Source organism: Saccharospirillum impatiens DSM 12546, from assembly GCF_000423605.1.
Taxonomy (GTDB): domain Bacteria; phylum Pseudomonadota; class Gammaproteobacteria; order Pseudomonadales; family Natronospirillaceae; genus Saccharospirillum; species Saccharospirillum impatiens.
On the sequence record NZ_AUIH01000024.1, the window covers coordinates 1 to 81,116 of the forward strand.

Sequence of the window (81,116 nt, forward strand, 5' to 3'; positions counted from 1 at the left end):
TTACCACCAAGCGGATCCGACGACCAATGGAGGACGTTGGCATCTTTCTGAAAAATCGCCCTTTCTGGACGGGCACTAACTAGCAGTCCCACAAACCGTGTTCTGGCCAGCGACGGGCCAGACGCTCCTTGACCGGTGGCAGGGGTTTCGCAGCGACTGGCTTGAGGGTGTAGAAATACCCGACCGAGGAGTAGTCGTTGCTTTGGTCGTTGGCATGGCCATGCTCGAAGGTGACCTTGATCGACTTGGCGAAGTGAATCGGGTCTTCGATATGAAAACGGTACAGACTCCACTTACCGAAATGCTCCTGCGGGTCCGCCGCCAGTGAAATGCCGTGGTATGGTGTGTGATGCTCACCCGACGGGAAGCCCCAGGAACAGCCGAAATAATCTTCGGTGCCGGTGCCGTGCAGCGATGGCGGCCACTCTTCGCCATCGATGAAGATCATGTCGTCGCCTTCGCCCGGCCAGGTGTACTCCTGGTTCGAAGCATTGAAGTTATCGATGTTCAGCAGGCAGCCAACGAAGTGGCCCTCGCCTTTAACATCGACCACCACGTAGTTGTCTTTTCCGGTCAGGTTCTCGCCGCCCAGATCCCAGGGAGCTGGATTTTCGTACGGTTGCTCAGTCGGCACGGCCTCGGTCGGGTTTTCCCGGTTCCAGACGGCGTGGAAACGTCCCATATCTTCGGGTAGGCCATCTTTGTAGAGCTCGTAGTCGACGTAGTAAAAAAGATTCTCGATCGGCTCGTCCGCTTCGTTGACGATCTGAATGCGGGCGCTGGAGCCGAACGGCATCGGCCAATAGCTGTTGAAAGCCGGTGAAAATGGCCCTTTGGGACCACGACGGTCGCCAAAGGTAGCGTTCATCGGCAGCGACCACCAATGGCGGCCAGTGGCGTGACCGACACCGAAAAAGTCACCCAGTGGGACGCGCACCGAAGGTTCTTCGGCGCCATCCCAGTACATTTCGAACACCAGCTTGCGCAGGTACTGGGCATCGTAACAGCGAGTGGTAATCCACATGTGTTTAATGCAACCGGCGCCTTTGACGTCGGCCATCACGCAGGTCTCGCCAGCGGGCACGGTTTTAAAGTCTTTGTTGCCGCCGGTTACGTCATAACTGGACGAACGCTTGGAGACAACGCCGCGTCTTACCATCGGCAAGCCGGCCATTGGGCTGGTGGGTATAAAAGAATGAGTCATGCTTACTCCTGTGATGTTTGCAGTCATGTTGTAAAGTTGAAAGTCATGCAAAGGGCTGGTGTCAGCCCTTAACGGCGCCGAAGGTCAACCCTCCGATGATTTGTTTTTGCAGCATCAGAGTGATCACGATGACCGGTAACGAATAAACCGTAGCCAGCGCAGTCATTGGCCCCCAGTCGAGTCCGTAAGCGGTTTTGTATTCTGCGATCACAATGGGTGCGGTTTTGGCACTGTCGGACGTCAGCAGCAACGCGAACAGAAACTCGTTCCAACTGGCGATAAAACAAAACAAGGCCGATATCGCCATGCCGGTAGCGGCCAGGGGCATCACGATTTTGGTAAACGCCTGAAAGCGCGTGCAGCCATCGATGCGCGCCGCCTCTTCCAGATCCCGCGGGATGCTTTCAAAAAAAGCGGACATCAACCAGATTGCCAGTGGCAACGCTATGGTGGTGTGCGCAAGCACAAGCCCGAGCCGGGTGTCGAGCAAGCTCATCGATTTCAACACCGTGAACAGCGGAACACCCAGTGACACCGAAGGCACCATGCGGGTGATCAGCGCGAACATCATGAAGTAGATGCTCATCCGAGTGCGGAAAAACGACGCGCCGTAGGCAGCCGGTACAGCCAACAACAGACTCAGCAGCGTTGCGCTCACCGCCACAATAATCGAATTGGCAAAAGCAGTCGGAATGGCCTGGTTTTCCAACAGACTGGCATAACTACCCAATGAGATTGACGAGGGCAAAAAGGATGGCGGTATTTGCAACACTTCAGCGCCCGGCTTAAGCGAGGTGCTGATCAGATAGATATAAGGCAGCGAATAAGCCAGAACCAGACCGATTGCCAATAGATTCAGAATCCAGCGGCTACTACCGTCACCGGGAGTATCGCCGTGCAGGAAACGCAGGCTGAACGGGAACAAGGTTCCCGCCTTGCGATTACTTTTTATCATTCGACGGACTCCAGATTACTTTATAGGCGACGATGGCAATAACGGTCATCACAAGAGTGAACAAAGTGGCTGAAGCTGAGGCTTCACCCAGGTCGCCATAGCGAACCATGCGCTGATAAATGTTCATCGATAGCACTTCCGACTGGAACCGAGGGCCACCCTCCGTTTGAATCCAGATCAGGTCGAAGGTTTTTGCGGCATCTACGCCCCGCACGATCAGTACAACCGCAATAACTGGTCGCAATAGCGGTAATACCACATGCCAGAACCGCTGAATGGCACTGGCCCCATCGATTTTGGCAGCCTCGATTAGGTCTTGCGGAATGTTCTGCAAACCAGCATAAACAATAAGCGCTACAAAACTGGTGGTAATCCAGATATCTGGCAATGCAACGGCATAAAGTACAATGTCAGGATCGCTCAACCAGGAGAAATCCGATGGTGAATCGAGAATGCCAATAGCCGCCAGAACGTTATTGACCAGTCCGATATGCTCGGCCAATAAAAAGCGCCACAACAAGCCGGCAACAATGGGCGGTATCATCAGCGGTAGAGTAAAAATGGTTCGGTGCCATTTGGACTTTTCTGCCAGAGAGTTGAACAACAGCGCGGCGGTAAAACCGAGAAGAATTTCAAAACTCAGTGCGAAGGCGGTGTATTTCAAAGTTCGCAGCGCGCTTTGTTGCACGCGGCTGGATTCAAAAATACCAATGTAGTTGCCCAGGCCCAAAAACTCGCGCCGGGACGGGTCGATCAACTCCACCTCGAAGAAGGAGTTGTACACCAGCAACATCACCGGGTAGGCGACCAGGACCAACAGAAAGAGGGCCGCTGGCGTCATCATCAGGTAGGCAAAGCGACGTTCCGACATCGGATGACTCCACATTTTTAAAAAAGGGCCCGACTCGGGCCCAAAGCACAATTGCGTTAGAGGATGTCTTCCACCACATCACGGGCATCGGTCAGGATATCTCTGGGCGAACGTTCACAGGCCAGAGCTTCCTGAAGAGCCGGCAATACAGCTTCATCAACAATTTCCTGGTAATCACGATGCAACGGACGACCCTGAGTGGCATCAGCGCTCAGCGTAGTTAACAGCGGCTCGAAGTGTTCGTAGCCTTCCTGATCCGCGTAGCGGGCGTAAGCGGAATTGGTAGCAGCGAGGCCTAGCGGTGCTTCAATACCCATATAGTTGTATTCAACCGCATAGGCGATGAATTGCTTGGCAAGATCTTTGTTTTGAGCGGTTTGCGGAATGATGTTGTACCAGGGACCGGGAACCCCGGCGATACCAGCCGACCCGGCTATCATCGGCGCCACACCCACCTTACCTTCGACCAGCGAATCTTCCGGGGTCAGCCGGTAGGCGTGTGCCCAGAAGCGCATCATGGCCGTCTTACCCTGGTAAAACAGGTTTTGCGCCTCGGCCCAGCCAATACCTACCGCTCCGCTTGGCGCAGCCCGATCATTGCAATAGAGGTCGGTATAAAATTCAAGCGCTTCAACATGAGCATCGTTATCGATAATGACCCGGTTGTTGCTGTCCAGAACGATGCCCGGAGAGCCGGCCTGGAGCACATGCGCCATCCACTCTTCGGCAAATGCACCTTTAACGTCGGTGCCGTAGAAGTCGATTTGGCCGTCGCCATCGGTATCGCGGGTGAAGAAACGGGCGACGTCGTTGAATTCCTGCCAGTTGGTGGGTGGCACCAGGTCATAGCCATATTCAGCTTTAAAGGCGTCCTGTTCCTGTGGGTCGTTAAACAAGTCTTTGCGGTAGAACAGCACTTCCGCGTTAGCCCAGGCTGGCATGGCGATGTAGTCGCCATCGACTTTGGCATCGTCGAGCAGTGCCTGCGGGAAGTCTGCGATCACTTCGTTCGTAAACAGCTCGTTAAGCGATTCGGCATAAGGCGCGAACTGGGCGTTCCAGACGACATCAATGGTAGCGATATCGTACGTTGACCGACCAGATGCGATTTCAGCGGTTAGTCGCTCGAACACACCCGCATAGGGCACTTCAGTAAAGTTCACTTCAATACCGGTTTCGGCGGTGAACTGTTCCGCTACGGATTTTTGCAGTTGAAGACCGCCGCCCTCCACCAGAATATTGATCGACTCGGCAAGTGTCGTGGTGCCGAGCAATACACCGGCAGCAAGCCCAAATTGTTGCTTTATCGTTGTCATACCCATCTACCCCTTAGGCGATATGCCTATCTTGTTGTTTGAATTTCGCTGGCCCATCCCTGATTCAGTCTTCTCGCCAATCACTTGATCAAAAGCGATAAATCCAAGTATAGATACCAAATGTCGACGTCGTCAATTAAAAAAGACGACGTCGACATACTAAAAGATTATTAAAAAGGTGGAGGCTCTATGAATGCAGTATTAAGTTGCCGATGTCAGCACGACCAACCTCCCGGTAGCGGTAAGTTCAAAGAATCAATCCCGGAAGACCATTAAGTTCAGTTCCGAGCATTACTACTCTCCCGGCCCGGCCCTAATGCTGCCAATTTATCCAAAGCTGACCTTTCGCCTACTTGCGCGCAGCCCCCGCACCCCCATAATACGGTTCATCATTTATTGAGAGGTGTTGTCATGCAACGCATCATGCTTTTCCTGGGGACCAACCTGGCCATCATTGTGGTGCTGGGCGTCTTTATGAACGTTATTCTGCCTGCCTTTGGAGTTCAGTTAGGCAACACCGGTTTTTACCTGGTGCTGGCGTTCGTCTTCGGCATGGGCGGCAGTTTTATCTCCCTGATGCTGTCAAAGTGGATGGCCAAGCGCGCCACCGGTGCCAAGGTGATCGAAAAACCAAGTAATGCCGAAGAAAAATGGTTAATGGATACGGTGGCTCGTCTGGCCAAACAGGCCAACATCGGTATGCCAGAAGTGGCCGTTTTTCCGGCTCCGGAGGCCAATGCTTTCGCGACCGGAGCCAGCAAGAGCAATTCACTGGTGGCGGTGTCGGTGGGGTTGATGCGCACCATGAGCCGGGATGAAGCCGAGGCCGTTCTGGCGCACGAAATTTCCCACATTGCCAACGGTGATATGGTCACCATGGCCCTGGTGCAAGGGGTGTTGAACACCTTTGTGATTTTCTTTGCGCGTATTGTCGCGCAAATCATCAACAACGCCATTTCTCGTGGCAATAACAGCCAGGGGTTGGGGTTTTTCAGTTACTTGGCGGTAGTGATGGTGCTGGAAATGGTGTTTGGTCTGCTCGCCAGCATCATTGCCATGTGGTTCTCGCGCCAGCGCGAATACCGGGCCGATGCCGGTTCGGCGTCTCTGGTTGGCGCCCCGAAAATGATCGCCGCACTGGAACGGTTGAAAACCGGTCAGGACTCCCAGTTGGATGGCCAGCTCGTGGCCTTTGGCATCAAGGGTAAGCGCAAGGAACTGTTTGCTTCCCACCCGAGTCTGGATGATCGTATCGCGGCGTTGCGTCAGGCGGCCTGAAAACGGCGCGCAGCGAGTGCCCTGAACAGACTGTTGAACCACCACACATGCCCGCACCGCCACCCGGCTCCGCGCCCACCCGATCTCAGGGTGGCTTAACGGAGCCGGGCATCCTCCTGCATTATCTTTTACACTGCCCTTTTATTGCCCGTTTCAGGGTCATTGAAAGGAATCCGCTGTGTCTTTTGCCTCTTTGTTACGGGTTGCTCTGCCTGTATTCATCTGCCTTGCCTGGCCCGCTCACGCCAATGACCAGGACCGGCCCGATCGGGACTGGCAGCAACTGTCAACGGCCGGCTTCGACATCGTTTATCCTCAGGGTCTTGAGGCCGAAGCACGCTATGTTGCCAACCGGCTGGGTACTTACTGGCCAGCCCTGACCGAATCGATGCCGATGCATCGGCCGCCACGTCGCATTCCCATTGTGCTCTCAGCAGCAACCCTGACGTCAAACGGCTATGTACGAAGCGACCCTATCCAATCGGTCTTCTACAACCAGCCATCGCCACTGGGAGGGCTGGAGTGGTTCGATTTGCTGACCGTACACGAAGGGCGTCACCTGGTGCAGTACGCCCAGCCTCTGGATACCGGCGTCGGGCGCATCGCCCGGGTATTGGCCGGCGAGAATGGCCCCATGGCATTCGTCGTGCTGTTCTATCCGAACTGGCTTCTGGAGGGGGATGCTGTGGCTGAAGAAACCCGCCTCACTTCGGGCGGGCGGGGTCGCGTCGCCTCCTTTGATTTGTGGTTGCGTACCCACGAACTGACCGGCCAGCGCTACTCCTACGACCGGATCATGCTCGGCACCGGTTTCGAACACTACCCGCGCGTCAGCCCCTATGATTTCGGCTACCTGATGACCAGCTATCTGCGGCGAGAACAGGGCTCGCTGATACTGGATGAAGCGCTCGCGGGCGTGGCGGAACCCGGCGCTGGCTTCACCTTCGACGGCCGTATACGTGCGCTGACCGGCAACAACCTGAGTCAGACTTACCGCGCCGCCTGGGATGACCTGCACCAGCGCTGGCAAGGCGCCGTCGATGCGCTTGATATCACCCCGGTGACTCCGCTGTGGGCGCCAACCTCAGACCACTGGCAGAGCCTGTACCCGGTCGCCATCGATGACGACCGGGTTCTGGCCGTCGATATGGATGTGACCACCGGCAGCTATCTGTCGGTTGTGTCCCAGGGCCAGAAATACCGTGTGGCCATGCTGCCGGCAGCCGTTGCATCGGGTTACTCCGGAACCGCGAAACAGAAAACCGTCAGCTACGCCAATGACCGTTTCTGCTGGGCCGAAGGCCGCGAGCACCCGCGCTTTAACCGAGTGGTAACGCGTGATCTCTATTGCCACGACATCCAGAGTTCCGAGCGCTATCGGTTGACCGACCTGGGTGATATAACCTCTGCAGGTCAGGCTGAAACCGGGCATCTGCTCGCACACCGCTTCAGCATGAACCGCAGCAGTCAACTGGACTGGCTAAGCCCCGATGGTCAAAGCCTGCGCCAGATCCCGCTGCCACAACGCAGCCTGGCCTTTGACATGTCAGCGAACGAGGACGGTGAGTGGGTATTTGCGTTGCTTACCGGGGCTGGCACGCAAATCATGCATTGGTCCGACCAAACCGGTGTATTGCGCGCCCTGACGCAACCGGTACAGGGTGAAACCTGGCGCTCCCCGGTGCAGGCTGGCGACTGGGTGTTATACACCAGCGATCGCGGTGGCATCGACAGCCTGTGGGCACTGAACCCAACCAACGGCGAGCGCTATCGCATCAGCCAGCGGCCGTTCGGAAACTACTTCATAGCCTGGGACGAAACCCGCCAGCGCCTGATCAGCACCGACTATCAGGCAAACGGCCATGCGCTGGTCGAGCACCCCTGGCGAGGGGGGACTGGCCCACAACCGCACTGGGTTGCCGAAGCCGAGGTCGCAACAATCGAGCCTTACGTCGCCCCCTTGTCGGCGCCGGTCGACGCCGTCCAGACAGACGCTGACCCGGCGCGTGCCTTTCGTCACGCAACAGGCGACTGGCTACCCAACAGCTGGTTACTCAGCGCCGATAACCAGGCTGTCTCGCTCAACCTGCACAACACCAATTTGATGAACACCCTGACCACCGATCTCACTCTCGGCTATAACTGGGAGGCAGACATCCCAACCGGCGCACTGGCACTTGACTGGCGTCGGCACTGGCCGGTCGTCTCGGTGTCGATCGAACAGTACCCCGACAGCGACCAGAATCGTGTCGATACTGACACCCGGCTTGCCGTCTCTGTACCCTTGCAGCAAACCCGGGGCACAGCCCGCGTCGGCCTGGAGCCAAGCCTGGGCATCAGTTACCTGACTGCCCGGGCGATGGATTCGAACGCCTCAGCCGAGGCCAGCTTCGTTGAGGCCGGGCTTTCAGGCTACTGGGCACACCAGGCCGCGCCACGCGATCTGCAGGCTCCCGTCGCCATCGCCCCTGCCGCCAGACTCGACACCCAACTGGACACCGGCGGTTACCAGCTTGCACTGAGCAACACCCTGCACATTCCCGGCTTCGCTGATAACCATCACATCAGCATCTCGGGCCAGTGGCAACGACGCGACGCAGATTTTACCGGCAGCAGCCGCATACCCGCCTCGCCTGTGTTCGATGCCGCTGCGGTAACGCGTGACATGGCCACCAGCCGGGCCAACTACCAATTCAGTCTCGGACCTGTGGATGCCGCCCTCGGCCGATTACTCTACCTGCGCAGTCTGACTCTGGCGTTCGACGCCCGGGTGCAATACCGTGACGACGAACAACGAAGCGCCTACGGTGTTCAACTGAGCGTACCGTCCAATGTGCTGCGCAACAGCCGCTTGCGACTGGTGCCAACCGCATCGGTGTATTACCGGCCAGAACAGGCCGACTGGGTACCCACCCTGAGCTTGACGCTGGGTGGGTAGTGTCATGAGGCAGCTTCACCGACAACACCGGCGCTGCAAAGCAGATCGCTTCGGTCTACACTGGTAACCAAGCCCAACCCAATAAAAACAGGGGTCGCCCGCGGGCCGACCTGACAGGCCATTCGACCCGACCGACAAGGCAGTGTAACCACTATGAATCAACCCGACCGGGAACTCGTCGACCGTTTACAGCACGCACTGGAAGCCCGCCCCTTCGATCATTTGGGCGTTTTTGAAACCGACACAGGCTGGCTGATTCGGGTGTATCAACCCGATGCAGAACAGCTTGAGGCTCGCGACCTGAAAACAGACAAGTCCCTCGGTCGTTTCAGCCGCTGGCCCGACAGCGATGTCTTTGAACTGACCCTCAAGCAGAAGAAACGACCGGCTTATCAGCTACACGTTAAGAATCGAGGCGGCCACGAGTGGGACGCCATTGATGCCTACCAGTGCGTTGAGCGCACCTTCGAAGACATGCCCTGTGACTCATCAACTCTGTACAAAACGATGGGCGCTCAATTGTGTTCGACCCAACTCAACGGCACCCGGGTGTCGGGCGTTCGCTTCGCCGTCTATGCACCCAACGCGCGCAGTGTCAGCGTGATCGGCGATTTCAACAACTGGGATGGCCGGCGCCATCCGATGACCAGCCATCACGATGGCATTTGGCGTTTGTTTGTCCCGCACATTCAGGCAGGAGATGCCTACAAATTCGAGCTTAAAGATGCACGCGAGCACCTGCTGCCGCACAAGTGCGACCCCTATGCCTTTGGCATCACCCAGTATCCGGATTTCAATTCCATCGTCATCGATCAGCGGGCCTATAATTGGCAGGATCAGGCCTGGCAAAAACGGCCAGCGAGCGATCCGCGTCGTGAGCCGATGAGCATCTACGAGTTACACGCCGGCTCCTGGAAAACCCGCGATGGCCAGCCGCTCAACTATCACGACCTGGCCGATGAACTGATTCCCTATCTGCTCGACATGAAGTTCACCCACCTTGAATTGATGCCCGTATCCGAATACCCCTACGACGGCAGCTGGGGCTACCAGCCCATCGGTCTGTTTGCGCCGACCAGCCGCTTTGGCACGCCGGATGAATTCAAATACCTGGTCGACCAGTGTCACCAGAACGGCATTGCGGTCATCGTCGACTGGGTACCCGCCCATTTCCCGGCTGACGAACACGGCCTGGCCCGCTTCGACGGCACACCTTTGTACGAGTACGCTGACCCGCAACGCGGCTGGCATCCGGACTGGAACTCCTACATCTACGATTTTGGGCGCTACACCGTCTGTGATTTTCTGGTGTCATCGGCACTGATCTGGCTGGAGGAATTTCACGTCGACGGCCTGCGGGTCGACGCCGTGGCCTCAATGCTGTACCTCGACTACTCGCGCGAGGAAGGCGAATGGACCCCCAACGTCGACGGCGGCAACCACAACTACGAAGCCATCGCCTTCGTGCGCCGCTTTAACGAAACCGTCTATGGCCGCTTCCCCAACTGCTACACCATCGCCGAGGAATCCACCGCCTTCGACGGCGTTTCCCGACCGGTGTTTGCCGGTGGCCTGGGCTTCGGGTTCAAATGGAACATGGGCTGGATGCACGACACCCTCGGCTACATGAAACAGGACCCGGTGTATCGCAAATACCATCACGACTCCCTGACTTTTTCAGGCGTTTACGCCTTCAATGAAAACTTTGTACTGCCGCTGTCGCACGATGAAGTGGTGCACGGCAAAGGCACCGTCATGACCCGGATGCCGGGTGACGAATGGCAGCAGGCTGCCAATTTGCGTGCCTATTACAGCTACATGTTCGCCCACCCCGGCAAAAAGCTAAACTTCATGGGCAACGAATTCGGCCAAACGCTCGAGTGGAACTACCGCGCCCAGCTCGACTGGGGGTTGTTGCAATACCCCCGCCACCGTGGCATCCAGGCGCTGTTCCGTGATCTGAACAAGCTCTATCGCACTGAACCGGCGCTGTATGAGACCGATTGCGACGCTGAAGGTTTTGGCTGGATCAACGCTGGCGATGCCGAAGCCAGCGTCCTCAGTCTGTTCCGCCGTTCGCTGGATGGTAAAGCCTTGATGCTGATCATCGTCAACTTCACCCCGATGCCACGAGATGACTACGTGCTGGGTGCGCCACTGCCTGGTGATTACGAAGTGGTACTGAACAGCGATTCCGAATACTACGGCGGCAGCAACTTCCCGACAGCCACAACACTGGCAACCGAACCCGGTCAGGCTGATGGTCAGGCGCAACAGTTGCGGCTCACCGTGCCTCCGCTGGGTGCGATGTTTCTGAAACGAAAACCGGAGTGAGACTGAGCCCCAGACGAACAGGGCCCACAAAGTGAGTGATTTCAGTCTTCAGCCCGTTGACGCATACTGTTGCGATGCATTCGCCTAGCTCACCACGAGGTCTCTAATGTCGAGCTCTAAAACCGCCCCTGATGTGCGGCTTGAACCCGGGCATCCCGTCCCACTCGGTGCTCACCTTCAAGACACAGGATGTAACTTCGCGGTCTTCAGCCCCCGGGCAGCCCGGGTACACCTGTGCCTTTTTGACGATCAGGATCAGCCACTGGGCGAAGCGCTGCCCATGCACCGCACGGGCGATGTCTGGCACGGCTACCTCTCTGATTTGCCACCGGGAACCCGCTATGGCTTTCGCGCTGACGGCGAATTCAAGCCCAGCCTGGGCGCCCTGTTCAACCCGAACAAACTGCTGCTAGACCCCTATGCCGTGGCGCTATCGGGCCCGTTTGAACCCAATCGCTGTCTCTATGCCCATGATGCCAGCGACCTGACCTGCCTGAAGCCCTGCCCGATGGACAGTGCGCCGCATGTACCCAAAGGCCTGACCCCGACTCCGGATACCTTCGACTGGCAAAGCAGCCCGGCGCCGAATGTTCCCTGGTCCGACACCGTCATCTATGAAACGCACGTTAAAGGTTTCAGCCAGCTAAACCCAAGTGTTCCAGAGCACCTGCGCGGAACCTACCTGGGCTTTGCCCACGAGGCGAGTGTGGCTCACCTTCAGGCGCTGGGTGTTACCGCCGTACAATTGATGCCCTGTTTCGCCTTTATGAGCGAACCACGCCTCGCCCATCTTGGGCTGACCAACTACTGGGGCTACAACCCGGTATCATTCTTTGCCCCCGACCCCCGATACGCCATTGACGATGCCGTCACCGAATTCAAGACCCTGGTGCGAGCCCTGCATCAGGCCGGTATCGAAGTCATTATGGATGTGGTGTACAACCACACCGCCGAGTCTGATTTGCTCGGGCCCTGTGTCAGCCAGAAAGGCCTGCATGGCCCCTGGTTCTATCGCCACCAACAAGGCGATTTCAGCCACTTCATCGACAATACGGGCTGTGGAAACAGCGTTAACCTGAATGAAGAGATCACGCTGCAACTGGTCATGGACAGCCTGCGTCACTGGTTGCAGGAGTATCATGTCGACGGCTTCCGCTTTGACCTGGCCGCCGCGCTTGGCCGTGAAAAGTGGGACTTTTCCACACGAGCGGCGTTTTTTATGGCTTGCAATCAGGACCCGGTCATTCGCCATTCGAAACTGATTGCCGAACCCTGGGACATCGGCCGCGGAGGTTACCAACTGGGCCAGTTTCCGGCTAACTGGTATGAGTGCAACGATCGCTTTCGCGACACCCTACGGCGCTTCTGGCGGGCCGACATGGGTGTTATGCCGGAACTCGCCAATGTATTGATGGGCTCACGGGACGCGCTGAACAAGAATGCGCATTCAAGCTCGACTAGCTTGAACTATGTGACTTACCACGATGGATTCACCCTGCACGACCTGGTCTCCTATAACGACCGGCACAACGCGGCTAACCAGGAACGCAACCTGGACGGCCACGGCAACAACCTGAGTTTCAACTGGGGAGCTGAGGGCGCAACCGACGACGCCATCATTGCCGACCATCGCCAGCAGATCAAACGCAACATGGTGGCAACGTTGCTGCTCTCTCAGGGCGCGGTCCATTTGCTCGGCGGTGACGAACTGAACCGCACCCAACAAGGCAATAACAACGCCTATTGTCAGGACAACGACATCAGTTGGCTTCACTGGGATCAGAAAGACGGCCCCTTCCAGCACTTTATTGCTCAGTGCATCGACATCCGACGATCAAGTACCCTGTTTCGCAACCTGGTGTTTGACGCGCCGGCTCACTCCGATGCACCGGTTACCACCGACGCCGTGCACTGGTACCGCAATGATGGCTATGCCATGGAGATTCGTGATTGGCAGAACCCACATACTCGCTGCCTGGGTATTCTGCTATCGACCGACATCCGCAATCCGGCGATCAACCTGCATCAGTGTGAAGAATACTACCTGCTCATGCTCAACAGTGGCGGACACGCCTGCACCTTTACGCTGCCTGCCAACCCGCACTCAGGCTGGAAACTGGAGTTCGATACATCAAAAAACAATGGGTTGAGACCGGAGCAGACCGAGCGCATCAAACGCGACTACGAACTCACGCCCCACTCACTGGTGCTGCTGAGTCGTTGTGAGCCTTACGCTTAGGTGTGTGTTAAAAGCCCCAAATGGATGACGGCTAGCCCAACAAAAAAAGGGCCCCTTTCGGGGCCAAAAGTCGAGGAGTACTCAGAGAACCAGACGGGTTCTCCGTCAGCCGACCCATCGAGCAGTCGGATGACTCTCCGGTGATGACCTCCACCGGCAGAGGACTGCGGGGATTGCCCCGGGCAACACTACTGCACCCAGGAGCGAGACGTTCCGGCATGCCGCCGGGACGAGGCATCGTGATCACGTCGATCGTAAGCCTGGTCAAACAATTGCGCCTGTTGTTCCGACAACGGCATCCACTCGGCATCGGACCAGCGAATCTGGTAATAGGCAAGATCCGGCACATAGCTGGTGTCGTCATCACTGACCGCACCCCAGCACAACACTGTTTGCTGCGCCTGGCGCGAGACAATGACACCCATGGTCGCGCGATATCCCGGATGCGTATTAATGTATTCAAAGACCGTAGAAATGGCTGATTGAGTCACAGTGAATCCCTCCCTGCATTAACTACTTGCTGTTGTTTGAACAGCCGTATATCGGCTGACGGGAGCCACTATAAGCCGATAAACCGGGAGGAAAAGCGCAACCTTCAAAGTAGCGATCCGCGCTACCCTTGGTGTCATATAACGCGACTATTGGGGGGCAGTGGCCTCATTAGGCCAGTGCCAGGAGCTCGTGCTAGCCACCGGGTAAGCGTATTCGGGGTTTACGCCGACCCCGGCCAGGATCACCCGGTTGCCGATACGAATGTCTGCCACCGAGTTCAAGGCAACCACAGTCCCTTGGTAGGCTTTTAAACCGCCCGGAACTACCCCCTGGCACGATAATCCCGATAAGCCTCCAGGGATTCCGGATTAGCCAGAGCCGTCAGGTTGGCGGGCTCTTCCCCGCGCAGTATCTGAGTGACGGCGAGTTCGACCTTTTTGCCGGAGCGGGTGTAGGGGATCGCCGGTACCTGGACAATATCGGCCGGAACGTGTCGGGGGGTGGTGTTTTCACGGATGCGCTGGCGAATTCGACCTGCCAATGCCTTGTCCAGCTCCGCACCTTCCGGAAGTTGCACGAACAGGATGACTTTTACGTCTCCCTCCACCGCCTGGCCGACCACCAGTGAATCGGTTATCCCGGTCAGCGTTTCCACCTGACGATAGATCTCAGCGGTGCCAATACGCACGCCGCCCGGATTCAAAGTGGTATCGCTGCGCCCGTGAATCACCGCCTGACCGGCGTCATCAAACTCAATGAAATCACCGTGGGCCCAGACACCCTCAAAGCGCTCGAAGTACGCAGCGCGATAGCGCACGTTGCCAGGGTCGTTCCAGAAGCCGATCGGCATGCAAGGGGCCGGTTGTGTACACACCAGTTCACCTCGCTCATTGACGACAGTCTCCCCGGCCTCGTTCCAGGCCTGCACATCCATGCCCAGGTTTGCGCCCTGAATCTTGCCACGCACCACTGGAGACCAGGGGTTACCGCCAACAAAGCAGGACACAATGTCGGTACCGCCTGAAATGGACTGCAGCATCAATTCCGGCTTCAACGCCGAATACACCCAATCGTAGTCTTCCGGAGCGAGTGGCGAGCCGGTCGAAAAAACCGTGGTCAGGGTACTCAGATCACTGGATTTACCAGGTTCAAGCCCTTGTTTGCGGCACGCACTGAGATACTTGGCACTGGTGCCAAAATGGGTAATACCCAGTTTATCCGCCAGTTGCCAGAGTACATCGGACCGGGGGTACATGGGATTGCCATCGAACAACACCAGCGTTGCGCCGGTCATAAGACCGGAAGCGAGCCAGTTCCACATCATCCACCCGGTGGTGGTGAAGTAGAAGAAGACGGAATCCCGCGACACGTCGCCATGTAGCCGCAATTCCTTGGCGTGTTGCAACAGGGTGCCACCGGCTCCGTGCACAATGCACTTGGGCTTACCGGTCGTTCCTGATGAGTAAAGAATATACAGGGGGTGATCAAACGGCAGCTCCAGTGCCGGAGCATCAGGCCAGTCACGTCCCACCAGATCCGTCCAGAGCCAGGCGCCGTCTATCGCATCAGCACTGGGCAGCGAATCAACCTGTATCCAGTTCTCTACCGTTGGCAACGCCGCCTTCAGGCGCTTTACAACCGAGGTGCGCTCAATGGCTTTGCCGCCATAACCATACCCATTTCCGGCGATAACAACTCTGGGTTCGACCTGGCCGAACCGGTCGAGTACTCCTTCATAGCCGAAATCGGGAGACGCTGAGGTCCAGACCGCGCCGATGCGACTTGCGGCCAACATTCCGATGATCGCCTCTGGCGTATTCCCCAGATAAGCCGCCACCCGGTCGCCTGGTTGTACGCCACACTCATGCTGCAGAAAACCGGCCAGGCGAGCCACTGCCCGGCGCAGTTCGGCGTAGGAATAGCGGTGTTCCTGGCGGGTTTCGGAGATTGCAATCAGGGCAATGTCCGCATCGAGCCCAGCGTGTAAAAGGTTCGTGCTGAAATTCAACCGGGCTTCGGGAAACCAGCGCGCTCCAGGCATGGCATTGTCATCAAGTACAGACTCCCCCGGGCTCCCCTGCACTCCTGCAAAATCCCACAGCTCGCGCCAGAAAACTGCCAGGTTGTGTACCGACCACTGATGCAGTGTCCGATAATCATCGAATTTTGTCTGGTACTTATGTTCTAACTGCCCCGCAAATTGACCTAATTGAGAAGCGGCTTTCTGCTCGGCAGAGGGCGTAAATAGCACAGTCATGGTTTGGCTCAGTCTGTTGTTTTTATAAGATGTGAGCCTACCGTTTTTAACGCCATTGGCAATGTGCCGGATCAACGTCCTCGTTGATGGACTGTCCTGTTGTGCTTCCACCGTTTTTTACAGAAAAACTGCAGCCAGAGCCAACCTAAGCCTGGAGAGCTACCACATCGCTGTCATGAGTCAGACATTCGCCCTGAACAACCTTGAACCTTCCAAGAAGCACGAGGTTCGTCTGCTAAAGATCGTTAGATCGCAGGGATGCAATCTTCGAGGACCCAGGAAGGGGTTCACGACCTCCTTCAGCAGTCGTACCCAGTGCTTCGCTGGCAACCTAGCAATAATTGGCACCACAACGAATTGAAGACCGACTGTCTGACTCATGACACCCTGCTGACGCCACACAAACCACCCGCCCACAAAAAAACCGCCCGAGGGCGGTTTTTGGGGTCTTTCCTTTAGCTTACAGCGGGGCTCAGGAAGCCTCGTCGACCACTTCACCGTCTACAGGACGGTCTACCAGCTCAACGATCGCCATAGGCGCGTTATCACCGGCACGGAAGCCACACTTAAGCACGCGCAGGTATCCACCTGGGCGGGCCTGGTAGCGAGGACCCAATTCATTAAACAGCTTACCAACAGCAACCGGAGAGCGCGTACGGTCGAACGCCAGACGACGGTTGGCCACGGAATCTTCCTTGGCCAGTGTAATCAGGGGTTCTGCGAAACGGCGCAGCTCTTTTGCCTTCGGCAAGGTCGTTCTGATCACTTCGTGCTCAAACAACGAATTGCACATGTTCTGGAACATGGCTTTGCGGTGAGCACTGGTACGGTTAAAGTGACGACCACTTTTACGATGACGCATTGTTACATTCCTTACCAGCCGGACATAAGGTTACGAAAGAACCTTATCGTCATTCTTCAAACTTGCAGGTGGCCAGTTCTCAAGGACCATGCCCAGAGAAAGACCCTTGGATGCCAGAACGTCTTTGATTTCAGTCAAAGACTTCTTGCCGAGGTTCGGCGTCTTCAGCAGTTCCACTTCGGTACGCTGGATCAGGTCACCGATGTAGTAGATATTCTCTGCTTTCAGACAGTTGGCCGAACGCACTGTCAGTTCCAGATCGTCAACCGGACGCAGCAGGATAGGATCGATCTTGTCTTCTTCCTTCTCCGGCTCGCTTTCAGCGTGATGATCCAGGTCAACAAAGGCCGCTACCTGCTGTTGCAGAATAGTGGCTGCACGACGGATCGCTTCTTCAGGATCCAGAGTGCCCTTTGTTTCCAGCTCAATCACCAGCTTATCCAGGTCTGTACGTTGCTCTACACGCGCCGCATCGACGTTGTAGGCAACCCGAACGACCGGGCTGTAGGTAGCATCCAACTGCAGTCTACCGATGGGTTTACTCTCGTCTTCACCACTGCTGCGGGATTCCGCAGGGACATAACCACGGCCAGTGGTTACACGCAGCGTCATGCTCACATCCGCATTGCTGCCCAGGTGGGCAATAATGTGATCCGGATTGGCGACTTCAACGCCATGGTCCAACTGAATATCGCCCGCTGTCAGGTTGCCTGCGCCTTTCTTCTTCAGCGTCAGGGTCACTTCTTCGCGGTCGAACAGTTTGACGGCGACGTCTTTCAGGTTGAGCAGGATTTCCTGTACGTCTTCCTGCACGCCCTCGATGGTGCTGTACTCGTGCAATACACCGTCGATCTCAACGTCGGTGATTGCGGCGCCTGGCATGGACGACAGCAGGATACGACGCAGCGCGTTGCCCAGAGTGTGACCAAAACCGCGCTCAAGCGGCTCGAGCGTGATCTTGGCCCGGTTGGCGCTGATTTCCTGCACATCGATATGACGTGGCGTCAAAAAGTCGTTGGCTGAACGCTGCATAGATGCCCCTATTTGCAGTGAGATTACTTGGAGTACAATTCCACGATCAGGTTTTCGTTGATTTCCTGACTCAGGTCAGCACGTTCGGGTTTGGACACGAACTTGCCTTCCATCTTCTTGGCATCAACTTCTACCCAGGAGACAGGCGAACGCTGAGCAGAGATATCCAGCGAGCTTTGAATACGCAGCTGAGTCTTGCTCTTTTCGCGGATCGCCACGACGTCACCCGGTTGTACCTGGTAGGACGCAATGTTGACGGTTTCGCCGTTCACCAGAATGGCTTTGTGGGCAACCAGCTGACGAGATTCAGAGCGAGTCGCCCCAAAGCCCATGCGGTAAACCACGTTATCCAAACGAGTTTCAAGGAGTTGCAGCAAGTTTTCACCGGTTGCACCCTTCAAACGGGCAGCAGCTTTGTAGTAGTTACGGAACTGCTTCTCGAGAACGCCGTACATACGACGGACTTTCTGTTTCTCGCGCAGCTGAACGCCGTAATCAGACAAACGACCGCGACGTGCACCGTGTACACCAGGAACGGTTTCTGCTTTACATTTGGAGTCGAGTGAACGAACTCCGCTTTTCAGAAACAGATCTGTGCCTTCACGACGAGACAGCTTACACTTAGGACCAATATAACGTGCCATTAAACTCTGTCTCCTTTATTACACGCGGCGCTTCTTGGGCGGGCGGCAACCGTTGTGAGGGATGGGTGTCACATCGGTAATGTTGCTGATTCGATAGCCACACGCGTTCAATGCTCGTACCGCAGATTCGCGACCTGGACCGGGGCCTTTCACCTCGACATCCAGATTCTTCAGACCATATTCCTGTGCTGCAACACCGGCTCGCTCAGCGGCGACCTGGGCTGCAAAAGGAGTGCTCTTACGAGATCCACGGAAACCGGAGCCACCGGAAGTTGCCCAGCTCAGGGCGTTTCCTTGGCGGTCCGTAATGGTCACAATGGTGTTGTTAAAGGACGCATGGATGTGCGCGATGCCATCAGCGACCTGCTTTTTCACCTTTTTGCGCGACCGGTTCGTACCTGGCTTTGCCATCTTCGATTTCCTATGCAAAAACTGTTATTAATACTTTGGTCAAAAGACCTGATTCAAGCGACCTTCAAACGCTATTAGCGTTTAATAGGCTTCTTCGGACCTTTACGGGTGCGGGCGTTCGTCTTCGTACGCTGGCCACGCAAAGGCAGGTTACGACGGTGGCGGATACCACGGTAGCAACCCAGATCCATCAACCGCTTGATGTTCATCTGAATTTCACGACGCAAGTCACCTTCTACAGTGTACTTGCCGACTTCGTTACGAATCTCGTCCAGCTTCTCGTCGGACAAATCCTTCACTTTAGCCGTAGGTTCAACCCCAACCGATGTACAGATGGCATAAGCAGTGGTGCGACCGATACCATAGATATAGGTCAGCGAGATCACCGCATGCTTGTTGTCAGGAATATTGACGCCTGCTATACGGGCCATTCAACTTACTCCGTTATCAAACGTTTAATAGAGCCGTTGTGGCTCTATTAATGAACCCCCTATTTAAGGGGCGCGAGATGATAGCGCCTGGGCTTTACAAAATCAAGCCGTATTACCCTGGCGCTAACCAACCGACTGCAATTAACCCTGACGCTGTTTGTGCTTCGGATCCGTGCAGATCACACGAACAGCACCGTTACGGCGGATAATCTTGCAGTTACGGCAGATTTTCTTGACTGACGCACGTACTTTCATGCTTCACTCCAATAACTGGTAATCACTCAGTCTCTTCAGTTGTTGCCAATCGACTTCAGATTGGCCTTTTTCATCACTGACGAATACTGGTGGGACATCAAGTGACTTTGCACCTGAGCCATAAAGTCCATCACAACCACCACCACGATCAACAGCGAGGTACCACCAAAGTAAAACGGAACGTTGGCGGCTATCACCAGGGCCTGGGGCAGCAAGGACACAGCGGTAATGTACATCGCACCAAAGAACGTCAACCGTGCAGAAACCCCGTCAATATAACGGGAAGTCTGCTCACCTGGGCGAATGCCCGGTATAAATGCACCGGAACGCTTCAGGTTTTCAGCCACATCCTTCGGATTGAAGGTTACTGCTGTGTAGAAATAGCAGAAGAAGACGACTGCGAATGCGAACAGCAGAATGTACAGCGGCTGACCCGGACTGAGCAGCAGAGCGATATCCTGCATCCAACCCATACCGTCGCCACTGCCAAACCAGTTACCCAGCGACGCTGGGAACAGCAAGAGACTGGACGCAAAGATAGGTGGAATCACGCCGGCCATGTTGATCTTCAGCGGTAAGTGACTGCTTTGTGCCTGGAACACCTTACGACCTTGCTGACGCTTGGCGTAATTAATGGTGATCCGGCGCTGGCCACGCTCAATAAAGACAATGAACGCAACCACAGCAACCGCTACCAAACCGATCAACAACAGAGCGATAATGCTGAGCTCACCCTGACGGGCACTCTCAAAGCTCTGACCGATCGCACCGGGCAAGCCCGCTACGATACCCGCGAAAATAAGCATGGAAATACCATTACCAATTCCGCGCTCGGTGATCTGCTCACCCAGCCACATCATGAACATGGTGCCGCAGGTCAAGGTGACCACAGCAACAAAGTAAAATGACGGACCAGTGTCGAACGCTATGTTCTGGCTGGCCAGACCTGCCGAAAGGGCGAAGGACTGGATAATTGCCAGCACCAGCGTGCCGTATCGGGTGTACTGGCTCATCTTGCGACGGCCAGCTTCACCTTCCTTCTTGAGCTGTTCCAGATGGGGACTCACGACCGTCAGGAGCTGCATGATAATCGACGCGGAAATATACGGCATAATACCGAGTGCGAAGATACTCATACGTTCCAGTGCGCCACCGGAGAACATGTTGAACATGCTCAGGATGGTGTCACGGTTACGCTCGAACAATGCAGACAGGCTGTCCGGGTTAATACCCGGAACAGGAATGTGTGCACCGATACGGTAGACCAGGAGCGCTAACAGGAGGAAGCGAAGGCGAGTCCAAAGCTCGCCCAGCCCTCCTTGCGACCCGGCCGGTAGTCCTTGTCTGGTCATGGAGAATTATTCCTCTACCTTTCCGCCCGCAGCTTCAATGGCTGCCTTTGCACCCTTGGTAACTTTCAGACCCTTGACCGTTACGGCCTGGCTGATTTCACCGGACAGGATGACACGCGCGCGCTTGATTTTTTCACCGATAATATCGGCTTTTTTCAACGCAGCCAGATCGACCACTTCGACACCGGCTTTCACCAGTTCGTGCAGGCGAATCTCGGCAACAAACGGCGCCTGGCGAGATGTAAAGCCAAACTTTGGCAAGCGACGCTGCAAAGGCATTTGACCGCCTTCAAAACCTGGCTTGACCGAACCGCCTGAACGGGACTTTTGACCCTTGTGACCACGGCCGCCGGTCTTACCCAGACCAGAACCGATACCACGGCCAACCCGCTTGGGAGCGGTGGTAGAACCCTCTGCAGGGCTCAATGTGTTCAGAAACATGATACTCACCCCTCAACCACGCGAACCATATAGTTCACTTTGTTGATCATGCCACGAACGGAAGGTGTATCTTCCAGTTCGCGGACCTGGCCCACCTTCTTCAAACCCAGACCCTGGACACACAGTTTGTGCTTGGGCTGAGTCGCGATGGGGCTGCGGAACAGCTGAACCTTTAGTGTTTTCGCTTTAGCCATGTCCGTTACTCCGTAATGTATTCGACGGACTTGCCACGCTTGGCAGCCACGTCTTCAGGAGAACGCATCTTGGCCAAACCGTTAACGGTTGCACGTACGACGTTAACCGGGTTGGTCGAGCCGTAGCACTTGGCCAGTACGTTTTGTACACCGGCGACTTCCAGCACGGCACGCATCGCGCCGCCTGCAATAACACCGGTACCGTCTGAAGCAGGCTGCATGTATACCTTGGAAGCACCGTGACGGGCGTTAACCGGGTATTGCAACGTACCTTCAGTCAGCTGGACCTGGATCATGTTGCGGCGGGCCGCATCCATCGCCTTCTGAATCGCGACAGGCACTTCACGCGCCTTGCCACGACCGAAGCCGACTTTGCCATTGCCATCACCAACAACTGTCAGCGCAGTAAAACCGAAGATCCGGCCACCTTTCACCACTTTGGCGACTCGGTTTACCTGGACCAATTTTTCCTGCAGATCGCCGCCAGCTTGAGCTTGATCGTTATTTGCCATCATTCGCACCTTAGAATTTCAGGCCACCTTCACGGGCAGCGTCTGCCAAAGCCTTTACACGGCCATGGTATTTAAAACCAGACCGGTCAAAAGCCACCTGTTCGATACCGGCTGCCTTGGCACGCTCTGCTATCAGAGAGCCTACCTTGATAGCGGCATCTACGTTACTCGTCGCGTCTTTACGCAGCGATTCGTCCAGCGTTGACGCTGATGCAACCACTACGCTGCCATTTGGAGCGATGACTTGCGCGTAAATATGCTGGTTCGACCGGTTTACACACAGACGGTGCACGCCCAATTCGCGGATCTTGATGCGGCTGCGGCGAGCACGGCGTAAACGGGATACTTTCTTTTCGTTCATGACCTATGCCCTTATTTTTTCTTGGCTTCTTTACGACGGACGTATTCATCCGCGTACCGAACACCTTTGCCTTTATACGGTTCCGGCGGACGGAACGCGCGAATTTCTGCGGCGACCTGACCCAGCTGCTGCTTATCGGCGCTTTTCAGCACGATTTCAGTATTGCTAGGGGTCTCGGCCGACACGCCTGCAGGCAGGGTGTAATCGATCGGATGGGAGAAGCCCAGTGTCAAATTAACGGAATTGCCGGATGCTTTCGCACGATAACCGACACCGTTCAGTTGCAGGCGCTTTTCAAAACCGGTGGTGACACCGACAACCATGTTATTAACCAGTGCACGCATGGTGCCTGACATGGCATGCGCGATCTTGCCACCATCACGGGGAGCAAAGGTCAGCGTATTGCCGTCCTGCTTAATTTCTACAGAACCGTGCAGATTGGTTTCAAGAGCCGCACTACCGCCCTTGACAGAAATCTTGTCGCTAGCGAGCTTGACTTCCACACCTGCTGGAACCGTAATAGGAGCGTTAGCTATTCGAGACATCGTTCAACTCCCTTTAGAAGACTTCGCAGATGATTTCACCGCCCACACCCGCAGAACGGGCTGCGCGGTCGGTCATAACGCCTTTGGATGTTGAAACGATGGCGATACCCAGCCCGCCAGATACCTTGGGAAGCTCATCGCAACCCTTGTACTGGCGCAGACCTGGACGTGAAACGCGCTTGATCGATTCAATCACCGGCTTGCCTTCAAAGTAACGCAAGGTGATATGCATTACCTTTTTGCCTTCGCCCTCAACAGAGAAGTCATCCACAAACCCTTCGTTCTTCAGCACGGTCGCAACGGCGATCTTTTGCTTGGAAGACGGCAGGGTAACAATGGCGTGACTGGACTGCTGAGCATTACGGATACGTGTGAACATATCCGCAAGTGTGTCTTGCATGCTCATTCAATATTACCTCTAAGTGTACAGCGAGTGCGGTAACCGGGGCGACATGCCCCGGTCCGGACCACTTTGCTTACCAACTTGACTTTTTCAAACCCGGAACATTGCCCAACATGGCTTGTTCACGCAGCTTGATACGTGACAGACCGAACTTGCGGTAAACCGCATGTGGACGGCCGGTCAACTGACAGCGGCGCTGCAGTCTAACAGGACTTGCGTCTCTTGGCAGCTTTTGCAGCGATTGCTGTGCTTCCCAAACCTGTTCATCAGAACTTCCAGAGTCCTTGATGATCGCTTTGAGCTTGGCACGCTTCTCAGCATACTTGGCGATGGTCTTGATGCGCTTGGCTTCACGCGCTTTCATACTTACTTTAGCCATGACCGTTCCCCTTAACCTTTGAATGGGAAGGCCAGCGCCTTCAGCAGTGCGCGACCTTCGTCATTGGTGCGAGCGGTCGTGGTCACCGTAATGTCCAGACCACGCAGCTTATCCACCTTATCGTATTCGATTTCAGGGAAGATAATCTGCTCTTTCACGCCCATGCTGTAGTTACCACGCCCGTCGAATGATTTCGGGTTAATACCCCGAAAGTCACGCATACGCGGCAGTGAAATGTCGATCAGACGGTCCATAAATTCCCACATACGCTCACCGCGCAGTGTGACTTTACAACCAATCGGCCAGTCTTCACGAACTTTAAAACCCGCGATGGACTTACGCGCCTTAGTGACCATGACCTTTTGGCCAGCGATCGCTTCAAGGTTCGCAACAGCATTGTCCATCTGCTTTTTGTCGCCGATAGCTTCGCCCACGCCCATGTTCAAGGTGATCTTGGTGACGCGCGGGATTTCCATGACGTTCTTGTACCCGAACTCTTCTTGGAGTGCGGAGACAGCGTCAGATTTGTAGAGCTCTTTGAGTCTAGACATGTCGTATCCCGCCCTTATACACCAATTTCTTTCTTCGTGGACTTGAAGATGCGGACCTTGGTACCGTCTTCTTTGATCAAAAAGCCAACACGGTCGCCCTTGCTGGTTTCTGAGTTGAAGATCGCTACGTTGGAGGCCGCAATCGGAGCCTCTTTCTCGACGATCCCGCCCTGGACACCCAGGTTCGGGTTCGGCTTGGTGTGCTTCTTCATCAGATTCACACCAGACACCACAAAACGCGGGCCTTTCTTGGCGTCGGTGATCACCTTGGTGATCTTGCCGCGCTTGCCTTTGTCTTTCCCGGCAATTACGACAACGTCGTCGCCACTTTTAAATTTGTTCATTTGCTACTCCACTTCCTGCTACCGTCCAGCAAGTAAGCCCAAAGGGCTTACAGAACTTCCGGCGCCAGGGAAATGATTTTCATAAATTTCTCATTACGCAGTTCACGGGTTACCGGGCCAAAGATCCGGGTGCCGATCGGGGCGTGCTGAGTGTTAAGTAACACCGCAGAGTTGGTGTCAAAACGGATCACTGATCCGTCCGGGCGACGTACACCCTTACGCGTGCGCACAACAACCGCGTTCATGACCTGACCTTTTTTGACCTTGCCGCGAGGAATTGCTTCCTTCACGGAGACCTTGATCAAGTCACCAATGCCGGCATAACGACGGTGTGAGCCGCCCAACACCTTGATGCACTGGACACGCTTGGCACCGCTGTTATCCGCAACGTCTAAAACGGTTTCTGTTTGAATCATCTCTCAAACTCCCAGGCGCTGTTAAACGGTAGTCGCACGTTCTTCAACGCGAACCAGACGCCAAGTCTTCGACTTGGACAAAGGACGGCATTCTTCGATGGTGACGAAGTCGCCGATCTGGCACTCATTGTTTTCATCGTGCGCATGCATTTTGGTAGAACGCTTAACGATTTTCCCGTAAATCGGGTGTGTAACCGTACGCTCAATCTTTACGGTAACGGTCTTGTCCGCCTTGTTGCTGACGACCTGACCGGTAACGGTACGGGCTGTTTGTTCAGACATATTCAAGCACCTGCTTTCTGAGTCAATACTGTTTTGACACGAGCGATGTCCTTGCGGACTTGCTTCAGCAGATGCGTCTGAGTCAACTGACCCGTCGCTTTTTGCATGCGATATTTGAACTGATCGCGAAGCAACTCCAACAGGGTGTTATTCAGCTCGTCTACGGACTTTTCACGAAGATCACTAGCGTTCATTACATCACCTGCCGTTTAACAACAACGGTCGATACTGGCAATTTGGCAGCTGCAAGGCGGAACGCCTCCAGTGCTACGTCTTCACCAACACCTTCCATTTCGTACAAGACTTTACCGGGCTGAATCTGAGCTACCCAGTACTCTACGTTACCCTTACCTTTACCCATCCGAACTTCCAAGGGCTTCTTGGAAATGGGCTTGTCCGGGAAAACGCGGATCCAGATCTTGCCGCCACGTTTAATATGACGTGTCATTGCGCGACGTGCAGCTTCGATTTGACGAGCTGTAATGCGTCCGCGACCTGTTGCCTTCAGCGCGTACTCGCCGAAGCTCACTTTACTACCGCGAAGTGCCAGACCGCGGTTGCGGCCCTTTTGCACTTTGCGGAATTTTGTACGTTTAGGTTGCAGCATCTACGTACTCCTTACCGTGAAGCCTTTTTCTTGGGCGCCTTGGCTTGAGCACGAACTTGCTCGATACCACCCAGGATTTCGCCTTTGAAAATCCACACTTTGATACCGATCACACCATAAGTGGTGTGTGCTTCGGCCGTAGCGTAGTCGATGTCAGCACGCAGCGTGTGCAAGGGAACGCGACCTTCGAGATACCACTCGGTACGCGCAATCTCAGCACCACCCAAACGGCCACTGACCTGAATCCGAACACCTTTCGCGCCATTGCGCATCGCGTTCTGCATCACACGCTTCATAGCGCGGCGGAACATGACACGACGCTCGAGCTGGCCAGCTACAGACTGGGCAACCAGTTTGGAGTCCAGATCAGGCTTGCGGATCTCTTCGATGTTGATGTGCACCGGAATCCCCATCATGGCGGATACTTCCTGGCGCAGCACTTCAACATCTTCACCTTTCTTGCCGATGACAATGCCAGGCCGAGCGGTGTGGATGGTGATTTTGGCGTTCTGTGCAGGACGCTCAATCACGATTTTACTTACTGACGCTTTTTCCAGTTTCTTCTCCAGGTAGCTACGAACCTGAATATCATTCAGCAGCTTCTTGGAGTAGTCCTTGGAGTCGGCATACCAGACCGAACTGTGGTCTTTAGTGATGCCGAGCCGGATCCCGGTGGGATGTACTTTCTGGCCCATCTGTCATTCTCCCCTTATTTCTCGGCAACCTTGACCGTTATGTGGCTCGTACGCTTAAAGATACGATCAGCACGGCCTTTAGCACGCGGACGGATACGCTTCATGGTCATGCCTTCATCTACAAAGATGGAGGCAACTGAAAGCTCATCAACGTCTGCACCGTCATTGTGTTCTGCATTCGCAATGGCCGATTCCAGAACCTTCTTGACGATTGCAGCACCTTTTTGGGGGCTGAATGTCAGCAGATCCAGGGCTTCCGCCACTGACTTTCCGCGAATCATGTCTGCTACAAGTCGACCTTTCTGAGCAGACAATCGAGCGCCGCGTAATACAGCTTGTGTTTCCATCATGTCTACCCTCTATTACCGCTTAGCCTTCTTGTCCGCAACATGACCCTTATAGGTACGAGTCAGCGCGAATTCACCCAACTTATGACCCACCATGTCCTCTGTGACATAAACAGGTACATGTTGACGGCCATTATGGACTGCAAAGGTCAACCCGACGAATTCCGGGAAGATTGTGGAGCGACGCGACCAGGTTTTCAGGGGCCGTTTGTCACCGTTTTCCAGTGCAGCCTCTACCTTCTTCATCAAGTGCAGGTCGACGAATGGACCCTTCTTAAGTGAACGTGGCACAGCCTTTTCCTCTTATTTCAGTTACTTCGAAGAACGACGACGAACGATGTACTTGTCCGTGCGCTTGTTCTTACGAGTTTTGTATCCCTTGGTGGGAACACCCCAAGGCGTGACCGGATGACGTCCACCCGAGGTTTTACCTTCACCACCACCGTGCGGGTGATCGACCGGGTTCATGACAACACCACGAACCGTCGGACGGACACCACGCCAGCGAGTAGCACCGGCTTTACCCAATACACGCAAGCTATGTTCAGAGTTGCTCACTTCACCCAGGGTGGCGCGGCAATCTGACAGAACTTTACGCATTTCACCGGAACGCAAACGCAATGTGGCATAAGTGCCTTCGCGCGCGACCAGCTGAGCTGAGTTACCAGCAGAGCGGACCATTTGGCCACCCTTACCAGGCTTCATCTCGATATTGTGAATAGTCGAACCCAAAGGAATGCTGCGCAGTGGCATGGTGTTGCCCACTTTAATTGGCGCGTGCTCTCCGGATACGATCTGATCACCTGCCGTCAAACCGGCCGGCGCCAGGATGTAACGACGTTCACCGTCTGCGTACAGAACCAGGGCGATGTTCGCAGTCCGGTTCGGATCGTATTCCAGGCGCTCAACTTTGGCATTGATGCCATCTTTGTTGCGCTTGAAATCAACCTTGCGGTAATGCGACTTGTGACCACCACCAATGTGACGCGTGGTAATGCGCCCCATGTTGTTACGGCCACCGCTCTTGGACTGCTTTTCAACCAGAGGCGCATAAGGCGCACCAGTGTGCAGTTCGGCGTTGTAAGTCTTGATAACGTGACGACGTCCAGCTGACGTCGGCTTTGCTTTAACAATAGCCATTGTTCGCAACCCCTACCTTATTCTGCCGCCAGGAAATCAATTTCTTGGCCTTCAGCCAGACGAACATAGGCTTTTTTAACGTCGTTACGCTTACCAACGCCGCGCTGAGTGCGCTTTACCTTGCCCTTCTGAATCAGAGTGTGAACAGACTGAACTTTAACTTCGAACAGCTGCTCAACGGCCTTCTTGATTTCCGGCTTAGTTGCATCCTTAGCCACACGAAATACGTATTGGCCAGTGCCTTCCGCTACGATGGTCGCTTTTTCGGAGATGTGCGGACCGTAAACGACCTGATAGATACGTTCCTGGTTCATGCCAAAACCTCCTCAAGCTTCTTGAGCGCGGCAACAGTAATGACCACTTTTTCGTAGGCCACCAGGCTTACCGGGTTAATGCCAGCGACATCGCTGACTTCAACGTGCGGTACGTTGCGAGCAGACAAGTACAGGTTTGAATCAACGTCGTCAGACACGATCAAAGCATTGCTTACGTCCAGTTCTTTCATCTTGGACAGAAACGCTTTGGTCTTTGGCTGATCAATACCCAGACCTTCAACCACGATCAGACGGTCCTGACGGACCAGTTCAGACAGGATTGATTTCATCGCACCACGGTACATTTTACGGTTTACTTTTTGCGACCAGTCCTGAGGACGGGCTGCAAAAGTCTTACCGCCGCCAACCCAGATAGGCGAGCGAATGGTACCGGCACGAGCACGGCCTGTGCCTTTTTGACGCCAGGGCTTTTTACCGCCACCAGCTACATCAGAGCGACTCTTCTGAGCACGACTGCCTTGACGGCCGCCTGCAAGAAAAGCGTTAACGACCTGATGAACCAGGGCTTCATTGAATTCTTTGCCGAACGTCGCGTCGGAAACTTCAACCTTGGCGCTGGCTTGTCCTGCAATATTAATATCCATTGCTTACCTCTTAGCCTTTAACCGCGGGTTGAACAACAACGTGAGAACCTGTTGCACCGGGTAATGCACCCTTAATCAACAACAAGTTACGCTCTGCATCGACGCGTACGATCTCAAGAGACTGAACCGTTGAGCGCTCAGCACCCATGTGACCAGACATCTTTTTGCCTTTCCACACACGACCTGGGGTCTGGCACTGGCCGATGGAGCCCGGTGCGCGGTGAGACAGTGAGTTACCGTGAGTGGCGTCTTGCATGCTGAAGTTGTGGCGCTTGATCGCACCAGCGAAGCCTTTACCCTTGGAGGTTCCGGTCACATCAACACGCTGACCTGCTTCGAACAGGACAACCGTCAATTCTTCGCCAGCCTTCAATTCGGCTGCTTCTTTCAGAGTGAATTCACGAGTGAATACACCGGCTTCGACACTGGCTTTCGCATAGTGCCCTGCCTGAGACTTGGTGACGCGATTGGCACGACGAGTACCAGCGGTTAGCTGGACTGCATAGTAGCCATCGGTTTCCACGCTCTTTATTTGCGAGACCCGGTTGGGCTCGACTTCTACGACGGTCACTGGTATTGAAACGCCATCTTCTGTGAAGACGCGAGTCATGCCAGTCTTACGACCAATCAGACCAATTGACATTTCTTTCTTTCCTCTATGTACGGGGCTAAAACCCGCTATGGCCGCCCAGTTACTGCGCCTGTAACCACTTTTGGATCAACTGCAGCTTGGGCTGTTACATTAGAGACTCAGCGATTAGCCGAGGCTAATCTGTACGTCCACACCTGCCGCCAAGTCCAACTTCATCAACGCATCTACGGTCTTTTCAGTTGGCTCAACGATATCCAGCATGCGCTTGTGAGTACGAATTTCGTACTGATCGCGCGCATCCTTGTTCACGTGCGGAGAGACCAGCACGGTGTAGCGTTCTCTGCGAGTCGGCAACGGGATCGGACCCCGCACCTGTGCACCAGTACGCTTAGCCGTATCGACGATCTCCTGAGTCGAAGCATCGATCAGGCGATGATCGAACGCCTTCAAGCGTATTCTGATCTTTTGGTTCTGCATGTGACCAAAGCTCCAAGATTGTTAAACAGCAATATACCCCCGGGAAATCAGGGGAGGCGTATTGTATGTATCTTGAGCAGGGCTGTCAACGGCGATTAGGAAAGGAGTTTTTGGGGAGGTTTCTACTTGAAAATCAGAGGGTTAAAGCAAAAGAGGCGCCATGAGGCGCCTCTTTTTTAGCTGCGAGCTTTAAGCTTCGAGCTGCGAGCCGTTACTAATCGCTCATAGCTCTCAGCTCGACGCTCCGCTTTACTTGATGATCTTCGCTACAACACCCGCACCTACGGTGCGGCCGCCTTCACGAATCGCAAAACGCAGACCTTCGTCCATCGCGATCGGAGCGATCAGGGTAACGTCCATCTTGACGTTATCGCCTGGCATGACCATCTCTACGCCTTCCGGCAGTTCACAGGCACCGGTTACGTCGGTGGTGCGGAAGTAGAACTGCGGACGGTAGCCTTTGAAGAATGGCGTGTGACGGCCACCTTCGTCTTTGCTCAGCACGTATACTTCAGCTTCGAACGTGGTGTGCGGCGTGATTGAACCCGGCTTGGCCAGTACCTGACCACGCTCGATGTCATCACGCTTGGTGCCACGCAGCAGCGCGCCAATGTTCTCACCGGCACGACCTTCATCGAGCAGCTTGCGGAACATTTCAACACCGGTAACAACGGTCTTGGTGGTGTCGTGGATACCAATAACTTCCACTTCTTCACCAGACTTGATGATGCCACGCTCAACACGACCGGTTACAACCGTACCGCGACCGGAGATCGAGAATACGTCTTCAATAGGCATCAGGAACGGCTGATCAATCGCGCGCTCCGGCTCTGGAATGTAGCTATCCAGCGCTTCAACCAGCTTCTTAACAGCGGTTGTGCCCATTTCGTTGTCGTCTTTGCCTTCCAGCGCCATCAGCGCAGAGCCGATGATGATCGGCGTGTCGTCGCCCGGGAAGTCATACATGGACAGCAGGTCACGCACTTCCATCTCAACCAGTTCCAGCAACTCGTCATCGTCGACCATGTCCGCTTTGTTCAGGAACACAACGATGAAGGGTACGCCGACCTGACGGGACAGCAGGATGTGCTCACGCGTTTGCGGCATCGGGCCGTCAGCAGCGGAACAGACCAGGATAGCGCCGTCCATCTGAGCCGCACCGGTGATCATGTTTTTCACATAGTCGGCGTGGCCCGGGCAGTCAACGTGCGCATAGTGACGAGCCGGTGAATCGTATTCAACGTGAGAGGTCGCGATGGTGATACCACGCTCACGCTCTTCCGGTGCGTTGTCGATGCCGTCAAACGCAACGGAGGCGCCTGTGCCCCACACTTCGTGACAAACGCGCGTCAGCGCGGCGGTCAAAGTCGTTTTACCGTGGTCAACGTGACCGATGGTGCCGACGTTTACGTGCGGCTTGGTACGTTCAAAAGTAGCCTTAGACATGGTGTCTTCCTCTAAGTTAGCTCAAAAAGATCAAGACTTCTTGATAATTTCTTCAACGATGTTCATCGGGGCTTCTTTGTAGCCTGAGAATTCCATCACGTAAGAGGCACGGCCCTGAGACATGGAACGCAGGTCCGTAGCGTATCCGAACATTTCGGACAGTGGCACCTCAGCATTGATGATCTTGCCCGACGGGCTGTCTTCCATGCCTGAAACTGTGCCGCGACGACGGTTAAGGTCGCCCATAACGTCACCCATGTAGTCTTCCGGTGTTACCACCTCAACACTCATCATGGGCTCAAGCAATGCCGGGCTCGCCTGTTCCTTCAACTTTTTGACAGCCATGGAGGCAGCCACTTTAAAGGCCATCTCGTTGGAGTCAACATCGTGGTAGGAACCGTCATGAAGAGTGGCTTTCATGCCGAGCAGTGGATAGCCCGCCAGAATACCGTTCTTCATTTGCTCCTGGATACCTTTCTCAACCGCAGGGATGTACTCCTTCGGTACGGAACCACCAACGATTTCGTTGACGAAAACCAGCTTTTCGGCATTCTCGTCGTCAGCTGGTTCAAACTTGATCACAACGTGACCGTATTGACCGCGACCACCCGACTGCTTGGCAAACTTGGAGTCGATATCACATGCATTGCGAATCCGCTCACGATAGGCGACCTGAGGTGCACCAACGTTTGCTTCGACTTTAAATTCGCGCTTCATCCGGTCAACCAGAACGTCCAGGTGCAATTCACCCTGACCGCCAATGATGGTTTGGCCGGTTTCTTCGTCGGTACGAACCGTAAAAGAGGGATCTTCCTGAGCCAGTTTGCCCAGAGCAATACCCATCTTTTCCTGGTCTGCTTTCGACTTCGGCTCAACGGCTACGTGAATAACCGGATCCGGGAAGTCCATGCGCTCCAGGGTAATCGGGTTGGCCGGGTCACACAAAGTGTCACCTGTGGTCACATCCTTCATACCGATCAGTGCGCCGATGTCGCCAGCCAGCAGCTCTTTGATCTCTTCACGGTTGTTTGAGTGCATCTGCACCATACGACCAACGCGCTCGCGCTTGCCTTTAACCGGGTTGAGGATCTGATCACCGCTCTTGACGACACCGCCGTATACGCGGATGAACGTCAATGTTCCGACAAAGGGGTCTGTCGCGATTTTGAACGCCAGCGCGTTAAACGGGGCATCATCATCAACCTTGACCGCTTTCATCGTCTCGCCGTCATCAAGGGTACCCTCGATGGCACGGACCTGAGTCGGTGAAGGCATGTATTCGATAACGCTGTCCAGTACCGCCTGAACGCCTTTGTTTTTAAAGGCAGAGCCGCAGTGAGTCAGAACGATTTCACCGGCCAGGGTACGTATGCGCAAACCAGCCTTGATGTCGTCTTCCTCAAGAGTCTCAGACTCCATGTACTTTTCCATCAGTTCGTCGTTGGCTTCAGCCGCAGCTTCTACCATCTGAACACGGAATTCTTCAGCCTTTTCCTGCAGATTTGCCGGAATATCTTCCAGCGTAAAGGTCATGCCCTGGTCTTCTTCATTCCAGATAATGGCCTTCATCTTAACCAGGTCAATCACGCCTGAGAACTCGTCTTCCGCACCGATCGGAATCTGAATCGGTACCGGGTTTGCACCCAGACGCTCTTTCAGCTGCTTGACGACGCGGTAGAAGTCAGCACCGGCACGGTCCATCTTGTTGACGAATACCATGCGCGGAACTTCGTAGCGGTTAGCCTGACGCCATACGGTCTCAGTCTGCGGTTGTACGCCTGAAGAACCACACAACACAACAACAGCACCGTCAAGCACCCGCAGTGAACGCTCAACTTCAATGGTGAAGTCAACGTGCCCCGGAGTGTCGATGATGTTGATGCGGTGTTCATCGAACTGCTTGGCCATACCTTGCCAGAAACAGGTAGTCGCAGCCGAGGTAATGGTAATACCCCGCTCCTGCTCCTGCTCCATCCAGTCCATGGTGGCGGCGCCATCATGGACTTCACCGATCTTGTGCGACAAGCCGGTGTAAAAAAGTACGCGCTCGGTAGTCGTCGTCTTACCGGCGTCTACGTGCGCGACGATACCAATGTTACGGTACCGGTTAAGCGGAGTTTTACGAGCCACAACTCTTTCTCCTTAACAGAAAATGTTTGCTCTAAAGCTTAGAAACGGTAATGAGAGAATGCTTTGTTGGCTTCGGCCATACGGTGCACATCTTCACGCTTCTTGATCGCAGCACCCTTGCCTTCGGCAGCATCCAGCAATTCACCGGCGAGGCGCTGTCCCATGGATTTTTCACCACGTTTACGGGCAGCATCTACCAACCAGCGCATAGCCAGCGCTTCACGGCGAGACGGACGCACTTCGACGGGTACCTGATAAGTGGCACCACCGACACGGCGGGATTTCACTTCGACCATCGGCGCAATAGAATCCAGGGCCGTTTCAAACATGGCGATAGGATCCTGATCGGACTTCTTCTCTTGAACGATGTCCAGGGCACCATAGACGATACGCTCGGCAACAGACTTTTTGCCGTCGTACATGACATGGTTCATAAATTTGGCCAGTTGCGTGTTCCCAAACTTGGGATCTGGCAGTACTTCACGCTTTGCAGCAACGCGTCTTCTTGGCATTGATAAGCCCTCAAATAGGTCTTCAGGCAATTCTGGGATGAGCAGTCGTCCGACACTTTCGATGACGCTTCGACAACAGCACCCAGCCTTACTCTTATCCTGAGACTGAATGAATCAAATGGTTTTAGCCCTTAGGCCGCTTGGTACCGTACTTGGAACGTGCCTGCTTACGGTTGGCAACGCCAGACGTATCCAGTGAGCCACGAACCGTGTGGTAACGAACACCTGGCAAGTCTTTAACACGACCGCCACGGATCAGTACAACCGAGTGCTCTTGCAGGTTGTGACCTTCACCACCGATGTAGGATGACACCTCGAAACCATTTGTCAGTCGTACACGACAAACTTTACGCAAAGCCGAGTTCGGCTTCTTCGGGGTGGTTGTGTACACACGGGTGCATACACCACGACGTTGCGGGCAGCCTTCGAGGGCCCGAACATCGCTTGCGACCGCTTTGCGCTTACGCGGCTTACGGACGAGCTGGTTAATTGTAGCCATTAAAGCCTCTCTAAAAGTTCACTTCTCATTACACGACAGCACCCGGATGGCGAGCCAACCGGGTCCTGTAGGGAGCGCGCATTTTAGTGATCGCGCATTTCTTAGTCAACGTAAGCGTTCGCTTACTTGTTGAGCGCCTGACTGAGCGCCGCTTCTACATCAGATGCACTGATCGATGGTTTCTCACCGGTGCGTTCCAGACGTTTACGACGGCGTTCGGCATGATAGGCCAGGCCTGTACCTGCCGGAATCAGTCGACCAACGACCACATTTTCCTTCAGACCGCGCAAGTAATCGCGCTTGCCCGTGACCGCACCTTCGGTCAATACCCGAGTGGTTTCCTGGAAGGACGCCGCCGAGATAAAGGATTCTGTTGCCAGAGAAGCCTTGGTGATACCCAGCAAGACACGCTCAAATCGAGCCACTTCCTGTTTCTCAACGTTGGCTTTCTCATTCGCCTCGAGCAACTGGTTGTATTCAACCTGATCGCCCTTGATGAAGTTTGTATCGCCGTTATCCAGCACCATTGCTTTGCGCAGCATCTGACGAACAATCACTTCGATGTGCTTGTCGTTAATGGTTACACCCTGCAAACGGTAAACTTCCTGGATCTCATCAACAATGTACCGAGCCAGTGCCTCGACACCGCGGACCCGCAGGATATCGTGCGGATTCATCGGACCGTCAGAGATCACCTCGCCCTTTTCGACCTGCTCACCTTCGAAGACGTTCAACTGGCGCCACTTGGGAATCAGCTCTTCGTAAGCATCCGAACCATCGGTTGGAGTGATCACCAGGCGTTTCTTGCCCTTGGTTTCCTTGCCAAAGCCAACGGTTCCCGAAATCTCAGCCAGAATGGCCGCTTCTTTCGGCTTGCGGGCTTCAAACAAGTCGGCCACACGAGGCAGACCCCCGGTGATGTCACGGTTACCCGAGGTTTCCTGTGGAATCCGGGCTATAACGTCACCAATCTTGATTACATCACCGTCTGACAGGCTCAGGAAGGAACCGTCAGGCAGGAAGTACTGAACCGGCTGATTGGTGTTACCAATCATGATTTCATTGCCTTCCGGATCCAGCAGCTTCACCAGCGGGCGAATTTCCTTACCGGCCGCATTACGCTGGCCCTGAGGAATAACCTCGATGGTGCCGACACCGGTCAGCTCATCAATCTTACGGTTGGTAGTGATGCCTTCATCCATACCAATAAAGGCAATCTTACCGTTCGACTCACCGATGATCGGGTGAGTGTGCGGATCCCATTTGGCAACGATCTGGCCAGCTTCAACCGCCGCACCGTCGTCAACGCTGATCACTGCACCGTAAGGCAGCTTGTACTTCTCACGCTCACGACCGTGCTCATCAGAAACCGCCAGAACACCAGAGCGGCTAACGGCAACCAGATCACCATCGGCCCGGGTCACGGTTTTCAGATTACGCAAGGCTACTTTACCGCCGTGCTTGACCTGAACGCTGTCGGATGCAGTGGCACGTGACGCGGCACCACCAATGTGGAACGTCCGCATGGTCAGCTGTGTGCCGGGCTCACCAATCGACTGAGCAGCGATAATACCGATTGCCTCACCGATGTTGACCCGATGACCGCGGGCAAGATCGCGACCGTAGCACTGGGCGCACAGGCCGTAGCGAGTTTTACAGCTGATCGCTGAACGGATCTTGACCTGGTCAACACCCCATTCGTCGAGCTTTTTCACCCAGGCTTCATCAAGCATGGTACCGGCCGGTACCCAGGTTTCACGGCTGACCGGGTCGATAACGTCGGTTGCAACAACACGACCCAGTACTTGCTGGCCCAGACCCAGAACGACGTCACCGCCTTCAATGATCGGCTCAACAATAACACCTTCCTGCGTGCCGCAATCTTCTTCAGTGATCACCACGTCCTGTGCAACGTCAACCAGGCGGCGTGTCAGGTAACCGGAGTTCGCTGTTTTAAGAGCGGTATCGGCCAGACCTTTACGAGCACCGTGGGTCGAAATGAAGTACTCACCGACCGACAAACCTTCACGGAAGTTGGCTTTAATCGGGTTTTCAATGATCGAGCCATCCGGCTTCGCCATCAGACCACGCATACCGGCCAGCTGACGAATCTGTGCCGGGCTACCCCGGGCGCCGGAGTCGGCCATGATGTACACCGAGTTGAACGATTCCTGCTCAACTTCGTTGCCGTCACGGTCGATCACGGTTTCCTTGGAGATGCCTTCCATCATCGCACGGGCAATCTGATCGTTGGCACGTGACCAAATATCGACAACCTTGTTGTACTTCTCGCCCTGGGTTACCAGACCGGCCGCGAACTGCTCTTCGATGTCCTGAACTTCAGCCTCAGCCTTGCCCAGAATCTCGAGTTTGGCTTTCGGAATGACAAAGTCGTTCACACCAATGGACGAGCCAGAACGGGTGGCGTAGCTGAAACCCATGTACATGATCTGGTCAGCAAAAATCACCGTTTCTTTCAGACCAACACGACGATAGCACTCGTTCAGCAGTCCACTGATCGCCTTCTTCTTCATCGCCTGGTTGACCAGCTCATAGGGCAGGCCATCCGGAACGATCGAGAAAAGAATTGACCGGCCAACGGTGGTATCAACGATGGACGTGGCGTCAATCGCCTCGCCTTCGCTGTTTTCATACACTTCGCGCAGGCGAACCTTAACCTTGGCTTGCAAGGCGACTTCACCGGCACCATAGGCACGCTGAACTTCTTCGATGTTCGAGAACACCATGCCTTCGCCTTTGGCGTTAACGCGCTCACGGGTCATGTAATACAGACCCAGAACCACGTCCTGTGACGGCACGATGATCGGCTCGCCACTGGCCGGAGACAGCACGTTGTTCGTCGACATCATCAGAGCACGAGCTTCAAGCTGAGCTTCCAGAGTCAGCGGTACGTGAACCGCCATCTGGTCACCGTCGAAGTCGGCGTTGTACGCCGCACAAACCAGCGGGTGCAACTGAATCGCTTTACCTTCAATCAATACTGGCTCAAACGCCTGGATACCCAGACGGTGAAGCGTAGGTGCACGGTTCAGCATGACCGGGTGCTCGCGAATCACTTCATCCAGAATGTCCCAGACAACCGCTTCTTCACGCTCGACCATCTTCTTCGCAGCTTTGATCGTTGTCGCCAGACCGCGGTGCTCCAGCTTGCTGAAGATAAACGGCTTGAACAGCTCCAGAGCCATTTTCTTGGGCAGACCACACTGGTGCAGACGCAAGGTCGGGCCTACCACGATCACCGAACGACCAGAGTAATCGACACGCTTACCAAGCAGGTTCTGACGGAAACGACCCTGCTTACCCTTGATCATGTCAGCCAGAGATTTCAGCGGACGACGATTAGAGCCTGTGATAGCACGACCGCGACGACCGTTGTCGAGCAACGCATCAACAGATTCCTGCAGCATGCGCTTTTCGTTACGCACGATGATATCCGGCGCAGCCAGCTCAAGCAGGCGCTTGAGACGGTTGTTCCGGTTGATCACACGACGGTACAAGTCGTTCAGGTCCGAGGTGGCAAAACGGCCGCCATCGAGCGGTACCAGAGGACGCAAATCCGGTGGCAGCACAGGCAGAACCGTCATCACCATCCATTCGGGCTTGTTGCCTGATTTTTCAAAGGCTTCAAGCAGCTTCAGACGCTTGGACAGCTTCTTGATCTTGGTTTCAGAATTGGTGGCAGGGATTTCTTCGCGCAATTGCGCGGTCTCACCGACCAGGTCGATGCTATCCAGCAACTTCTGAATGGCCTCGGCACCCATACGGGCATCGAAGTCATCACCAAATTCTTCAATGGCTTCGTAGTATTCCTCGTCGGTCAGCAACTGACCTTTCTCCAGACTGGTGAGGCCCGGATCGATAACGACAAAGCTTTCGTAATAGAGGATGCGCTCAATATCACGCAACGTCATATCCAGCATCAAACCGATGCGAGACGGCAGTGATTTCAGGAACCAGATGTGGGCAACGGGCGCAGCCAGCTCAATATGGCCCATGCGCTCACGACGCACCTTGGCCTGAGTCACTTCAACGCCGCACTTCTCACAAATTACGCCACGATGCTTCAGGCGCTTGTATTTGCCACACAGGCACTCGTAATCCTTGATAGGACCAAAGATACGGGCGCAGAACAGGCCATCACGTTCCGGCTTGAAAGTCCGGTAGTTGATGGTCTCAGGCTTCTTCACCTCGCCAAAAGACCAAGACCGGATCATGTCCGGTGAGGCCAGGCCAATGCGGATCGAGTCAAACTCTTCCGACTGACCCTGAGATTTCAACAGATTCAGCAAATCTTTCATCATTCAGCTCCGAAAGGAGTGGCTTCAGGCGGCCCGAAGGCCGCCCAACCGTTGTCAGGTGCAGGCCGGTTACCCGGCCCACCCGACCTTACTCGTCGTTTTCCAGTTCCATGTCGATGCCCAGCGAGCGGATCTCTTTAACCAGTACGTTAAAGGATTCCGGCATGCCCGGTTCCATCCGATGGTCGCCGTCCACGATGTTTTTGTACATCTTGGTCCGGCCGTTCACATCGTCCGATTTCACCGTCAGCATTTCCTGCAGGGTATAAGCAGCACCGTAGGCTTCCAGTGCCCACACTTCCATCTCACCGAAGCGCTGACCACCGAACTGCGCCTTACCACCCAGCGGCTGCTGAGTAACCAGGCTGTAGGAACCTGTGGAACGGGCATGCATCTTGTCGTCGACCAGGTGGTTCAACTTCAACATGTACATGTAACCGACAGTGGTCCTGTTTTCAAAGGATTCACCGGTACGGCCGTCCCAGAGTTGAATCTGGCCACTATCGTCCAGACCTGCCAAACGCAGCAACTCTTTAACTTCTTCCTCTTTGGCACCGTCAAATACCGGTGTCGCGATGGGCACACCACCACTGACATTCTTCGCCAGCTCAAGGATTTCCGCATCAGAGAAGTCTTCCAGAGTTTCCTTGCGGATACCCCGGCCGGACTTATTGTAGACCTCATCCAGGAAGCCGCGAATTTCGCTGACTGCCTTCTGGTCACGGACCATGTCGTTGATGCGCTTACCCAGACCCTTGGCAGCAGCACCCATGTGCGTCTCCAGAATCTGACCTACGTTCATCCGCGACGGCACGCCCAATGGGTTCAGCACTACGTCAACCGGCTCACCCTGGTCATCAAACGGCATATCTTCCACGGGCATGATCACCGAGATCACACCTTTGTTACCGTGACGACCGGCCATCTTGTCACCGGGCTGGATCTTGCGCTTGACCGCAACGTAACATTTGACGACTTTCAAAACGCCAGGCTGCAGGTCGTCACCGCTCTGCAACTTGCGCTTCTTGTCTTCAAAACGCGCGTCCTGGTCATCTTTACGCTCTTTCAGCTGGGCTTCGGCTTTTTCCAGCATTTCTGCCAGTGCCTCATCCTGCATGCGCAACTTAAACCAGTCTTCGCGTGGCAAATCGGCCAAATAGTCTGCGCTCAGCGTATCGCCCTTCTTCAGCGAAGGACCGCCTGCAACAGCCTGACCAATCAGGTTTGCCTGCATACGTTCGAAGACCGTGTCTTCTACGATGCGGTACTCGGCATTCAAATCCTTGCGGAATTCAGCCAGAGCCATGCGCTCAATGTCTTTTGAACGCTGATCGCGCTCTACCCCATCACGGGTGAAGACCTGAACGTCAATGACGGTACCAACCATGCCACCTTTAACACGCAAGGAAGTGTCTTTCACGTCAGACGCTTTCTCGCCGAAAATGGCACGCAGCAGTTTTTCTTCCGGTGTCAGCTGAGTCTCGCTCTTCGGCGTGACCTTACCCACCAGGATGTCACCCGGGCCTACTTCGGCACCGATGTAAACAACACCCGACTCATCCAGCTTGTTCAGAGCAGACTCGCCCACGTTGGGGATGTCAGCCGTGATCTCTTCAGCACCCAACTTGGTATCGCGCGCGATACAGGTCAGCTCCTGAATGTGGATGGTGGTAAAACGATCTTCCTGAACCACCTTCTCCGACACCAGAATGGAGTCTTCGAAGTTGTAACCGTTCCAGGGCATAAAGGCGATACGCATGTTCTGGCCCAGAGCCAGCTCACCCAAATCGACTGAAGGACCGTCGGCCAGAACATCGCCCCGCGCTATTGTCTCGCCCTGATGGACGATGGAGCGCTGGTTGATACAAGTGTTCTGGTTGGAACGCGTGTATTTGGTCAGGTTGTAAATATCCACGCCGGCGTCGCCGCCCTGGATTTCGTCTTCGCTGACTTTAACCACGATTCTTGAAGCATCAACGTATTCAACGTAACCACCGCGACGGGCAGTTACACACACGCCTGAGTCAATCGCGACGCTGCGCTCAATACCGGTTCCGACCAGCGGCTTGTCAGCACGCAAGGTTGGTACCGCCTGACGCATCATGTTCGAACCCATCAATGCGCGGTTGGCGTCATCGTGCTCCAGGAACGGCACCAGGGCCGCTGCAGCTGATACAACCTGGCGCGGTGATACGTCCATCATGTCGACATTGGCCAACGGCGCCATGGTGAATTCGTTCTGATGACGTACCTGAACAAATTCGCCGACGATGTTGTCGTTATCGTCCAGCGGCACGTTCGCCTGAGCAATAGTGTGCTTGGCTTCGTCGATCGCTGACAGATACACGATATCGCTGGATACCTTACCGTTTGCAACGCGGCGATAAGGTGTTTCCAGGAAGCCGTAGCTGTTAGTACGCGCATAGGTCGACAAGGAGTTAATCAGACCAATGTTCGGACCTTCCGGCGTTTCAATCGGGCATACCCGGCCGTAGTGCGTCGGGTGCACGTCACGCACTTCGAAACCGGCGCGTTCACGCGTCAAGCCACCCGGGCCCAATGCAGACACGCGACGCTTGTTGGTAATACCCGACAGTGGATTGTTCTGATCCATAAACTGAGACAGCTGGCTGGAACCAAAGAATTCCTTGATCGCAGCAGCAACCGGCTTGGCGTTGACCAGATCCTGCGGCATCAGGCCTTCGCTTTCAGCCATAGACAGACGCTCACGGACAGCACGCTCAACACGGACCAAACCTACACGGAATTGGTTCTCGGCCATCTCACCAACCGAACGAACACGACGGTTACCCAGGTGGTCAATATCATCCACTGTGCCAAAACCGTTGCGAATTTCGATCAGAGTGCGCAGCACATCTACGATGTCTTCGTTGCTTAGCGTACCCTCGCCCTCTTCACCTTCACGGCCCAGGCGACGGTTGAACTTCATCCGCCCAACGCCACTCAGATCATAGCGCTCGCTACTGAAAAACAGGTTCTGAAACAAGGTTTCCGCCGACTCTTTTGTCGGTGGCTCGCCAGGGCGCATCATGCGGTAGATTTCTACCAGCGCTTCCAGTGGCGTACTGGTCGGATCGTTCCGCAGTGTATCTGAAATATAAGGACCGCAATCCAGATCGTTGGTGTACAACAGATCGACTTGCTTCAATTTCAGCTCACGAACCTTCTCGATGATTTCAAGGCTGACTTCATCGTTACAGTTGGCGAATATCTCGCCACTGGTCGGATCGACCAGGTCTGTCGCCAGTGCCTTGCCAAGCAGGTACTCATCGGGAACAACCACAGTGTCAATGCCGGACTTTTCCAACTGACGAATGTGGCGCGCGGTAATACGACGTCCGTCTTCGATAAGTACGGTACCGTCTTTGTCTTTGATTTCAAACGCAGCCGTTTCGCCACGCAGGCGATCAGACACGATCTTCATCTCAAACTTGTCACCCTTCAGCTTGAACTCGGACCGTTCGAAAAACATGTCCAGAATCTGCTGATTGGTGTATTCCAGTGCTCGCAACAGAATCGTCGCCGGCAACTTGCGGCGGCGGTCGATACGCACAAACACCTGATCCTTCGGATCGAACTCAAAGTCAAGCCATGAGCCACGGTAAGGAATGACCCGGGCTGAATACAGCAGCTTGCCAGACGAATGCGTCTTACCCTTGTCATGGTCAAAAAAGACACCCGGTGAACGGTGCAGCTGGGACACAACAACACGCTCGGTACCGTTAACAATAAAGGTACCGTTTTCAGTCATCAGGGGCATTTCGCCCATGTAGACTTCCTGCTCTTTGATGTCCTTGATTGCCTTGCTGGGCGACTCTTTGTCGTAAATAATCAGCCGGACTTTGACCCGCAGCGGTGCTGCATAGGTCACGCCACGCAGTTGGCATTCTTTTACGTCGAAGGCCGGGATGCCCAGCTTATAACTGACGTACTCTAAAGCGGCATTGCCAGAATAGCTGACAATTGGAAATACGGACTTGAAAGCTGCATGCAGCCCACTGTCCATTCGTTCGGCCGCATCGGTATCGGCCTGTAAAAAATTACGGTAGGAATCCAGTTGTATTGCCAGCAGGTATGGGATGTCCATCACCGGCTTCAATTTGCTGAAATCCTTACGGATACGCTTTTTCTCGGTGTAAGAGTATGCCATCAGCAATCCCCAGCTTGTTCACCAACGGTGGGTCTGAGCGGTTGACGGTCAAAGTCGGTGAGGACCAATGCCCGCCATTCGGTAGTGCGATGATTGCCAGACGTCAACAATCATCCCGAAATCTGTCGCTTCCTGCGCTCCTCCTCTTATCGGAGGCCCCTGGCGTTTGCCATCGTCCTGACGGATCGATGCGGTCAATCCGCCTTACTTGATCGGGGTGCTCAGAAACTTTTGCTTCTGAGACACGAAAAGGCCGACGGCCAATGGCCGCCAGCCAATTCGACTGAATTGCCTATTTGCAATCCAGAACCATCGAAGTTACTTAACTTCCACGGTTGCGCCAGCTTCTTCAAGCTTGGCTTTGATCTGCTCAACTTCGTCTTTGCTAGCAGCTTCTTTAACTGCAGCAGGAGCGCCGTCGACCAGGCCTTTGGCTTCTTTCAAGCCAAGACCTGTGATCTCACGAACAACCTTGATCACGTTTACTTTCTTCTCACCAGCAGAAGTCAGGATAACGTCGAATTCAGTTTGCTCTTCAGCAGCTTCGCCGCCAGCAGCAGGACCAGCAGCAACAGCTACAGCAGCCTGGGCAGAAACGCCAAACTTCTCTTCCATTGCTTCAACCAGAGCTACAACGTCCATTACAGACATTTCAGCAATGGCGTTCAAGATATCTTCATTGGACAGTGCCATGTTACTAATCTCCAAAAATTCTCAAAAATGTTCAAACAAGCTGCGTAACGATTACGCGGCTTCTTTTTTCTTGTCGGCAACAGCCGCCATAACACGGGTGATAGAGGATGGTACCTCGTTGAGCGTACGCGCCAGCTTGGTAACCGGTGCCAACGTAACGTTGGCCAGCATTCCCAGAGCTTCGTGACGCGTCGGCAATTTCGCCAGACGATCAATTTGGTCCGCACCCATCAGTTCACCACCAACGGCCAGCGATTTCACTTCGAACTTTTCAACGTCTTTCGCGAAGTCTTTGAAAAGTCGAGCGGCAGCACCCGGGTCTTCCATAGAGAAGGCCAGCAGAGTCGGTCCGACCAAAGCGGAATGAGCCACTTCGTATTCGGTACCCTCAAACGCACGCTTGGCCAAAGAATTCTTGACTACACGTACGAAGATTTTCTGCTCACGGGCCTGCTTACGCAGGTTATCCATATCTGAAACGGTTACACCGCGTGCATCCGCGATCACCAGAGACAGAGCGTTGGCAGCAACTGCATTCACCTCGGTGACAATGGCTTTCTTGTCTTCGAGATTCAGCGCCACAATCTTTCTCCTACTATTTTCTGGCTTAGCCAGGCCCAATTGAGCCTGTCACCATCGAAGGTCCGAAGACCCTGTGTTTTGACCCCCTTCGAGGTCAACGGTGGTAGGATCCAGCCCAATAAAAACCGAATCGGGGTCCACCGTCTGCGTAGGACATTAAGGGAACCGGGCGTCAACGATTCATAAAACCTCAGCCCTGAACCCACCTACGGTCTTTGACAATTCCCGCGAGCGACGCTCGCGAGAACCCCAAAGTCCTGTTGCACTGCCCATCTATAAACAGGCAGCGACTTAAATCAGATAACCAGTGAGCTCTGATCGATTGCAATGCCAGGACCCATGGTCGAGGACACAGAAATCTTCTTCAGATACACACCTTTTGCAGAAGACGGCTTCAACCGCTTCAGGTCAGCAATAATAGCTTCTGCGTTCTCTTTAATGGCGTTCGGCTCAAAAGCCACCTTGCCAATGCAAGCGTGGATGATGCCGTTCTTGTCAGTACGGAAACGCGCCTGACCAGCCTTGGCGTTTTTAACAGCCGTAGCGACGTCCGGGGTTACGGTACCAACCTTCGGGTTTGGCATCAGACCACGAGGACCCAACACCTGACCCAACTGGCCAACAACGCGCATTGCATCCGGAGAAGCGATAACCACGCCGAAGTTCAGATCGCCGCCTTTGATTTGCTCGGCCAGATCTTCCATACCGACAACATCCGCACCGGCTTCTTTTGCCGCTTCGGCGTTGGCGCCCTGGGCAAATACCGCGATACGCACGTCTTTACCTGTACCATTCGGCAGCACTGTAGAGCCACGAACATTCTGGTCAGATTTACGAGCATCGATACCGAGATTAACGGACAGATCAACAGACTCTGCGAATTTGACGGTCGACAGCTCTTTCAACAGGGCAACAGCGTCTTCGATGCTATAAACCTTGGTTGCGTCAACTTTTTCGCGCGCGACTTTGGCGCGCTTGCTCAGCTTAGCCATTACTCAACACCCTCTACATTCAGACCCATGCTACGAGCAGAGCCCGCAATCGTACGAACCGCTGCATCCATATCGGCTGCCGTCAGGTCCGGATCCTTGGTGGTGGCAATCTCTTCCAACTGAGCACGGGTAACGGTACCGACTTTCTCAGTGTTAGGACGACCTGAACCACTCTTAATACCGGCTGCTTTTTTCAGCAGAATCGCGGCTGGCGGAGTCTTGGTAACAAAGGTAAAGCTGCGATCACTGTATACAGTAATAACAACAGGAATCGGCAAACCCGGCTCAGTGCTCTGGGTCTCGGCATTGAACGCCTTACAGAATTCCATGATGTTCACGCCATGCTGACCCAGCGCCGGACCTACCGGGGGGCTCGGGTTGGCTTGACCTGCCTTTACTTGCAGCTTGATATAAGCATTAACTTTCTTGGCCATGATAACCTCTCATTTGGGTGGTAACGCCGCTAGGCTCCCCGTCAAACATTACAGACAACAAAACCCCGAAGCCGTTTTCGACCCCAGGGCATGCAGCCTGCCTGCGCATCAGGTCATTTTTTCGATCTGAGTAAACTCCAGCTCGACCGGTGTTGCCCGACCGAAGATCGACACCGAGACCTGCACCCGGTTCTTCTCGTAATTCACTTTCTCGACCGTGCCGTTGAAATCAGCAAACGGACCGTCATTGACCCGAACAACCTCGCCCGGCTCATAAATAGTCTTCTGCGTAGGCTTGTCGACACCTTCTTTGACGCGCTGCAGAATGCCATCCGCTTCGCGACTCGTCAGCGGAGCTGGCTTTTCCGGCGTACCGCCAATAAAGCCCATCACCCGGGGAATTTCTTTCACCAGGTGCCAGGTATCGTCATCCATTTCCATTTCAACCAGGACGTAGCCCGGGTAAAACTTACGCTCACTCTTGCGTTTCTTGCCGTCGCGCATTTCAACGACAGACTCTGTAGGCACCAGGATTTCGCCAAACTTGTCCTGCATGCCCTTTAATTCAACCTGCTCCTGCAAGGAAGCAGCAACGCGCTTCTCAAACCCTGAATAGGCGTGTACAACAAACCAGCGCTTGGCCATATCGATCTCCTTTAACCAATAATCCGGGATACAACCAATCCCAGCAGAGAATCGACACCCCAAAGAATCAGGGCCACTACCAACACGACGCCAATCACAACCAGACTGGTCTGGGTGGTTTCCTGCCGGGTCGGCCAGACTACCTTGCGCACTTCAACCCAGGCTTCCTTGCGCAACCGATTAATGTATTTGCCACGCGCGGTTGTCAGGGCTATCCCGACCGCGACCAGAGACACAAACACAACCGCCAGCGCACGCACCAGCATGGACTGGTCGCCAAAATAGAAGTTACCGCCGATAACGACAATCATCAGCGCGGCGACAACGATCCACTTGATCCAATCTAGGGCGGTATTATTCGACTCAACCTGAGCGTTCATGCGGTGGACACCTTAACTCTGGATAAATTCAGCACTGCAACTTCCCAGCACTGCAACTGTGAATCTTGGGACGCTTTAATGGCAGGCCAGGAGGGACTCGAACCCCCAACCCCCGGTTTTGGAGACCGGTGCTCTACCAATTGAACTACTGGCCTGTAAAGCAACTGGGCGGCGGATTCTATGCTAACTACCGCGCAGTTTCAAGCACTTAGGTGGCTTTTTTCAGGAAACGAACGAACCACAGAGGCATCGCTTCCTTCCAATCAGCTCAAACCCACTTCCAACATGGGCTGAAACCAACCAAACTCCCTAACTACACCGGTTCGCCTCAACGACTTACCGGATTTATAGCCGGAGACAGAGCTCCGGCGGCAGGACTTACAAGGCACCTTAGGAGCCTTGCAGCTGTTAGCGATAAGCCGTTAACTACGAGCCGCTACAAACCGCTCATAGCTCTCAGCTCAAAGCCGACCTTTACTCAATGATCTTCGCTACAACACCCGCACCTACGGTACGGCCGCCTTCACGAATCGCAAAACGCAGACCTTCGTCCATCGCAATCGGAGCGATCAGGGTAACGTCCATCTTGACGTTATCGCCTGGCATGACCATCTCTACGCCTTCCGGCAGTTCACAGGCACCGGTTACGTCGGTGGTGCGGAAGTAGAACTGCGGACGATAGCCTTTGAAGAATGGCGTGTGACGACCACCTTCGTCTTTGCTCAGCACGTATACTTCAGCTTCGAACCTGGTGTGCGGCGTGATTGAACCGGGCTTGGCCAGTACCTGACCACGCTCGATGTCATCACGCTTGGTGCCACGCAGCAGCGCGCCAATGTTCTCACCGGCACGACCTTCATCGAGCAGCTTGCGGAACATTTCAACACCGGTAACAACGGTCTTGGTGGTGTCGTGGATACCAATAACTTCCACTTCTTCACCAGACTTGATGATGCCACGCTCAACACGACCGGTTACAACCGTACCGCGACCGGAGATCGAGAATACGTCTTCAATAGGCATCAGGAACGGCTGATCAATCGCGCGCTCCGGCTCTGGAATGTAGCTATCCAGCGCTTCAACCAGCTTCTTAACAGCGGTTGTGCCCATTTCGTTGTCGTCTTTGCCTTCCAGCGCCATCAGCGCAGAGCCGATGATGATCGGCGTGTCGTCGCCCGGAAAGTCATACATGGACAGCAGGTCACGCACTTCCATCTCAACCAGTTCCAGCAGCTCTTCGTCATCGACCATGTCCGCTTTGTTCAGGAACACAACGATGAAGGGCACGCCGACCTGACGGGACAGCAGGATGTGCTCACGCGTTTGCGGCATCGGGCCGTCAGCAGCGGAACAGACCAGGATAGCGCCGTCCATCTGAGCCGCACCGGTGATCATGTTTTTCACATAGTCGGCGTGGCCCGGGCAGTCAACGTGCGCATAGTGACGAGCCGGTGAATCGTATTCAACGTGAGAGGTCGCAATGGTAATACCACGCTCACGCTCTTCCGGTGCGTTGTCGATGCCGTCAAACGCAACGGAGGCGCCTGTGCCCCACACTTCATGACAAACGCGCGTCAGCGCCGCCGTCAGAGTAGTTTTACCGTGGTCAACGTGACCGATGGTGCCGACGTTTACGTGCGGCTTGGTACGCTCAAAAGTAGCTTTAGACATAGTCCCAGCCTCTCACCTGGATTCACATAAGCAAAAGGCAGCCACTGCAAAGTGCCTGCCTTTCGATTCATTCAGCCAGCCAAAACGCCGGCCACAAATATGGTGCTCACGATGAGACTCGAACTCATGACCTCTCCATTACCAATGGAGTGCTCTACCACTGAGCTACGCGAGCAAACGAACACTGCAGACAGACCAGAAGGAACAACCCGAAGGCCGACTTTCAACAACACTATCTGGAGCGGGTAGCGGGAATCGAACCCGCATCATCAGCTTGGAAGGCTGAGGTTCTACCTTTGAACTATACCCGCACTGCCTCCGGAAGGAGGAAATGGTGGAGGGGGACGGATTCGAACCATCGAAGCATAAAGCGGCAGATTTACAGTCTGCTCCCTTTGGCCACTCGGGAACCCCTCCAAACCGGGCGGAAGTTTGCATGAAGCCTGTCATGGTGTCAACTCTGACCGTTAAATTTTTCTCAATCAGAACAAGCACTTAGACTACATGAAACCGGATAAAACCCACCTTGCCTAACAAGGAGGCGCGCATAGTATTGATTATGGGATTGAAATGCAACTGTTCGACGAGGGTTTTGCACCACCGTTTGAGGGTGGCGTCACTGCCAGTAAACCCTGACAGGTACTGGTTAGCAACCACCCAGGCAGGAAGCGCCTCTGACGAGAAGGAGCGCCAGCAGGCGTTCCGCTAACACCGGAAGCGCTGGAACGAGGCACCTTCGAACTCAGAGACGATCGAATCCAACGCAGCGTTGGAAATCTGCCGCGCTGATTCAGCCGGCACAGTAAGCACCCATACATTGCGCGTGCGGTCGACCCGCTCAACCCGCGCCTCCAGGCCCCGACTCGTCAACTCAGAGACCCGGGTACGGGCATTGCTGTCTGACGAGAACAGTCCCAGGGAGATCCCGCCGGCAAGGCGACCCTGATTAATCAGAAAACTTTCGATGTCTTCTGCCTGCAACTGGGCCAGCCGGTCGCGACCAAGCTGGTCGGTCTCAAAGGGGCCGATCACGACCCAGTAATCCGATCGCAATACCTCCTGCCGGGTACTGAGGTCCGATGCTACTTCCAGCGCCCGCAGGCGGGATTGAATAATGTCGGCCTGGTCTTCAGCGGCGATGCCGTTAATGCGAATACACTGCAAGGGCTCCACCGCTGGCTCGGCTGCCGCTGTTTGCTCGAATTCGGCCAACTGGTTTCGCGTAGCCTGATCAATCGCCAGATTATTCAATTGTGCCACAGAGGGCTCAGCCTCCTGAATATCAGGCTGGCCCATCTGCCAGTACTGGTACCCTCCCAATGCCAGGTTCAGCACCAGTAGCGTCAGAATAATCCACTTCATCCGAGAGATTCCATGTAAGCCGCATCCTTATAAAGTTGTCTCATGCCCGCGAACACCAGATCCGGTATTTGCTCTGCACCGAGTTGTACGTGACCTGCCAGCACCGGGGCGTCACCGCCGGTCCAGATCAGGCGGCAAGGCGACAGGGCATATTCAGACCAGGCAGCGGCAACCGCCGCGCTGAGCGCCAGCAATGCACCGTTGGCTATGGCGTCAGCCGTATTATTCCCGGGTGCCTTGCTCTGGCTGGCGGCCACATCCGGTAACGCGAATGTATCATTTACCAGGGCGCGGCGCATCAGCGTCAGGCCGGGCATGATATAGCCACCCAGATGCTTACCGTCCGAATCAATCGCATCGATCGTCAACGCCGTGCCGGCGTCCACAATGACGGCATTTTGCTGATATTCGCGCAGAGCGATCAGAGTCAACCAGCGATCCACTCCATACCGTTCCGGGTCTGGATAGGCCAACTCAACCCCGTGCCAGCCATTGCGCACCTTGATGAGGTTGACCTTGCATCGGCCAGCGACCACCAGCGCATCCCGAAGTTGAACACCGAACGCCGAGACGGAAGCGATCAGTACCTGAACCGGCTGCCATCGATCTATCGTCGCCAACGCGGTATCGATGCTGAGCCAGTAGCCAGAGTGCTCGCCCATCCGGTACTTGCAGCGGCTGTTGCCGCAATCAAGAAACAGAACCTCTGCTTCAGCAATCGCTGCCATAGCGCCCTTCCCTTAGAATTACCACAGTACCGACACCTCACCGCCATTGACCGTTCGCCGCTGGCCGCGTTCATCATCGATAATCAGTTGCCCCTGCGCATCGATGCCGCGGGCCACCACGATTTGTTGCTGCTCCCCCTGCACCAGCGTCACCGACCGGTTCAACAAACAGTCATAGCTCGCCCATTCCTGCAGCAACGTTGCCAGACCACCGGCCTGGCCAAGGTCAGCCAGCACGCATTGCAATTCGTTCAACAGGGCAGCCAGCAAGTCATTGCGATCGATGAATTCACCGGCGAGCTCCCGCAGGCATCCGATGTCCCGATCAAGCCCCGGTGGCGACGCGTTCACATTCAAACCAATGCCGACTACCAGCACCGGCTGATCGAGGGGATTGCCCTGGAGTTCGCACAGAACGCCGCCAAGCTTGCGGCCGTCACAATAGATATCGTTGGGCCACTTCAGCGCAACGGACACCTTTGCGACCTGCCTGATCGCCCTGACAACCGCCACACCGACCACCAGACTGGCTGCGTAGAGCGCATCGCCGGTCAGTGATTCCCGTACCGCTGCAGAGACCATCACACTGCTGGCTGGCGGACTCTGCCAGGCTCGACCACGACGGCCCCGGCCCTGATGCTGAAAGTCGGCGGTACAGACCGACCAACGTCCGGGTGCGGGGGGCTGCGCCAGCACCCAGGCATTGGTCGAGTCGACATCCGTGCGGATATCAAGCACCGACAAGCGACGGGTTACCTCCTTTGACAGCAACGCCAGCACACGATCACGGTCGAGCAAGCTGATGGGCTCCGCCAGCCGGTAGCCTCGCCCCTTGACCGAATACACATCCACCCCCTGAGCCACCAGCTCAGCCACCCAGTTGGATACGGTTGGACGTGTTACCTGAAGTTCCCCGGCCAATAGTTGGCCCGAGGTAAAGTGCTGGTGGGATAACAATGGCAACAAACGATAAAGGCTTTTCATACAGACGAGGGAACCCTGGTGGCCAACGGTGCGATCGACGGGGCAAGCAACACCCCTTTGCGCACATCATAGGGAAAATTAGGCCCCCGGCACAGACCTGCCCCCTGATGGGTCCGACGCATCCTGATAAAGGAGTTGCCGGGCCCGGTCTCCCTAGCCCTGAGCAGCCATACGCGCTGCCGCACGGTTGTGCTGATCGATTTTGCGAAACAAAATCCAGCTGCTGAAGGCGATGATCGATACCACGCCAATAATAATAGTCGCCAGAGCGTTAATTTTGGGCGTCACCCCCAATTTGACCTGGCTGAACACTTCGATCGGCAATGTCGTAGCCCCGGGTCCGGTCACAAAGCTGGCGATGACTACGTCATCCAGAGACAGCGTAAAAGACAACAGCCAGGCGGAAATTATAGCCGGTGAAATCACCGGCAAGGTGACCAGGAAGAATGCCTTGATCGGGGTCGCTCCCAGGTCAAGCGCTGCCTCCTCGAGACTCTGGTCCATCTCACGCAACCGGGAACTGATCACAACGGTGGAATACGCCACACAGAACGTTGTGTGGGCAATCCAGATAGTCAACATACCGCGCTGCGCCGGCCAGCCGAGTGACTGGGCCATGGCAACAAACAGCAGCAACATGGAAATACCGATGATCACGTCAGGCATAACCAGTGGTGCAGTGATCATGCCGCTGAACAGAGTACGGCCACGGAACCGGGTAAAGCGAATCATAACGATGGAAGCCAGCATACCGATCACCACCGCTGTACTGGCCGAGTAGAACGCAATCTGCAGAGACCGCCCTACTGCGCTCATTAACTGCTGGTCCTGAAACAACTCGCCATACCACCGCGTCGACCAACCCGCCCAAACCTGCACCATGCGCGAGGCGTTGAACGAATAGATGATCAACATCAGCATCGGGCCATACAAAAAGAAAATACCCAGCCAAAATATGGTAACGCTGAGACTGAAACGACCTGATTTCATTGCCCCACCTCCTTGTTCTGATACCGGTGAAACAACATGATCGGGACGATCAGCAACAGGATCATCAGCACCGCCAACGCTGAGGCGACTGGCCAGTCGCGATTGTTAAAGAACTCCTGCCACAGCACCTTGCCTATCATGATGGTCTCGGCACCACCGAGCAGTTCCGGAATAACGTACTCACCCACCACGGGAATGAACACCAGCATCGAGCCGGCAACGATGCCGTTAACCGACAGAGGCAGAGTAATGCGAAAAAAGGAGGTGATTTTACGTGCGCCCAGATCACTGGCGGCCTCCAGCAGCGCATTATCATGCTTCACCAGGTTGGCATAGAGTGGTAATACCATGAAGGGCAGATAGGAATACACCACGCCAATATACACCGCAAAATTGGTGTTAAGCATCTGGATAGGGCTGTCGATCAGACCGATCCAAACCATGAAATTGTTGAACACGCCGTTGTTACCCAACAGTCCCATCCAGGCATAAACTCGAATCAGAAAGGATGTCCAGCTAGGCAACAGTACCAGCAGCAGCCAGGTGGTTTGCAAGTGCGGCGGCGCCTTGGCGATGGCATACGCCATTGGATAGCCCAACAACAAACAAAAAATCGTGGCATTAAACGCAATCTTGATCGAATTCCAATAGGCCTGGATGTACAGATCGTCACTCAACAACCAGGCATAATTACTGAACGTCATCCTGATGTTCAGGGTCTGATCCAACCATTCGAACATCGCCGTGTAGGGCGGAATGCTGAGCATGGTTTCCGACAGAGAAATCTTCGCCACCATCACAAACGGCATAAAGAAGAAGACCAGCAACCACAGATACGGCCCGGCAATCACCCAGCGGCGGCCGCCTGGCAGAATACGGGCAAGATCGAGTTTTTTCATGAGCGCAACACCACGCCGCTGTCGCTGGCCCAGTGCACATAGACCGGGTCGTCCCAGGTAGGCCGGTCGGCACGCCGCTCGACGTTAGCCAGGAAACATTGAACGATTTTGCCTTGGGGCAGTCGAACGTAATAAACGGTGTGCCCGCCCAAATAGGCAATATCATGCACGATGCCGGATGACCAGTTATAGTCTCCCTCGGGCCGCTCTCGCGTCATGAGGGTTTTCTCCGGGCGCAGGGCAAACAACATACTGCGTTCGTCAACACTGGACGTCACGCCGTGTCCGATGTAGATATCCGCGTCGAGTTCATCCGTGTGCAACGTCATGTGGTCTTCCTGATCATCGATGATCTGACCATCAAACAGATTCACCGACCCGATAAACTCCGCCACCATTCGGCTGTTCGGACTCTCGTACACGTCGACTGGCGAGCCAATCTGCTGAATAAAGCCCTGGTCCATAATCGCTATGCGGTCGGCCATGGTCATTGCCTCTTCCTGATCGTGGGTCACCATCACACAGGTAACGCCCACATTCTCCAGGATGTCGACCACTTCAAGTTGCATCTCCGTGCGCAGCTTTTTATCCAGTGCGCCCATGGGTTCATCAAGCAACAACAATTTGGGTTGTTTTGCCAGGCTCCGCGCCAGGGCCACCCGCTGGCGCTGACCACCCGACAACTGATGAGGCTTGCGCCGGGCAAACTTCTCCATGTGGACCAGTTTCAGCATGCGCTGCACTCGGTCGATGATCACATCTTTCGCCAGCTTTTCCTGCTTCAGACCAAACGCCAGGTTCTGCTCGACCGTCATGTGCGGAAACAGGGCGTAGGATTGAAACATCATATTGATCTGGCGCTGGTAAGGCGGCTGGTGAGTAATGTCTTCACCTTCAAGCAGGATGCGCCCTTCAGTAGGGTTTTCAAACCCCGCCATCATGCGCAGTAGGGTTGACTTGCCTGAACCGGAAGCCCCAAGCAGTGCAAAGATCTCACCCTGGCGAACATCAAGCGTGACGTTGTCAACGGCCAGATCTTCATCAAAATACTTGGTTATCTTCTCAATACTGAGCAACGTTTTCTTGGTTTCAGTACTGGTCTCATGCTGTTGTCGGCGCGCGCCGGCCGCTAATGCCATCTGGGTGTCTCCCCTCTAACGCTGGCTAATATACCGAGTCTTATGTTTTTTGTGCTGGTACGCACTCGTCGTTGATCACACTGGGTCTGCAATTCTGCTGTAAATACTCAGATCCACTTCCGGACGTTCACAAAGTACTTGCAGCAAAAATGTCGGGGCCGGGAATACCGGCCCCGTATAGCTATTAGATCAGCTGCCTGACTTGAATCGTGTCCAGCCGCGCGTGATTTCACGCATGATGCTGTTTGGCAAAATCTCGTTGGTGAACAAGGTTGTACCTGCAGGCGGGTAGATACCCGGATTTTCCAGAATCTCAGGGTCGATAAACGGCTTGGCGGCCTCTACCGGGCTTCCGTACCAAACGTAGTTGGTAATACCAGCAGCCACTTCCGGCTCCAGTACAAAGTTAATAAACTCATGGGCTTCCTCAACATTCCGGGCATCGGCAGGAATCACCATCATGTCTGACCAGAGGACGGTTCCCTCTTCAGGGATGAAGTAGTCCACCTCGACGCCAGCATCTGCTTCTTCAGCGCGAGCCATGGACTGGAATACATCGCCGGACCACCCAATAGAGACACACACTTCACCATTAGCCAGATCGGAAATGTAGCGAGAGCTGTGGAAGTACTGAATATGGGGACGCACTTTATTCAGCTCGGTCAGAGCCGCACGATAGTCAGCAGCACTGCGGCTATAAGGATCACGGCCCATGTACTGAAGAATCAGCGGAAAGATCTCATTACCCGAGTCGAGGAAAGTAATACCGCATTCGGCTAACTGCGATGCATATTGCGGATCGAACACCAGGTCCCAGCTTCCCACCGGAGCATCATCGCCGAGTATTTCCTGAATTTTGCCGACGTTATAACCAATGCCGTTGGTACCCCACTGATAAGGCACTGAGTATTCATTGCCCGGATCGAAGTTCTCGAGGCGCTCAACCAGTTCCATGTCCAGATTGTCATAATTGGTCAACTTGGATTTGTCGAGCTTCTGGTAGGCACCGGCCTGGATCTGGCGAGCCATGTAGTTGGTCGTCGGGACGACGATGTCATATCCGGTTTGGCCAGACAGAACCTTGGCTTCCAGCACGTCGTTGGAATCAAAGACATCATAAACTACTTCAATGCCGGTTTCGGCTGTAAAGTCTGCCAATGTGTCCGGGCCAATGTAGTCAGACCAGTTATAGATATAAACAACGCGATCTTCCGCAATTGCTGCGCCGGCTACGGCCGCCGTCAGTGCGGCAATTGCGATGGTCTTCTTATGTTTACTCATCGAAAGATACTCTCCTGCATCGTTTTTTATTCGGCCCTTCGGCTGACCTGACCAGCTTCCGGACCACCTGCCTACAGTAAAATGAGATGATCAAAACACCAATAGAATTTATGCCCTGGCCGGATATTCTTTCTGCAACTGACCCAGAGTCTGGTCCAGCGCCCGGCGCGTTCTGGCAACAAGTTCATCAATTTCAGCCAGGCTGATCACCAGCGGTGGCGACATCAACATGGTGTCACCGGTAGCGCGCAACACCAAGCCGCCTTCCAGAGCGTAGTCGCGGCAAAGGGTGCCCACCCGCCCTTCTTCAGGGTAGCGACTGCGGCTGAGTTTATCCTGAACCAGCTCTACCGCCCCTAACATGCCCACACCACGGACCTCACCCACCAGGGGATGGTCTGCCAGCGTTTGCAATTGCGCCTGCAAGTAAGGTGCCGCTTCCTCCCGAACCCGGTCGACAATGCCTTCTTCGCGCAGAATGCGTATATTTTCCAGTGCCACGGCTGCACAGACCGGGTGTCCCGAATAGGTAAAGCCGTGATTGAATTCCCCGCCGCTGGCTTTGAACAGTTCAGCCACACGATCAGCCACCATGACGCCACCAATGGGCAGATATCCGGAGGACAGGCCCTTGGCGATAGGCATCAAATCCGGTGTCAGGTCATAATAATCGGAACCGAACCACTCGCCGGTACGGCCGAAACCACAAATGACTTCATCGACCACCAACAATAGATCATAGCGTTTGACGATGCGTTCAATTTCCGGCCAATAGCTGTCCGGCGGGATAATCACACCGCCCGCTCCCTGAATTGGCTCGGCAATAAAAGCACCCACGGTGTCGGGCCCCAGCTCCAGAATTTTGTCTTCCAGTGCCTGCGCAGCGAGTCGACCAAAGTCGTCCGGCGACAGGTCACCGCCCTCTCCGTACCAGTAGGGTTGGCGAATATGCGCGATACCGGGAATTGGCAGATCACCCTGGGCATGCATGGGGCTCATGCCGCCCAGGCTGGCACCGGCCACCGTCGAACCGTGATAGCCGTTGTGTCGCCCGATGATGGTTTTCTTTTTGGGCTGACCTTTCAGGTCCCAGTAGCGGCGCACCATGCGCAGCACGGTATCATTGGCTTCGCTGCCGGAATTGGTAAAGAAGGTGTGATTGATGTGCGATGGTGCAATTTCAGCCAGCGCGCTGGCTAACTCCACGGCCGGCGGCGTTGCCGACTTGAAGAACAGGTTATAGTAAGGCAGTTGCGCCATTTGGCGGCTGGCAGCATCGACCAGCTCCTTACGCCCATACCCCAGATTCACACACCAGAGCCCGGCAAAGGCATCCAGATAGGCCTTACCTTCGCTGTCCCAGAGCGTCACGCCCTCGGCCCGGGTGATGATGCGCGCGCCCTCCTGGCCAATTGCACCGCTGTCACCAAAGGGGTGCAGCATGTGGTCGGCACCCTGATGTTGCCAGAGTTCGGTTTGAGTCAGTGACGGTGCAGCTGTCATGACAGTTCCCCCATTCAATTGAATTACAGGCCTCGGGGTTAGTTGAGTGGCAGAGTCCGCGGCGGCTACCGGTGGTGCCTCTCGGGTGGTGCGACACTCGATCGGCGTAAACCCGTCCATGGGGCCTAGACCGCAGCATCCCTGCTGCGGACTTCCCCGCAGAGGCACCACCGGCACCCGCCGCTCACAATCTTCGCCCCGAGCCTTTAATTATTAAACCGTACTCAACAGGAACTCCCGCTCCCAGGAGCTGATCACTCGTTTGAAGCCCTCGTACTCAGCCCAACGCGTTGCTATAAAACCATCAACGAAAGTCGGTCCCAGCAGTTCCCGCATTTCCTGGCAATCGGCCATGGTGTCCAGCGCCGCTTCCAGGTTGAACGGTACATCCGGGTCGGCCTCTGCTCCGGCACGGCCGGTGACCGGCTTACGCGGTTTGAGATCTTTCACCATACCCAGGTATCCGCAGGCAAGGTTCGCCGCCATGGCGAGATAAGGATTGGTGTCGGCGCCGGGCAGTCGGTTTTCGACGCGGCGCGACTCCGGCGATGCCTGGGGCACCCGCAGCCCTACCGTGCGATTTTCCTCACCCCATTCAATGTTCACCGGTGCATTGCCATCCGCGCCCGGCAAATAACGCCGGTAGCTGTTCATGTTCGGGGCAAACATCGGCATCAGTGCCGGAATGTAAGCCTGCAAACCACCGATGTAGTTGAGGAATTGCTTGGAGGCCGAGCCGTCCGGATTGGAAAACAGGTTCTTGCCCGTTTTCGCATCCACCAAAGACTGGTGAATGTGCATGGAGCTGCCGGGCTCGCCGGTAATCGGCTTGGCCATAAAGGTTGCACCAATGTTGTGCTTCATCGCCGCTTCACGCACCGTCCGCTTGAACACAAACACCTGGTCAGCCAATTTCAAAGCATCGCCATGACGGAAGTTGAATTCCATCTGGGCGGTGCCTTCCTCGTGAATCAGGGTATCGATGTCCAGCCCCTGGGCTTCACACCAGTCGTAGATGTCTTCAATGATCGGATCGAATTCGTTCGCGGCATCTATGCTGAATGACTGACGGCCACTTTCCTTGCGGCCAGAACGGCCTATCGGTGGTTCCAGCGGCAAGTCCGGATCGGTGCAACGCTGGGTCAGATAAAATTCAACCTCCGGCGCAACAATGGGCTTCCAGCCCTTGGCTTCATAGAGTCCCAAAACCTTTTTCAGCACCGCACGCGGCGACAGCTCAATCAGGTTGCCAACGCTGTCGTAGCAGTCGTGAATGACGTGAGCCGTCGGCTCCAGCGTCCAGGGCACCAGAAAGGCCGCGTTCGGATCCGGGCGCAGAATCATGTCGATATCGGCCGGGTCGAGAATGCTGTAATAGGATTCGTCGTCCGGGTAATCACCGGTTGCTGTCTGCAGCAACACGCTCTCTGGCAAGCGGATACCGCGCTCAGCAATGAACTTGCTGGTGGGCATGATTTTACCGCGCGCGATGCCGGTCTGATCCGGCGTGATGCATTCCACTTCGGTCACGCGGTTGTCTTTAAGCCACTTAATCAATTCTTCCATACAGGGTTCGTTCGGTTATCACGCTCTACACGCATCACCGAACGCCTCAAACAGTTGTCGTTGCTGGGGGTGGTTCTTTACCTGCCATTCCGGGTGCCACTGCACGGCCAGGGCAAATCGCATGGCGGCGATTCGCACTGCTTCGATCAAACCGTCCGGTGCAGTGGCTTCAACCTCTAAGCCGCCCCCAAGCGTTGCTACACCTTGAACATGCAAGGAGTTTACCTCCAGGGTGTCTGTCTCAAGAATCTGCTGCATTAACCCACCCCGGGCCAGTGCAACAGCATGTGCCGGCGCGTACTGCTGCGCCAGCGACTCGTCTTTGTTTTCCCGATGCTCGATTAAGCCCGGCACTTCATGCAAAGCCTGATGCAAGGTTCCGCCAAGTGCCACGTTGATTTCCTGAAAACCACGACAGGCGGCAAACAATGGCATATCCCGTGCCATAGCCGCTTCAATCAGGGCCAGACTCAATGCATCCCGACGCTCATCATAAACCTGATCCGCCAATGGCGCCTGACCATAGCGCTGCGGATGCACCATAGAATAGCCACCGGTTAGAAAGAGACCATCGAAATGCTTTAAGTAAGTAGAGGGATCGAACAGTTCAGTTAGAGCGGGGAGCAACACAGGGGTCACACCAGCGGCAGTGGCCAGTGCGGTCAGGTACTTGTCGCCTGCCATATGAAAGGCATGCGGCGGTACCATCTTGACATCGCAGACGACGCCGACCAATGGTCGGGCACGTTCGGGCTGCATGCAAACCCCCTGTTGTGTAGCGCTTTGTTATGACCTTGAACGCCGTATTTTACACCCAACCAAACGGGTATATGCGACGATTCTTCAAGTGTTTATTTTTTACCACGTTACCATAAAAAATAATCAACACAAGGCACTAAAATCGTCGAATGTTAATTATATAAAACATCTTTGGCGGTTTTATGGGCTTACCGGTGAGCAAGGTGTCAATTATTTTAATCACAGCTATTGAGCTTGTCCTCATTTTGAGGTTAGCTTGCTGCATTCAATCGCACACCTTCGGGCTTCAAAAGTAACCACTATACTGAGTGGCTCACGGCGACATGGCTTCGCCCGTCGGCGATGCAATGCATAAGGAGCACCTTCATGACAGATTCGATGATTCACAGCCTCAGTTTTATTGACGGGGATTGGGCAACTGCTCGGTCCGGTCGCACCTTTGATGTTACCAATCCGGCCAATGGCGACTGCCTGGCCGTGGTCACAGACTGCGGCCCGGAAGACGCTGAACTGGCCATCGAAGCAGCCCACCGGGCATTCGCAACCTGGAAAAAAGAAACCGCCAAGAGTCGCGCTGCGATCCTGCGCCGCTGGTTTGAGCTAATCATGAACCACCAGGATCAACTGGCCGAGCTGATGACGCTGGAATGCGGCAAACCCCTGGTCGAATCCAAAGGTGAAGTCGCCTATGGTGCTTCCTTTATAGAGTGGTTCGCTGAGGAAGCCAAACGTGCCTACGGCGACGTGATTCCGACACCCAACAACGACCGTCGCATTCTGGCGATCAAACAACCAATCGGGGTCTGTACTGCCATTACCCCCTGGAACTTTCCGCTGGCGATGATCACCCGCAAGGTAGCCCCCGCTCTGGCCGCTGGCTGCACAGCGGTGGTCAAGCCAGCCGAAGCAACGCCGCTGACCGCGCTGGCACTGGCCGACCTGGCGCGGCAGGCTGGTTTGCCGGATGGTGTGCTGAATATCATTACCGCCAGCAATGGCAAAGCGGTTGGTGAAGTACTCAGCACCCACCCTCTGGTTCGTAAGGTAAGCTTTACCGGCTCGACCCCGGTTGGCAAAATGCTGATTCGCCAGGCAGCCGACACCGTTAAAAAGGTCTCCATGGAGCTCGGTGGCAACGCGCCCTTTATTGTCTTTGACGACGCGGATATCGATGCAGCGGTCAAAGGGGCTATGGCGTCGAAGTATCGCAATACCGGTCAGACCTGTGTATGCGTTAATCGATTTTTGGTGCAGGATGGCGTCTATGACCGCTTCGCCCGGGCGATGGCCGAAGCCAGTTCGGAGCTTAAGGTGGGTAACGGCCTGGACGACGGCGTGACTATCGGCCCACTGATCAACGAAGCCGGCATAGAGAAGGTCGAGGCACTGCTTAGCGACGCCACTGACCAGGGAGCCCGCATTCTGCTTGGCGGCAAACGCCACAGTCTGGGACGCAGTTTTTTTGAACCCACGGTGCTGGCAGACGTCACCCCGGGTATGCGCGTCAGTCAGGAGGAAATTTTCGGTCCCATTACCGCACTGACCCGGTTCAAGACTGAAGAGGAAGCGGTCACGCTGGCCAACGACACTCCTTTTGGTTTGGCTGCCTATTTCTACAGCAACAACCATGCGCGTATCTGGCGCGTCGCCGAGGACCTGGAATACGGCATGGTCGGCATCAATGAAGGTATCATCTCGACGGAAGTGGCGCCCTTTGGTGGCGTTAAGGAATCCGGACTGGGCCGTGAAGGCAGCCACTACGGCATCGATGAATACCTGGAACTCAAATATTTATGCATGGGTGGTCTGGATCGCTGATCGTTATTGCGACCCTCCGCCCACCTGTTAAGTCGCCATGGCGGGCCTGTAAATACAGGCCGTCATCGCCAACGATGAGAAAGCATCATGTCACACCCTGAAGTAACCGCCTTTCTGGCGCAGCACCCGAATGTAACCACCATAGAACTGCTGATCACGGACCTGAATGGCGTGCTGCGCGGCAAACGCATTGAACGCGAGTTGCTAGAGAAGGTATATGAAGAAGGCTTCAATATGCCTGGCTCTGTGATGGCACTCGATGCCACGGGCACAACCGTTGAGGAAACCGGACTCGGTGCCGACGAGGGCGACAGAGACAGGTTGTGTCTGCCGGTGCCCGGTACCCTTTCCATGGTGCCCTGGCATGCGGATGGTGACAGGGCGCAGGCACTGTTCACCATGTTTGAGACGGACGGTGTCACACCGTTTCGGATGGACCCGCGCCAGGTTCTGACTCAGGTCGTTCACCGTTTCAATGAGCTGGGCTACACGCCTGGCATTGCCGTCGAGCTGGAGTTCTACCTGATCGACACTGAGCGAGATGCCGATGGGCAGTTGCAGCCGCCGGTGTCTCCGGTCAGCGGTCGGCGCATGAGCTCCAAGCAGGTCTATTCGATGGACGACCTGGACGACTACGATTTCTTTATTCGGGATGTGCTCGATACCGCGCACGAGCAGAACATCCCGGCTGATACGGTCATTACTGAATACGCTCCGGGCCAGTTCGAGGTCAATTTGAACTATGGTAACGACCCGATGCGTGCGGCTGATGAAGCGGTGCTGCTCAAGCGGGTTATTGCTCAGGTGGCCCGCAAATGGGAGATGGAAGCGACGTTCATGGCCAAGCCCTACATTGAAGAAGCGGGCAGCGGCATGCACATTCACCTCAGTTTAATGGACAGTGACGGCAACAATATTTTTGCCAGTGAAGACCCGGAAAGCGTCCCGGAAATGCGCTGGGCGATGGGCGGCCTGATCGACATGGCCGATCACGTTCAGGCGCTACTGTGCCCGAACATCAACAGTTATCGACGACTCAACCCGGATGCTTTCGCCCCTACTGCAAAAACCTGGGGATATGATAACCGGACGTCTGCTTTGCGCATTCCGTCCGGCAACATCGAAGCCACCCGCATAGAGCACCGGATGAGCGGCGCCGACACCAATCCGTACCTGGCCGTGGCCGTGGTACTGGCCGGTGCGACCGAAGGCCTGCAGAACCACATTGAGCCTCCGGAGCCGGTAGAAGGTAATGTCTACGATCAGGACCACCCGGAGCTGGCAGATAACGCGCGCGATGCGCTGCGCTCCATGGTTCTGGATGAGCGGGTTCAAACCTGGTTCGGTGCCGACTTCATCGAGATGTACCGCATCTGCAAATGGAGCGAAGTGCGACTGTTCGAGCGCCAGGTCACCCCCATGGAATACGAGCTTCTGCTACCCTATATTTGAGTGCTCAAGTTTCGGAGTTCGCGGGTTGAATAAGTGGGATTGGCCCGCGCCGGCTACCGGGGATACCCCTGTGGGGTCGGCGTAAATCCATCCATGGAGCCTAGACCGCAGCATCCTTGCTGCGGACTACCCCACAGGGGTATCCCCGGCAACCGTCGCTAGTTTCATTAGCGAACTCCGAAACTTGTAGTCAACTATTGAGTCTGAATTTGATCTCTGAAGGACGCTTCACCAGCCCGAAAAAAACGCTGGTATTTTCGCTAGTTTCAGCAAAAATACGCGCCCCTGAGAACCCGGGGTTAACCTCAAAGGAGCCTCTATAAATGAGACCGGTAACTGTAGCTGCCACCCAGATGAGCTGTGGCTGGGACGTTGACGCCAACATCGCCAAAGCCGACGCCCTGGTGCGTGAGGCCGCCGCGAAAGGCGCACAGATCATCCTGATCCAGGAGCTGTTTGAGCGCTGCTATTTTTGCCAGAAACAAATCGAAGGTTACATGGCCTTTGCGACACCGGTTGAGGAAAACCCGGCGATCAAGCATTTCAGCGCAGTGGCCGCAGAGCTCAAGGTCGTGCTGCCCATCAGTTTTTACGAGCGGGCCAACAACGCCTTTTACAACACGGTCGCCATCATCGATGCCGACGGCTCCAACCTGGGCATCTATCGCAAGACACACATCCCCGATGGCCCGGGTTACTCGGAAAAATTCTATTTCACGCCCGGCGATACCGGCTTCAAAGTCTGGGATACCGCCTACGCGCGCATTGGTGTGGGTATTTGCTGGGATCAGTGGTTCCCCGAAACCGCTCGCGCCATGGCATTGATGGGCGCCGAGCTGCTGTTCTACCCGACCGCTATCGGCAGTGAACCGCAGGACCACACCATCGACTCCCGGGATCACTGGCAGATTACCCAGCAAGGCCACGCAGCGGCCAATTTGACGCCCTATATCGCCAGCAACCGAACCGGTATTGAAGCGGAAGGCGAACAGACCATTTCTTTTTATGGCTCGTCCTTTATCGCCAATGAACTTGGTCAGAAGGTGGCTGAGTTCGATCGCAAAGACGAAGGCGTTCTGGTGCATACCTTTGACCTGGATGAAGTCGCCAGCACTCGTCGCGCCTGGGGTGTCTTCCGCGACCGTCGCCCGGATCTCTATGACCCGCTCATGACCAAGGACGGAGGCCGCTGATATGCCAGCGCCGCTCGCCTCCAACCCCCGCGCAGATGGCTACTACATGCCCGCCGAATGGGCACCCCACAGCCAGACCTGGATGCTGTGGCCTGAACGGCCGGACAACTGGCGCTATGGCGCCAAGCCGGCTCAGGCCGCCTATACCGCCGTCGCCGAGGCCATCGCCCGCTTTGAACCGGTCAGCATGGGCGTCTCGGCCGACCAGTACGAAAACGCCTGCGCCCGGCTCAGTGCCGGCATTCGGGTGGTGGAGCTGACCTGCAACGATGCCTGGGTGCGTGACACCGGCCCTACGTTTATCATCAACAATCAGGGGGGTTTGCGCGCCAACGACTGGGAGTTCAACGCCTGGGGCGGCCTCACGGGCGGTCTGTATCAGCCGTGGAACCGGGATGATCAGGTGGCGCAAAAGATCTGCAACATGGAGCGCATCGAACGCTATCGCTCTGAGGGCTTTGTGCTCGAAGGCGGTGCCATTCATGTTGATGGTGAAGGCACTCTAATGACCACCGAAGAGTGCCTGTTGAACAACAACCGCAACCCGCATCTGACGCGAGCCGAGATTGAACAGCGACTGCGTGACCATCTGAACATCGACACCATCCTGTGGGTACCGGACGGCATTTACAACGACGAAACCAACGGACACATCGACAACATGGCCTGCTTCGTCAAACCCGGGCATGTCGTACTGGCCTGGACCGACGACGAAACCGATCCGCAATACCAGCGCAGCCGTCTGGCATTTGATTACCTCAGCGCCCATCGCGATGCCAAAGGCCGGTCGCTGAGCATCACCAAAATGCCTCTGCCCAAACCACTGATGCAGACCGAGGCTGAAGTCGACGGCATCGACTGGGCCCAGAAAGCCTGGCCGCGCCGGGCCGGTGAACGGATGGCCGCCAGTTATGTGAACTTCCTGATGGTCAATGGCGGCATTATTCTGCCGAGCTTCGACGACCCCAAAGACGCCATCGCCGCCAACATTCTCAGCGATCTGTGCAAAGACCGTGAAGTGGTCCAGGTGCCAGGCCGGGAGATTCTGCTCGGTGGCGGCAACATTCACTGCATCACCCAGCAGCAACCTGCGGCTTGAGGGAATTCAGCCAGACCTTGGCGCCAGGCTTCAAAGCTCCCGACTTACGGACTACTGGCCACCACACGAATGCTCCCTCTCCCGTGAGACGGGAGAGGGCCGGGGGGAGGGTTCGCTTCAGGTTTCACCGAACTAAAATCAAACCCACAACTGTAACGGCCAAGTCACTCTTTAAATCTCCTCTTAAAGCATGCTCAGCCGTTAGTAAGTGACTTTATACCCGGAACCGGCAGTTCAAACCCAACCGTTAAAGATGCCTTTCCAACCACATTTCGTTACTCTTCCCGTTCACTGAGACAGCCAACACGAGACGTTCATGCTTTACACTTTCCTCAAGGACTCCGCTCAATTCTTTCGTCAGCACTTTATCGCCCTGACCCTCATTACCATGGGGCTAGGCTTAGTGTTTGAACTGCTGTTTGCTCTGCTCAGAGGGGCCTTCGTCGACATGCCCTACGCCTGGCCGCTGCTGCTGATGCAATGGGTCGGCGGAGTATGGGCCACGGCGGCGGTAGTGCTGTATGTGCGCAGCTCTCTGAATAACCAGTACCTGCCACCCAAAGACGCCATCACCCAGGCATTACCCTGGGTATTGCCACTGGCGGGTGTGCAGTTGCTAACGGGCCTGGCGGTTGGTCTCGGATTGTTGCTGATCGTACCGGGCATCTATTTTGGGGTAAAACTGGTGCTGGCAACCTTCTACCTGATTGATGGCCGCGAGCCGATACCCGATGCATTGCGCAAAGCCTGGATCGGCAGTACCGGCTACGGTTGGATCATTTTTGGCGGCTATGCACTGATTTATGGGCTCTTGCTGTTGCTGAGCCAAGTGATCATCGGCAGCCTGAACCTAACGGCTGGCTATGGGCCGGTCAATTTCATTGTTGCACTGATTTTCAAGCCCGTGGGCGCTTTCGCCCTGGTTTTCGGCTATCGGATCTACTCCGAAGCGCGTAAGCAGCCCGCCAAACCCTGATACAGCGCCGTACCCGGCCGGTGGATAACACAGCCGGAGTACGGTCGCAAGCAACCTTTATTCACATGACCGAAGGCTGCCAGCGTCACGACTGTCAAGCCATTTTTCTTTAATAAAGGCTCTAAATCAGGCTTGACAGCCACACCACCCCGTCATATCCACCAAGAGCTCTCCCGCAAAACTTACCCACAGAAAATGTGGATAACCTTCTGCATAACTTTGGGACAACCCAACTAAACGAGAACGTTTCCGCGCCACCATGGCCTTGCAGCCAGATGGTGAAATTTGACTGATTTTCCAACACCCGGTCGGTTTGCCAAGCACACACCGGGTCATTCAGCCCCCTTTCTAAAATGTGCACCTGTTCACTATTTACACACTCAATTTTCGCTTTAGCACGCCTACTAGCCGGGGTTCACTTCCAGCCACCAACGCCGGCACTGTGTACCAAGCATTTGAATTTGCGCGACTTTTTGCGAACCGGTACGAGAACACACAAGGTTCATTCACTAATTTTGGCTATATCGTTCAAATCCTTTGATTGATCGGAGTCTCCCTGCCCTACCGTAACTCTGTCGCTGGCCAGCACCCACACACTCACTCTGGAAGGATAACAACAATGCACACGTTAAAAGTGATCGCCGGAATCGCGATCAGCGGCCTTATTCTGGCTGGCTGCGAATCCAACAGCGACGATGATGACACCACTGCGAAAGCATCCCTGCGCGTCTTGCACGCGTCTGAAAACTCACCGGCGGTTAATGTCTACCTGAACGACGCCATGTCGCCTGCGGTAGACACCCTGGGCTACGGTTCCGCCTCTGCTCTGGCGGAAGTAGACGCCGGCACCTATGCCACTGATGTCTTCGGGATTCTCCCGGGTGGGGCAGACACGGCCGATGCGGTCATCGACACCGAACTGACGCTGGAAGCTGACGTGACCTATACCGTCGTAGCCGTCAATCCGCTGGCCAGCATCAGCGCCAAAGTATTCAGCGACGATGGCTCCGAACAGGACAGCAGCAAAGTACGCGTTCAAGTCGCTCACCTGGCACCAGATGCGCCTGCGGTTGACGTTCACGTAACCGCTCCCGGAGCCACTTTAACTGCCAACACGGTTTTGGGCACTCTGGAATTCACGTCCGGTTCTGATTTACTGGGTCCGACCCTGGTCGATGAAGGCTCTTACCAGATTCGCGTCACAGCTCAGGGCAGCCTTGACCCAGTTTATGATTCCGGTTCGCTGGAACTGACGGCTGGCAGTGACTTGTTCATCGGTGCCATTCCCAATATGTCGGGTGTCGGGGAATCGCCCATCGCTTTGAGCGTGTCAGATGACAGCACCAGTAGCATCATTTTTGATGCGAACACCGCTGCTGTTCGTGCTGTACACAACGCGTCAGATGTCGGTGAAGTAGATATCTTCGCCGCTGCAGACGATGATTCGGATACACTTGACGTCACTGATTTCAGCAATGGCAATGCCCTGTTTGCAGATGTCACCTATCCTGCGATTTCAGCTTATGCTGAAGTTGGCCCGGGTGATTATGATGTGGCTGTTAGCGCCAACAACACCGATGCCGCCATCTCTGCGGAAGGCGTCACGCTGTCTAGTGGCACAAGCTACACCGTTTTTGCGATGGGAACGGCAGCCAGTGACGATACCGACCTGGAGCTGGTTCCTTACGTTGACGACCGCCGCTCAATCGCTACGGCAGCTAAGATCCGTATCATTCACGGTTCGGCCGCCACAGCGGACGTTGATCTCTATGCAACCGCAGGCACAGACATCACCAATGAAGACCCGGCCTTTGCAGACGTTGCCTATAAGGCCAGCACGGGTTTCATCGAATTAGCGGCAGGCACCTACAACTTCACGGTAACCCCTGCCAACAGCAAAACCATCGCTGTTCAAGCTGAACTGGTGCTAGAAGCCGGTGATATTGTCACGGTATGGGCAAGGGATGCGGGAGCTGCCGTCGAATTGAGCGTTCAAGACGACAGCCCAGCTGCGCCATAACGTGTTCGGTAAAAACAACGGGAAAAGTGACTGTTGCTGACTGTTTGACAGAGTATAAATCCCTCTACAAGGGCCGCATAAAGCGGCCCTTTTTAACGACTGACGACGCGTCACCCCTCTTGTTTTTGACGACTCACCCGCTCCATCGTTTTCAGAATATCCCGCCAACTGACCATACCCAGCGGCTGGTTACCCTGAGACACAACCGGCAAGCAGGAGATCTTGTTTCGGTTAAACAAGCTGATGGCATCAGTCAGCGAGGCTTCCGGCGAGATGGTAATCGGGTCGCGGGTCATCACCTGATGTGCCCGTCGAAACAGAGTACTGGTATCCCGGGTTTGCTCTGACGGTGTACCCACGTAAGGTGACAACGCTTTGAGAATATCCCGGTCAGAGACGATACCCTTGAGAATGCCGCGCTCGGTGACCAGCAAATGGTGAAACCGGTGCTCCTCAAACAGCTCACGCATGCGCCCCACGGTATCCTCCATGCCGACGACGACCGGATGTGGATTCATGATTTTCTTAACACTCATAACCCTTTCCCATGCTGCTAACCTTTGCTACAGCATAGCGCTATCGCTTTTGAGTGTCTGCATCATCGCGCAGGCTCTCGCCTGACCGCGTCAGTCGAGCCCTTCACCCTGCCGTATAGAACGCATCTGTTCAAAAGCGATGGCCAGCCCGCCCTCTTCGCGTGTCGCCTCAATGGTGCCATTACCGTTTTCATCGACACCGTTGATCATGGCGTTGATCAGCCAGGCCATGTCATTAAGCGATTCCTGCGCAGCTGCCACCGAACGGGCCTCGAGCGCGCCATTACCGGCGCGAACAGCCAGCTTGGCCAGCGATTCGGCGTTGCGCAACGGGTTACGAACCCGAAGGTTATTATTGATAATGTTGTCGGATGCGCCTGGCGACTGGGCCGCATACAGGGTGTGCTTCTCAGCACCATCGGCCCCCTCAATCACCCCAAAACCAAGACCTGGCCCAGCGTCTTGCTCTTCCGGGTCCAGTGCATGCAAGGCATGACCGACATGCATCTTAAGGGCAGCAAGGTCACCTTCATGCCCTTGCGCCAGAGTGACATGGGTCATCGCAATCTCGGCTTCCTGCATGGCCACCGTCATAAACCCAACCTGATTGGGCGCTTCGGGCCAGGATGTGGACACGTGTTCAAGGTGCATGTGCGCCACATTCATGGTGGATTCGGCCTGTACACCACTCACCAGGCCAAAGACCGCACAACCGATCAGATTTACCGCTATTCGCTTCATCAAAGACTACCTTTTCCAGAAATCATGTTGGTTAGACGAAGCCTAGCGGGTTTTGGATGCAATGAACGATAAAAAAGCGACGCTCAGCTTTTTCCCACGTGGCGAGCGAGGTAGCTGTCCAGTTTATTGGCAAACGCCATTCGGTCCGTATTATCCATCGTCTTCTGGCCTCCCGACTGAATGCCGCTGGCGCGCATCGTTTCCATGAAATCACGAACGTTCAGCCTGCCCCGAATATTCTCCCGGGTGTAGGCTTCCCCCCGGTGACTCAGGGCGCTGGCGCCTTTTTCAATCACCTCTGCCGCCAGGGGAATATCGCTGGTGATGACCAGATCGTCAGTTTCCGCCAAGCGCACAATCTCATTGTCGGCCACGTCAAACCCGGCTGGCACCTGCACCGAACTCACGTATTTCGACGGCGGTGTTTTGATGTACTGATTGGCCACAAAGGTGGTCTGAACCTGCGTCCGCTCGGCCGCCCGTACAATGATGTCGCGAATCACTGTAGGGCAAGCATCGGCGTCTACCCAAATTCGCATGTCAGATTCCCAGTTTATCCCGCAACCCATAGTAGGTCGCCCCAATCGCCGTATAGGGCGCACGGAACAACTGACCACCCGGAAAGCGGAAGTGCTTCAGGCTAGCAAAGGCATCGAAGCGTTCAGCCTGGCCACGCAGGGCTTCGGCGATTAGTTTGCCCGCCAGGTGGGTCGTCGTTACACCGTGGCCACTGTAGCCCTGGGCGTAATAGATGTTGTCACCGATGCGGCCAAATTGGGGTAAGCGACTCATGGTGAGCAGGAAATCACCGCCCCAGGCGTAATCGAGTTTGACGCCCGCCAGTTTCGGGAAAATCGTTTCCAGGTGCGGGCGCAAGAAGCGTTCGATGGAATCCGGATCGCCACCGCCATAGGTAACACCGCCACCGTAGAGCAAGCGGAAATCACCGGTGATGCGGTAATAATCCAGCTTGTAATTGCAATCTTCCACGCATTCCAGGTGCGGAATCAGCTCACGGGCCCGTTCTTCCCCGAGCACTTCAGTGGCGACGATCTGAGTGCCACAGGGCATCGACTTGGCCGCCAGTTCCGGCACCAGATTCCCGAGATAGGCATTGCCTGCCACCATGACGTATTTGGCACGCACCTGGCCCCGGTCGGTATGCACAACCGGTTCAGCGCCCCGGTCGATTTTCACCACCGGTGAGTCTTCAAAAATCTGTCCGCCGTGTTGCTCAATAGCAGCCGCCTCCCCCAGCGCAAGATTCAGCGGGTGGATATGACCACCGCGATTGTCGCGCAGGCCGCCGATGTATTGATCGGATTTGACCACCTCGCGAACCGCATTCTGATCCAGAAAATCGAGCTGAGTATGACCATAGCGTTCCCACAGGGCTTTCTGTTCCTGCAGTTCATGCAACTGGCGCTTGTTAAACGCCACAAACACACCGCCATCGCGATAATCGCAATCGATGTTGTAGTCGCGAATGCGCTGACGAATGATGTCCGCCCCTTCAAACGCCATACCGCCCAGCATTTTGGCGGTATCCATGCCGTAGTTTTTTTCGATCACATCAATATCGCGGCTGTAGCTGTTGACCAACTGGCCGCCATTGCGACCACTGGCACCAAAGCCAACACGCGCCGCTTCCAGCACCACCACTTTAAAACCGGCTTCCGCCAGATGCAGGGCTGTGGACAAGCCGGTAAAACCAGCTCCAATCACACAGACATCGGTTTGTATCGACTCGGTCAATGCCGGGCGGTCGGGAGTCGGGTTCGCACTGGCGGCGTAATAGGAACCGGTATGTTCGGTACGACGGGTCATCTGGGGCTCCACTATCAAAGGAAAGGGGGACTTTGGTAACTTAAGCTCAACTGGGAGTCATAGTTCCGCAGCGGCTACCGGGTATACCCCTGTGGGGTCGGCGTGAATCCATCCATGGAGCCTAGTCCGCAGCATCCATGCTGCGGACTACCCCACAGGGGTACACCCGGCACCCGCTGCTGGTCTCCCAGGCAAACGCTAAAACCTTAAAATACTCAGTCAATACTATTCCATAGTCGGCATGACGAAATCAGCACCCATGTCGCCTACCGGCCAGCGTGCAGTCACCGCCTTGCGACGTGTATAGAATCGTACGCCTTCCATGCCATGCATGTGGCTGCCACCAAACAAAGAACGCTTCCAGCCACCGAAGGAGTGGAACGCCATGGGCACCGGAATGGGCACATTCACGCCGACCATGCCGACCTGGATATCGTGGGTGAACTGCCGAGCCGCGCCACCGCTGCGGGTATAAATGGAGGTGCCATTTCCGTATTCGTGGGCATTGATCAGCTTCACCGCACTGACGTAATCCGGCACCCGGACCACGCACAACACCGGGCCAAAAATCTCTTCCTGATAAATACTCATGTCCGGTGTCACATGGTCGAACAGGCAACCGCCGATGAAGTAGCCAGCCTCGTGGCCGGGGACTTTGTGGCCGCGGCCATCAACCACCAGAGTAGCGCCTTCTTTAACGCCGGCATCGACATAGCCAGTGACCTTGGCCAGGTGTTCCCGGGTGACCAGCGGGCCCATATCCAGCCCTTTTTCGGCGCCATTGCCAATTTTCAGGGTGCGGGCTTTTTCGGCCAGCTTATCGACCAGCTCATCGGCAATATCACCCACGGCCACGGCCACAGAGATCGCCATGCAGCGCTCGCCGGCCGAGCCAAATGCCGCACCGGTCAGGGCATTGACCGCGCCGTCGATATCCGCATCGGGCATAACCACCAGATGGTTTTTGGCACCACCGAGGGCCTGTACGCGTTTGCCATGGGCACTGGCCGTGCTGTAAATGTACTCGGCAATCGGCGTGGAGCCAACAAAGCTCACCGCCTGAATGGCCGGGTGGGTCAGCAACACATCAACCGCCTCTTTGTCGCCATTGACCACGTTGAACACGCCATCCGGCAATCCCGCTTCTTTCAGCCATTCGGCGACCAGCAGCGGTGCACTCGGGTCTTTCTCCGACGGTTTCATAATGAAGGTATTGCCGCAAGCAATGGCGACAGGCCACATCCACATGGGCACCATGGCCGGGAAATTAAACGGAGAAATACCGGCAACCACGCCCAGCGGCTGATTGACCGTCCAGGCATCAACACCCCGCCCGACTTGCTCGGTCATCTCGCCTTTAAGCAGGTGCGGAATGCCGCAGGCAAACTCCACGACCTCCATACCCCGCACGACTTCGCCTCGCGCGTCTTCAAACACCTTGCCATGCTCGGCGCTGATAACCCGGGCGAGCTCATCCAGCCGCTCTTCCAGCAGCATTTTAAAGCGGAACAGAATCCGCGACCGGTTCAGGGGTGTGGTCGCTGACCAATCGATAAACGCCGTTTTCGCTGCCTGGATTGCGCCATCGACTTCCGCGCTGCTGGCCAGCGACACCTCGGCACTCTGTTCACCCAGAGCCGGATTAAACACCGGGCCGGAACGCTTGCTCGGCGCGGTGGTCGCGCCGTTGATAAAGTGGGTAATCTGTTTCATAAGTCGTTGATCTCGAATTCAGGGGAGGGGTCCGGGCCGGGACATTGCCCGGCTTCGTGTCAGTCGGTGGCTTCTATGGCCGCTTTCAGGGTCGTTATCAACTCGTCGATCTGCGCCTCATTGATGATCAGCGGCGGTGACATGGCAATGGTGTCACCGGTGCAGCGCACCAGCGCATTGCCTTTCCAGTAGCAATGATGGAACACATCATAGCCGCGGGCGCCAGGGGCCTCGCGAGACTCCAGTTCCACCGCACCTATCAGGCCAATGTTGCGTATGTCTTTGACATTGCGCGTGCCTTTCAGACTGTGCAACGCCTCTTCCCAGATCGGTTCCATCGCCAGGGTGCGTTCAAACAAGCCTTCCTGCTCATAGATGTCCAGCGTGGCCAGGCCGGCTGCTGCTGCTACCGGGTGGCCGGAATAGGTGTAACCGTGGAACAACTCAATGACCGATTCCGGTCCGTGCATAAAGGCATCGTGAATAAAGTCGGCAGCGAACACAGCGCCCATGGGGATAGCCCCGTTGGTCAGGCCTTTAGCCGTGGTCATCAGATCGGGCGTCACGCCAAATCGATTCGCCGCAAAGGGTTGGCCGACCCGACCAAAGCCGGTAATGACTTCATCGAAAATCAGCAGGATACCGTGCTGGCGAGTCAGATCACGCAACCGTTGCAAATACCCTTTTGGCGGCAAAATCACACCGGCTGAGCCAGCGACCGGTTCAACGATCACCGCTGCGATGGTCTCGGCGCCGTGCAGCGCTATCATCCGTTCAAGATCCTGAACCAGATCCGCACCGTGTTCCGGCAGCCCGCGACTGAACGCATTTTCCGGCAACAGGGTGTGGCGCATATGGTCAACACCGTTCAAGCCCATACCGAACGCTTTGCGGTTATTCACCAGACCGCCCACGGAGATACCGCCAAAACCAACCCCATGGTATCCCCGCTCGCGGCCAATCAGGCGAGTTCGTTCGCCATGGCCGCATGCCCGATGATAGGCCAGCGCTATTTTTAAAGCGGTATCGACCGACTCGGAACCCGAGTTGGTAAAAAACACTTTATTGATGCCAGCAGGGGTGTGTTTGATCAGCCGCTCAGCCAGTTCAAACGGCTTGGGGTGACCCATCTGGAACGTCGGCGCGTAATCCATTTCGCTGATCTGGCGGGCGACGGCATCCGAAATGTGCTGTCGGCCGTGGCCGGCATTCACACACCAGAGACCGGCAGTGCCGTCGAGCAAGCTGCGACCGTCTTCACTGGTGTAATGCATGCCTTGCGCACCCACCATCAGCCTGGGTTCAGCCTTAAACTGACGGTTCGCGGTAAACGGCATCCAAAAAGCATCCGTTTTGGTTGGCTTGCCAACCTGGTCGGCCGGTGCGGCTTGCTGCTGCGACGTGTTTTCAGGGGTTTGGGTCATGACCGTTCTCACTCTTACGGGACCGGACGCCACCGTCCGGGTCGCGTCAAGATGTTTGTTATTTCGAACACACAGGGGCCAGTGTATGTAAATTAAATAAAACATCAAGCCCCGCTTCAGCCGTGATTCGATACAGGCATCAAGGCATATCGGCTAATAGCCTCAGGTCATAAAAGCCAGCCAAACCGCGCATCTGATACAGCCCCAATGCGTTCAATATATTGAAACCCGGCTAGTGACTAAGGTAAGGTGGCGTGCAATAAGAATGACGCCGACAAGCAGGTTAACCACAATGACAGATACTCTTGAATACTGGACCCAACGCGCCGACGAGCTCAAATTTGAAGGCCGCGCCTTTATCAACGGCCAATACCAGGACGCCCAGTCGGGCGAGACTTTTCCAAACCGCAGCCCGATCGACAACCGGCTACTCACCGACGTCGCCGCCTGCGACAGCGCTGATGCCGACCTGACCGTACGCCACGCCCGGGCGGCGTTTGACGACGGGCGCTGGTCGCAGCTGCCACCGGCCAAGCGTAAAAGCATTCTGCTGCGCTTTGCTGCCCTGGTTAAGAAACATGGCGAAGAGCTGGCCCTGCTGGAAACCTTGGACATGGGCAAACCCATTTCCGATGCCCGCAATGTCGACATTCCCGCCACCAGCCGCAGCCTGCAATGGTCTGCCGAGGCCATCGATAAATTGTACGATGAAATCGCCCCGACCGGCCCGGGAGAACTCGGCCTGGTCTCACGCGAAGCGGTCGGTGTCGTCGCAGCCATCGTGCCCTGGAACTTCCCGATGATCATGGCCAGCTGGAAAATCGGCCCGGCGCTGGCCATGGGCAACTCCGTTATCCTGAAACCGTCGGAGAAATCCCCATTGTCCGCCCTGCGTCTGGCGGCGCTGGCCAAAGAAGCCGGTATCCCCGATGGCGTCTTCAACGTGCTGCCCGGGTTCGGTCACACCGTTGGCAAGGCGCTGGCCCTGCACATGGATGTCGATACCCTGGTGTTCACAGGCTCAACCGCGATCGCCAAGCAACTGATGATTTACGCCGGTGAATCCAACATGAAGCGGGTCTGGACTGAAGCGGGCGGTAAATCGCCGAACGTCGTTTTCGCCGATGCACCGGACCTCTCTGCGGCCGCCAAAGCCGCCGCTGAAGGCATCTGTTTCAACATGGGCGAAGTCTGTACAGCCGGTTCCCGTCTTTTGGTCGAGGCCAGCATTGCCGACGAATTTATGGCTGAAGTGCTGTCAGCCGTGCAAGGCTGGAAACCCGGCAACCCTCTCGACCCGGCCACCAACGTGGGCGCCATCGTCGATGAAACGCAGCTCAAACGGGTTCAGTCGTACATTGACACCGGCAAAACTCAGGGAGCACGGCTATCCAGCGGCGGCAATCGGGCCGATTCCGTTGACGGCGGGTTCTTTATGGAGCCAACCGTGTTTGAAGACGTCACGCGTGACATGACGATCTTTAAAGAAGAGATTTTCGGACCGGTTCTGTCGGTGACAAGGTTTACCGATGAAGCCGACGCTCTGGCCATCGCCAACGATTCGATATACGGCCTCGCTGCCGCCGTTTGGACCAGCAACCTCAGCCGCGCGCATCGTTTTGCCCGCGGGTTGCGCGCGGGTTCAGTCTGGGTCAATCAATGGGATGGCGGCGACATGACGGCCCCCTTTGGTGGCTACAAGCAATCCGGCAACGGTCGCGACAAATCGCTGCATGCGTTCGACAAGTACAGCGAAATCAAAGCCACCTGGATCAAGCTGTAACGTAGGGGAAGAACAAACCAGTTGCGCAGTGAAGGTCACTGCGCAACCTCAAACGTTGGGCACTGCGGATGCATAGATTCACCAACCTGACCCAGCATCGTCTCTGGCTGATCGCCAGCCTACTATGGCTGGCCTCGCTCGTGCCCGCCCAGGCTGAGGAACCGATCAAATTGACCCTGGGCGGCACGCCCGCCTCGTTTCACTACATGTCGACATTGCTGACACGATCGCTGAGCCATCAGGGCTACTCTGTTGACATCACCAACCTCGGAAATATGCCCACCACCCGCCTGGAAGTCCTGCTGGAGCAAGGCAGTATCGACACGCTGATATTGGGCCAGACACCCGCCCGAAGCGAACGATTCCTGAATGTCCAGGTCGGGATGACCGACAACCTGGTTAACCACCGCATTCTGTTCATTCCCCCGGACAGCCAGCCTCAATACGATCACGTGAGCACTCTCGACGACTTCATTGCCCTCGGAAAAGTCGCGGGCATGGGCCAGGCCTGGGGCGACAAGCTGATCTGGGAAACCAATGATTTACCGGTACAAGGCGTGCCCGGTGACTGGAAGCGCCTCTACCATATGGTGGCGTCAGGTCTGCGAGGCGTCGACTACCTGCCCCGCGGAGCCCATGAAATCGTGCGTGAATGGCCGCAGCAGCAAGAGCTGGCCGTTGAGCAAAACCTGGTGTTTGTTTACGACCGGGATCACATCCTATATGTCACACCAACCCGGCCGGAATTGCACACCCTGCTCGATACCGTCATGAAAGCGGCCTATCAGGATGGTGTGATTCGTGATGTCGCCAATGAATTATTCGGTGAGGTCTATGAGCCGCCGGTTAATTTGCACCAGCGGCGGGTTATTACGCTGGTTACACAACCGGGTTGAGGGAGAGAGGTGGTCGGATATTCTGCTAATGGTTGATTTCACTGGCCCTGCGTTCTTCCGGTCGCCCAGGTGACTGGTCTCCTACATAAGATGAAAACCGAACATGCCAACGTGTCGAGTGGAGGCTGCCGGGTAGGCCTATCCGGGGTAGTCCGCAACAGGGATGTGGCGGCCTAGTCTCCAGGGATGGATTCACGACGACCCCGGATCGGCCTACCCGGTGGCCTCCACGAACTCCGGCCACCCAACCAACAAATCCGGTTTTTCTGGACGCTCGTTGCCTGCCTCGTTATCCTCTTTCGCCATTGAACAGCGAGCGAGCGGACCCATCTGTGCACCGCGCTGTAGCGTAGGTTCAAGGGTCGTCTCGCTGGATGTTGCCGTTTTAACCAAGGGGAGTCTTACCCACCCATGAGTCTTTTCTGGATACTGCTGTTACCTTTGCTGGGGACAGTTGTACCCCTGCTTACCGACCGTTTCGGTCGAACTGTCTGCGCCTTTGCCACCGCTACATTGCCCGCTATGGCGCTGGTACTCGTTCTGCTGCAGGTGCCTGCTGTATTTGACGGTGAAGCCGTCGTCGCCACCCTACCCTGGATTCCGTTACTCGGGCTGGAACTGTCGGTCCACCTCGACGGCCTGGCGCTGCTGTTTGCCATGCTCGTGCTGGGTATTGGCCTGCTGATTATCCTCTACGCCCGCTATTATCTGTCCAGCAAAGACTCTATGGGCCTGTTTTACGCCTACCTGATTCTGTTCATGACCGCCATGCTCGGCATCGTGGTGTCGCATAACCTGCTGCAAATGTGGGTATTCTGGGAGATGACCAGTGTCAGCTCCTTTCTGCTGATCAGTTTCTGGAACCACAACACCGACGCCCGCAAAGGCGCCCGCATGGCCATGACCGTCACCGGGCTCGGTGGCCTAGCGTTGCTCGCCGGGGTGATCATGATCGGCAACATCGTGGGCAGTTACGACCTGACAGCGGTGCTGAGCAGCGGCGATTTACTGCGCGAACACGCCGCTTACCCGGTGATAGTTATTCTCGTACTACTGGGTGCCTTTACCAAGTCCGCACAGTTCCCATTCCACTTCTGGCTACCCTATGCCATGGCGGCACCCACGCCAGTAAGCGCTTACTTGCACTCTGCGACCATGGTCAAGGCCGGCATCTTCCTGATGGCCCGGTTTTATCCGGTGCTGTCAGGCACCGAGCTCTGGTTCGTGATTGTCAGCCTCACTGGCCTGACCACTCTGCTTATCGGCGCCTACACCGCCCTGTTCAAGCACGACCTGAAGGGCCTGCTGGCCTACTCGACCGTCAGCCACCTGGGCCTGATCACCCTGCTGCTCGGCATGGGGTCTGACATGGCCGCGGTGGCCGCTGTCTTCCACATCATCAACCACGCCATCTTCAAAGCCTCGCTGTTCATGGCAGCCGGTATCATCGACCATGAAACCGGCACACGCGACATGCGCCGGTTGAACGGGCTGTGGAAATACATGCCCTACACCGCCACCCTGGCCATGGTCGCGGCAGCCTCCATGGCCGGGGTACCGCTGCTGAACGGCTTTTTATCGAAGGAAATGTTCTTTGCCGAAACCCTCGATCAAAGCTCCCTGGGGTCACTTTCGTGGATGATTCCGGTATTGGCGACCGTAGGCACGGCATTCTCTGTGGCTTATTCCTTGCGCTTTATTCACGACGTTTTCTTCAACGGCGAACCCGTCGATTTGCCGAAAACACCGCATGAGCCGCCGCGCTGCATGCGACTGCCGATCGATATCCTGGTGGCGCTGTGCCTGCTGGTCGGTATCTGGCCGGCCCTGTTGATCGGTGACCTGCTCGCGGTAGCGGCCAGTTCAGTGGTTGGCGGCGAGTTGCCCCTGTACGGCCTGTACATCTGGCACGGTTTTAATCTGCCACTATTGATGAGCGCACTGGCGATGACCGGTGGCGCCTATGTGTATTTCAACCGGGAAAAGCTGTTCACCTTTCAAGCACAGTTTCCGGAAGCCAATGCCAACCTTATATTCGACAAGTCGGTCAAATGGGTAATGAAGCAATGCGCTGTCTTTATCGAATGGTTTGAGAACGGCTCTCTGCAACGCTATGCCTTCCTGCTGATTTTGTTCGCTATGGTATTGCTTGGCTTGCCACTGGTCGATCTGGACACAACCGCCGGTCTGCGCTCGCAGATACCGGTCGACGCCGTCATGTTGTCGGGCGCAGCCCTGCTGGCCCTGTCGGCCCTGGCAACGGTTATCTGGCACCGCAGGCGGTTGATAGCCCTGCTGATGTTATCGGTCGTGGGGTTGATCGTCTCGCTGGCCTTTGCGCTGTTTTCCGCGCCCGACCTGGCACTGACCCAGTTGTCGGTTGAAGTGGTCACCATCATCCTGTTGCTGCTGGCGCTGTTCTTCCTGCCGCAAAGCACGCCCAAAGAATCCAGCCCGCGGCGTGTCGCACGGGACCTGACCATTGCCGCCATCTTCGGCGGCATCATCGGTACCATCAACTACGCCCTGATCACCCGGCCACTGGACAGCATTTCCGACTTCTTTCTCGACAACGCCAAAACCGGCGGTGGCGGCACCAACGTGGTCAACGTGATTCTGGTTGATTTCCGGGGGTTTGATACCCTGGGTGAAATCACCGTACTGGGCATCGCCGCGCTGGGTATCTACAAACTGATCGCGCGCATGGGGTTGTTCAAGCCCACCAGCGACGACGACGGCCGTCCCTGGACCGAAGACAAACACCCGATGATGCTGTCGGTGATCTCCCAGGGCCTGCTGCCACTGGCTCTGCTGGTGTCGGCCTACATCTTCCTGCGCGGGCACAACCTGCCGGGCGGTGGCTTCATTGCCGGGCTGGTTACCTCCATCGCCATTATTCAACAGTACATCGCGCACGGCGTTGACTGGCTCAAAGACCGCCTCAAACTCGATTACCAGAAAGTCATCGGCAGCGGCTTGTTGATCGCCACTCTCACCGGCGTTGGCAGCTGGGCATTCGGTTACCCCTTCCTGACGTCCTGGTACGACTACTGGACCTGGCCTTTGATCGGCGAATTCGAAGTGGCCAGTGCCATTGCGTTTGACCTCGGTGTCTATCTGACCGTCGTCGGCGCCACCATGCTGATTCTGGCCAATCTGGGCCAGCACACCACCACTGAACGCGCACGAGAGACGGAGCACCAATAATGGAAGCCATTTTCGCCTTTTGCGTCGGTCTGCTGACCGCCTGCGGTCTGTTTTTAACCTTGCGCGGTCGCACCTTTCCTGTGGTCGTGGGCATCACCTTACTGTCTTATGCCGTCAACCTCTTTCTGTTCTCCAGTGGCCGTTTGCTGATCAACGGGGCCACCATTCTGGGCCAGTCAGAGCAGTACGCCGATCCGCTGCCACAAGCCCTGGTGCTGACCGCCATCGTGATCGGTTTTGCGATGACTGCCTTTGTAGTGATTCTAGCCATACGCGCCCGCTCAGATCTCGGCAACGACCACGTTGATGGTCGCAACCCGCCGGGTGCCGGCTTGCCCAGCGACCGGCTGAAGGAGAAAAACTGATGCAACACTGGGCTGTTCTGCCAATTCTGATTCCGTTGTTGGCCGGTACCCTCATGCTGCTGCCACCGCTGGCCGGAACCATCCGGCGTCAGCGCATGGCCAGTCTTGTCAGCCTGGCACTGATGTTGGTTAGTGCGCTGGTTCTGTTCCGGTTAAGCACCCAGGCCACCCAATTGTACCAACTGGGTGACTGGCAGCCCCCGTTCGGCATACTGCTGGTCGCCGACCGCATTGCCGCCTTGCTGGTTCTATTGACCACTGTGCTGGCGATTGGTGCCGTGCTCTACTCACTGGCGGGAGACGAC

General features: G+C 55.5%; 77 protein-coding genes, 4 tRNA genes and 1 pseudogene. 15 read left to right on the forward strand and 67 right to left on the reverse strand.

The window, feature by feature from the left end; all coding sequences use genetic code 11:
• Nucleotides 1-79: 79 nt before the first annotated feature.
• The 4 genes from G565_RS0112700 to G565_RS0112715 form a co-directional block, all read right to left on the reverse strand.
• On the reverse strand, nucleotides 80-1,204 hold the full coding sequence (locus G565_RS0112700; protein WP_028671260.1) for a glycoside hydrolase family 172 protein: 1,125 nt from the start codon (nucleotides 1,202-1,204) through the stop codon (nucleotides 80-82).
• Between the two features lie 61 nt (nucleotides 1,205-1,265).
• Nucleotides 1,266-2,159 carry a carbohydrate ABC transporter permease gene (locus tag G565_RS0112705; RefSeq protein ID WP_084649373.1) on the reverse strand — a complete coding sequence of 298 codons (894 nt, stop codon included), beginning with the start codon at nucleotides 2,157-2,159 and terminating at the stop codon, nucleotides 1,266-1,268.
• Nucleotides 2,146-3,030 carry a carbohydrate ABC transporter permease gene (locus G565_RS0112710; RefSeq protein ID WP_028671262.1) on the reverse strand — a complete coding sequence of 295 codons (885 nt, stop codon included), beginning with the start codon at nucleotides 3,028-3,030 and terminating at the stop codon, nucleotides 2,146-2,148. Before G565_RS0112710 ends, G565_RS0112705 begins: the two co-directional genes overlap by 14 nt.
• 56 nt (nucleotides 3,031-3,086) lie before the next feature.
• Nucleotides 3,087-4,346, reverse strand: coding sequence for an ABC transporter substrate-binding protein (locus G565_RS0112715; RefSeq protein ID WP_157600076.1), 1,260 nt, complete (start codon nucleotides 4,344-4,346; stop codon nucleotides 3,087-3,089).
• Nucleotides 4,347-4,757: 411 nt separating this feature from the next.
• On the opposite strand from G565_RS0112715, the gene htpX reads away from it, so the two are divergent.
• From htpX to glgX, 4 genes are all read left to right on the forward strand, one after another.
• On the forward strand, nucleotides 4,758-5,624 hold the full coding sequence (gene htpX / locus G565_RS0112720; protein ID WP_028671264.1) for a protease HtpX: 867 nt from the start codon (nucleotides 4,758-4,760) through the stop codon (nucleotides 5,622-5,624).
• Nucleotides 5,625-5,802: 178 nt separating this feature from the next.
• On the forward strand, nucleotides 5,803-8,562 hold the full coding sequence (locus tag G565_RS0112725; protein WP_028671265.1) for a TolB family protein: 2,760 nt from the start codon (nucleotides 5,803-5,805) through the stop codon (nucleotides 8,560-8,562).
• A gap of 153 nt (nucleotides 8,563-8,715) precedes the next feature.
• The gene (gene glgB, locus G565_RS0112730) at nucleotides 8,716-10,896 is read left to right on the forward strand and encodes a 1,4-alpha-glucan branching protein GlgB (RefSeq protein WP_037339140.1); all 2,181 of its coding nucleotides are present in this window, start codon (nucleotides 8,716-8,718) and stop codon (nucleotides 10,894-10,896) included.
• 106 nt (nucleotides 10,897-11,002) lie between these two features.
• A complete protein-coding gene (glgX, locus tag G565_RS0112735; RefSeq protein ID WP_037339143.1) occupies nucleotides 11,003-13,135 on the forward strand; it encodes a glycogen debranching protein GlgX in 2,133 nt (710 codons plus the stop codon).
• 188 nt (nucleotides 13,136-13,323) lie between these two features.
• On the opposite strand, the gene G565_RS0112740 is transcribed toward glgX, so the two are convergent.
• The 57 genes from G565_RS0112740 to G565_RS0113015 form a co-directional block, all read right to left on the reverse strand.
• Complete coding sequence (locus tag G565_RS0112740; protein WP_157600077.1) at nucleotides 13,324-13,626, reverse strand: hypothetical protein; 303 nt, start codon at nucleotides 13,624-13,626, stop codon at nucleotides 13,324-13,326.
• Between the two features lie 323 nt (nucleotides 13,627-13,949).
• On the reverse strand, nucleotides 13,950-15,884 hold the full coding sequence (locus G565_RS0112745) for an acetoacetate--CoA ligase (protein WP_037339158.1): 1,935 nt from the start codon (nucleotides 15,882-15,884) through the stop codon (nucleotides 13,950-13,952).
• A 472-nt stretch (nucleotides 15,885-16,356) separates the two neighbouring features.
• Complete coding sequence (gene rplQ, locus G565_RS0112750; protein ID WP_028671270.1) at nucleotides 16,357-16,746, reverse strand: 50S ribosomal protein L17; 390 nt, start codon at nucleotides 16,744-16,746, stop codon at nucleotides 16,357-16,359.
• A 30-nt stretch (nucleotides 16,747-16,776) separates the two neighbouring features.
• Nucleotides 16,777-17,778 (reverse strand): DNA-directed RNA polymerase subunit alpha, encoded by a 1,002-nt coding sequence (locus tag G565_RS0112755; RefSeq protein ID WP_028671271.1) that lies wholly within the window; start codon nucleotides 17,776-17,778, stop codon nucleotides 16,777-16,779.
• Between the two features lie 23 nt (nucleotides 17,779-17,801).
• A complete protein-coding gene (gene rpsD, locus G565_RS0112760) occupies nucleotides 17,802-18,422 on the reverse strand; it encodes a 30S ribosomal protein S4 (protein ID WP_028671272.1) in 621 nt (206 codons plus the stop codon).
• An 18-nt stretch (nucleotides 18,423-18,440) separates the two neighbouring features.
• Entirely contained in the window at nucleotides 18,441-18,833 is a 393-nt protein-coding gene (gene rpsK / locus G565_RS0112765) for a 30S ribosomal protein S11 (RefSeq protein ID WP_028671273.1), read from the reverse strand.
• A gap of 74 nt (nucleotides 18,834-18,907) precedes the next feature.
• The gene (gene rpsM / locus G565_RS0112770; protein WP_028671274.1) at nucleotides 18,908-19,264 is read right to left on the reverse strand and encodes a 30S ribosomal protein S13; all 357 of its coding nucleotides are present in this window, start codon (nucleotides 19,262-19,264) and stop codon (nucleotides 18,908-18,910) included.
• Nucleotides 19,265-19,405: 141 nt separating this feature from the next.
• On the reverse strand, nucleotides 19,406-19,519 hold the full coding sequence (rpmJ, locus tag G565_RS26415) for a 50S ribosomal protein L36 (protein ID WP_084649374.1): 114 nt from the start codon (nucleotides 19,517-19,519) through the stop codon (nucleotides 19,406-19,408).
• Nucleotides 19,520-19,554: 35 nt separating this feature from the next.
• The gene (gene secY / locus G565_RS0112775) at nucleotides 19,555-20,871 is read right to left on the reverse strand and encodes a preprotein translocase subunit SecY (RefSeq protein ID WP_028671275.1); all 1,317 of its coding nucleotides are present in this window, start codon (nucleotides 20,869-20,871) and stop codon (nucleotides 19,555-19,557) included.
• 6 nt (nucleotides 20,872-20,877) lie between these two features.
• Nucleotides 20,878-21,312: a 50S ribosomal protein L15 gene (gene rplO / locus G565_RS0112780; protein ID WP_028671276.1), complete on the reverse strand. Its 435-nt coding sequence runs from the start codon at nucleotides 21,310-21,312 to the stop codon at nucleotides 20,878-20,880.
• A gap of 5 nt (nucleotides 21,313-21,317) precedes the next feature.
• On the reverse strand, nucleotides 21,318-21,506 hold the full coding sequence (gene rpmD, locus G565_RS0112785; protein WP_028671277.1) for a 50S ribosomal protein L30: 189 nt from the start codon (nucleotides 21,504-21,506) through the stop codon (nucleotides 21,318-21,320).
• A 5-nt stretch (nucleotides 21,507-21,511) separates the two neighbouring features.
• Nucleotides 21,512-22,018, reverse strand: coding sequence for a 30S ribosomal protein S5 (gene rpsE, locus G565_RS0112790; protein ID WP_028671278.1), 507 nt, complete (start codon nucleotides 22,016-22,018; stop codon nucleotides 21,512-21,514).
• Nucleotides 22,019-22,028: 10 nt separating this feature from the next.
• A complete protein-coding gene (gene rplR, locus G565_RS0112795) occupies nucleotides 22,029-22,379 on the reverse strand; it encodes a 50S ribosomal protein L18 (protein ID WP_028671279.1) in 351 nt (116 codons plus the stop codon).
• Nucleotides 22,380-22,390: 11 nt separating this feature from the next.
• Complete coding sequence (gene rplF / locus G565_RS0112800) at nucleotides 22,391-22,924, reverse strand: 50S ribosomal protein L6 (protein WP_028671280.1); 534 nt, start codon at nucleotides 22,922-22,924, stop codon at nucleotides 22,391-22,393.
• A 13-nt stretch (nucleotides 22,925-22,937) separates the two neighbouring features.
• Nucleotides 22,938-23,330, reverse strand: a complete 393-nt coding sequence (rpsH, locus tag G565_RS0112805; RefSeq protein ID WP_028671281.1) for a 30S ribosomal protein S8 — start codon at nucleotides 23,328-23,330, stop codon at nucleotides 22,938-22,940.
• 70 nt (nucleotides 23,331-23,400) lie between these two features.
• Entirely contained in the window at nucleotides 23,401-23,706 is a 306-nt protein-coding gene (gene rpsN, locus G565_RS0112810) for a 30S ribosomal protein S14 (RefSeq protein ID WP_028671282.1), read from the reverse strand.
• Nucleotides 23,707-23,717: 11 nt separating this feature from the next.
• Entirely contained in the window at nucleotides 23,718-24,257 is a 540-nt protein-coding gene (gene rplE, locus G565_RS0112815; RefSeq protein WP_028671283.1) for a 50S ribosomal protein L5, read from the reverse strand.
• Between the two features lie 14 nt (nucleotides 24,258-24,271).
• Nucleotides 24,272-24,601, reverse strand: a complete 330-nt coding sequence (rplX, locus tag G565_RS0112820; RefSeq protein WP_028671284.1) for a 50S ribosomal protein L24 — start codon at nucleotides 24,599-24,601, stop codon at nucleotides 24,272-24,274.
• Between the two features lie 47 nt (nucleotides 24,602-24,648).
• Complete coding sequence (rplN, locus tag G565_RS0112825) at nucleotides 24,649-25,017, reverse strand: 50S ribosomal protein L14 (protein ID WP_028671285.1); 369 nt, start codon at nucleotides 25,015-25,017, stop codon at nucleotides 24,649-24,651.
• A gap of 21 nt (nucleotides 25,018-25,038) precedes the next feature.
• The gene (rpsQ, locus tag G565_RS0112830; RefSeq protein ID WP_028671286.1) at nucleotides 25,039-25,299 is read right to left on the reverse strand and encodes a 30S ribosomal protein S17; all 261 of its coding nucleotides are present in this window, start codon (nucleotides 25,297-25,299) and stop codon (nucleotides 25,039-25,041) included.
• Between the two features lie 2 nt (nucleotides 25,300-25,301).
• The gene (rpmC, locus tag G565_RS0112835; RefSeq protein ID WP_028671287.1) at nucleotides 25,302-25,493 is read right to left on the reverse strand and encodes a 50S ribosomal protein L29; all 192 of its coding nucleotides are present in this window, start codon (nucleotides 25,491-25,493) and stop codon (nucleotides 25,302-25,304) included.
• A complete protein-coding gene (rplP, locus tag G565_RS0112840) occupies nucleotides 25,493-25,906 on the reverse strand; it encodes a 50S ribosomal protein L16 (RefSeq protein ID WP_028671288.1) in 414 nt (137 codons plus the stop codon). Before rplP ends, rpmC begins: the two co-directional genes overlap by 1 nt.
• Before the next feature lie 11 nt (nucleotides 25,907-25,917).
• Nucleotides 25,918-26,601 (reverse strand): 30S ribosomal protein S3, encoded by a 684-nt coding sequence (gene rpsC, locus G565_RS0112845; protein WP_028671289.1) that lies wholly within the window; start codon nucleotides 26,599-26,601, stop codon nucleotides 25,918-25,920.
• 14 nt (nucleotides 26,602-26,615) lie between these two features.
• On the reverse strand, nucleotides 26,616-26,948 hold the full coding sequence (rplV, locus tag G565_RS0112850) for a 50S ribosomal protein L22 (protein WP_028671290.1): 333 nt from the start codon (nucleotides 26,946-26,948) through the stop codon (nucleotides 26,616-26,618).
• Nucleotides 26,949-26,963: 15 nt separating this feature from the next.
• The gene (gene rpsS, locus G565_RS0112855; protein ID WP_028671291.1) at nucleotides 26,964-27,239 is read right to left on the reverse strand and encodes a 30S ribosomal protein S19; all 276 of its coding nucleotides are present in this window, start codon (nucleotides 27,237-27,239) and stop codon (nucleotides 26,964-26,966) included.
• 21 nt (nucleotides 27,240-27,260) lie between these two features.
• On the reverse strand, nucleotides 27,261-28,088 hold the full coding sequence (gene rplB, locus G565_RS0112860; RefSeq protein WP_028671292.1) for a 50S ribosomal protein L2: 828 nt from the start codon (nucleotides 28,086-28,088) through the stop codon (nucleotides 27,261-27,263).
• A 17-nt stretch (nucleotides 28,089-28,105) separates the two neighbouring features.
• Nucleotides 28,106-28,402, reverse strand: coding sequence for a 50S ribosomal protein L23 (gene rplW / locus G565_RS0112865; RefSeq protein ID WP_028671293.1), 297 nt, complete (start codon nucleotides 28,400-28,402; stop codon nucleotides 28,106-28,108).
• The gene (gene rplD / locus G565_RS0112870) at nucleotides 28,399-29,007 is read right to left on the reverse strand and encodes a 50S ribosomal protein L4 (RefSeq protein WP_028671294.1); all 609 of its coding nucleotides are present in this window, start codon (nucleotides 29,005-29,007) and stop codon (nucleotides 28,399-28,401) included. Before rplD ends, rplW begins: the two co-directional genes overlap by 4 nt.
• Before the next feature lie 10 nt (nucleotides 29,008-29,017).
• On the reverse strand, nucleotides 29,018-29,650 hold the full coding sequence (gene rplC / locus G565_RS0112875) for a 50S ribosomal protein L3 (RefSeq protein WP_028671295.1): 633 nt from the start codon (nucleotides 29,648-29,650) through the stop codon (nucleotides 29,018-29,020).
• Nucleotides 29,651-29,764: 114 nt separating this feature from the next.
• Complete coding sequence (gene rpsJ / locus G565_RS0112880) at nucleotides 29,765-30,076, reverse strand: 30S ribosomal protein S10 (RefSeq protein WP_028671296.1); 312 nt, start codon at nucleotides 30,074-30,076, stop codon at nucleotides 29,765-29,767.
• A 249-nt stretch (nucleotides 30,077-30,325) separates the two neighbouring features.
• On the reverse strand, nucleotides 30,326-31,522 hold the full coding sequence (gene tuf, locus G565_RS0112885; RefSeq protein ID WP_028671297.1) for an elongation factor Tu: 1,197 nt from the start codon (nucleotides 31,520-31,522) through the stop codon (nucleotides 30,326-30,328).
• Between the two features lie 30 nt (nucleotides 31,523-31,552).
• Entirely contained in the window at nucleotides 31,553-33,652 is a 2,100-nt protein-coding gene (fusA, locus tag G565_RS0112890) for an elongation factor G (protein WP_028671298.1), read from the reverse strand.
• A gap of 38 nt (nucleotides 33,653-33,690) precedes the next feature.
• Complete coding sequence (rpsG, locus tag G565_RS0112895) at nucleotides 33,691-34,164, reverse strand: 30S ribosomal protein S7 (RefSeq protein WP_028671299.1); 474 nt, start codon at nucleotides 34,162-34,164, stop codon at nucleotides 33,691-33,693.
• A 124-nt stretch (nucleotides 34,165-34,288) separates the two neighbouring features.
• Nucleotides 34,289-34,663: a 30S ribosomal protein S12 gene (gene rpsL / locus G565_RS0112900; RefSeq protein ID WP_028671300.1), complete on the reverse strand. Its 375-nt coding sequence runs from the start codon at nucleotides 34,661-34,663 to the stop codon at nucleotides 34,289-34,291.
• A 122-nt stretch (nucleotides 34,664-34,785) separates the two neighbouring features.
• Nucleotides 34,786-38,982: a DNA-directed RNA polymerase subunit beta' gene (gene rpoC, locus G565_RS0112905; protein ID WP_028671301.1), complete on the reverse strand. Its 4,197-nt coding sequence runs from the start codon at nucleotides 38,980-38,982 to the stop codon at nucleotides 34,786-34,788.
• Nucleotides 38,983-39,070: 88 nt separating this feature from the next.
• Nucleotides 39,071-43,153 (reverse strand): DNA-directed RNA polymerase subunit beta, encoded by a 4,083-nt coding sequence (gene rpoB / locus G565_RS0112910; RefSeq protein ID WP_028671302.1) that lies wholly within the window; start codon nucleotides 43,151-43,153, stop codon nucleotides 39,071-39,073.
• Between the two features lie 318 nt (nucleotides 43,154-43,471).
• A complete protein-coding gene (rplL, locus tag G565_RS0112915; RefSeq protein WP_028671303.1) occupies nucleotides 43,472-43,846 on the reverse strand; it encodes a 50S ribosomal protein L7/L12 in 375 nt (124 codons plus the stop codon).
• A 51-nt stretch (nucleotides 43,847-43,897) separates the two neighbouring features.
• Nucleotides 43,898-44,428 carry a 50S ribosomal protein L10 gene (rplJ, locus tag G565_RS0112920; RefSeq protein ID WP_028671304.1) on the reverse strand — a complete coding sequence of 177 codons (531 nt, stop codon included), beginning with the start codon at nucleotides 44,426-44,428 and terminating at the stop codon, nucleotides 43,898-43,900.
• A gap of 296 nt (nucleotides 44,429-44,724) precedes the next feature.
• Nucleotides 44,725-45,420: a 50S ribosomal protein L1 gene (rplA, locus tag G565_RS0112925; RefSeq protein WP_028671305.1), complete on the reverse strand. Its 696-nt coding sequence runs from the start codon at nucleotides 45,418-45,420 to the stop codon at nucleotides 44,725-44,727.
• Complete coding sequence (gene rplK / locus G565_RS0112930) at nucleotides 45,420-45,854, reverse strand: 50S ribosomal protein L11 (protein ID WP_028671306.1); 435 nt, start codon at nucleotides 45,852-45,854, stop codon at nucleotides 45,420-45,422. Before rplK ends, rplA begins: the two co-directional genes overlap by 1 nt.
• A gap of 108 nt (nucleotides 45,855-45,962) precedes the next feature.
• Nucleotides 45,963-46,499, reverse strand: coding sequence for a transcription termination/antitermination protein NusG (nusG, locus tag G565_RS0112935; RefSeq protein WP_028671307.1), 537 nt, complete (start codon nucleotides 46,497-46,499; stop codon nucleotides 45,963-45,965).
• Nucleotides 46,500-46,510: 11 nt separating this feature from the next.
• Nucleotides 46,511-46,879 carry a preprotein translocase subunit SecE gene (gene secE / locus G565_RS0112940; RefSeq protein ID WP_028671308.1) on the reverse strand — a complete coding sequence of 123 codons (369 nt, stop codon included), beginning with the start codon at nucleotides 46,877-46,879 and terminating at the stop codon, nucleotides 46,511-46,513.
• Between the two features lie 79 nt (nucleotides 46,880-46,958).
• Nucleotides 46,959-47,034: transfer RNA gene (locus G565_RS0112945), tRNA-Trp, on the reverse strand.
• 319 nt (nucleotides 47,035-47,353) lie between these two features.
• A complete protein-coding gene (gene tuf, locus G565_RS0112950) occupies nucleotides 47,354-48,550 on the reverse strand; it encodes an elongation factor Tu (protein WP_028671309.1) in 1,197 nt (398 codons plus the stop codon).
• 100 nt (nucleotides 48,551-48,650) lie between these two features.
• Nucleotides 48,651-48,725: transfer RNA gene (locus G565_RS0112955), tRNA-Thr, on the reverse strand.
• 62 nt (nucleotides 48,726-48,787) lie between these two features.
• Nucleotides 48,788-48,861: transfer RNA gene (locus G565_RS0112960), tRNA-Gly, on the reverse strand.
• A gap of 21 nt (nucleotides 48,862-48,882) precedes the next feature.
• Nucleotides 48,883-48,967: transfer RNA gene (locus G565_RS0112965), tRNA-Tyr, on the reverse strand.
• A gap of 288 nt (nucleotides 48,968-49,255) precedes the next feature.
• Nucleotides 49,256-49,912: an SPOR domain-containing protein gene (locus G565_RS0112970; RefSeq protein ID WP_028671310.1), complete on the reverse strand. Its 657-nt coding sequence runs from the start codon at nucleotides 49,910-49,912 to the stop codon at nucleotides 49,256-49,258.
• Nucleotides 49,909-50,640, reverse strand: coding sequence for a type III pantothenate kinase (locus G565_RS24060; RefSeq protein WP_037339153.1), 732 nt, complete (start codon nucleotides 50,638-50,640; stop codon nucleotides 49,909-49,911). The genes G565_RS0112970 and G565_RS24060 overlap by 4 nt, the downstream gene beginning before the upstream one ends.
• Nucleotides 50,641-50,658: 18 nt before the next feature.
• A complete protein-coding gene (locus tag G565_RS0112980; protein ID WP_028671311.1) occupies nucleotides 50,659-51,624 on the reverse strand; it encodes a biotin--[acetyl-CoA-carboxylase] ligase in 966 nt (321 codons plus the stop codon).
• A gap of 153 nt (nucleotides 51,625-51,777) precedes the next feature.
• Nucleotides 51,778-52,614 (reverse strand): ABC transporter permease subunit, encoded by an 837-nt coding sequence (locus G565_RS0112985; RefSeq protein ID WP_028671312.1) that lies wholly within the window; start codon nucleotides 52,612-52,614, stop codon nucleotides 51,778-51,780.
• Nucleotides 52,611-53,513 carry an ABC transporter permease subunit gene (locus tag G565_RS0112990; RefSeq protein WP_028671313.1) on the reverse strand — a complete coding sequence of 301 codons (903 nt, stop codon included), beginning with the start codon at nucleotides 53,511-53,513 and terminating at the stop codon, nucleotides 52,611-52,613. Before G565_RS0112990 ends, G565_RS0112985 begins: the two co-directional genes overlap by 4 nt.
• Complete coding sequence (gene potA / locus G565_RS0112995; protein WP_028671314.1) at nucleotides 53,510-54,652, reverse strand: polyamine ABC transporter ATP-binding protein; 1,143 nt, start codon at nucleotides 54,650-54,652, stop codon at nucleotides 53,510-53,512. The genes G565_RS0112990 and potA overlap by 4 nt, the downstream gene beginning before the upstream one ends.
• Nucleotides 54,653-54,841: 189 nt before the next feature.
• Nucleotides 54,842-55,933, reverse strand: a complete 1,092-nt coding sequence (locus G565_RS0113000) for a polyamine ABC transporter substrate-binding protein (protein ID WP_028671315.1) — start codon at nucleotides 55,931-55,933, stop codon at nucleotides 54,842-54,844.
• A 108-nt stretch (nucleotides 55,934-56,041) separates the two neighbouring features.
• Nucleotides 56,042-57,436: an aspartate aminotransferase family protein gene (locus G565_RS0113005; protein ID WP_028671316.1), complete on the reverse strand. Its 1,395-nt coding sequence runs from the start codon at nucleotides 57,434-57,436 to the stop codon at nucleotides 56,042-56,044.
• Nucleotides 57,437-57,649: 213 nt separating this feature from the next.
• Nucleotides 57,650-59,002: a glutamine synthetase family protein gene (locus G565_RS0113010; RefSeq protein WP_028671317.1), complete on the reverse strand. Its 1,353-nt coding sequence runs from the start codon at nucleotides 59,000-59,002 to the stop codon at nucleotides 57,650-57,652.
• A gap of 18 nt (nucleotides 59,003-59,020) precedes the next feature.
• A complete protein-coding gene (locus G565_RS0113015) occupies nucleotides 59,021-59,761 on the reverse strand; it encodes a gamma-glutamyl-gamma-aminobutyrate hydrolase family protein (RefSeq protein WP_028671318.1) in 741 nt (246 codons plus the stop codon).
• A 366-nt stretch (nucleotides 59,762-60,127) separates the two neighbouring features.
• Between G565_RS0113015 and G565_RS0113020 the strand changes: the two genes are divergently transcribed.
• From G565_RS0113020 to G565_RS24065, 6 genes are all read left to right on the forward strand, one after another.
• Nucleotides 60,128-61,579 carry an NAD-dependent succinate-semialdehyde dehydrogenase gene (locus G565_RS0113020; RefSeq protein ID WP_028671319.1) on the forward strand — a complete coding sequence of 484 codons (1,452 nt, stop codon included), beginning with the start codon at nucleotides 60,128-60,130 and terminating at the stop codon, nucleotides 61,577-61,579.
• A gap of 87 nt (nucleotides 61,580-61,666) precedes the next feature.
• Nucleotides 61,667-63,031 (forward strand): glutamine synthetase family protein, encoded by a 1,365-nt coding sequence (locus G565_RS0113025; RefSeq protein ID WP_028671320.1) that lies wholly within the window; start codon nucleotides 61,667-61,669, stop codon nucleotides 63,029-63,031.
• Between the two features lie 323 nt (nucleotides 63,032-63,354).
• A complete protein-coding gene (aguB, locus tag G565_RS0113030) occupies nucleotides 63,355-64,224 on the forward strand; it encodes an N-carbamoylputrescine amidase (protein ID WP_028671321.1) in 870 nt (289 codons plus the stop codon).
• A 1-nt stretch (nucleotide 64,225) separates the two neighbouring features.
• Nucleotides 64,226-65,323: an agmatine deiminase gene (gene aguA / locus G565_RS0113035; RefSeq protein WP_028671322.1), complete on the forward strand. Its 1,098-nt coding sequence runs from the start codon at nucleotides 64,226-64,228 to the stop codon at nucleotides 65,321-65,323.
• A gap of 316 nt (nucleotides 65,324-65,639) precedes the next feature.
• Nucleotides 65,640-66,299, forward strand: a complete 660-nt coding sequence (locus tag G565_RS0113040; RefSeq protein ID WP_028671323.1) for a hypothetical protein — start codon at nucleotides 65,640-65,642, stop codon at nucleotides 66,297-66,299.
• Nucleotides 66,300-66,918: 619 nt separating this feature from the next.
• Nucleotides 66,919-68,319 (forward strand): DUF4397 domain-containing protein, encoded by a 1,401-nt coding sequence (locus tag G565_RS24065; protein ID WP_051207870.1) that lies wholly within the window; start codon nucleotides 66,919-66,921, stop codon nucleotides 68,317-68,319.
• Nucleotides 68,320-68,429: 110 nt separating this feature from the next.
• On the opposite strand, the gene G565_RS0113050 is transcribed toward G565_RS24065, so the two are convergent.
• The 6 genes from G565_RS0113050 to aptA form a co-directional block, all read right to left on the reverse strand.
• Nucleotides 68,430-68,855 carry a CBS domain-containing protein gene (locus G565_RS0113050; protein ID WP_028671324.1) on the reverse strand — a complete coding sequence of 142 codons (426 nt, stop codon included), beginning with the start codon at nucleotides 68,853-68,855 and terminating at the stop codon, nucleotides 68,430-68,432.
• 90 nt (nucleotides 68,856-68,945) lie between these two features.
• Nucleotides 68,946-69,596 (reverse strand): hypothetical protein, encoded by a 651-nt coding sequence (locus tag G565_RS0113055; RefSeq protein ID WP_028671325.1) that lies wholly within the window; start codon nucleotides 69,594-69,596, stop codon nucleotides 68,946-68,948.
• An 83-nt stretch (nucleotides 69,597-69,679) separates the two neighbouring features.
• On the reverse strand, nucleotides 69,680-70,135 hold the full coding sequence (locus G565_RS0113060) for a YaiI/YqxD family protein (protein ID WP_028671326.1): 456 nt from the start codon (nucleotides 70,133-70,135) through the stop codon (nucleotides 69,680-69,682).
• Nucleotide 70,136: 1 nt separating this feature from the next.
• The gene (locus tag G565_RS0113065; protein ID WP_028671327.1) at nucleotides 70,137-71,423 is read right to left on the reverse strand and encodes an NAD(P)/FAD-dependent oxidoreductase; all 1,287 of its coding nucleotides are present in this window, start codon (nucleotides 71,421-71,423) and stop codon (nucleotides 70,137-70,139) included.
• A 225-nt stretch (nucleotides 71,424-71,648) separates the two neighbouring features.
• Nucleotides 71,649-73,136, reverse strand: coding sequence for a CoA-acylating methylmalonate-semialdehyde dehydrogenase (locus tag G565_RS0113070; RefSeq protein ID WP_028671328.1), 1,488 nt, complete (start codon nucleotides 73,134-73,136; stop codon nucleotides 71,649-71,651).
• Between the two features lie 59 nt (nucleotides 73,137-73,195).
• Nucleotides 73,196-74,560, reverse strand: a complete 1,365-nt coding sequence (gene aptA, locus G565_RS24070; RefSeq protein ID WP_084649375.1) for an omega-aminotransferase AptA — start codon at nucleotides 74,558-74,560, stop codon at nucleotides 73,196-73,198.
• A gap of 292 nt (nucleotides 74,561-74,852) precedes the next feature.
• Between aptA and G565_RS0113080 the strand changes: the two genes are divergently transcribed.
• The 5 genes and pseudogenes from G565_RS0113080 to G565_RS0113100 form a co-directional block, all read left to right on the forward strand.
• Entirely contained in the window at nucleotides 74,853-76,343 is a 1,491-nt protein-coding gene (locus tag G565_RS0113080; RefSeq protein ID WP_028671329.1) for an aldehyde dehydrogenase, read from the forward strand.
• Nucleotides 76,344-76,411: 68 nt separating this feature from the next.
• The gene (locus G565_RS24075) at nucleotides 76,412-77,239 is read left to right on the forward strand and encodes a hypothetical protein (protein WP_051207872.1); all 828 of its coding nucleotides are present in this window, start codon (nucleotides 76,412-76,414) and stop codon (nucleotides 77,237-77,239) included.
• 411 nt (nucleotides 77,240-77,650) lie between these two features.
• On the forward strand, nucleotides 77,651-80,446 hold the full coding sequence (locus tag G565_RS0113090) for a monovalent cation/H+ antiporter subunit A (RefSeq protein WP_028671330.1): 2,796 nt from the start codon (nucleotides 77,651-77,653) through the stop codon (nucleotides 80,444-80,446).
• Nucleotides 80,446-80,811 carry a Na+/H+ antiporter subunit C gene (locus G565_RS0113095; RefSeq protein ID WP_028671331.1) on the forward strand — a complete coding sequence of 122 codons (366 nt, stop codon included), beginning with the start codon at nucleotides 80,446-80,448 and terminating at the stop codon, nucleotides 80,809-80,811. The genes G565_RS0113090 and G565_RS0113095 overlap by 1 nt, the downstream gene beginning before the upstream one ends.
• Nucleotides 80,811-81,116 (forward strand): annotated as a pseudogene (locus G565_RS0113100) (monovalent cation/H+ antiporter subunit D); the annotation flags it as partial. The gene G565_RS0113095 and the pseudogene G565_RS0113100, both read left to right, overlap by 1 nt.

Bases quoted from the DNA above. Each gene is read 5' to 3' on its own strand.
- rpmD (WP_028671277.1), bottom strand. From the start codon at position 21,506: ATGGCTAAAGCGAAAACACTAAAGGTTCAGCTGTTCCGCAGCCCCATC.
- G565_RS0113050 (WP_028671324.1), bottom strand. From the start codon at position 68,855: ATGAGTGTTAAGAAAATCATGAATCCACATCCGGTCGTCGTCGGCATG.
- G565_RS0112990 (WP_028671313.1), bottom strand. From the start codon at position 53,513: ATGAAAAAACTCGATCTTGCCCGTATTCTGCCAGGCGGCCGCCGCTGG.
- secY (WP_028671275.1), bottom strand. From the start codon at position 20,871: ATGACCAGACAAGGACTACCGGCCGGGTCGCAAGGAGGGCTGGGCGAG.
- rpsJ (WP_028671296.1), bottom strand. From the start codon at position 30,076: ATGCAGAACCAAAAGATCAGAATACGCTTGAAGGCGTTCGATCATCGC.
- rplE (WP_028671283.1), bottom strand. From the start codon at position 24,257: ATGTCTAGACTCAAAGAGCTCTACAAATCTGACGCTGTCTCCGCACTC.
- rpsM (WP_028671274.1), bottom strand. From the start codon at position 19,264: ATGGCCCGTATAGCAGGCGTCAATATTCCTGACAACAAGCATGCGGTG.
- rpmJ (WP_084649374.1), bottom strand. From the start codon at position 19,519: ATGAAAGTACGTGCGTCAGTCAAGAAAATCTGCCGTAACTGCAAGATT.
- rplX (WP_028671284.1), bottom strand. From the start codon at position 24,601: ATGAACAAATTTAAAAGTGGCGACGACGTTGTCGTAATTGCCGGGAAA.
- rpoC (WP_028671301.1), bottom strand. From the start codon at position 38,982: ATGAAAGATTTGCTGAATCTGTTGAAATCTCAGGGTCAGTCGGAAGAG.
- G565_RS0113070 (WP_028671328.1), bottom strand. From the start codon at position 73,136: ATGAAACAGATTACCCACTTTATCAACGGCGCGACCACCGCGCCGAGC.
- G565_RS0112985 (WP_028671312.1), bottom strand. From the start codon at position 52,614: ATGAAATCAGGTCGTTTCAGTCTCAGCGTTACCATATTTTGGCTGGGT.
- rplV (WP_028671290.1), bottom strand. From the start codon at position 26,948: ATGGAAACACAAGCTGTATTACGCGGCGCTCGATTGTCTGCTCAGAAA.
- G565_RS0113060 (WP_028671326.1), bottom strand. From the start codon at position 70,135: ATGCGAATTTGGGTAGACGCCGATGCTTGCCCTACAGTGATTCGCGAC.
- G565_RS0113015 (WP_028671318.1), bottom strand. From the start codon at position 59,761: ATGCAGCCCGAACGTGCCCGACCATTGGTCGGCGTCGTCTGCGATGTC.
- G565_RS0112710 (WP_028671262.1), bottom strand. From the start codon at position 3,030: ATGTCGGAACGTCGCTTTGCCTACCTGATGATGACGCCAGCGGCCCTC.
- rplQ (WP_028671270.1), bottom strand. From the start codon at position 16,746: ATGCGTCATCGTAAAAGTGGTCGTCACTTTAACCGTACCAGTGCTCAC.
- G565_RS24075 (WP_051207872.1), top strand. From the start codon at position 76,412: ATGCATAGATTCACCAACCTGACCCAGCATCGTCTCTGGCTGATCGCC.
- rplK (WP_028671306.1), bottom strand. From the start codon at position 45,854: ATGGCCAAGAAAGTTAATGCTTATATCAAGCTGCAAGTAAAGGCAGGT.
- secE (WP_028671308.1), bottom strand. From the start codon at position 46,879: ATGAACGCTCAGGTTGAGTCGAATAATACCGCCCTAGATTGGATCAAG.
- G565_RS24060 (WP_037339153.1), bottom strand. From the start codon at position 50,640: ATGGCAGCGATTGCTGAAGCAGAGGTTCTGTTTCTTGATTGCGGCAAC.
- G565_RS0112705 (WP_084649373.1), bottom strand. From the start codon at position 2,159: ATGATAAAAAGTAATCGCAAGGCGGGAACCTTGTTCCCGTTCAGCCTG.
- aguA (WP_028671322.1), top strand. From the start codon at position 64,226: ATGCCAGCGCCGCTCGCCTCCAACCCCCGCGCAGATGGCTACTACATG.
- G565_RS0112980 (WP_028671311.1), bottom strand. From the start codon at position 51,624: ATGAAAAGCCTTTATCGTTTGTTGCCATTGTTATCCCACCAGCACTTT.
- rpsE (WP_028671278.1), bottom strand. From the start codon at position 22,018: ATGGCAAATAACGATCAAGCTCAAGCTGGCGGCGATCTGCAGGAAAAA.
- G565_RS0113080 (WP_028671329.1), top strand. From the start codon at position 74,853: ATGACAGATACTCTTGAATACTGGACCCAACGCGCCGACGAGCTCAAA.
- G565_RS0113020 (WP_028671319.1), top strand. From the start codon at position 60,128: ATGACAGATTCGATGATTCACAGCCTCAGTTTTATTGACGGGGATTGG.
- rpsG (WP_028671299.1), bottom strand. From the start codon at position 34,164: ATGCCAAGAAGACGCGTTGCTGCAAAGCGTGAAGTACTGCCAGATCCC.
- rplB (WP_028671292.1), bottom strand. From the start codon at position 28,088: ATGGCTATTGTTAAAGCAAAGCCGACGTCAGCTGGACGTCGTCACGTT.
- rplO (WP_028671276.1), bottom strand. From the start codon at position 21,312: ATGTTTCTGAACACATTGAGCCCTGCAGAGGGTTCTACCACCGCTCCC.
- G565_RS0113005 (WP_028671316.1), bottom strand. From the start codon at position 57,436: ATGACAGCTGCACCGTCACTGACTCAAACCGAACTCTGGCAACATCAG.
- rplN (WP_028671285.1), bottom strand. From the start codon at position 25,017: ATGATTCAAACAGAAACCGTTTTAGACGTTGCGGATAACAGCGGTGCC.
- G565_RS0112700 (WP_028671260.1), bottom strand. From the start codon at position 1,204: ATGACTCATTCTTTTATACCCACCAGCCCAATGGCCGGCTTGCCGATG.
- rplP (WP_028671288.1), bottom strand. From the start codon at position 25,906: ATGCTGCAACCTAAACGTACAAAATTCCGCAAAGTGCAAAAGGGCCGC.
- G565_RS0113040 (WP_028671323.1), top strand. From the start codon at position 65,640: ATGCTTTACACTTTCCTCAAGGACTCCGCTCAATTCTTTCGTCAGCAC.
- rplL (WP_028671303.1), bottom strand. From the start codon at position 43,846: ATGGCACTGTCCAATGAAGATATCTTGAACGCCATTGCTGAAATGTCT.
- G565_RS24065 (WP_051207870.1), top strand. From the start codon at position 66,919: ATGCACACGTTAAAAGTGATCGCCGGAATCGCGATCAGCGGCCTTATT.
- rplW (WP_028671293.1), bottom strand. From the start codon at position 28,402: ATGAACCAGGAACGTATCTATCAGGTCGTTTACGGTCCGCACATCTCC.
- rpsK (WP_028671273.1), bottom strand. From the start codon at position 18,833: ATGGCAAAGCCAGGTACGAACCGGTCGCGCAAAAAGGTGAAAAAGCAG.
- aguB (WP_028671321.1), top strand. From the start codon at position 63,355: ATGAGACCGGTAACTGTAGCTGCCACCCAGATGAGCTGTGGCTGGGAC.
- rpsQ (WP_028671286.1), bottom strand. From the start codon at position 25,299: ATGTCTGAACAAACAGCCCGTACCGTTACCGGTCAGGTCGTCAGCAAC.
- G565_RS0112715 (WP_157600076.1), bottom strand. From the start codon at position 4,346: ATGACAACGATAAAGCAACAATTTGGGCTTGCTGCCGGTGTATTGCTC.
- G565_RS0113000 (WP_028671315.1), bottom strand. From the start codon at position 55,933: ATGAGTAAACATAAGAAGACCATCGCAATTGCCGCACTGACGGCGGCC.
- rpoB (WP_028671302.1), bottom strand. From the start codon at position 43,153: ATGGCATACTCTTACACCGAGAAAAAGCGTATCCGTAAGGATTTCAGC.
- rplF (WP_028671280.1), bottom strand. From the start codon at position 22,924: ATGTCTCGAATAGCTAACGCTCCTATTACGGTTCCAGCAGGTGTGGAA.
- rpmC (WP_028671287.1), bottom strand. From the start codon at position 25,493: ATGAACGCTAGTGATCTTCGTGAAAAGTCCGTAGACGAGCTGAATAAC.
- nusG (WP_028671307.1), bottom strand. From the start codon at position 46,499: ATGGCCAAGCGCTGGTTTGTTGTACACGCCTATTCAGGGTTTGAGAAG.
- G565_RS0112755 (WP_028671271.1), bottom strand. From the start codon at position 17,778: ATGCAGCGTTCAGCCAACGACTTTTTGACGCCACGTCATATCGATGTG.
- rpsN (WP_028671282.1), bottom strand. From the start codon at position 23,706: ATGGCTAAAGTAAGTATGAAAGCGCGTGAAGCCAAGCGCATCAAGACC.
- G565_RS0113065 (WP_028671327.1), bottom strand. From the start codon at position 71,423: ATGACCCGTCGTACCGAACATACCGGTTCCTATTACGCCGCCAGTGCG.
- G565_RS0113090 (WP_028671330.1), top strand. From the start codon at position 77,651: ATGAGTCTTTTCTGGATACTGCTGTTACCTTTGCTGGGGACAGTTGTA.
- rpsL (WP_028671300.1), bottom strand. From the start codon at position 34,663: ATGGCTACAATTAACCAGCTCGTCCGTAAGCCGCGTAAGCGCAAAGCG.
- G565_RS0113010 (WP_028671317.1), bottom strand. From the start codon at position 59,002: ATGGAAGAATTGATTAAGTGGCTTAAAGACAACCGCGTGACCGAAGTG.
- G565_RS0113095 (WP_028671331.1), top strand. From the start codon at position 80,446: ATGGAAGCCATTTTCGCCTTTTGCGTCGGTCTGCTGACCGCCTGCGGT.
- rplR (WP_028671279.1), bottom strand. From the start codon at position 22,379: ATGAACGAAAAGAAAGTATCCCGTTTACGCCGTGCTCGCCGCAGCCGC.
- glgB (WP_037339140.1), top strand. From the start codon at position 8,716: ATGAATCAACCCGACCGGGAACTCGTCGACCGTTTACAGCACGCACTG.
- rplD (WP_028671294.1), bottom strand. From the start codon at position 29,007: ATGGATATTAATATTGCAGGACAAGCCAGCGCCAAGGTTGAAGTTTCC.
- rpsC (WP_028671289.1), bottom strand. From the start codon at position 26,601: ATGGGCCAGAAAGTACATCCCACCGGGATCCGGCTCGGCATCACTAAA.
- rpsD (WP_028671272.1), bottom strand. From the start codon at position 18,422: ATGGCACGTTATATTGGTCCTAAGTGTAAGCTGTCTCGTCGTGAAGGC.
- htpX (WP_028671264.1), top strand. From the start codon at position 4,758: ATGCAACGCATCATGCTTTTCCTGGGGACCAACCTGGCCATCATTGTG.
- aptA (WP_084649375.1), bottom strand. From the start codon at position 74,560: ATGACCCAAACCCCTGAAAACACGTCGCAGCAGCAAGCCGCACCGGCC.
- tuf (WP_028671309.1), bottom strand. From the start codon at position 48,550: ATGTCTAAAGCTACTTTTGAGCGTACCAAGCCGCACGTAAACGTCGGC.
- rpsH (WP_028671281.1), bottom strand. From the start codon at position 23,330: ATGAGCATGCAAGACACACTTGCGGATATGTTCACACGTATCCGTAAT.
- G565_RS0112970 (WP_028671310.1), bottom strand. From the start codon at position 49,912: ATGAAGTGGATTATTCTGACGCTACTGGTGCTGAACCTGGCATTGGGA.
- G565_RS0113025 (WP_028671320.1), top strand. From the start codon at position 61,667: ATGTCACACCCTGAAGTAACCGCCTTTCTGGCGCAGCACCCGAATGTA.
- glgX (WP_037339143.1), top strand. From the start codon at position 11,003: ATGTCGAGCTCTAAAACCGCCCCTGATGTGCGGCTTGAACCCGGGCAT.
- potA (WP_028671314.1), bottom strand. From the start codon at position 54,652: ATGGCATTAGCGGCCGGCGCGCGCCGACAACAGCATGAGACCAGTACT.
- rplA (WP_028671305.1), bottom strand. From the start codon at position 45,420: ATGGCTAAGCTGAGCAAGCGCGCCAAAGTCGCGCGCGAAAAAGTTGAC.
- G565_RS0112745 (WP_037339158.1), bottom strand. From the start codon at position 15,884: ATGACTGTGCTATTTACGCCCTCTGCCGAGCAGAAAGCCGCTTCTCAA.
- rplC (WP_028671295.1), bottom strand. From the start codon at position 29,650: ATGTCAATTGGTCTGATTGGTCGTAAGACTGGCATGACTCGCGTCTTC.
- G565_RS0113055 (WP_028671325.1), bottom strand. From the start codon at position 69,596: ATGAAGCGAATAGCGGTAAATCTGATCGGTTGTGCGGTCTTTGGCCTG.
- tuf (WP_028671297.1), bottom strand. From the start codon at position 31,522: ATGTCTAAGGCTACTTTTGAACGTACCAAGCCGCACGTAAACGTCGGC.